This window comes from Rhizobium sp. 05L419, from assembly GCF_056397845.1.
Window position 1 is genome coordinate 1 of the sequence record NZ_JBFTOF010000022.1, and the last position, 96,585, is coordinate 96,585.

At 60.4% G+C, this 96,585-nt stretch carries 93 protein-coding genes and 4 pseudogenes; 41 read left to right on the plus strand and 56 right to left on the minus strand.

The features are described from left to right. Positions 1-182 (minus strand): OsmC family protein (locus AC1DMK_RS23030; RefSeq protein ID WP_477862291.1); only part of this gene is annotated, 182 nt, incomplete at its 3' end. A gap of 278 nt (positions 183-460) precedes the next feature. Between AC1DMK_RS23030 and AC1DMK_RS23035 the strand changes: the two genes are divergently transcribed. From AC1DMK_RS23035 to AC1DMK_RS23070, 8 genes are all read left to right on the plus strand, one after another. Further along, positions 461-1,393 (plus strand): LysR family transcriptional regulator, encoded by a 933-nt coding sequence (locus AC1DMK_RS23035; protein ID WP_477862293.1) that lies wholly within the window; start codon positions 461-463, stop codon positions 1,391-1,393. A 140-nt stretch (positions 1,394-1,533) separates the two neighbouring features. Beyond that, positions 1,534-2,247 (plus strand): SDR family oxidoreductase, encoded by a 714-nt coding sequence (locus tag AC1DMK_RS23040; protein ID WP_037058094.1) that lies wholly within the window; start codon positions 1,534-1,536, stop codon positions 2,245-2,247. A 70-nt stretch (positions 2,248-2,317) separates the two neighbouring features. Continuing rightward, positions 2,318-2,557, plus strand: a complete 240-nt coding sequence (locus tag AC1DMK_RS23045; RefSeq protein ID WP_477862295.1) for a tautomerase family protein — start codon at positions 2,318-2,320, stop codon at positions 2,555-2,557. Positions 2,558-2,781: 224 nt separating this feature from the next. Then, complete coding sequence (locus tag AC1DMK_RS23050) at positions 2,782-3,402, plus strand: VOC family protein (protein ID WP_477862297.1); 621 nt, start codon at positions 2,782-2,784, stop codon at positions 3,400-3,402. A gap of 102 nt (positions 3,403-3,504) precedes the next feature. Continuing rightward, entirely contained in the window at positions 3,505-4,182 is a 678-nt protein-coding gene (locus AC1DMK_RS23055; protein ID WP_037058090.1) for a type 1 glutamine amidotransferase domain-containing protein, read from the plus strand. Between the two features lie 236 nt (positions 4,183-4,418). Next, positions 4,419-7,340, plus strand: coding sequence for a PAS domain-containing protein (locus AC1DMK_RS23060; protein WP_477862300.1), 2,922 nt, complete (start codon positions 4,419-4,421; stop codon positions 7,338-7,340). Continuing rightward, positions 7,337-7,711 carry a response regulator gene (locus tag AC1DMK_RS23065; RefSeq protein WP_477862302.1) on the plus strand — a complete coding sequence of 125 codons (375 nt, stop codon included), beginning with the start codon at positions 7,337-7,339 and terminating at the stop codon, positions 7,709-7,711. Before AC1DMK_RS23060 ends, AC1DMK_RS23065 begins: the two co-directional genes overlap by 4 nt. Before the next feature lie 37 nt (positions 7,712-7,748). Beyond that, positions 7,749-8,417 carry a response regulator transcription factor gene (locus tag AC1DMK_RS23070; protein WP_477862303.1) on the plus strand — a complete coding sequence of 223 codons (669 nt, stop codon included), beginning with the start codon at positions 7,749-7,751 and terminating at the stop codon, positions 8,415-8,417. Positions 8,418-8,477: 60 nt separating this feature from the next. Here the strand turns inward: AC1DMK_RS23070 and AC1DMK_RS23075 are convergent, their stop codons facing one another. Next, complete coding sequence (locus tag AC1DMK_RS23075; RefSeq protein WP_477862305.1) at positions 8,478-9,578, minus strand: NAD(P)H-dependent flavin oxidoreductase; 1,101 nt, start codon at positions 9,576-9,578, stop codon at positions 8,478-8,480. A gap of 205 nt (positions 9,579-9,783) precedes the next feature. Between AC1DMK_RS23075 and AC1DMK_RS23080 the strand changes: the two genes are divergently transcribed. Continuing rightward, positions 9,784-10,509 carry an SDR family oxidoreductase gene (locus tag AC1DMK_RS23080; protein WP_037058086.1) on the plus strand — a complete coding sequence of 242 codons (726 nt, stop codon included), beginning with the start codon at positions 9,784-9,786 and terminating at the stop codon, positions 10,507-10,509. Between the two features lie 511 nt (positions 10,510-11,020). On the opposite strand, the gene AC1DMK_RS23085 is transcribed toward AC1DMK_RS23080, so the two are convergent. From AC1DMK_RS23085 to AC1DMK_RS23095, 3 genes are all read right to left on the minus strand, one after another. Further along, entirely contained in the window at positions 11,021-12,010 is a 990-nt protein-coding gene (locus AC1DMK_RS23085; RefSeq protein ID WP_037058084.1) for a potassium channel beta subunit family protein, read from the minus strand. Between the two features lie 119 nt (positions 12,011-12,129). Then, a complete protein-coding gene (locus tag AC1DMK_RS23090; RefSeq protein ID WP_477862308.1) occupies positions 12,130-15,288 on the minus strand; it encodes an efflux RND transporter permease subunit in 3,159 nt (1,052 codons plus the stop codon). Beyond that, positions 15,288-16,385: an efflux RND transporter periplasmic adaptor subunit gene (locus AC1DMK_RS23095; RefSeq protein WP_477862310.1), complete on the minus strand. Its 1,098-nt coding sequence runs from the start codon at positions 16,383-16,385 to the stop codon at positions 15,288-15,290. The genes AC1DMK_RS23090 and AC1DMK_RS23095 overlap by 1 nt, the downstream gene beginning before the upstream one ends. Before the next feature lie 451 nt (positions 16,386-16,836). Here AC1DMK_RS23095 and AC1DMK_RS23100 point away from each other — a divergent pair, with 451 nt between their 5' ends. After that, positions 16,837-17,463: an outer membrane protein gene (locus tag AC1DMK_RS23100; protein ID WP_477862312.1), complete on the plus strand. Its 627-nt coding sequence runs from the start codon at positions 16,837-16,839 to the stop codon at positions 17,461-17,463. Between the two features lie 348 nt (positions 17,464-17,811). On the opposite strand, the gene AC1DMK_RS23105 is transcribed toward AC1DMK_RS23100, so the two are convergent. The 9 genes and pseudogenes from AC1DMK_RS23105 to AC1DMK_RS23145 form a co-directional block, all read right to left on the minus strand. Further along, the gene (locus tag AC1DMK_RS23105; protein ID WP_477862314.1) at positions 17,812-17,988 is read right to left on the minus strand and encodes a hypothetical protein; all 177 of its coding nucleotides are present in this window, start codon (positions 17,986-17,988) and stop codon (positions 17,812-17,814) included. Between the two features lie 60 nt (positions 17,989-18,048). Beyond that, the gene (locus AC1DMK_RS23110) at positions 18,049-18,429 is read right to left on the minus strand and encodes a hypothetical protein (RefSeq protein ID WP_037058080.1); all 381 of its coding nucleotides are present in this window, start codon (positions 18,427-18,429) and stop codon (positions 18,049-18,051) included. Positions 18,430-18,589: 160 nt separating this feature from the next. Further along, positions 18,590-20,023, minus strand: a complete 1,434-nt coding sequence (locus tag AC1DMK_RS23115) for a sensor histidine kinase (RefSeq protein WP_477862317.1) — start codon at positions 20,021-20,023, stop codon at positions 18,590-18,592. Next, entirely contained in the window at positions 20,020-20,694 is a 675-nt protein-coding gene (locus AC1DMK_RS23120) for a response regulator transcription factor (protein WP_477862319.1), read from the minus strand. The genes AC1DMK_RS23115 and AC1DMK_RS23120 overlap by 4 nt, the downstream gene beginning before the upstream one ends. A gap of 300 nt (positions 20,695-20,994) precedes the next feature. After that, complete coding sequence (locus AC1DMK_RS23125) at positions 20,995-21,255, minus strand: type 2 periplasmic-binding domain-containing protein (RefSeq protein ID WP_477862431.1); 261 nt, start codon at positions 21,253-21,255, stop codon at positions 20,995-20,997. A 227-nt stretch (positions 21,256-21,482) separates the two neighbouring features. Beyond that, positions 21,483-21,983: pseudogene (locus AC1DMK_RS23130) on the minus strand (transporter substrate-binding domain-containing protein); the annotation flags it as partial. A gap of 95 nt (positions 21,984-22,078) precedes the next feature. Beyond that, positions 22,079-22,435: a CAP-Gly domain protein gene (locus tag AC1DMK_RS23135; protein WP_477862321.1), complete on the minus strand. Its 357-nt coding sequence runs from the start codon at positions 22,433-22,435 to the stop codon at positions 22,079-22,081. A 15-nt stretch (positions 22,436-22,450) separates the two neighbouring features. Beyond that, positions 22,451-22,783, minus strand: coding sequence for a helix-turn-helix domain-containing protein (locus AC1DMK_RS23140; protein WP_477862322.1), 333 nt, complete (start codon positions 22,781-22,783; stop codon positions 22,451-22,453). A gap of 132 nt (positions 22,784-22,915) precedes the next feature. Next, positions 22,916-23,707 (minus strand): adenylate/guanylate cyclase domain-containing protein, encoded by a 792-nt coding sequence (locus AC1DMK_RS23145; protein WP_477862324.1) that lies wholly within the window; start codon positions 23,705-23,707, stop codon positions 22,916-22,918. Positions 23,708-23,929: 222 nt separating this feature from the next. Here AC1DMK_RS23145 and AC1DMK_RS23150 point away from each other — a divergent pair, with 222 nt between their 5' ends. Both AC1DMK_RS23150 and AC1DMK_RS23155 read left to right on the plus strand, forming a co-directional pair. After that, positions 23,930-24,439: a PAS domain-containing protein gene (locus tag AC1DMK_RS23150; protein WP_477862326.1), complete on the plus strand. Its 510-nt coding sequence runs from the start codon at positions 23,930-23,932 to the stop codon at positions 24,437-24,439. 3 nt (positions 24,440-24,442) lie between these two features. Continuing rightward, positions 24,443-24,787 (plus strand): annotated as a pseudogene (locus AC1DMK_RS23155) (aminotransferase class III-fold pyridoxal phosphate-dependent enzyme); the annotation flags it as partial. Positions 24,788-24,857: 70 nt separating this feature from the next. Here AC1DMK_RS23155 and AC1DMK_RS23160 read toward each other — a convergent pair. Genes AC1DMK_RS23160 through AC1DMK_RS23170 form a run of 3 tightly spaced genes read right to left on the minus strand, consistent with a single transcriptional unit; the run spans position 24,858 to position 27,019 of the window. Further along, positions 24,858-25,502 (minus strand): ThuA domain-containing protein, encoded by a 645-nt coding sequence (locus AC1DMK_RS23160; protein ID WP_477862327.1) that lies wholly within the window; start codon positions 25,500-25,502, stop codon positions 24,858-24,860. A 9-nt stretch (positions 25,503-25,511) separates the two neighbouring features. Next, entirely contained in the window at positions 25,512-25,694 is a 183-nt protein-coding gene (locus AC1DMK_RS23165) for a hypothetical protein (protein WP_477862329.1), read from the minus strand. Between the two features lie 35 nt (positions 25,695-25,729). Then, positions 25,730-27,019: an ABC transporter substrate-binding protein gene (locus AC1DMK_RS23170; protein ID WP_037058074.1), complete on the minus strand. Its 1,290-nt coding sequence runs from the start codon at positions 27,017-27,019 to the stop codon at positions 25,730-25,732. Positions 27,020-27,160: 141 nt separating this feature from the next. On the opposite strand from AC1DMK_RS23170, the gene AC1DMK_RS23175 reads away from it, so the two are divergent. The 8 genes from AC1DMK_RS23175 (at position 27,161) to AC1DMK_RS23210 (ending at position 34,831) form a co-directional block, all read left to right on the plus strand. Continuing rightward, positions 27,161-28,201 (plus strand): LacI family DNA-binding transcriptional regulator, encoded by a 1,041-nt coding sequence (locus tag AC1DMK_RS23175; RefSeq protein WP_037058072.1) that lies wholly within the window; start codon positions 27,161-27,163, stop codon positions 28,199-28,201. Then, the gene (locus AC1DMK_RS23180; RefSeq protein WP_477862332.1) at positions 28,198-30,054 is read left to right on the plus strand and encodes a DUF2264 domain-containing protein; all 1,857 of its coding nucleotides are present in this window, start codon (positions 28,198-28,200) and stop codon (positions 30,052-30,054) included. Before AC1DMK_RS23175 ends, AC1DMK_RS23180 begins: the two co-directional genes overlap by 4 nt. Next, positions 30,051-31,061 carry a hydroxyacid dehydrogenase gene (locus AC1DMK_RS23185; RefSeq protein WP_037058070.1) on the plus strand — a complete coding sequence of 337 codons (1,011 nt, stop codon included), beginning with the start codon at positions 30,051-30,053 and terminating at the stop codon, positions 31,059-31,061. The genes AC1DMK_RS23180 and AC1DMK_RS23185 overlap by 4 nt, the downstream gene beginning before the upstream one ends. A gap of 154 nt (positions 31,062-31,215) precedes the next feature. Next, the gene (locus AC1DMK_RS23190) at positions 31,216-31,380 is read left to right on the plus strand and encodes a hypothetical protein (RefSeq protein ID WP_196246709.1); all 165 of its coding nucleotides are present in this window, start codon (positions 31,216-31,218) and stop codon (positions 31,378-31,380) included. 138 nt (positions 31,381-31,518) lie between these two features. After that, positions 31,519-32,319 carry a class I SAM-dependent methyltransferase gene (locus AC1DMK_RS23195; RefSeq protein WP_477862333.1) on the plus strand — a complete coding sequence of 267 codons (801 nt, stop codon included), beginning with the start codon at positions 31,519-31,521 and terminating at the stop codon, positions 32,317-32,319. Positions 32,320-32,511: 192 nt separating this feature from the next. Continuing rightward, positions 32,512-32,715, plus strand: coding sequence for a cold-shock protein (locus AC1DMK_RS23200; RefSeq protein WP_037058066.1), 204 nt, complete (start codon positions 32,512-32,514; stop codon positions 32,713-32,715). A gap of 235 nt (positions 32,716-32,950) precedes the next feature. Beyond that, the gene (locus tag AC1DMK_RS23205) at positions 32,951-33,142 is read left to right on the plus strand and encodes a hypothetical protein (protein ID WP_477862335.1); all 192 of its coding nucleotides are present in this window, start codon (positions 32,951-32,953) and stop codon (positions 33,140-33,142) included. Positions 33,143-33,487: 345 nt separating this feature from the next. Continuing rightward, positions 33,488-34,831, plus strand: coding sequence for a peptidoglycan L,D-endopeptidase MepK (locus AC1DMK_RS23210; RefSeq protein ID WP_477862337.1), 1,344 nt, complete (start codon positions 33,488-33,490; stop codon positions 34,829-34,831). Positions 34,832-34,909: 78 nt separating this feature from the next. On the opposite strand, the gene AC1DMK_RS23215 is transcribed toward AC1DMK_RS23210, so the two are convergent. From AC1DMK_RS23215 to mtnK, 5 genes are read right to left on the minus strand one after another with little or no spacing between them, the layout of a single operon-like run. After that, positions 34,910-36,064: a RuBisCO large subunit C-terminal-like domain-containing protein gene (locus AC1DMK_RS23215; protein ID WP_477862339.1), complete on the minus strand. Its 1,155-nt coding sequence runs from the start codon at positions 36,062-36,064 to the stop codon at positions 34,910-34,912. Further along, positions 36,064-37,065: a transketolase family protein gene (locus AC1DMK_RS23220; protein WP_477862341.1), complete on the minus strand. Its 1,002-nt coding sequence runs from the start codon at positions 37,063-37,065 to the stop codon at positions 36,064-36,066. Before AC1DMK_RS23220 ends, AC1DMK_RS23215 begins: the two co-directional genes overlap by 1 nt. 2 nt (positions 37,066-37,067) lie before the next feature. Further along, complete coding sequence (locus AC1DMK_RS23225; protein WP_037058061.1) at positions 37,068-38,003, minus strand: thiamine pyrophosphate-dependent enzyme; 936 nt, start codon at positions 38,001-38,003, stop codon at positions 37,068-37,070. Positions 38,004-38,006: 3 nt separating this feature from the next. Continuing rightward, complete coding sequence (mtnA, locus tag AC1DMK_RS23230; RefSeq protein WP_477862343.1) at positions 38,007-39,101, minus strand: S-methyl-5-thioribose-1-phosphate isomerase; 1,095 nt, start codon at positions 39,099-39,101, stop codon at positions 38,007-38,009. Further along, a complete protein-coding gene (mtnK, locus tag AC1DMK_RS23235) occupies positions 39,098-40,369 on the minus strand; it encodes an S-methyl-5-thioribose kinase (RefSeq protein WP_477862345.1) in 1,272 nt (423 codons plus the stop codon). Before mtnK ends, mtnA begins: the two co-directional genes overlap by 4 nt. Positions 40,370-40,558: 189 nt before the next feature. Here mtnK and AC1DMK_RS23240 point away from each other — a divergent pair, with 189 nt between their 5' ends. From AC1DMK_RS23240 to AC1DMK_RS23250, 3 genes are all read left to right on the plus strand, one after another. Beyond that, positions 40,559-42,070: a sugar ABC transporter ATP-binding protein gene (locus AC1DMK_RS23240; protein ID WP_477862347.1), complete on the plus strand. Its 1,512-nt coding sequence runs from the start codon at positions 40,559-40,561 to the stop codon at positions 42,068-42,070. Positions 42,071-42,193: 123 nt separating this feature from the next. Beyond that, positions 42,194-43,135: an ABC transporter permease gene (locus AC1DMK_RS23245; protein WP_051973878.1), complete on the plus strand. Its 942-nt coding sequence runs from the start codon at positions 42,194-42,196 to the stop codon at positions 43,133-43,135. Between the two features lie 63 nt (positions 43,136-43,198). Next, positions 43,199-44,251, plus strand: coding sequence for a substrate-binding domain-containing protein (locus AC1DMK_RS23250; protein WP_477862349.1), 1,053 nt, complete (start codon positions 43,199-43,201; stop codon positions 44,249-44,251). A 128-nt stretch (positions 44,252-44,379) separates the two neighbouring features. Here AC1DMK_RS23250 and AC1DMK_RS23255 read toward each other — a convergent pair whose 3' ends face one another. After that, the gene (locus AC1DMK_RS23255; RefSeq protein ID WP_477862351.1) at positions 44,380-46,434 is read right to left on the minus strand and encodes a bifunctional aldolase/short-chain dehydrogenase; all 2,055 of its coding nucleotides are present in this window, start codon (positions 46,432-46,434) and stop codon (positions 44,380-44,382) included. Between the two features lie 73 nt (positions 46,435-46,507). Beyond that, positions 46,508-47,473 carry a sugar-binding transcriptional regulator gene (locus AC1DMK_RS23260; protein ID WP_477862353.1) on the minus strand — a complete coding sequence of 322 codons (966 nt, stop codon included), beginning with the start codon at positions 47,471-47,473 and terminating at the stop codon, positions 46,508-46,510. Positions 47,474-47,791: 318 nt separating this feature from the next. Between AC1DMK_RS23260 and AC1DMK_RS23265 the strand changes: the two genes are divergently transcribed. Further along, complete coding sequence (locus AC1DMK_RS23265; protein WP_037058052.1) at positions 47,792-48,814, plus strand: LLM class flavin-dependent oxidoreductase; 1,023 nt, start codon at positions 47,792-47,794, stop codon at positions 48,812-48,814. 164 nt (positions 48,815-48,978) lie between these two features. Here AC1DMK_RS23265 and xth read toward each other — a convergent pair whose 3' ends face one another. Together xth and AC1DMK_RS23275 are read right to left on the minus strand one after the other, a co-directional pair. Next, positions 48,979-49,752, minus strand: a complete 774-nt coding sequence (gene xth / locus AC1DMK_RS23270; protein WP_477862355.1) for an exodeoxyribonuclease III — start codon at positions 49,750-49,752, stop codon at positions 48,979-48,981. 18 nt (positions 49,753-49,770) lie between these two features. Further along, on the minus strand, positions 49,771-50,031 hold the full coding sequence (locus AC1DMK_RS23275; RefSeq protein WP_477862357.1) for a hypothetical protein: 261 nt from the start codon (positions 50,029-50,031) through the stop codon (positions 49,771-49,773). Positions 50,032-50,325: 294 nt separating this feature from the next. Between AC1DMK_RS23275 and AC1DMK_RS23280 the strand changes: the two genes are divergently transcribed. The 4 genes from AC1DMK_RS23280 (at position 50,326) to AC1DMK_RS23295 (ending at position 53,068) form a co-directional block, all read left to right on the plus strand. Beyond that, positions 50,326-50,814: a hypothetical protein gene (locus tag AC1DMK_RS23280; RefSeq protein ID WP_037058048.1), complete on the plus strand. Its 489-nt coding sequence runs from the start codon at positions 50,326-50,328 to the stop codon at positions 50,812-50,814. A 178-nt stretch (positions 50,815-50,992) separates the two neighbouring features. Then, the gene (locus tag AC1DMK_RS23285; protein WP_477862359.1) at positions 50,993-51,229 is read left to right on the plus strand and encodes a hypothetical protein; all 237 of its coding nucleotides are present in this window, start codon (positions 50,993-50,995) and stop codon (positions 51,227-51,229) included. A 419-nt stretch (positions 51,230-51,648) separates the two neighbouring features. Next, the gene (ppk2, locus tag AC1DMK_RS23290; protein WP_037058043.1) at positions 51,649-52,566 is read left to right on the plus strand and encodes a polyphosphate kinase 2; all 918 of its coding nucleotides are present in this window, start codon (positions 51,649-51,651) and stop codon (positions 52,564-52,566) included. 298 nt (positions 52,567-52,864) lie between these two features. Beyond that, positions 52,865-53,068 carry a cold-shock protein gene (locus AC1DMK_RS23295; RefSeq protein ID WP_037058041.1) on the plus strand — a complete coding sequence of 68 codons (204 nt, stop codon included), beginning with the start codon at positions 52,865-52,867 and terminating at the stop codon, positions 53,066-53,068. Between the two features lie 253 nt (positions 53,069-53,321). Here AC1DMK_RS23295 and AC1DMK_RS23300 read toward each other — a convergent pair whose 3' ends face one another. Further along, positions 53,322-53,531: a hypothetical protein gene (locus AC1DMK_RS23300; RefSeq protein ID WP_477862362.1), complete on the minus strand. Its 210-nt coding sequence runs from the start codon at positions 53,529-53,531 to the stop codon at positions 53,322-53,324. A 184-nt stretch (positions 53,532-53,715) separates the two neighbouring features. Here AC1DMK_RS23300 and AC1DMK_RS23305 point away from each other — a divergent pair, with 184 nt between their 5' ends. From AC1DMK_RS23305 to AC1DMK_RS23315, 3 genes are read left to right on the plus strand one after another with little or no spacing between them, the layout of a single operon-like run. Further along, on the plus strand, positions 53,716-54,918 hold the full coding sequence (locus tag AC1DMK_RS23305; RefSeq protein WP_477862364.1) for a M20 aminoacylase family protein: 1,203 nt from the start codon (positions 53,716-53,718) through the stop codon (positions 54,916-54,918). Then, on the plus strand, positions 54,915-55,934 hold the full coding sequence (locus AC1DMK_RS23310) for an Ldh family oxidoreductase (protein ID WP_477862366.1): 1,020 nt from the start codon (positions 54,915-54,917) through the stop codon (positions 55,932-55,934). Before AC1DMK_RS23305 ends, AC1DMK_RS23310 begins: the two co-directional genes overlap by 4 nt. A 21-nt stretch (positions 55,935-55,955) precedes the next feature. Beyond that, the gene (locus AC1DMK_RS23315) at positions 55,956-56,996 is read left to right on the plus strand and encodes a trans-3-hydroxy-L-proline dehydratase (RefSeq protein ID WP_477862368.1); all 1,041 of its coding nucleotides are present in this window, start codon (positions 55,956-55,958) and stop codon (positions 56,994-56,996) included. 35 nt (positions 56,997-57,031) lie between these two features. On the opposite strand, the gene AC1DMK_RS23320 is transcribed toward AC1DMK_RS23315, so the two are convergent. Further along, positions 57,032-57,385 (minus strand): hypothetical protein, encoded by a 354-nt coding sequence (locus tag AC1DMK_RS23320; protein ID WP_080725417.1) that lies wholly within the window; start codon positions 57,383-57,385, stop codon positions 57,032-57,034. A gap of 260 nt (positions 57,386-57,645) precedes the next feature. Then, entirely contained in the window at positions 57,646-57,930 is a 285-nt protein-coding gene (locus AC1DMK_RS23325; protein WP_037058032.1) for a DUF982 domain-containing protein, read from the minus strand. Between AC1DMK_RS23325 and AC1DMK_RS23330 the strand changes: the two genes are divergently transcribed. Beyond that, positions 57,929-58,135 (plus strand): hypothetical protein, encoded by a 207-nt coding sequence (locus tag AC1DMK_RS23330; RefSeq protein WP_477862370.1) that lies wholly within the window; start codon positions 57,929-57,931, stop codon positions 58,133-58,135. The genes AC1DMK_RS23325 and AC1DMK_RS23330 overlap by 2 nt on opposite strands. A 1,023-nt stretch (positions 58,136-59,158) precedes the next feature. After that, the gene (locus AC1DMK_RS23335; RefSeq protein WP_477862372.1) at positions 59,159-59,503 is read left to right on the plus strand and encodes a hypothetical protein; all 345 of its coding nucleotides are present in this window, start codon (positions 59,159-59,161) and stop codon (positions 59,501-59,503) included. A gap of 175 nt (positions 59,504-59,678) precedes the next feature. Here AC1DMK_RS23335 and AC1DMK_RS23340 read toward each other — a convergent pair whose 3' ends face one another. Beyond that, a complete protein-coding gene (locus tag AC1DMK_RS23340) occupies positions 59,679-60,194 on the minus strand; it encodes a DUF992 domain-containing protein (RefSeq protein ID WP_037058030.1) in 516 nt (171 codons plus the stop codon). 83 nt (positions 60,195-60,277) lie between these two features. After that, positions 60,278-60,805, minus strand: coding sequence for an AGE family epimerase/isomerase (locus AC1DMK_RS23345; protein WP_037058028.1), 528 nt, complete (start codon positions 60,803-60,805; stop codon positions 60,278-60,280). Between the two features lie 438 nt (positions 60,806-61,243). Here AC1DMK_RS23345 and AC1DMK_RS23350 point away from each other — a divergent pair, with 438 nt between their 5' ends. Then, positions 61,244-62,314 carry an LLM class flavin-dependent oxidoreductase gene (locus AC1DMK_RS23350; protein WP_477862374.1) on the plus strand — a complete coding sequence of 357 codons (1,071 nt, stop codon included), beginning with the start codon at positions 61,244-61,246 and terminating at the stop codon, positions 62,312-62,314. Between the two features lie 42 nt (positions 62,315-62,356). Here AC1DMK_RS23350 and AC1DMK_RS23355 read toward each other — a convergent pair whose 3' ends face one another. The 10 genes from AC1DMK_RS23355 to AC1DMK_RS23400 form a co-directional block, all read right to left on the minus strand. Further along, positions 62,357-63,103 (minus strand): MBL fold metallo-hydrolase, encoded by a 747-nt coding sequence (locus AC1DMK_RS23355; protein WP_477862376.1) that lies wholly within the window; start codon positions 63,101-63,103, stop codon positions 62,357-62,359. Positions 63,104-63,173: 70 nt separating this feature from the next. Further along, on the minus strand, positions 63,174-63,686 hold the full coding sequence (locus tag AC1DMK_RS23360; RefSeq protein ID WP_477862378.1) for an L-2-amino-thiazoline-4-carboxylic acid hydrolase: 513 nt from the start codon (positions 63,684-63,686) through the stop codon (positions 63,174-63,176). A 191-nt stretch (positions 63,687-63,877) separates the two neighbouring features. Further along, positions 63,878-64,063, minus strand: a complete 186-nt coding sequence (locus AC1DMK_RS23365) for a hypothetical protein (RefSeq protein WP_477862380.1) — start codon at positions 64,061-64,063, stop codon at positions 63,878-63,880. A 64-nt stretch (positions 64,064-64,127) separates the two neighbouring features. After that, positions 64,128-67,157 carry an alpha-mannosidase gene (locus tag AC1DMK_RS23370; RefSeq protein WP_477862382.1) on the minus strand — a complete coding sequence of 1,010 codons (3,030 nt, stop codon included), beginning with the start codon at positions 67,155-67,157 and terminating at the stop codon, positions 64,128-64,130. 114 nt (positions 67,158-67,271) lie between these two features. Further along, positions 67,272-68,327, minus strand: a complete 1,056-nt coding sequence (locus tag AC1DMK_RS23375) for an ABC transporter ATP-binding protein (RefSeq protein ID WP_477862384.1) — start codon at positions 68,325-68,327, stop codon at positions 67,272-67,274. 24 nt (positions 68,328-68,351) lie between these two features. Then, positions 68,352-69,206, minus strand: a complete 855-nt coding sequence (locus AC1DMK_RS23380; RefSeq protein ID WP_477862386.1) for a sugar phosphate isomerase/epimerase family protein — start codon at positions 69,204-69,206, stop codon at positions 68,352-68,354. A gap of 33 nt (positions 69,207-69,239) precedes the next feature. Beyond that, positions 69,240-70,478: an ROK family transcriptional regulator gene (locus AC1DMK_RS23385; RefSeq protein ID WP_037058383.1), complete on the minus strand. Its 1,239-nt coding sequence runs from the start codon at positions 70,476-70,478 to the stop codon at positions 69,240-69,242. 53 nt (positions 70,479-70,531) lie between these two features. Further along, positions 70,532-71,374 (minus strand): carbohydrate ABC transporter permease, encoded by an 843-nt coding sequence (locus tag AC1DMK_RS23390; RefSeq protein ID WP_477862388.1) that lies wholly within the window; start codon positions 71,372-71,374, stop codon positions 70,532-70,534. After that, a complete protein-coding gene (locus AC1DMK_RS23395; protein ID WP_477862390.1) occupies positions 71,371-72,300 on the minus strand; it encodes a carbohydrate ABC transporter permease in 930 nt (309 codons plus the stop codon). Before AC1DMK_RS23395 ends, AC1DMK_RS23390 begins: the two co-directional genes overlap by 4 nt. 67 nt (positions 72,301-72,367) lie before the next feature. Next, on the minus strand, positions 72,368-73,666 hold the full coding sequence (locus AC1DMK_RS23400; protein WP_477862392.1) for an extracellular solute-binding protein: 1,299 nt from the start codon (positions 73,664-73,666) through the stop codon (positions 72,368-72,370). Positions 73,667-73,940: 274 nt separating this feature from the next. Between AC1DMK_RS23400 and AC1DMK_RS23405 the strand changes: the two genes are divergently transcribed. Continuing rightward, positions 73,941-74,987 (plus strand): Gfo/Idh/MocA family protein, encoded by a 1,047-nt coding sequence (locus AC1DMK_RS23405; RefSeq protein WP_477862394.1) that lies wholly within the window; start codon positions 73,941-73,943, stop codon positions 74,985-74,987. 34 nt (positions 74,988-75,021) lie between these two features. On the opposite strand, the gene AC1DMK_RS23410 is transcribed toward AC1DMK_RS23405, so the two are convergent. Beyond that, positions 75,022-76,167, minus strand: a complete 1,146-nt coding sequence (locus AC1DMK_RS23410) for an ROK family transcriptional regulator (RefSeq protein WP_477862396.1) — start codon at positions 76,165-76,167, stop codon at positions 75,022-75,024. Positions 76,168-76,397: 230 nt separating this feature from the next. Here AC1DMK_RS23410 and AC1DMK_RS23415 point away from each other — a divergent pair, with 230 nt between their 5' ends. Then, positions 76,398-77,249, plus strand: coding sequence for a glycerophosphodiester phosphodiesterase (locus tag AC1DMK_RS23415; protein ID WP_477862398.1), 852 nt, complete (start codon positions 76,398-76,400; stop codon positions 77,247-77,249). Here AC1DMK_RS23415 and AC1DMK_RS23420 read toward each other — a convergent pair whose 3' ends face one another. From AC1DMK_RS23420 to AC1DMK_RS23450, 7 genes are read right to left on the minus strand one after another with little or no spacing between them, the layout of a single operon-like run. Continuing rightward, the gene (locus tag AC1DMK_RS23420; protein ID WP_477862400.1) at positions 77,250-78,071 is read right to left on the minus strand and encodes an inositol monophosphatase family protein; all 822 of its coding nucleotides are present in this window, start codon (positions 78,069-78,071) and stop codon (positions 77,250-77,252) included. After that, positions 78,071-79,075 carry a LacI family DNA-binding transcriptional regulator gene (locus tag AC1DMK_RS23425; protein ID WP_477862402.1) on the minus strand — a complete coding sequence of 335 codons (1,005 nt, stop codon included), beginning with the start codon at positions 79,073-79,075 and terminating at the stop codon, positions 78,071-78,073. Before AC1DMK_RS23425 ends, AC1DMK_RS23420 begins: the two co-directional genes overlap by 1 nt. Then, positions 79,059-79,838 carry a glycerophosphodiester phosphodiesterase gene (locus AC1DMK_RS23430; RefSeq protein ID WP_477862404.1) on the minus strand — a complete coding sequence of 260 codons (780 nt, stop codon included), beginning with the start codon at positions 79,836-79,838 and terminating at the stop codon, positions 79,059-79,061. Before AC1DMK_RS23430 ends, AC1DMK_RS23425 begins: the two co-directional genes overlap by 17 nt. Next, positions 79,838-80,893: an ABC transporter ATP-binding protein gene (locus AC1DMK_RS23435; RefSeq protein WP_477862406.1), complete on the minus strand. Its 1,056-nt coding sequence runs from the start codon at positions 80,891-80,893 to the stop codon at positions 79,838-79,840. Before AC1DMK_RS23435 ends, AC1DMK_RS23430 begins: the two co-directional genes overlap by 1 nt. Further along, positions 80,893-81,735, minus strand: coding sequence for a carbohydrate ABC transporter permease (locus tag AC1DMK_RS23440; protein WP_037058000.1), 843 nt, complete (start codon positions 81,733-81,735; stop codon positions 80,893-80,895). Before AC1DMK_RS23440 ends, AC1DMK_RS23435 begins: the two co-directional genes overlap by 1 nt. A 2-nt stretch (positions 81,736-81,737) precedes the next feature. Then, complete coding sequence (locus AC1DMK_RS23445; protein WP_477862409.1) at positions 81,738-83,039, minus strand: carbohydrate ABC transporter permease; 1,302 nt, start codon at positions 83,037-83,039, stop codon at positions 81,738-81,740. A gap of 57 nt (positions 83,040-83,096) precedes the next feature. After that, on the minus strand, positions 83,097-84,443 hold the full coding sequence (locus AC1DMK_RS23450) for an extracellular solute-binding protein (protein WP_477862411.1): 1,347 nt from the start codon (positions 84,441-84,443) through the stop codon (positions 83,097-83,099). A 454-nt stretch (positions 84,444-84,897) separates the two neighbouring features. Between AC1DMK_RS23450 and minC the strand changes: the two genes are divergently transcribed. From minC to AC1DMK_RS23470, 4 genes and pseudogenes are all read left to right on the plus strand, one after another. Next, a complete protein-coding gene (minC, locus tag AC1DMK_RS23455; RefSeq protein ID WP_477862413.1) occupies positions 84,898-85,635 on the plus strand; it encodes a septum site-determining protein MinC in 738 nt (245 codons plus the stop codon). Positions 85,636-85,667: 32 nt separating this feature from the next. After that, a complete protein-coding gene (gene minD, locus AC1DMK_RS23460; RefSeq protein WP_037057993.1) occupies positions 85,668-86,483 on the plus strand; it encodes a septum site-determining protein MinD in 816 nt (271 codons plus the stop codon). Further along, entirely contained in the window at positions 86,480-86,740 is a 261-nt protein-coding gene (gene minE, locus AC1DMK_RS23465; RefSeq protein ID WP_037057992.1) for a cell division topological specificity factor MinE, read from the plus strand. Before minD ends, minE begins: the two co-directional genes overlap by 4 nt. A gap of 203 nt (positions 86,741-86,943) precedes the next feature. Further along, a pseudogene (locus AC1DMK_RS23470) lies at positions 86,944-87,247 on the plus strand (IS3 family transposase); the annotation flags it as partial. Positions 87,248-87,359: 112 nt separating this feature from the next. Here AC1DMK_RS23470 and AC1DMK_RS23475 read toward each other — a convergent pair. The 5 genes from AC1DMK_RS23475 to AC1DMK_RS23495 all read right to left on the minus strand — a co-directional run bounded on the left by AC1DMK_RS23475 (position 87,360) and on the right by AC1DMK_RS23495 (position 93,012). After that, positions 87,360-88,997, minus strand: coding sequence for an FGGY-family carbohydrate kinase (locus AC1DMK_RS23475; protein WP_477862416.1), 1,638 nt, complete (start codon positions 88,995-88,997; stop codon positions 87,360-87,362). A 59-nt stretch (positions 88,998-89,056) separates the two neighbouring features. Continuing rightward, the gene (locus AC1DMK_RS23480) at positions 89,057-89,785 is read right to left on the minus strand and encodes an SDR family oxidoreductase (RefSeq protein ID WP_477862418.1); all 729 of its coding nucleotides are present in this window, start codon (positions 89,783-89,785) and stop codon (positions 89,057-89,059) included. 25 nt (positions 89,786-89,810) lie between these two features. After that, the gene (locus AC1DMK_RS23485; RefSeq protein ID WP_477862420.1) at positions 89,811-91,079 is read right to left on the minus strand and encodes a sugar ABC transporter permease; all 1,269 of its coding nucleotides are present in this window, start codon (positions 91,077-91,079) and stop codon (positions 89,811-89,813) included. Beyond that, a complete protein-coding gene (locus AC1DMK_RS23490; RefSeq protein WP_477862422.1) occupies positions 91,076-91,897 on the minus strand; it encodes an ATP-binding cassette domain-containing protein in 822 nt (273 codons plus the stop codon). The genes AC1DMK_RS23485 and AC1DMK_RS23490 overlap by 4 nt, the downstream gene beginning before the upstream one ends. Before the next feature lie 68 nt (positions 91,898-91,965). Next, positions 91,966-93,012, minus strand: a complete 1,047-nt coding sequence (locus AC1DMK_RS23495) for an ABC transporter substrate-binding protein (protein ID WP_477862424.1) — start codon at positions 93,010-93,012, stop codon at positions 91,966-91,968. Between the two features lie 273 nt (positions 93,013-93,285). On the opposite strand from AC1DMK_RS23495, the gene AC1DMK_RS23500 reads away from it, so the two are divergent. Continuing rightward, on the plus strand, positions 93,286-94,305 hold the full coding sequence (locus AC1DMK_RS23500; RefSeq protein WP_477862426.1) for a LacI family DNA-binding transcriptional regulator: 1,020 nt from the start codon (positions 93,286-93,288) through the stop codon (positions 94,303-94,305). A 15-nt stretch (positions 94,306-94,320) separates the two neighbouring features. Here AC1DMK_RS23500 and AC1DMK_RS23505 read toward each other — a convergent pair whose 3' ends face one another. Beyond that, positions 94,321-96,126 (minus strand): adenylate cyclase, encoded by a 1,806-nt coding sequence (locus AC1DMK_RS23505; RefSeq protein ID WP_477862429.1) that lies wholly within the window; start codon positions 96,124-96,126, stop codon positions 94,321-94,323. Positions 96,127-96,291: 165 nt separating this feature from the next. Next, a pseudogene (locus tag AC1DMK_RS23510) lies at positions 96,292-96,540 on the minus strand (transposase); the annotation flags it as partial. Positions 96,541-96,585: the final 45 nt, after the last annotated feature.

Sequence of the window (96,585 nt, forward strand, 5' to 3'; positions counted from 1 at the left end):
TGGGTGGCGGCGACCTCGATCGCTCCGATGTAGCAGGCCGACCAGGCGGCGCCGAAGAGTTGCTCGGCTGCCGGGTGCGGTTGCGGCAGCTTGATGTCCAGCTTGCCGTCGCTGCTGCGCGCATAGCCGTCGCGGCCGCCCTTGTTGTGTGTCTTGCCGGTCATGAGAAGTTTCTCAGTCATCGCGAAATCCTTTTGCTCGCTTTAAATCGTATCCGATTTAATCGGATAAGCTTCAAATACTCGACGATGAATGCCATGTCAATACCATTGCGATTTAATCGGATGCGATTTATTGAGCTGCGGCGGAAGGTGGCTCCCTTTTTGTGAACTGACTTGCCCCGAATGAGCGCGCCTCTTGACGACCGAGACGATGAAAGGCGGAGGCACAGTGATTTACTCCGGTCCTGCTTCGGGTGAATAGTCGCCAACAGACCACCACTATCCCGCGGAGCGGCAGAATGGATCGTATCGACGCAATGAGAGTATTCATCACGGCAATCGACGAGGGCAGCCTTGCCGGTGCTGCCCGCAGGCTGAAACGTTCGCCGACAGCGGTAAGCCGGGCATTGAATTTTCTGGAGGCCCATGTTGGCGTCGAACTGCTGCATCGAACGACCCGCACCCTGAAGCTGAGCGAGGCCGGCCAGCGCTATGCAGCAGCCTGCCGGCGCATGCTTGTCGATCTTGAGGAGGCTGACATGCTCGCAGGCGGCGAGCGCGCAGCACCCCGTGGAATGCTGACCATTTCGGCACCGCCAATCCTTGGCGAAGAGGTGCTCCGCCCCATACTTGACGACTTCCTCGATCTTCACCCGGCCGTCTCGGTCAGGTTTCTCATGCTGGACCGGTTCGTCAACCTCGTGGACGAAGGCGTCGATCTAGCCCTGCGCATCGGCCACCTGTCGGATTCATCACACGTCTCCACCCGCCTCGGTGGCGACGTCAGGCGCGTCGTCGTCGCCTCGCCCCGCTATCTTGCCAAAAATCCGCGCATAGAAGAGCCGGCGGATCTGGCGAAGCATCAGATCGTGGCATTCAGCAATTTCGGCCTGGATTCCTGGAGCTTCACGCCGACGCAGGGCTCCTCGATCCCCCGCACGGTGCATTTCACGCCGAGGTGCATCGTCAACAGCGTGCGCGCTGCCGCCGCTTCGGCCGCGGCGGGCAGCGGCTTGACAAGGCTCTATTCCTACCACGTCGCCGAATACGTGAGAGACGGGCGGCTAAAGATCGTGCTGGCGGATGCCGAGCACCCGCCCCTGCCGGCGCATCTGCTTGCGCCCCACGGCCGCATGTCGGTACCGAAAGTGCGCGCTTTTGTCGATTTCGCCGCGCCCCGCCTGCGCTCGGAATTCGCACGTCTCGCGGCAGAAGCAGGCGTGCTCAGCTGATTATGCCGAAAATCGGATGATTGTTCCCCAAGTTGTGACAATTCTCTCAGGGATCGGATGGATCTAAATCAATTGCACCAACGCCGAGGGCGTGGGGCGGTCGTCAATATCAGGGCCGCTGCACTTGAAAGGGTCACATCATGAGCACTGAACAGAAGGTCGCCATCGTTACGGGTGCATCGCAAGGCATCGGCGCAGCATTGGTTCGCGCCTATCGCGATCGGAACTATCGCGTCGTCGCCACCTCCCGATCCATCGCAGCCGGCTCCGATTCAGGCATCCTTGCGGTACCCGGCGATATCAGCAAGCCGGAGACCGCCGAGCGGGTTGTCCGCGAAGCGCTGGAACGCTTCGGCCGCATCGACACGCTGGTGAACAACGCCGGCGTCTTCCTGGCGAAACCGTTCACGGAATTCACGCAGGAGGACTACGATCACAATATGGGCGTGAATGTCGCGGGCTTTTTTCACATCACCCAGCGGGCGGCCGCCGAGATGCTGAAGCAGGGCTCTGGCCATATCGTCAGCATCACCACGAGCCTGGTCAATCAACCGATCGCCGGCGTGCCTGCTGCCCTCGCCTCCCTGACCAAGGGTGGTCTGAATGCGGTTACCCAGGAGCTCGCCATTGAGTTCGCAAAGAGCGGTGTTCGCGTCAACGCCGTCTCGCCGGGGATCATCAAGACGCCGATGCACCAGCCGGAAACGCACGAAGCGCTTTCGACACTGCATCCGGTCGGCCGCATGGGTGAGATTCGCGATGTCGTCGATGCGGTCCTCTATCTCGAGACGGCGAGCTTCGTCACCGGCGAGATCCTCCACGTCGACGGTGGCCAGAACGCCGGTCGCTGGTAGGCACGACGATGCTGGTCCGGGTCCTCAGCCGGATCAACCTTCAAGTTCGAACTCTCGAAAGGAGACTGCAATGCCTATTGTTACCGTACAGGTTACCCGCGAAGGAACCACGCCCGATCGCAATTCGGTATCCGCCGAAGAGAAAGCCGCCATCATCAAGGGCGTCAGTCAGGTGCTGCTCGACGTCCTCAACAAGCCGCTTGAATCCACCTATGTCGTGATCGAGGAAGTCGATCTCGACAATTGGGGCTGGGGCGGCCTTCCGACCGTGCAATACCGAAAACAACGTGCAGCGGCAGCAAAGTCCTGAAACTGTCGAGCCAGATCGATGCCGCCGCCTGCGAAAAGGCGGCGGCATCACGTGCGTTTTACCTTGGCCATCTATGGCCGCGGCGCTCACGATCATGCCGCCGATACCATGGTGCCATAGATTTATCGCCGCCGATGACGAATCTTATGGTGTCGCATCCGAACGGATCGCAGAGACGCAGGAGAAAAACATGGCCGCTTCACCAGAAGATACGGGAGGGCAGCATGGTCGACATGAAACTTGAGGTCGTCGTCATTCCAGTATCGGACGTCGATCGTGCAAAGCAATTTTATAGCGCCTTGGGCTGGAGGCTCGACGCAGATGTCGCAGCAGGAGAGACGTTCCGGGTTCTGCAGTTTACCCCGCCGGGCTCGCCCTGCTCGATCATCTTCGGCAAGGAGGTCACGACGGCTGCGCCGGGTTCTGCGCAAGGGCTTCATCTGATCGTGTCCGACATTGAGGCGGCACGCGCCGCGCTCGTCAATCGCGGCGTCGACGTCAGCGACCTGTTCCACGACGCTGGCGGCGTATTCCACCGTGCTGGCGAGGAGGGACGCGTTCGTGGCCCTGACCCGGCACGAGGCAGCTACGCCTCATTCGCGTCCTTCAGCGATCCGGATGGCAACGGCTGGCTTTTTCAAGAAGTCACCCGGCGACTACCCGGTCGCGTCGACGCAACGCAGACGACATTCACATCATCGACAGACCTGGCGGCTGCACTCCGGCGGGCAGCGACTGCGCACGGCGAGCACGAAAAGCTGACGGGTGAGCATGACGAAGGCTGGCCGGATTGGTATGCAGAATACATTGTCTGCGAGCAGGCCGGCAAGCCGCTCCCGACTTGAGACAGCGCGGACGTTGTCCGGTGCGCATTTGTCACCGACAACCAAATCCGCACCAGAAACCTGTCGCTTGTGCTGCGGCAGGCCCAACTAGGAGGAAGAGCAATGAGTTCAAAAATCCTAATGGTTCTTACGTCACATGATACGCTCGGCAACACGGGAAGGAAAACCGGCTTCTGGCTGGAGGAGTTCGCAGCCCCTTATTATGTGTTCAAGGATGCCGGGGCGGACATTACGGTTGCCTCGCCCAAGGGAGGCCAGCCCCCCATCGATCCGAAGAGCGATGAGCCGGAAAACCAGACGCCGGCGATGACCAGATTCAAATCGGACAAGGCAGCTCAACGTGTTCTGGCTGGCACGGTGAAGCTCGCAGAGGTAAGTGCCGCGGATTTCGACACCGTTTTTTATTCGGGAGGCCATGGCCCGATGTGGGACCTGGCCGAAGACAAGAAGTCCATCTCTCTTATCGAAGATTTCTACAATTCGGGCAAGCCCGTGGCGGCCGTTTGCCATGCCCCGGGGGTGCTGCATCATGTCAAGTACCAAGGCGCGCCCCTGGTCAAGGGAAAGCGAGTGACCGGATTTGCAAATTCCGAGGAAGAGGCGGTTCACCTGACGTCCGTGGTTCCCTTTCTCGTGGAGGACGAATTGAAACGTCTTGGCGGCCAGTATGAGAAAGTCGCTGACTGGCAAAGCTTCGCCATAACCGATGGCCGCCTGATCACCGGACAGAATCCGGCGTCTTCGACTGCCGCCGCTCAGGCACTCTTGAGGCAGCTTTAGAACGAACGACGCGCGCTCGGACGATGGGGTGGCGATGGAGATCGACCACCCCATCGGGCTATCGGCGACTTCGCCCAGTTCGCCTGCATTCGCACCGAGCTGCGAAGATCGAACAGGAGGCGATACCGGGGTGCCCGACTACGCTACCGTGGCGCAATGGACCTTTGACTTCGGGAGGCGCATTCTGCAGAACGCGGACCGGACGGGCTCTTCAACGACATGATTTGAGACCTGAGATGACGACGCAGTTTGAACAGACTGCCAACGAAATTGACCGCCTTCGGCGCTGTATGACCGATCTTTTGGGCCTTCTTGCGCTTCCCGCCATGTGGGCCGGCGGCGACCTTCGCGTGATCGCGCGGATCTTGCTCGACGTCTTGCTCGCGATGCTGAATGTCGATTTCCTGTATCTCAGGCTTGTCGATGAGGACGGCACCACGGTGATCGAGATGGCAAGGACGACAAAGCTCACACCGCCGATGGGCAAGCCTTCCGATGTCGGCCCGGCGCTCCTTCGGTCACTCGGAACTGTCCCGGCAAATTGGCCGCAGACAGCCAGAGTAGTGGTTGGGAATGCCGTGTTCTCAACGATGCAGACGCAGCTTGGCCTGGGTGGAGAGGTTGGTGTCCTCGTCGCCGGCTCCAGTCGCTCGATATTCCCACGCGAAACGGAGCGGCTCCTTCTCAACGTCGCTGGCAATCAGGTGGCTATCGCTGTCAAGGAAGTGTGTTTGCTGAGCGTCCAGACGCGCCATGCGGCGGAACTGGACAGACGTGTGGCGCAACGAACGGCGGAGCTTGCGGCGACCAACCAAGCGCTAAAACAGGAGATCGCTGAGCGCCGACGGGCCGAAGAAGCGCTTCGCGACAGCGAAAACAGCTCCCGGATGATCGTAGACAGTATTGCTGGCCTTGTAGCAATATTGACGCCCGAGGGTGAAGTGGAGGTCGTCAATAGCCGCGTAGTCGAATATTGCGGCATAACGCTGGATGAGTTCAAGCAAGGCACCGGCGAGACGGTCCATCCCGAAGATAGGTCTCAAGCGGTGGCTGAATTCACCAACGCGATCAAATCCGGCGAGCCGTACGATTTCGAAGCGCGCATCAAACGGTTTGACGGCATCTATCGCTGGTTCCAGGTTCGCGGCCTGCCATTTCGGGATGCAAACGGGGGCATTGTCCGTTGGTATGCGTTATTGACGGACATCAACGAGAGAAAATGCGCCGAGGAGGCTCTCTCGGCAAGCGAACGTAACCTCAGTCAAATCATCAACACGATACCGGCGCTGGCTTGGTCAGCCCGCCCGGACGGCGCGGCCGATTTCTTTAATCGACACTATCTCGACTATCTGGGCCTCTCATCCGAGCGTGCACGCGATTGGGGTTGGACGGCAGCACTCCATCCCGATGAGGGAGCGGAACTGATGACCACTTGGCGGTCCATGATGGCTGCTGGAATGCCCGGCGAAGCCGAAGCCAGGCTTCGCCGGTTTGATGGAACTTACCGGTGGTTTCTCTTTCGGATGAACCCGCTCCGCGACGAGCAGGGAAGCATAGTGAAATGGTATGGAACGAACACCGATATTGACGACCGCAAACGGGCAGAGGAGGAACTCCGTCGCAGCGAGGCGTTTCTAGCGCAAGGCCAACGGCTGACGCTTACAGGCAGCATTTGGTGGAAGGTTTCAACGGGCGAGATCATTTGGTCGGACGAGACCTATCGGCTTGCGGAATATCCAAGAACGATTTCGCCCACGATGGAGTTGATGATCGATCGATGCCATCCGGAAGACGTTTCGCGTGTTCGGGAATTGGTCGCCCGGTCTGCCAATGAAGGCACAAACATGGCTTTTGAGCATCGGCTTGTCATGCAGGACGGCTCTGTCAAACACGTTCACGTGGTGCTTCAGAACATCGCAGGCAAAATGGACAAGCCTGAATTTGTGGGAGCGGTGACCGACGTCACGGAACGGAAGAAGGCGGAGGAAAGATTGCGGCGCAGCGAGATGCTCCTTGCCGCCGGTCAACGGATCAGCCTGTCCGGGACTTTTTCATGGCGGGTGGACACCGACGAAATTACCTTCTCGGACGAACTCAATCGTATCTTCGAGTTTGACGACGATGTCTCCGTAACCCCCGACCGGATCATCGACCGGGTGCATTCTGAGGATCAGCCGATACTTGCGGAGAAAATGGAGCAGGTACGCTGCGGGCGGGACAATCCGGAGTACGAAATGCGGTTGTGGAGCCGAGATGACAGCATCAAGTACGTACGGGTAGTAGGTCGCGTCATTCGCCACAAGGACGGCCGACTGGAGTGTCTGGGTGCCGTTCAGGACGTCACGCAGCGCCGTCGGGCGGAGGAAGCCCGCGACAAAATCCGATCAGAACTCGCCCACGTTACGCGGGTCATGAGCTTGGGGGCCATGACGGCTTCGATCGCCCACGAGGTTAACCAACCGCTCTCCGGAATCATAACAAATGCGGGCACGTGTCTGCGGATGCTTGCGGCCGATCCGCCCAACGTTGCGGGCGCGCTTGAAACGGCTCGCCGCACCATCCGCGATGGCAACCGTGCAGCCGACGTCGTCGCGCGCCTTCGCGCACTCTTCCGCAGAAGCGCCGCGGTGATCGAACCGGTTGACCTCAACGAGGCGGCTCGTGAGGTTATCGCGCTCCTGTCCACCGATCTCAGGAGAAGTCGTGTGGATCTGAGGGTCGAACTCGCTGATGGTCTTCCGTTCGTTGGCGGTGACCGTGTTCAGCTCCAGCAAGTCATTTTGAACCTCTTGCGCAATGCGGTCGACGCGATGAACGACATCGATGGGCGTCAAAGGCAATTGCTCATTCGAACGGAGCTTGGCGATGGCGAGAGTGTCCGCCTGAGCGTACGAGATACAGGGGAAGGATTCGGCTCGAGAGAGGCGGACCGCCTCTTTGACGCGTTCTTCACCACGAAGAACGAAGGAATGGGGATCGGTCTTTCCGTCAGCCGTTCCATCATCGAGAGCCATAAAGGACGCATCTGGACCGCGGCCCACGAGGGACCCGGAGCAACCATTGCGTTCTGTATTCCGCAATATTCGACGACCTCCGATCATCTCGCTGCGCAGTCGTCCGAGTCGAGCAATATCCTTCGCAAGGCGGAAGAGTCATGAACGCGTTCGGTTCACTCGTGTCGATTGTCGACGACGACGAGTCGGTTCGCGAGTCGCTGCCCGACCTGGTGAGAGAATTCGGATTTGCAGTGCAATCATTTACGTCCGCGGAAGAGTTTCTGACGTCGGGATGGGTCGCGCGAACGGAGTGTCTTATCCTCGATGTCGCCATGCCGGGAATGACAGGTCCGGAACTTCAGCATGAACTCGCACGTCGTGGACAGCCGATACCAGTTGTCTTTATCACCGCGCATCGTGATGAGGCCGATCGCGTGCCGCTGCTCGAACAAGGCGCAGTGGAGTGCCTGCTAAAGCCATTCAGCGATGCGGAACTTCGTGACGCACTCGGTCTGGTCTTTGGACCGTACTGATATTCACCACAGTCTGGCCATGCCAGGGAGGTATCGCATGTACAGGGTATTGACGACCACGCCTCGTGACTTGTTGAGGTCCATCGCGATGCAGAACGATAGGCCAGTCGTGTATGTCGTCGATGACGACGTTTCCGTGCGCGAGTCGCTTGAACTGCTCATTCAATCGGCGGGATGGAAGCCGGAACTGTTCGATTGCGCGAGTGAGTTTCTCTCTTGTCCACGCGTTGCGGTTCCCAATTGCCTTGTCCTTGACGTAAACCTCCCCGGCCTGAGTGGGCTTGACCTTCAGCAACTCATTTCCGTTGAACGAAGCGACTTGCCGATTATTTTCATAACCGGCTACGGCGATGTGCCAATGACGGTCAAAGCAATGAAGGCTGGTGCCGTCGAGTTCCTCACAAAGCCGTTCAGTGATGAAATTCTGATGGACGCGATCCGCAAGGCACTTGATAGCAGCAGCGCCGCTGCTGACTTGCTGGCGGAAGTTCGCGAACTTCGCCACAACTATGCCACTCTCAGCCCACGCGAGCAGGAAGTCATGGCATTTGTCGTAACGGGTCTCCTGAATAAACAGGTCGGTTTCGAGCTTGGCATCAGTGAGATCACGGTCAAAGCACACCGGGGCCAGGTGATGCGAAAGATGAAGGCGCACTCCCTGCCCGAGTTGGTGAATATGGCCGCAAAGCTCGGTCGTGCGAATTAAAGCTGAACCGACGGACCTCGGAGTCCTGACCTGGCGGACGCCCAACGAGCTTGTTGGAGATCACAGGGGACTTGTTCGCGTCAGTTGCGTTGCAGCAATGACCTGCAGCGCCGACTCGTACAGGTGTTGCGTCAGGTCGGCAGCAGGCATCGAGCGTGCTAGCTTAGCCGACTGACCGGACCAAAGGTTCGTGAAGTCGTCTTGGGCCATGGCTTCTGCCTTGGCCCTGAGGGGTGCCAGAGCACCGCCTGCGGTCGGAAACGCGGGCGCGAAGCTCGCCATCGGTCCAAGTTCCCGCATTATTCGATTGACCACGCCGCGAGCCGGACGGCCCGTAAATAGGTTGGTGATGGCGGTATTGTCATCGCGTGCGTTCTTGATCGCCTCGAGATGCAATTGAGGAATGCTGGCCTCCGGGCAGAGAAGGTAGGCTGTTCCCACTTGAACCGCCGAAGCCCCAAGCATTGCAGCAGCGGCCACCCCGCGGCCGTCGCCGATACCACCGGCCGCGACGACAGGAATCGCTACGGCATCGACGATTTGCGGAACAAGAGCCAAGGTGCCGACCTGTGTGGACATGTCATGTGTCAGGAAGTTCCCGCGATGGCCGCCCGCCTCAAATCCCATCGCGATCACCGCATCGGCTCCCAGTTCTTCCAGCCGGACGGCCTCTGCGACGGTCGTTGCCGACGACATCATCCTGGCTCCCGTCGCTTTGACGCGCGCCACCAACGCGGCGGAAGGAAGACCGAAATGAAAACTGACGACCTGCGGCCTGTGCCGCTCGATCACGGCGCAGAACTCTTCATCGAACGGCGCTCTGCCTGCCGCCGTTGTGGACACCGCGGGGTCGATTTCCAACTCTTTGTAATAGGGATCCAGCTTTGCCCTCCATGTCGACTGCGAGGCCGGATCTGCGGAGGGCGATGTATGGGCGAAAAAGTTCACGTTGATCGGTCGCCTTGTCGCGGCACCAATCCGGATCAACGCGTCATCCAATTGCCGCACGGTCAATTGCGCGCTGGGAATGGCCCCAAGGCCACCGGCATCGGAAACGGCAATTGCCATCTCGGCAGTGGTCGCACCGGCCATCGGAGCCTGGAGGATGGGCAAATCAATTCCAAACAGATCGAGAATGCGGCGATCGGGCCAAAACGTCATGTCATTTCCACCATCTGCCATGAACGACTTGGACGTATCACAACCCGACGGCAGACGTCCACTATGCGATGGTGTCGTGTTGATCCGATCGCACCTTGAGAGCAGGCGAACCAATCCGAAGGTATTGGGAACACCATCGTACTATAGATTCCTCCGGTGTTCGGTCGTTCTGTAGACCGAACCCGGTCATCGGAAGGAGACCACGATGGAAAACCGCAAGACAATTCTCATTACGGGAGCTTCCCAGGGCATTGGCGCAGGCCTCGTGAAAACGTTCCTTGAGCACGGATATAATGTCGTCGCCACATCGCGCCAAATGACGGCATCCCGCGCGTTTCGAAGCTCTGATCAACTCGCGCTGGTGGATGGTGATATCGGCGACGCTGCGACCGCCCGCAAGGTTGCCGAGATGGCGATCACGCGCTTCGGTTCGATCGATGCGCTCGTCAACAACGCCGGCATTTTCCTTACCAAGCGATTTGTAGACTACACCATCGATGATCTGCGAGGACTCACCTCGACGAATCTGGAGGGCTTTCTGCATCTATCGCAACTGGCGGTAAAGCAGATGCTTGCGCAGAAGTCCGGCGGCAGCATCGTCAGCATCACGACATCGCTTACGGATCATCCCATCGCCGGCGTCACGGCCTCAGTGGCAATGATGACGAAAGGCGGGATCAACTCCATCTCAAAGAGCCTGGCAATGGAGTTCGCTCGCGACAAAATCCGAGTGAATACAGTAGCACCCGGTATCGTCGATACCCCGATGCACCTCGGCGATCCCAAGGACTTCCTGAGATCACTTTCTCCTATGGGGACGATTTCGCATGTTCAGGAGATTGTCGATGCCGTCTATTTCTTGACTGAAGCACCGCATATCACGGGGGAGGTGCTGCACGTGGATGGTGGCGCGCATCTGGGCAAATGGTGAGCGACGAAGACACCTGATGACCGGCGCCGGTACAGTCCAAGTTTGCCTCACATGACGCCGAACGCTCAAAGGCGTCCACGGTGCTCATGCCGGCCTCGATGCAATACGAACCTTGTGTTCGGTTTCCGTTTTTTCCAATGCCAGCCTGATTGTGCTCTACCCGGCGAGCGACTGGCCGGCAGCCTCGTTGCTCTTCATGTCGTAACTCCCCTGGGGCAGAGAGGTCAGCCCGCTGCACGTGGCACCGTGGGGGCAGGACCCGCAGCGAGCAACCTTGCCGGCCACCTTCAAGAGTTGCGCGGAGAATGGCCGTGCGTTGCTTTTTGGCAGCGACGAACGGCGCCCCCTTCCCGCAGGTTGGGCGGCCACAAGCGAGAGTTTCGAAGGAGCGCAAGTGCCTCAGGGCGACCCTAGTCTGCGACACGAGTTGCCCGTCGCTGCGTTTGAAGCCGCTATGGCGCGGTCTCGAACGCTGGACGAAATGGGCGGGCCCTGGCTTTCCGATCAACAATCAGAACCGCTGCGGGGCGGCCGGCTTATTTCCAACGATGGCGTCGATGCGCGACAGCACATCGGGCGTCAGCTTGTCCTTGTGTGCCAGCGCCGCCAGGTTGTCCTCCAGTTGGCCGATGCGCGATGCGCCGAGGATGACCGTCGACACATTGCGGTTGGAAAGGCACCAGAGCAGAGCGAGATGGGTGATCGAAATGCCGATCTCCTCCGCGAAATCGGCCAATTCCGCCACCTGCGCGAGCTGAGCGCGCCCGGCTTCGCTCGACCATTTCTCCTTCAGCCACTCGTAACCGGGCAGGTTCATGCGGCTATCGTTGGGAGTTCCCTTGTTGTACTTGCCGGTCAGAACGCCGGACGCAAGCGGCGACCAAATCGTGGTCCCCAAACCCATCAGATCGTAAAGCGGCAGGTAATCGCCCTCGACCTTCTGGCGTTCGAAAAGGTTGTATTGCGGCTGCTCCATCGTCGGAGGCGTAATGCGCAGATCGCGGGCAACCGCATAGGCTTCGGTCAATTGCTGGGCCGACCATTCCGAGGTGCCCCAGTAGAGAATCTTGCCCTGCGCTACCAGATCGTGCATCGCACGAACCGTCTCCTCGATCGGAGTATCGATGTCGGGACGGTGGCAGAAATAGAGGTCAAGGTATTCCACCTGCAGGCGCTTGAGCGCGGCGTGAGCGGCGTCGGTGACGTGCTTGCGCGACAGGCCCCTCTGTGTCGGCTTCTGGCCGCCCCAGAACACCTTGCTGGAAACGATGAAGCTGTCTCGGCTCCAGCCGAGGGTCTTCAGGGCTTCGCCCATGACGACTTCGGACTTTCCGCTTTCATAGCCCTCGGCATTGTCAAAGAAATTGATGCCATTGTCGTAGGCATAGGCCATCAAACTCACGGCATCGTTGCCTTCGACCTGCCGGCCGAAAGTAACCCAGGATCCGAACGAGAACTCGCTGACCTTCAGGCCCGATTTTCCAAGACGACGATATTCCATGGTGCATTTCCTAAGTGACATCAGATAGGGCAGCATAGGCTGATCGCTGCCGCAAAGACAATCGCCTTCCTGCCTGCTGATCGAGCGCCCTTGTGTGGCTCCTGGTTATTCACGGTGGACTACGCTTCGTTTCGCGAACCGCTTTCACGGGGGAACTGATCCGCTTTTTGTCGGATTGGTGTCGTCCACTCCGCCAGCCGCTGCACGACGACGTAGAGACCTGGAATAAGGACGAGGCCTATCGTCGTTGCCGCAGTCATGCCGCCGAGGATCGTCACCCCGAGCGCCTGGCGCGCATTGGCACCTGCACCTGCTGCCAGCACGAGCGGGATCATGCCAAGGATGAACGATACAGCGGTCATCATCACCGCCCGGAAGCGTTGGCTGGCGGCAGCGACAGCGGCTTCGACGATCGAGAGACCATGCTCTTCCCGCTGCACGCGGGCGAATTCGACAATGAGGATTGCGTTCTTGGATGCCAGCCCGATCAGAAGGACGATACCGATCTGCGCGTAGAGCGAATTGTCCGTGCCCGATACATACAGGGCAAAGACCGCTCCGAAGGCCGCGAACACAAGCGACAGCATGATGGAGATCGGCAGCGTCCAGCTTTCGTACTGGGCAACGAGGAAGAGGAAGGCGAACAACAGAGCCAGGCCGAAGATCATCGGGGCCTGCGCCGACGATTGCCGCTCCTGGAAAGAAAGGCCCGACCATTCGTAGCCAAATCCTTCCGGCAGCGTCTGCGCTGCTGCAAGTTCCAATGCCGCCATCGCCGTTCCCGAGCTGACACCGGATTGGGCAAGGGCATTGATGGGAGCAGTCGGAAAGAGATTGTAGCGCGACAGAGCGAACGGCCCCAGATCAGGCTTCAGCGTGACGACTGTGCGCAGCGGCACCATGGCGCCGCTGCGATTTCTGACGTGGATATTGTAGAGGTCTTCCGGGATCGCCCGGAACGCGCTGTCGGCCTGAAGATTGACCTGGAAGGATCGGCCCAGATAGGTAAAATCGTTGACATATCGCCCGCCAAAATTAGCGCCCAATGCGGAATAGATCTGGCCGACGCTCAAGCCGAGCGTTTCCGCGCGGCTGCGATTTATGTCCACGAATATTCTGGGAACGTCCGCGGAAAAGGAACTTGAGGCAAACGCGATCTCGGGCGTTCTGTCCGCTGCTGCAACCAGCGCTCTTGCCACCTGGACCAGGTCGTCTGACGACTGCCCCGCTTGTGCCTGCAAACGGAAGTCGAGGCCGCCCACCTGCCCGACGCCAGGAATAGCCGGCGGCGCAAACACACCGATGTTGGCTTGGGGGATTGTCGAGAAGCGGGCGTTCAGCGACGCCAGCAACCTGGCAGTGGAGAGTGCCGGCGAGCGCCGCTTCTCCCAGGAATCAAGGGAGATGATCGCAAATCCGCCATTCGGCGCGTTCCCGCCTTGGAGAAGGCTGGAACCAGCTATCGAGATGACACCGGCGACGCCCTCGGTGTTCTTCAGGATGTCTTCTACCTGGTGCATCGTCTCTTCTGTCCGCGAGAGCGCCGAGGCGTTCGGCAACTGAACATCCAGAAAGAGAAAGCCCTGGTCTTCATCCGGCAGGAATGATCCCGGTACCAGGGCAAAGAGGAACACTGCCGCTGCCGCGACGGCACAGACAATCCCGACCACGACGTCAATGCGCCGAACAATCGCTTCGACGAGGCGGACATATCCTCGGCGCGTCCTGTCGAGACCGGCTTCCACTTTTGCCAAAATCCCGCGTGGCTCCGTGGGCTTGGCGAGAAACGTCGCGCACAGGGCCGGGCTCAGCGTCAATGCTGTGAAGGAGGACAGGACGAGTGCCGCGGAGACGGTCACGGCAAACTGTTGGTAGAGTTGACCGTTTATGCCTGGCAAGAACGCCGTAGGAATAAACACGCCGAGCAAAACCATCGTCGTCGATACAATCGGTCCGGTCACCTGGATCATCGCCTCCCGACTGGCGCTTACCGAATCCAGGCCTTCGTCCTTCATCAGGCGTTGCACGTTTTCGACGACGAGGATGGCGTCGTCCACCACCAGACCGGTTGCCAGGATGAGCGCAAGCAGCGTGATGAGGTTTATGGAAAAACCGGCGACGTAGAGCACTGCGAAGGTGGCAATGAGCGACACCGGCATCGCAAGCGACGGAATTAGCGTTGCGCGCCAGTCTCCGAGGAACAGAAAGGTGACCGCCACCACGATGCCGAAGGTCAGGGCAAGCGTAACAAGGATTTCGTCAATGGAAGCGCGCACGAACGTGGTGGAATCATAGACGGGTTCATAAGACAGCCCCGCCCGGAAATGTCGAGAGAGACTATCGAGCTCGCTCTTCACCCGATCGACGGTTCCAAGTGCATTCGCCCCAGGCGCCTGGTTGATGACAAGCATTGCACCCGGCGCACCATTGACCCGCACGTTGGCACTATAGCTCTGCGCCCCCAATTCGACGCGCCCAATGTCCCTCACCCGTACGAGTGCGCCGCTTTCGCCCGTCCTGATGACGATGTTGCCGAAGGCTTCCGCATCGGTTAGCCTCCCCTCAGCGATCAATGTGTATTGGACCTGCACTTTGCTTTGGGACGGCGGCGCACCGACCTGACCGATCGAGGCCTGTATGTTCTGGGCTTGGACTGCCGCTGCAACGTCATCCGGGGTGATCTCAAGTGCTGCCATACGCACCGGGTCCATCCAGATGCGCATGCTGTATTGCGACGAACCCATGACCGAGGCTTCGCCGATGCCATCCACCCGCGAAAGCGGATCGATCACATTGGTCGAGAGATAGTTGGCTATCTGCAGATCGCTCATCGTGCCGTCGGGATTGTGGAAGCCGAAGGCAATCAGGAAATCGGGCGAGCGGGCCCGGACGGTGACGCCGCGCTGGGTTACAGCGGAGGGGAGTTGTGCCATCGCCAGTTGCGCCCGGTTCTGGACGTTGATCTGGGCCAGATCGGGATCCGTTCCAACCTTGAAGGTCACGGTTAGCGTGTAGCTTCCCGCATCAGAACTGGAGGACGACATGTAAATCATGTCGTCGACCCCATTGATCGCCGCCTCCAGGGGGGCGCCGACCACATTGGCAATCACCTCCGCGTTGGCACCAGGATAAAATGCCGACACTGAAACGGTCGGCGGTGTTATGTTGGGATACTGCGCAATGGGGAGCCCGAACAGGCTCAACGCACCGGCCACGCACAGGATGATCGCAACGACGCTCGCAAAGCGCGGACGGGAGATGAAGAAACCCGATACCATCAGAGTGAACCGCCGCTCGAGGTTGCCGGCTGCACGGCGATACCGTCGGAAAGGCGCTGGGTGCCTTGGACAACCACGCGCTCTCCTGGCTTTATGCCCTGGGTGACGGCCCAGCGCTCGCCAATCTTTGCACCGGTCTCGATGCGACGCTGGTGAACCGTGTTGTCATCGTTGACGACGTAGACAAAGCGCCCATCGCGATCCTGTAGAACAGCCGATTGCGCGACGACCGGTCCCATCGCCTCGCTCGTGCTGGCGAAGGCGAGATTGACGAACTGGCCGGGCATCAGGATGCCGTCAGGGTTGGGAAAGATCGTCCGGACCGCTACGGTGCCTGTCTGGGGGTCGACTTCCGGCGACAAAAACTCGATCTTTCCCTCCTGAGCATATGTCGTACCGTTCGGAAGCTTCAGGCTAAGCCGAAAGAAATCGCGGCCAGATCCGGTTCCCGCCAGCGTTGCCTGACGAACGGTGATGATGTCGGCTTCGGCGACGGAAAACGCCACGCGGACCGGATCGGACTGTACCAGCCGAGCAAGGACCGTGGCATCCGATGCAACCAGATTTCCTTTGGTAAGTAACGGCTGACCGATGCGACCGGAAATCGGCGCGGTTATGCGGGTGTAGGACAGATCCAGCTCCGCCTTGGAAAGGCTTGCCTCTGCCGCGGCGAGGTCTGCATTTGCGATATCGTAGGCCGCCTGCGCATCGTCAAGCACGGCCTGTGCTGCGGTGTTGCGTCGGACGAGTTCAGCATTGCGGTCCCGACTGATGATCGCTTGCCGCTGCACCGCGCGGGCGCGCTCGACTTGAGCTCTGGCCGCGGCAACCGCGGCCTCGTAACGTGCAGGTTCAACGATGAAAAGGAGGTCGCCGGCCTTGACGAAGGACCCCGGCGTGAAGGCGATCTCCTCGATAAAGCCCGGCACACGGGCCCTGAGGTCCACGGCTTCCAGTGCTTCAACACGGCCGATGTACTCGGTCGGCGGTTCGACCGGCGCTTCCACCACGGTCTCGACGGCAACCGAAGGGGGAGGTCGACTGGCGGTGTGTTCCTGTGCGGAGAGCAACCCGGGCGGGCTACCCAGAATTACCATGCAGCTCAATAGTATCCAATACTTCTGATAGGTAACCTTCATGCAGTCTTGCGTCCCCGAGATAGACACGATGCGAACCAGCTATTCAGGATATCGGAAGGATCGAACGCGGCAAACACCCACGGACGCGTCCGGGCCCACATATGGACTGTGTGCACATTTCCGGGATTCCCGGGGACACTGCCTGTGAGACAGAAAACCGGCGCCTTCGCGCGCGCTATTCCCGGGCCGCGCTGAACATCACATTAACAATTTGCCAAAAGCGACTGAAAATAAATAGTTATTTATTGAGACACGGCGCACTGCGTAATTTGCCCGCAATCCTTGCAGGCAAAATGACCTGCATCCTTCGACGAAAGTCTCGAAGGGCTCGCGGGAGCCTCCTTCCTAGCTCTCATGATCAATTTCGCGCCGCGTTGAAGAGCGCCGCGCTTGTGTCTGGAGTAATTTGATGCCTTCGATGAGAACAAGACTAGCACTGTCGGCCATGCTTGCCGCGTTTCTATCCCACGCTGCCGCGGCAGCCGATTTCGACAATTCCTATGCGATCAGCCCTCCGACGCCAACCACGTTCGATTGGAGCGGCGCCTATGTCGGCGGCCATGCCGGCCTTGCCTCCAGCCGTCTCAATCCCTTTGCCGACGGCAAGGGCCTCGCTGTCGGCGCGCAGGCGGGCTACAATTTCCAGTTCGGTTCCGCCGTCTTGGGCGCCGAGATTGAGGGCACCTACATGGGCGGCACCGAGCAGACGGTGCGTGGCGGCAGCCTTGACGAGCAATGGCGCCTGGCCGCCAAGGCCAAGGCCGGGGTTGGTCTCGACCGGACGCTCGTTTATGGCACCGCCGGCTACGCGATGACCAAATTCGACAACGGCAGCAACATCCGGAAGGGCCCGGGCTGGGAGGGAGGCTATCTGGTCGGCGGCGGAATAGAGCAGGCCTTTGGAAACGGCCTTTCCGCAAGGGTCGAGTATAACTACGTCATGACCCCAGACGTCAAGACGACCACCGGTGCCGGAACCTCGAGTACCGACATCGACAGCCATGTGATCAAGGCAGGCGTCAACCTTCGCTTCTAGCAGTCGCAGACACGCTCCACCTCATCGGAGCGTGAAGAGGGCGCAGTCTCACGCGCCCTGCGGGAGAGCGGCGGCCGAACCGGGACGCACAACACCCCTGATGGCGCACCGGGCTTTCGGTCGCTGCCTCCCGCGAACACGTATGGTTGCGATCGCGATGTGAAGGCTTCGATGGCCGGCTCGCGGCAACCTGCTTGAAAGGCCGTGGCCTCCTTTCGCGAGACGCCAATACGCAGGTCGGGTGAGGTGTCTATCCGTTCAAGGACGCTGAATATCGGGCCGCCGGCTGCGGCGAGCCCATCTGTTCGCGCCAATTGCTTTCTCCGATGCGGCCCAAGTGATGCTATGCTACGACGTGGGCAGCCAAGCAACGGCCGCGTCGCCCGCTATCGCATGACGGGCAAAGAGCACCAGCATCAGACACATCAAAAAGATCAGTACCGCACCGAGCAGTCTCTCCGATCGGGCGGGATCAAGAAGCTTCAGGCGAAAGGCTTCCCGCAGTCTGGACAAATGGCTGAGCATGCGTCTCTCTCCATGAAATCCGAGCGTCCGCGACGATCGTCGCGGGCTGCGGCAAATCCGTCATTCGCATTCGAGCTGCGGCTTGCGAAAATTCGTGACGATCCATCTCGTCCCGGAAGCACGCGCGTAGAATGTGTAGAAGCACTCCGTCTCCTTGACGTAACCCGGCGACTCCGAGACCTCGTAGCGTTCGCCATGGCGTGTCTGGCGAACTTCGCCGCTGGTGGTGCCGGTCACCGCTTCGGTGTTGACGCGCCGCCATTGATAGGCCCTTTCGCCGGCGCCGATTTCGATGACGTTGTCGGGTGGCCCGTAGTCCATCATCACCACCTCCAACGGCCCTCCGACATAGTTCTTCATCACTTGCGACGCACAGCTTGCAAGCAGCGCAGCACCTGCCAGTGCAAGAGCGGCACCTGCTACCGCGAGACATGAATACATTCGATGTATTTTCCGGGGTGATTCGTCGTGCAACGCAGCCGCTCCAGTTGGTTTTCAGCTTGCTACGTGGCGGAGATTGCAGGCGCATTACCGACTTCCAAGGACCCACGATGAACGGGGCCGGAGGGCCAGGGTGTGATCATGATAGCACAAGGAGTTGCTAGAGGTTGCCTGCACGGCTGGCGCCGAATGCGCCTATCTCGAGCCGCACCCGGAATCCGCCGCTCGTGTCGGCAAACAACAACCGCCCGAAATGAAGATCCGCCGCCTTTCGTGCCAGATTGAGCCCGAGGCCCGCGCCCGATGAGTGGGTATTCAGCCTGTAGAAGGGCTCCAACACGCGCGTGCGTTCTGAAGGCGGAATGCCGGGGCCTTCATCGCAGACATCAATGAAGCCCCGCCCATCCACGCTGACCGCAATGGTGCCCTTGTAGCCGGCATGATCCACCGCGTTGCGAATCAGGTTTGTGACCGCAAGCTCTATCGTCGATGGGTAAATCATGAAGGGCGCCTCGACAGGGCCCGGTTCGAACAGGAAATCATACCCTGCATCGATGACCCCAGGCGCAAGATCGGCAGCGATCCGGCCGACAAGCGCGTTCAGGTCGACCATCTGGGCCGCCTGCGAACCCGCGCCGATCGCCTGCATGTCGAGGAGCTGATGCGCCACCTTGGAGAGGCGGTCTATATCATGCAGGAGTTGCCGACTGTCCGCGCTTTCCGGCAACAGATCGGCCCGCGTACGCACGATGGCGATTGGTGTGCGCAGTTCGTGCGCGGCGTCCGCCAGAAAACGGCTGTGCTGCTTGTAGCCCTGGTCAAGCTTTGAAAGCGTGTGATTAAAGGCATCGACAAGCGGCACGATTTCGCTGGGCACCTTGGAGACTTCAATGCGCGCCGATCGTGTTTCGAATTCGATCGCCTTTGCCTGGTTTGCCGTATCAACCAGACCGGTCAGCGACCGCCCGATCGAATAGGGCGTGACGAGCAGCGTTGCCGCACCGGTGACCAGCAAGATCGGAACCACCAATATGGCGAGGATGAGACCGGTCGCTGGAACAATGGTCAGCCAGAATGTCCTGGAGTCGCTGTCTTCGGGAAGGTCGATATCGAGATCAATCCAGATATTGACATCCTTGCTTTGCGCGCCGATGCGGTCGATCGACGCGATGAACTGAAGCCGGCCAACCTGCGTCTCGTGGTTGCCGACCGCAACATGGGCGGTCGTGCCGCCCTTCAGTGTCGCTCTGTCGATCGTCATCGGAAATGCCGCCGCGAGCAGCTCCTTCGGAAAGACGCCACGGTGGTAGAGATTATTCCTGTCGTCCCGGATGATGAACCACAAATCGGGATGCTCGCGCGTCAGTTCAGTGACTTCAGGCGTTTCGGTGACCCCCAGCGTACCATCGGCGTTGCGCTCCACGTGCTTTGCGAGCACACGGATGATCGCCTCATTCGTATCTTCGAGTTCAGGGTCGATGATCCACACCCAGCCTGCGAGCAGCACGAAGAAGAGCAGGAGGAGGCAGGCCTGCAGGCCGATCAGGCGGCGTGTCAGTACCCATTTGAGCGAGCGACCACTGCGCATTTTCATGTGCTGACCCGCAAGAGATAGCCTACGTTGCGGACGGCGCGAATTTCCACCGACGCACCGGCGAGGCCGAGCTTGCGGCGGACACGCGACACATGCGCATCCAGGGCATTCGACTCGATCTGGTCGTCGATCGTATAGACCGCGTCCACCAGCATCGATCGTGTGACGATGCGGTTTGCGCGCCGGATCAGGGCCTCGACGACCAGGTATTCCCGTCGTGCCAGGTCGACGAACCCGCCAGCAACGGCCACTTCGTTGCTGCGTGGATCGAGCGTCAGATTGCCGAACGAAAAACGCTCGGCGGAGACCGTCGGCGAGCGCCTCTGCAGCGCGCGCAATCGCGCGAGCAGCTCCTCAATGGCGAAGGGCTTGCTGAGATAATCGTCGGCTCCGCCATCGAGCCCTTCGACACGATGATCGACGCCGCCAAGCGCTGTCAGCATCAGGACAGGCGCGGTGATTTTGTGCGCGCGAAGCACGGGGATGAGGTCGAGGCCTTCACCATCAGGCAGGCGGCGATCGAGCACCAGCACGTCATAAGTCCCCACCCGTGCCATCAGCTCGGCATCCGCCAGCGTGCGCACGTGGTCGATGATGATATCCCGGCGTCGAAGCGCCGTGATCAGCGCCGCTGCCATTTCCGGCTCGTCCTCAAGCAACAATATGCGCAATGCATGTCTCCAAGTCCTGATCGGCGCTGCCACCCATCCAGTGATACAGCGAAGATTGCCGCTACGTTACGAAACCGGGCCGACCACGGGCTTGCTTGGGAAAAACCCGTCGCATTCAGCAGGGCAGCCTCTCCACCCCATGAAAATGACGGAGAACGGAACCTTAGGACCAAGAGGGGCTGCAATCAATGATTGCTGCGGGTCATCGGCCTACCCGCCAGCTCACCACATGTTGGGCACGGATGGCGCGGTTGGAGACCCCGGTAGAGCCGCCTGCGGGTCGGTTTCCAGTCCGCCTTCTCAGTGCTTCTCGCCGAGATAGCGAAACAGGATCTGCTTCMAGTTGTCGTCATGGACGGCTTCGAGGATGGCGACGTCGATGGCCTTGCGATAGGCGCTGCCAGCAGGCATTGCCATGCCGTAGTTCTGCGGATCGAAGACGGCATCGAGCACCTGTACGCTGGATGAAAACTGCTGTTCGGCCATCCAGGAGAGCAACGGTTTGTCGTACACAAAAGCGTCGATAGAACCGGCAACAAGTGCCTTGAAACCGTCCTGCAAAGTGGCGAAATTCCGGTGTCTGATGCGCCGCCGAAATCCTCGTTGTGGCGGTGTTCGAACAGCCAGATCAAAGCCCCGACCGCCAGCGAGATGCCGATCAGTGCCCCGGCCGCCTGCAGGAATCCGAACGAGACCATCGTCCTGATGATCTCGTGCCAGACCGAGACGCTCTTGACGGACACGGCGATGCCGAGACCCGTGTCGTAGAAAGGCTGCGAGAAGTCGACGCTGCGCTCGCGCTCGGCAGTGATTGTGATTGCCGCGATGGATAGGTCATACTCGCCTCGCGATGTCGCATCGATCAAGCTCTGTACCGAAGGCTCCTCGACAAACCGGAACTTCGTTCCGAGCTTGTCTGCAATCTGCCGCCAGAGATCGATCGAGATGCCAGTCCATGCCCCATCGGCGGCCTTCATGGAGAAAGGCGGCGCCTCCTTGGTGCCCACGACGAGTTCCCGATCCGGAAATCCGGCAAGCGGCGATGGCGAACGCTGGGCGAATGTCTGTGCGATATGGCCTTCGCCGCCTGGTGTCGCCGTGGCCACGCTCGCCAGCAACAAGACGAGGCCCACCAGCAGGCAAGCGAGAATGGCATCAGGAGCTTGAGAGCATATTCTCATCCGACTTCCCGTTCGCGGCCTGCAACGATCGCGTTCTTCCTGGGAAGAAGCGGACCCATTGTCGTGGGGATGGAAGTTGAAATATAGTTGGACCAAGGACCTAGGCATCACCGGGTGTCATGGCGAACGGTGATCGTTGCATCGCGGCCTTCATCCGCTCCGGCCGGCTTGCGTCCCAGTGGAAATCAGCAATCGAAGCCCGCTCAAACTTGCTCCTTCTTCTTGACCCTCTCCTTGGGCTTCGTCGGCTCGACTGGGGCATCCGGCGTCGGGGCGAGCAGCTTGCGCAGCGATGAAATCCTGTCTTTGACGAGCGGGCGGAAGCGTGTGGCGCGGAACGGCATGTCCGCCGCCCCGTAGCCTTCCGGACCGTCATCGTTGCCACGGTGCAGCTCCTCGAGCTTCACACCAAAGAACGTGCCGTCAATGTAGTGCGTGTACTCGCCGACCCACCGCAGAGTGTAGATCTCACCCTTGCGGATTCCCTGGTCGATGCTGACATGCTTGAACTTGTCGTCAATGCAAACGACCTTCTGGCCGATGTGAAATTCATAGCTCATGTGGGAACCTCCGCCTCAACCGCCCGCGCCCGGAGGTGCATCATGCTCCAGATACTCGGGGTACTGAACGACTTCCTTTTCGATCGTGTCGAACGATTTCGCCGCCCGCGCGAGTCTGACCCCCGGCCCCCCGTCGCTTTGGCCTTCATCGACCAGGACGACGCCGGCCGCCCGTAACGCATCGACGACCGCATCCAGAGTATCGGTTCTGACCCGTATCCGATCGGCGCCGACACCTTCCATGTTTCGAACGGTGTTGATGCCAATGCCAGCATTGTCGGCAAGCGCTTGCTGGTCCATTCCGACAAGTGAGCGGGCGGCCCTGATCTGATTGCCACTTATAGCCAAAGGCGTCTCCCAAGGTTCTATAATTGGATAAAATACACACCTAACTGTCGGCAGCAAATCAAAACGCCGAGATAGACGAAATGCGCGCTGGACCAACTGTGCGTTTGAGGCGCCTGCCCACCATAGCTGCGTCTATTTTCGCGTCGGCCATCGAATTCCCGCGACGACGGCAATGGCGAGAAGAGGCCATATCGCCCAGAATGTTCCATGCCAGGACAGAAGGTTGATACCGACAAGGCCCAGCGCGACGACGGCAAGCACTGCAATGCGCGGGTCGACCCGGCTCTGGTTCCGAGCCCACCACATCGCCGATGGCACCGCAAGCGCAAGGAGTGGCCAGGCTGCCCAGAACACCCCTCGCCAGGAGAGTATGTTTATGGTGATCAGGGCTGCACCCAAGACGGCAAACAAGCCCAATCGACGATCCGTCCGTGTCGCCCCTCGCGAGGCGGGCTTGCCCGACGCGGACGCCGACGGCTCGATCGTCTGCTGCGGCGCGGCGTTGGTATCCTCGCCGATCCGTACAGCATAGCTCGGTACGGCGTCCGCGACATTCTTCACAGTCAGGGGGCCGAGGAAATCGAAACCAACGGCCACTTTGTTGCGAACCTGGTCGTAGACGGTACTGGATATGACAATACCGCCGGCCGTCGCCGACGTCTGAAGCCGCGCCGCAATATTGACCCCGTCGCCGTAGAGATCATCGCCTTCAACGATCACGTCTCCGAGGTTGATACCGATCCGAAACAGCATGCGCCCCTCGGCCGGCCGTGTGGCGTTCAAGCCGGCCAACTCGTTCTGGATGTCCACGGCCGTTCGCACCGCCTCGACAACGCTCGGGAACTCGGCGATCAAGCCGTCGCCCCAGGTGTTGATCACCCGCCCGCCGTCGCCGATGTTCTTGTACTGCGGTCCACCGGCCATGCCCATATTTCCAGCGTGAACGACCGCGGCCCAGATCGCGAGACATGGTTAGCACTTCATCCCACAATCGACGCCGCGACCGCGTCGCCGGTGCTGTTTCACCGAGAACCTCCCGGGACAGACGGTTTCAAGAGGACGAATGGTGTTGCATAAAACGAGTCGACTTCTCAGCTCGAGGTAAACTAGACGTAACTGCTGGCTTCGAAACGGGATGGGGCGCACATGATCGAGAACAGGCTGCCGAGACTGGCCTCGTCGGAGCTGTCAGAGGCAGGCATCTTCACCTGGAATATCGAGACAGATACAGTCTTTGGTGACAGCGCGATTGCCCATTTGTTCGGAATGAGCGTCGACGATGCATTGAGCGGCCAGCCGATTGCCGCCTATCTGCAGAGGATCCATCCTGAGGATCTTGCCACCGTGGCCGGAGAAATCCGCGAAGCCATCACGACCGGGGCGCCTTACCAATGTCAGTACAGGGTCCTCGGTGCTGGGGAAGTCTACCGAAACGTCGAAGCTTTCGGACGCTGCTTCCGCAGCCGGGACGGCCTACCAATCCAGTATGCAGGCATCGTGTTTCCGTTCGAAGTATCGCAAACCGCTTCCGAACCTCTGCTCGACGCGTGCACGGCGGCACTCGGCATCGCCGTCCACACAGGCAGAGATGACATTGCCGCCAAGCTGGGCACTATCGTCCGCGATCTGCAAGGGACGCGCTCAGTTTTGAACTGAGCACTTCGCGACGAGAGACTGATGCACCATTGCCGGACAGTCGGCGATCGCCTGATGGACGGAGCCCGCATACTCGCTGGCAGGCACGCGATCATCGGGGACGTCAGAGGCTACGGCCTCTTCAACGGTATCGAATTGGTGCGCGACCGCCGGTCACTGGAGCCCGCATCCGAGGAGCTCGCCGTCCTCATCACCGAGATGAAGCGACGCCACAGGATTCTGCTCAGCAGCGAAGGACCACATCACAATGTGCTGAAGATCAAGCCGCCCGCGCCCTTAAGCAATGACGACTGCGACACGTTCCTCGATGCGTTCGACGACACATTGACGCGGCTAGCAATGCGCTGACGTCGAAGGCCAACCCAGCGCGCGGCGCGATGGGGCGGCTTGGATGGACATGGTCTTGTCCCTGGGCCGGTTACTGGCGCGCGGCCCAGCTGAGGCCGCGGCGCAGGATAAGGGGCATAGAGGGGTGGTCGAATTCTGCAGCGCAGTGGCCGAGCGCTGAATAGAAGATGCGACCGGCACCGAAATAACGTTTGAAGACGACGGGCATGGTGACGTTTCGCGCCGCCGCGTCGTATGTGCCGGTGAAGGTGGTGGTGGCGAGGATTTCGACCGACGGGTCGTAGTGGAGATAGTATTGCTCCGAGCGATAGTCGAAATCCGCAATGCCCTCCATCACGGGGTCGTCCTGACGGGTGATCGCGACGCGGAAGTCGATGATATTGCCGGGATGGGCCACCCAGGTGACGCCCGAGACGTAACGGAAGGGAGCGCTTTCTTTGAATGAGGTGGCAAGCGCGCCATGGTGGCCGCCGAGGCCGAGGCCGCCGCGTACGGCTTCGACGAGCGCGTCCGCCTGGGCCCTCTCCAGGGTGCCGCCCGTGATCACAGGCACAAGCAGATGGGATTTGGTCAGCACCGGGGAACCGAGAATGCCGAGATCGTTGGTGACCTCGGTCCGGAAGCCGTCTTCCGCCAGGAGTTCGCCGACGATGCCTGCGCACTGCTCCGGCTCGTGTCCCTGCCATCCGCCCCAAACGATGATCGCTTTGCGCATGGTGCTCCCCTATGCGTGGTGTCCCAGACTGTCGATGATGGGGCCTGACGGCGCTGCCGTGGCGAAAAGAACTGAAGCCCGCGTGAATGCGGCAACGCAGACAACACTCGCTTCGGCGGCTTTGGCGACCGAAACTTCCCGTTCGGCAATGAGCGCCTCGCCGAACCGGAGTGTCAGCGGAAGTCGCAACACGCGGGCTCCCTGTCGTCAGAAACATGCAGCGAACGTCAGCTCCGGATCGTGGCCTTCCCCTCCTGCACGAGCCGCGCGGCCGCGTCGGCAGGTGTCGTCTGTTCGAATGCCAGCTCGTCGGCAATTGGGCGGAACACACGCTGGTCGAACTCTGTCGACCCCAATGGCGCAGGGGCGGGATAGTCGCCAACCTGATCCTTCAGAAGGTTGACATATTTGACCGTCGCCTGCTCCGTCGGGTTGAGGTTCGGCAATATGGCTTCGCGCACCGCCGGCGACATCGGAACGCCGCGCTCGACGCCAAGGATCTTGCCGGCCTCCGGATCATTGACGAAGAAGTCGATGAACCTTGCGGCCGCTTCGCCGTTCTTCGTCGTCGCGCCAACGCTCCAGATGAGTGCCGGGCGATAGTAATGGCCTGAAGGGCCGCCCTTTTTCTCGCGGGGCAGCGTCGTGATGGCCAGCTTGCTCTTCGAGATCAGTTGGTAGCCGACGAGCTGATTGGAATAGGCCATGCCCATAGCCGACTTACCGAGCGCCAAAGCGTTGGTGTCGATGGTGTTCTGGTCCAGTGTTTGGACGTCGGCGGCCACCGTGCCGCCTTTCTTGCGCAGCTCCTCCCAGAAGCTGTACCACTCCTTGGCATCTTCGACATCGAAGCCAAGCGTGCCGTTGTTGTAGAGGCTCTTGCCGCGCTGGCGCAGCCAGGCATCGAACACATAGGTGTAGCGGGCGCCGTATGGGCCACCCCAATAATTGTCTTTGCCGCCAGCCTTCGTCAGCTCGACGGCCAGCTTGGCGTATTCGTCCCAGGTCAGATCAGGCGTAGGTAGCGGAATGCCGGCCTTCTCGAAGGCCGTCTGATCGAAGAAGAGCGCGAAGGAATTGAGGCCGAGGCCAATGCCATAGAGCTTTCCGTCAACCGTCGTCAGCTTCAGGACGTCCTTGCCGAAAGCATCGACCTTGAGCGTCGAAGGCACAAATTCGTCGAGCGGCAGGCAGGCGCCCCGCTTGGAGTAGTCAGAGATCGTCCCGGGCTCGAGCTGGAAGACGTCGGCGATCGCGCGGCCGGCCATCTGCGTCGCGAGCTTTGTCCAGTAGCCGTCACCGCTCAAGGATTCGCCGACGATCGTCACGCCTGGAGTCTTCTCTTGATAGAGCCTGGCGACATCCAGCGTGCGCTTTGCGCGGTCGTTCGAGCCCCACCACATGGCGCGGAGCTGAGCATCCTCGGCGAAGGCAGGCACGGCGCTTGCCCCACCGAATGCAAGGCCGGTTGCAACGCCTGCCGAACCCATCAGAAATGAACGTCGATTGATCTGCATGATGATCCTCCTTTTTCATGCCCTCCGCGTCCTCCAACGTCTTTCGGGCATTTTCGTGTGCCAGACTACGCAAAAGATTCTTTTTTGCAATAGAATATCCTTCCTATTGCAAATTTGCGTTATTTGCATAAAAGTTGCTCTATGAGCGAAATCAAACCGAAGCGGCCGCGCCAGGCCGATATTGCAGCCACCGCAGGCGTCTCCGTAGCGACCGTATCTCGTGTTCTGGCCAATGAGCCGGGCATCAGCGCGAGTGTGAGGGAGCACATTCTGCGTGTTGCTGCCGCGCATGGCTATCAAGCGAAAGTCGCGCCCGAACCGGTCCGCGGCGGCCTTGCGCTCATCGCCAGCGACGGCATGACAGGCGGGCTTAGCGTCTTTTACGAATCGATCGTCGAGGGCTTGCGTGCTGGTGCCCTGGAGGGAGCAATGCCCTTCGAGGTCAGGTTGGTTCGAGAGGATCGCGCGACGCAAGACGTCATTGGCGACTATATGTCCACGGCCAAGGCGGAAGGACTGTTTCTCGTCGGCATCGATCCGAGCCCTGCGCTTCGGCGATGGATCGAGGCAGAGAAAGTTCCCGTCGTCCTTGTCAACGGCACGGATCCGCAACTTTGCCTTGATGGCGTTTCGCCGGCGAATTTCTTCGGCGCCTTCCAGGCTGTCGGTCGGTTGCTCGCGGCCGGACATCGCAAGATCTTGCATTTCACCGGCTCGCATCGCCATACCATCCGCGAGCGCGTCAGGGGCTTTGATGCGGCAGTCGCAGCCGTCGAGGGCGCTGACAGTCGGATCGTGCCCATGAGTTTCCATGGGAGTGCCAGCCGGGAGGCCCATGAGCTGGCGGCCGCCATACTCGCCGAGGATGCGGGTTTTACCGCCGCCTTCTGCATGAACGACTTCATTGCGGTCGGTGTGCTCGAGGCCGTAACCGAGGCGGGGCTTCGTGTGCCAGAGGACTTTGCGATCGTCGGCTTTGATGATCTGCCCTGTGCCCTGATGACCGATCCACCGCTTTCCACCATGCGCGTCGATCGCGCCGCACTTGGCCGCGAGGCGATTGGCCTGATGCTCGCCCGTTTCCGAGACCGGGCGGCACCTGCACGCCACGTATGCCATGCGGTCGTCCCCGTCGCCGGGGGCACCGTGCCCATGCCGAAAACCGATGAGCAAAACCGATGACCTATGATCCGGCCAGCGCCAATCCGCTAGCAGGCAATCCGCTGGAAACGCGCGGGGACATGAGCCGCGCCCTCCTCGATCTCTTCGATCCGCTTCTGCCCTATTTCTCGAAAGGCAATGCCCGCGTTCGGCTGGATGGCGCGGGCGCCCATTTCGATCGCGCGGCCGCCGACCTGGAAGGTTTTGCCCGCCCCCTCTGGGGACTGGCGCCGTTTGGTACTGGAAGGGGTGACTTTGCCCACTGGCACCGCTTTGCCGAAGGCCTTGCCAACGGAACCGACCCCGATCACCCGGAATATTGGGGCACCGTTCACGGCCGTGACCAGCGCATGGTCGAGCTGGCGGCGCTCGGCTTTGCACTCGTGCTCGTTCCGGACAAGATCTGGGAGCCGCTTGGCGACAGGGCGCGTGCAAATGTCATCGCCTATCTCAAGCATGCGCGGCAGTTCGACTATGCCGACAACAACTGGAAATTTTTCCGCATCTTCGTCGATATCGCTCTTGATCGTGTCGGTGCCGAATTCGACCGCAGCCTGACGAAACAGTATCTCGAAGAGCTTGAGGGGTTCTATGTCGGCGATGGCTGGTATCGCGACGGCAATGTGCGCCGCGTCGACCACTACATTCCCTTCGCAATGCATTTCTATGGGTTGATCTATTCCAAGCTCGTCGATGACGACTATGCGAAGCGCTATCGCGAGCGCGCCGTCCTGTTTGCCAAGGACTTCCGCCACTGGTTTGCACCGGATGGCGCCACGATCCCGTTCGGCCGCAGCCTGACCTATCGGTTCGCCTGCGCCGGCTTCTGGTCGGCGCTCGCTTTTGCCGATCTGGAGGCGCTCGCCTGGGGAGAGGTCAAGCATCTTTGCCTCCAGCATCTGCGCTGGTGGAGGGATAAGCCGATGACCAACAGGGACGGCATCCTGTCGATCGGCTTCGGATATCCAAACCTGCTGATGTCGGAGAGCTACAACTCGGCAGGTTCGCCCTATTGGGCGTTCAAGGCCTTCCTGCCGCTGGCCATTCCGGATGATCACCCATTCTGGACCGCGAAAGAAAAGGCGCCGGCCCTGGCCGAAGGCGTCGCACCGCAGCGCCATCCCGGCATGGTTCTGATGCGCGCCGGCGGCGATGTCGTGTCGCTCTCGTCGGGACAGGAGAACCTTCAGATGCGGTTTGGCACGGAGAAATACGCCAAATTTGCATATTCGGCGCGATACGGCTTCAGCGTCGAAGCCGACGAGCGGAGTTTCGCCGGCGGGGCTTTTGATTCCGCGCTCGCCTTCAGCGATGACGGATTGCACTATCGCGTGCGCGAGACGAACACCGAAGCGAAACTCGCGGGCGACACCCTCTATTCAAAGTGGTCGCCTTTCAAAGATGTGTCGGTCGAGACGTGGCTGGTTCCCGCCGCGCCGTGGCACGTCCGCGTCCACCGGATCAAGTCGCCGCGTGCCCTGCAGACCGCCGAAGGCGGTTTCGCGATCGCCAAGCGCGACTTCGACCTCGATACGCTCGCCGCTGAGGCGGCCAGCGCTCATGTGATCGGAGAAGCCGATTTCTCCGGCATTGCCGATCTTGGCTCCGGCGTGAAGCGCGTGGGGCTGGCGCAGAAGGCGTTGCCCAACACCAACATGATCGTCGCAAAGACGCTGGTGCCGCAATTGCGCGGCGAGATCCCTGCGGGTGAAACAATTTTGGTGACGGCCGTGCTAGCGCTCGACGACCCGGCAGCCGTTTCCGGCGCATGGACGAAGCGCCCGGCGGCACCCGATATCGCGACGCTTGAAGCCTGGGTGGCCAAGGAAGGCGTCACCGTCAGCGCAATTGAGGCACCGGGGCAGATGCCATGAACCGTCCCGGCATAGTGCTTGCTATGCAGCCGGGCCGCACAGAGCACGTCCTGCCAGATCGTCTGCTCGACCGTCTGGACACGCTTGGCCGATTGCTGGACCGGGAGCCCTTGCTGACCTTTGACGACGAGCGCGCCTTGCGGCTCTTGCCCGAGACGGACGTCCTGATCACCGGCTGGGGGGCTCCCTATGTCGGTCGAGACGTGCTTTCGGCAGCTGGAGGTCTGAAGATCGTTGCCCATGCTGCGGGAACTGTGAAAGGCATCATCGGCGACGAGGTTTTCGAGGCGGGCATCGCCGTCAGCCACGCAGCAGAAGCCAATTCTGTCCCGGTTGCCGAGTTTGCGCTTGCAGCCATTCTCTTTGCCGGCAAACAGGTCTTCCGGTTCCGCGAGTTCTACACCGCGGATCGCAATCGGGACCGTACCTATATGATGCAGCGGCTTGCGATCGGCAACTACGGCCGGACTGTCGGCATCATCGGTGCGTCCCGCATCGGTCGCCGCGTCGTCGAGCTGCTGAAGCCGTTTGATGTCAAGGTCATGCTCTTCGACCCCACTTTGAGCGCATCGGACTGCGCGGCGATGGGCGCGCAGAAAGTCGACCTCGATACGCTCATGCGCAGCGCCGACATCGTATCGCTGCACGCGCCGTCCCTGCCATCGACCCACCATATGATCGATGCTCACATGCTGGCATTGATGAAAGACGGAGCAACGCTCATCAACACGGCGCGGGGCGCCATCATCGACGAGGCGGCGCTTCTCGCGACACTTTCGACGGGTCGGATCGATGCGATCATCGACGTGACCGATCCGGAGATACCGGACCCGCCGTCTGCCTTCTACGACCTCCCGAACGTCTTCCTCACGCCGCATATTGCGGGCGCCGTGGGGCTCGAACGCACGCGGCTGGGCGAAATGGCGGTTGATGAGATCGAGCGGTTCCTGAAGGGCGAGCCGCTCAGATACGGTGTCACGCTGGCCGATCTTGAAAGAATGGCTTGATCCTTATCAGGCGTTCTGTGCGCTCTGCTAGATGTAGCTATCCGGGTCAGCCTGCCTTCGCTGCCCGACAAAAGGACGAGGCGCTCCGGGACCGGAGTGGCTTTTTCGTTGAAGCCGGTGCTGCTATGGATGGCAACGCAGTAGAGGACAAAGCATGAAGCAAGACCCACAGGCGAATGGCAACGTTATCAAGTTCCGCAAGCCCAAGCCGCCGAAGACACCTCGGCCTGGACGGCGCAAATTTCTGACCGTCCTGGGCGTCGTTATCGCACTGGTTGCAGCGTGGGCCTATTTTACCTTGGCCGGAAAATCTCTCTAGAACCACTCCCTGCGGCAACCTGCGTGTCAATTTGAAAGTTTGAATCGAGGGCAATCCGGCGACCGATGATGGCGCTCGCTCCTTGGCAATACCGCTGCGACGGCCTAAACTAACTTGGGCTCGCGCATGGAGGCGTCGATGACATCAAGCTTCAATGTCCACGATGCGGGTGACTATGAGCAGCTCATGGGTCGCTGGAGCAAAAAACTCGCGCCTCTGTTCATCGACTTTACCGGACTTGCCGATGGCGAAAGGATTCTTGACGTCGGATGCGGCACTGGAAGCCTGACCTTCGCACTTGCCGCCGCTGCCGATTTGAGCGAGATCGCCGCGATCGACTACGCTCCCGTCTTTGTCGAAGAGACGGTCAAGCGTAGTGCTGATCAGCGCATAAAGGTCCGGCAGGCAGATGCCTGCGCCCTGCCCTTCGACGCCGGCATGTTCGACCGTGCCTTGGCGCTGCTCATGCTCCACTTCGTGCCGGAGGCCGACAAGGCAGTCGCCGAGATGTGCCGGGTCGTCAGGCCGGGTGGGGTCGTCGCCGCAGCCGTGTGGGATCATCTCGGGGGCATGCCCGCCATGCGCATGGTAGTCGATACCGTCGCGGCGCTCAGCGACAGCGGCCGCCAGCTGCGCGCCCGCTACTGCTTCCAACCGATGATGCAGCCAGGTGAAATGAGACGAAGTTTTCTTGTCCACAATCTGGCCGATGTCACAGAAACCCAGTTGATGGTGCGAATGGACTACCAGAACTTCGATGACTTCTGGGCACCGATTGCCGCGGGCGAAGGGCCGCTCGGAAAGTTCATGGAGACCCTCGACGCCACGGAGCGTGCACGGACAGATGCCGCAGTCCGTGACGCCTACGAAGCAGGCCGGCCCGATGGGGCACGGTCTTTTGTCAGCGTTGCCTGGGCCTGCCGCGGCATCGTCCCCTGACCCGGCGCACCGCCGGATCGCCGTCGACTGTTCTGGCCGCCGATCTCCTCTTGGAACTCCCAGGCGACCGAAGAAATGGCCAGCCGATATCGCTGACGCGCTGCCTTCAGGCACGTACATGTTGCAGACGAGGCTGTCGAGCTATAGGTATTGCGTCGCGGCACACAGCCGCGCAAGCAACGAGGATGAGTTATGGCCACTGGTACCGTTAAATTTTTCAACGACGACAAGGGATTTGGCTTCATTACGCCGGAAAATGGTGGCGCTGACGTGTTCGTGCACGTATCCGCGCTGCAGGGCGCAAGTTCGCTCCGGGATGGGCAAAGAGTGAGCTACGACCTAGGCCAGGATCGCAAGACCGGGAAGTCGAAGGCTGAAAACGTCAGCGTGCTTTGATCAAACTACTGCTTGATCCAGGGGCTCAGCCGCGATCCTGAACCGGTCGCGGGTGTCGGAAGGGCAATAATCCTTCCCCCCTGACAGCAAGACCCGCAATACCGATGAAATCCGCTATGTCTGATCGCCTCGCGCGGTCGGAGCTTGTCTGCGCCTTGTCCACCTCGCTCTATGCCTCGGATGCGTGGTCGCAGCGGTTGCAAGTGTGTGGTCGTCCGAGCCTAACTGCCATGAGATGGTCCTGGCATCCGGTCCAGATGCCGATCGCTGGATCGATGCCCGAGCGGGTGACGACCGGTTGTCCGGCGGCACCGGGAGCGACGCCTGCTACTATGGCGCCGGAGACGGCAGCGATGTCATCGATGAGAATGCCGACGAGGCATGGTCGGTCGATTTCCTCGGTTTCGCAGATGCCGGAAAAACCTGAAAAGCAAGATCTGGAAGCCGCTTGCTGTGCGGCTGCGATGCGTCATACCAACGGCGATCATCAGGGACGTGCACGACGGCCGATGGGCTGATCCGAGCTTGCTCCCCGCGGCGCAAGTCGGTGACGATATCGTCGTGTTCGTTGAATACTCAGTTTGTGACCCACGGCTTCCGCCTCCCGAAAGGGAGCATGCGCTGGATTCTCCCATGCCACTGCACGATTTTGATGCAGGCATTCCGGCTGCCATAAACTGTCCGTTAGGGATCTGTTGACCATAGTTGCAGGCAGCGACGTCGCCGATACGACGCCGCCTGACTTCCGCGCCCTTCACCAACGACGAGAACCGTGTTCGTGCATCAAGCAATCGTTTACATTCCGGCGACCACGTTGGCCATGCTCTTTTCATTCGTCGCCCACCGGGCGGCACTGGTTGCCATGTTGATGATGGCCGTCATGACGGGAGCTGCACAGGCAGCGACTGACGACCGGGCGCTGAAGCTCTTCTTCACCCACACCGGCGAAAGAGCGACCATCGTCTTCAAGCGCAATGGCAGGTTCGACGCGAAGGGCCTCGTGCAGATCAATCGCTTCCTGCGCGATTGGCGAAAGAACGAGCCGACCAAGATCGATCCGCGGCTGCTCGATCTGGTCTGGGAAGTCTATCATCGCAGTGGCGCAAATGAGCCTATTCACGTCGTCTCGGCCTATCGCTCCCCGTCCACCAACAATATGTTGCGAAACCGTTCGCGCAGCACCGGCGTCGCGAAGAAAAGCCAGCATATGCTTGGCAAGGCGATGGACTTCTACATCCCCGGCGTGAAGCTCGCGACACTCCGCGGGCTGGCCATGCAGATGCAGGTCGGCGGCGTTGGCTACTATCCGACGTCCGGATCGCCGTTTGTCCATCTGGATGTCGGCAACGTTCGCGCCTGGCCCCGAATGTCGCGGCAAGAGCTGGCGCGGCTCTTTCCAGGTGGTCGAACCCTTCATCTGCCGGCGGAGGGCCGGCCTCTGCCGGGATATGAGCTGGCAGTCGCGAATCAGAAGAAACGCGTTCGCCCGTCGGCCATCGAGAGCGCTCGCACGGAGGGTGACGACGACGATGCAGGGCCGGGCGCCATGGCGCCTGGCGATCTGACGGGTGGCGCAAGCCTCGTCGCTGCTCTCCTGCCCATACCTCGAACCCGCGCCGAGAACGGACTGGCGCGACAACTCGGCAGACAGGCCGACGACGACAACCGCGACCGCCCCGTCCCCGCAATCGCATCGCTGAGCGTGCCGCTTCCGACGTTGCGGCCGGACAGAAGCGGCGGATCCGTTTCGCCCACACCGATCGAAGCCGCTCCTGTCGTATTTGCCAGCGTTGTCGTGGGCCGGAGCCCGGGAGGCGAGCTGCTCGTGACAGATCAGGCCAAGAGTTCGACGATCAATCGCATTGCGACGATGCAGCCTGCGGCCTCCGTGCCTGCCACCGAGTTGCGGGAGGTCTCGGCCGGCGTCGGCGCTATCTCCGCGAGGGCACTTGTCACATGGGCGCTCCAGCCGCCTGGCATTGCGATCGACTTGACGGCCCCTCGCCTTATCGGCGTGCACCTCCCTGGAGAGCAAGCTGCAAGCAAAACCGACCGCAGCGTTACCGATCTTGCCGACGACGAGCTCAATGCTGAGAGGTTCGGCATCGAAGGCTGAGGCGCATGCCAGCTGGCGTCTTGGTGCGCCGGGAGGCATGTCGAGGCTCACCGACTGCCTCGAGTTGACCTGCAAATGTTACGAGGCTGGCGTGAAATTGCCCGACGCAGTCGTCGCGGCGGCAATGCCGGCCCTTAGTGCATGGCACGCGCCGACCAGCTCACTTTCGCGCAGAAGCGCGCCGCCGATCAGATAGATCACGTGGTCCCCATAGGCGCGCTGCATGTCCGGTATTCGCTCGAATGTCATGCCGCCTCCGGGAGCGGGAAAGATGGGCCTCGGCCCACCGAGATCTTCCGTGCAGCCTTCGAGGATCGCCAGGCACTCCTCGCGCGCGAAACCGAACCTGCCTCCGAAATTCGGAAACACCACGGCATCCACGCCCATCATCCGCTGCAGCGTACCRAAGAAGAAGCGGTGCGAAAAGCCGGTCGTGGGCGTGATGATGTTGGCCCCGGCAAAGGTTGGGTGGGACACGATAGGCAAGTCGAAATCGGCATCCGCGGCAAGGCTGCGCGACACGTCGAAGCCCACAAGAGAAGGTGCGAGCATGACGGCGCCCGCCCCGGCTTCCTTTGCTGTAAAGGCCCTCTCGAAGATCTGCGAGGCCGAGCCGGTAATGTTCGGCACATAGGCGCATTGATAGCCGGTCTTGGCGTTTGCCGCTTCGACGGCCGCGACACAGGCTGCAAGGCGCTCGGCGAAGGGCGAGGTCGGCTGATCGACCAGCCCGTGGTCATCCTTGATAAGATGCATGCCGCCGAGTGCAAATTTGTGGGCGAGATTGGCAAGTTCACCCGTCGAAAGACCAACCGGCTTGATCGCCGACATGATGAGCGGTCCGGAGAAGATTCCGGTTCGAGCCCGCAATCCCTCTGCCCCGAAGCGCGGGCCGGGGCAAAGCGCGCGCAAGCCGTCGGATAGCTGGATCGCCTCAACGCGCGTGCTCGTCTTGATCGAGGAATTGCCGAAGATGATGTTTAGAAGCTGGAGGAAGTCACCGCCGACATCGTCCTCGCTGTAGGAGATGTCTGCTAGGAAACCGGCGCGCTCGTCGCGTCCGGGCAAAAGCGCTTCGAGCCGGCCGACGACCTCGTCCTCGACATAGCCCGCAGGAACGATATCGCGCGGGATTTCCACCGTCTGTTCAATGCAGAGATCCAATGCTCGCGCCCGCGCCTCCTGTTCGTCGGCAACGCCCAGCCAATAGGTGACGGAAAATCGCTGTGCCATCAGAGTGCTTCTGCCTTCTGCGCCGAGTGCACCGTGTCGAGGCGCACGGCCTCGAGTTCGGCATCGGCGATCTCGAGATCACGATCGAGCAACTTGCCGATCACCCGCACCAGCGCCCCGGCGTCGAGCGCATACTTCTTCATGAGATACGCCTTTGATGCGCCGTGTGCGAAGGTGTCCTCCAGGCCCAGCCTGCGAAGGCGGATGGCGAGCCCTTCCTCCGCGAGGATTTCCGCGACCAGCGATCCGAGCCCACCGTTGATCGTATGGTTCTCGAGCGTGACCACGCCTTTCTTGCCCCGCGCCGCCTTTATCAGCCCGTCGCGGTCGAAAGGCTTTAGCGTCGAGGCATGCAGATGGTGGATGCCAATACCGCGATCCTTCAGCGGACCGGCAGCACGCAGCGCCTCTTCCGTGCACACGCCCGACGTGACAACGAGGATATCGCCGCCTTCGCTGAGCGTGCGCAGCCGATTGAATTCAAACGGCGTCGAAAACAGCCGCGGCACCTCGCCGCGCAGGACACGGACATAGACAGGGCCATCGATGCTGTCTGCGACATCCAGCACGCTCTCCACCTCGGTGGCATCGCCGGTTTCGAGTACCGTCATGTTGGGAATGGCGCGCATGACGGAGACATCTTCGATCGCCTGGTGGGTGATCCCTCCAGGCGTGGTGATGCCGGGCAGGAATCCCATCATCCGGACCTTGCGGTTGGAATAGGCGATGGAACTGATCAGCTGGTCGTAGGGGCGGCGATAGAGGAAGACGGAGAACGTGTGGATGAAAGGGCGAAAACCCTGCATTGCGAGCCCGCCGGCAAAGGAGAGCATATTCTGCTCGGCCATTCCCAGCGACAGGAACTGATCGGGATAGCGATCACGAAAGCCGTCGACCTCGCAAGACGAGGTCAGATCCGCCGACAGGCACAAGACCTCCGGTCGCGCAGAAGCAAAGGTCTCGAAAGCCCTGGCATAGGGGCGGTTGACGATTTCGACCATGATCAGGCCCTCGCAATTTCTGCCGGATCGACGCCGAGCTCGACGCTGATGGCCGCCTGCATTTCATGGCGCTCATCGGCTGTTTTGAAACGGACATAGTGAAGGCGCGGAAAGCGCCTCTTCAGGAAAGGCATGCCTTCGAAGGGCGACGTGTTGGCAAGGATGACCAGCGGCTTGGCCGGCTCCGCACTATCGGCGGCGGTTCGGAATGCCTGCAGGTCATGACCGTCGATCGAGCGGCAGGTGGCACCGAAGGCAGCAACGCGGGCTGGCAGATCACCGAGATCAAGAACGGACGACATGGCTCCATCGCATTGCTGCCTGTTGACGTCGACGACAACGCGAATGTTGTCAATACGATGGAAGCACATCGCCGCAAGGCACTCCCAGGTCTGCCCCTCCTGGAACTCGCCGTCCGACATGTAGACCCATACCTTGCCGGGCTCGCCGCGGCGCTTGCGCGCCCAGGCAATACCCGATGCCATGGACAGGCCCTGGGCGAGCGACCCAGTCGTCACTTCCATGCCCGGGCTGTGCTCGGCGCCGATCATCTCAACGGAACTGCCGTCACGGTTGAAATGATCGAGCGCGTCTTCATCCATGCGGCCGACCTCAATCAGCGCCGAATAGATGACCAGAGCATAATGGGCGGGAGAGACGATGAAACGGTCGTATTGTGGTTCAAACGGGCCGTGATAGCCGGCGCCGGTGAAAGCGTCCGGATTGTTGGAAGACGGAACGCCCGCAAAGGGTAGAGGCACCTTAGGCAGCGTCGGCTCCCCCAGATTGAGCGCCTCATTGTAGAGAAATGCCAGGCTTTCGGCAGCCGAGCAGGCCTGGCTCAAATAGCCGCCATTGTTACGCATGGTGTGAAGGAAAACACGCTTGCGGATGCCGGCCGCAACATCCTCGGTGCGCTGTTTGTTCAGTATGGTCATGGATTATCTCCGCTCGGGAAAGAGCGACTGCAGGCCCGCCGCCGAGGCTTCGGCAATGCCGCGCTCTGTGATGAGACCCGTTATCAGGCGTGCCGGCGTCACGTCGAACGCAGGATTGGCAGCCGGGCTGCCCTCCGGTGAAACGCGAACGCTTACGATCGCGCCGTCGGCACCGCGGCCCTGCACGAACGTAACCTCGTCGCCACTGCGTTCCTCGATCGGAATTTCGCGTATGCCGTCATGCACCGTCCAGTCGATGGTCGGCGACGGAAGAGCAACATAGAAGGGAACGTTGTTGTCCCTGGCCGCAAGCGCCTTCAAATATGTGCCGATCTTGTTGCAGACGTCGCCGTTCGCCGTCGTCCGGTCGGTGCCCACAATCACCATGTCGACGTCGCCATGCTGCATGAGGTGGCCGCCAGCATTGTCGACGATCAGCGTATGGGGAACGCCGTGGCCGTTCAGCTCCCACGCTGTCAGTTGCGCCCCCTGATTGCGCGGCCGTGTCTCGTCGACATAAACATGCACGGCAATGCCCTCTTCCGCCGCGAGATAGATCGGCGCGGTCGCCGTGCCGTAGTCAACGGTAGCAAGCCAGCCGGCGTTGCAATGGGTAAGAATATTGACTGGCTCTCCCGGCTTCTTGCGGGCTGCAATTTCGCGGATGACGGCAAGCCCGTTCATGCCGATGCTGCGGTTGAGCTCGACATCTTCTTCCGCAATCTCGGCCGCACGCCTGTAGGCAGCTTCGGCACGTTCGTTTTCCGGCAGCTCACGAAGGAGGCCGCGCATTGCGTCCAGTGCCCAGCGCAGGTTGATTGCCGTCGGCCGCGTCTCGTGAAGTTCCTCCCACACTGCGTCGAGTGCTGCATTGCTGCTGTCGGAGGCGATGGCCAGAGCGACGCCATAGGCGGCGGTCACGCCGATCAGCGGTGCGCCACGGACCCACATGTCGCGAATGGCGACAGCCACGTCGGCGACTGTCTTCAGGGTGGCGACACGAAATTCGTGCGGCAGCCACCGCTGGTCAATGATATCGACGGAGGCTCCGTCCTCATTCAGCCAGATGGTGTGGTAGTGACGCGCTCCGACTTTCAACTGACTGTCTCCTTTTCGAGCAGTTTGGCCAGGGAGTTGATCTCTGCGAGGCTGTGGATGTGACGGCGATTGACGACGAGGTGACGACCGAGCTTCAGCGCCTTCGTCTCGCAGCGGCCACGCAGGTCCAAATCCGCAATGGTTTCGAAATCGGCATTGTGAGCAAGGCCGAGGATGCGGCGGTGGATTTCGACGCCGGCAAAGCCCAGCATGTCGGTCCAGATGTCGCGCAGGAGATGGTCGAGCGCCTGTTCGGCACCCAGGCGATCGCCGCTATCTTCAAACAGCGAGCGCTGGTAGAGGATGCCGGTGCGTTCGCAACGCCACAGGGTCGAGAATTCCTCGCAGAAGGTTGTCCAGATCTCGTCGACGACCGCAAGCAGGTAGTCCCGCATGCCTTCTCGGCTTTTATCCGCCTCGTGACCGCTCTGGGAAAAAAAGCTCATCCAGAAATTGGCGATCATCATGCCGACGTCGAAGGCTATCGGGCCGTAGAATGCGAATTCGGGATCGATGACGCGCGTTTCACTCGCCGTCACCATCACGGAGCCGGTATGGAGATCGCCATGCAGCAGCGTCTCCGCCCGGCTGGCAAAAATGTGCTTGAGCTTCTGCGCCTCGACCTTCAGATCGCGGTCGGCCCTGAGTTGAGCAACCATTCCGTCAAGCTGGGGCGAGGTGTGCCGATTGAGCGTTGCCTCGAAATACGGATCGGAAAAGACGAGGTTCTCCGTGATGTCGCAGAGCTCGACATTGTCCGAAAACAGGGCCAGGTCCTCCTTGCGCTTGCGCGCCGTCATGGCGAGGTCCGAGCCGCGGAAAAGGGTGCGCGCAGCGAAGAGTCCAAGGTCACGACCGACCTTCGGCAACTTCTGGCCCTCGATCAGGGCACGCCTCAGGATGACGTGCGGCGACAGGAACTCCATGACAATGATGGCCTGCTCGGCGTCGAAATGGAAAATCTGCGGCACCACGCCCGGATCGCGCTCCGACTGGCGCATCAGTGCGTGATATTCGAAGAACGAGCGCTTGAGGGGAAGCGGCCAGCTCTCTCCGACAAGACGGACATAGGGCAGCGCCTGTTTGACGATAGCCTTGCCTTGCTCACCCTCGACGATGAAGACCAGGTTGAGATTGCCGTCGCCGACCTCCTTCACGCTCCAGAAATTGCTGTTTGCGCCAAGTCTTTCCCTGAGAACCGGCAGGGCGCCCAGCCGCTGCGGCAGCGTTTCGGGGCACAGGGCCTCGAACGGTCTCGTATCCGTCATTTCTTCCTCCCGGATCGATTCTGCGCGGGTTCTTGTCCACCCGACGCGGCTGACTTCCCTCCTCTTTGGTAGGTCAGCGATCTCCCAATCAACGATCATGATCGCATTTGATAGGGGTGACTTTGTCAAATGTCAACGCACTTGACATTTGATGATATCCCGTCCTAGCATCAGGTCGGGAGGATGGAGATGAACGAAGAACCTGTGTTCCGCGTCCAAGGACTGCGGAAGTCGTTTGGTCGTGTCCAGGTGCTTGGCGGCGTTGATCTTTCGCTTCGCGCCGGCTCTGTGACTGCCCTCATGGGCGCAAACGGCGCCGGCAAGTCGACGCTCGTGCGTATCGTCAGCGGCGTCTATACGCGCGACGCCGGCCATATCTCGCTCGCAGGCAAGGATTTCTTTCCCACTTCACCGGCCGAAGCCATCCGCGCCGGTGTTGTCACCGTTCACCAGAATATAAACGACGGGGTGGTTGCCGATCTTGATGTTGCAACCAACCTGACACTCGACCGGTTGAATGGTCGCGCCGCGCGCTGGTTCTTCAATCCAAGGCGCGTGCGGCGCGAGGCGAAGGCCGTCGCCGACCGCATGGGCCTTTCGATCGATCTCAATGCGAGCATCGCCAATCTCTCCCTTGCCGACAGGCAGATGGTAGCCATAGCCCGCGCCATGGCGCATGAACCGAAAGTGCTTATCCTCGACGAACCGACCTCCTCGCTGTCAAGCGTCGAGGCCGAGCGGCTCTTCCAGCTTGTCGATCGCCTGCGCGCCCGCGGTGTCGCGATCCTTTATATCTCACACCGGATGTCAGATATCCGGCGCCTAGCAGACAGCATCGTCAGTCTGCGCGACGGGCGTATCACCGGCACCTTTACGGGAGCCGAACTGGACTACGAGGGCGCCGTCAACGCCATGCTCGGTCATACGATCAGCTATGGCGACATCGCCGTCCGCAACGGAGGCGCGGCGATCCTCAGTGCCAAGGAACTGCAGCTTGCCGCCGGCACACGGCCGTTCTCCTTTGTGCTTCGCGAAGGAGAAGTCGTCGCAATCACCGGCCTCGTTGGCGTCGGCAAAACCGCTCTTGCGGAGACGCTTTTCGGCGCGAGACATCCGGTTGCCGGCCACATGTCCCTCGACGGCAGGCCGTATCGACCGCGCACGCCGCAACAGGCAATCGCCGAGGGCGTTTTCCTCGTTGCCAAGGATCGCACGGACAATGGCATTGTCCCCGATTTCAACATCTACGAGAATATTAGCTTGCCGTTCCTGAGACGGCTCGCCCGTGTCGGTGGCGTTTCAAGTCGCGGCTCGGAGCGCGGCGAAGCGAGACACCAGATTTCCTCGCTGGGCATCGTCTGCCGCTCCGAGCGCGACGAGATGCAGACATTATCCGGCGGCAATCAGCAAAAAGTGATGGTGGCTCGCTGGCTCAGCCAGCCCTGCCGGCTGCTGGTTCTCGACGAGCCGTTCCAGGGTGTCGACATCGCGGCGCGCCGCGACATTGCCGGCAAGCTGCGCACATCTGCGCAAGGCCGGGCAACCGTCGTCTTCCTGACCGAACTCGATGAAGCCTTTGAGATCGCCGACCGCATCCTGGTGATGTCGGAACAGACACTGGTTGGCGAGCATCGCAATGCGGATATCGACGTCAACAAGCTTCTGGCCGAGATCGCCGGCCAGCATGGAATGGTGAATTGAATGACTGATCACGACACGCCGATCACCGCAGCGCAGCCGGCTAAGATTGTTCCACCACTGGCAACAGGCGCCAGCATTCGAGAGCTCGCGATCCGCTACGGCTTTCTCTTGCTGCTTGCGGGCATGCTCGTCTATTTCTCGATCGTCACCAGCGGGTTTGCCTCGCCGCAGAGCGCCGTCTTCATCCTGCAATCCGTTTCGATCACCGGCATCCTGGCGCTCGGCGTCACGGCAACCATGGTCGTCGGCGGCTTCGATCTGTCGATCGGCTCGGTTGCGACGACAGCGATGATGGCCTCCTCCTACATCATGGTCATCATGAATGGTGACGCGCTGACAGCGATCGCCGTGTGCCTGCTGATCGGCGTGGTGATCGGGCTGATCAATGGCTTCCTGGTCGTCTATATGCGCGTGCCGGACCTATTGGCGACGCTCGGCATGATGTTCCTGCTTGTCGGGTTGCAGCGCATTCCGACCGAAGGCCGGTCGATCGCAACCGGCATGAGCATGCCAGACGGCAGCACCGCGAGCGGCACCTTCAGCCCGGGCTTCCTGGCACTGGGGCGTCACCGCTTCGATTTTGTGCTCCCGAACCTGTTGCCTGTCTCTGTCGTCGTGCTGATTGTTCTCGCCGTGCTCATCTGGTTCTTTCTGGAATACACCCGCTTCGGCCGGATGATGTATGCCGTCGGTTCGAACGAGCGGGCAGCTCAGCTCGCCGGTGCGCCGGTCAACGCCTACAAGATGTTTGCCTATGTGATCTCGGGCGTCTTCGCCTCCATCGGCGGCATTCTGCTGGCTGCGCGTCTCGGCCGCGGCGACATCGCGTCGGGCAATAATCTCCTGCTCGATGCAGTCGCTGCTGCGCTCATCGGTTTTGCGGTGCTTGGCGTTGCCAAGCCGAACGCCTTCGGCACTGCGATCGGTGCGCTTTTCGTCGGCGTTCTCCTGCAGGGCCTGACAATGATGAACGCCCCCTACTACACGCAGGACTTCGTCAAGGGCGCGGTGCTGGTCATCGCGCTGGTCTTTACCTTTGCTCTATCGGGGAGAGGCAAACGATAGGGCTGGGAGGCCCTTAGCGCCATACGCATGAACAACAAAGCGTCTACTGTGGAGGAGACAAGAATGAACATTACGCGCAGAACACTCGGTAAACTAACAATGGGTCTCATGGGAGCGACGGCCTTCTCAGGCTTGGCCCTTGCGGCCGACATGCCCAAGCCCTTCGACAATCCCGGTCAAGTCAAGATCGCGCTCGTGCGCTATCTGTCGACCGGCGATTTCTTCCAGTCCTATCTGTCCGGTGTCGAAGCCCAAGCCAAAGCCCTTGGCGTGGATCTGCGGGTGCTGGACAGCCGTCAGGATGCAGCCCTGCAGGCCGATATGGTGGATCAGGCGATCGCGCTCAAGGTGGATGGGATCATCATCCAGCATGGCCTGACGGAATCGATGAAGGAAGCGGCCAAGCGCGCAGTCGACGCCGGCATCAAGGTCGTCGCCTTCGACGTCAACGTCGAGAATCCCAAGATCCCGCAGATCGAGCAGTCGGACCGCGATCTGGCACGCCTCGCGCTCGAGCAATCCATCAAGGACAACGGTGACAGCTGGAAAGCCGGCTATGTCTACGTCGCAGGCATTGCGCCGCTTGATCGCCGCGACGAGACCTGGAAGGAATTCAAGAAGACGTATCCGGGTATCAAGGAAGCCGCGATGTTCGGAACGATGGACAACCCCATCGCAAACTCGGTTGCCAATCAGGCGCGTTCCGTCCTGTCGGCCAATCCCGACATCCAGGTGATGTTCGCACCTTATGATGAGTTCGCCAAGGGTGTGAAGATCGCGGTCGACGAAGCTGGTCTCTCGACCAGCGTGAAGATCTATTCCGCGGATATCTCAACGTCGGACATCGCTGCCATGCGGGAGCCCGATAGCGCCTGGGCAGCCACGGCAGCGACCAACCCGGCAGTTGTTGGACAGGTCTCCGTCCGCGCCCTTGCGATGCTCCTTGCCGGCGAAGATCCTGGTCACAACGTGATCGTGCCTCCGACCCTGATCACGCAACAACAGCTACAGGAAGCCGACATCAAGAACATGGAAGAACTCGGCTCCAAGCTGCCGCAGTTCGCCCATGCCGACGTCGCCGTTCCCGCCTGGATGCCAACGCCCAACAAGAAATAGTTTCCGGCACTCTGAAGGAACCTCGAGGCGGCTTTCGAGCCGCCTTTTTCATGGCGCTGACAAGCGCTACCCGCTGGACCCAACGCACCTCCGATCAGGCGACCGGRGGTGCAAATGTGGGGCTGACATCAACGCAATGCAGCCGCGATATTGCCGCCGTCGACTGTCGTTACATCGGCCGTCGTCCGTTCGGCAAGCGCATGATGGAGGAAGGCCTGTGCCACATCCTCGGCCGTTACCTCCTGTCCAAGCAGGTTGCCGCCCATGTAGTCCTTGATCGAAAGGCCGCGGGCCGCTGCCCGCTTGGCGATCATCTCGTCGTCCAGCAGGCCGGAGCGGATGCGATCGGCGTTGACGGCGTTGGATCGGATGCCGTCGGCGCCGTGCTCCAGAGCGTATTGCCGCGACAAAAACAGTGTCGCAGCTTTTGGAATACCATAAGCGCCGAATTTCGCACCCGGGTTGACCGCCTGCTTGCTGGCATTGAAGAGCAAGGCGCCGCCGGTGCCCTGTTGCGTCATGATCCGCACCGCATTCTGGGCAACCAGCTGATGTGAGAAGAAATTCAACTCGAAACTCTTGCGTAGCAGAGCGTCGTCTAGCGTCGCAATGGCACCTTCCCAGGCAGCGCCGGCGTTGGAGACGAGGATGTCGACGCCCCCAAAGGTCGCCACGGCTCTGTCAAAGGCAGCGCGAACCGACGCCGGATCCGTGACGTCGCATTCAACGCCGATGGACTGGTTCCCGATGGCCTTGGCGATCTCGCCGGCTTTGGCGGGATCCAGATCCGCCACGACGACATGCGCGCCCTCACGCGCCAAGAGCTTTGCGGTGGCAGCGCCTATGGCGCCGGCACCGCCCGTCACGAACGCCACCTGTCCCGTCAACGGCTTTGGCTTGGCACCAGCAAGCTTCGCCTGCTCCAGGGACCAATATTCGAGATCGAACAGATCCGGTCGACTTACCGGCTCGAAGCGTCCGACTGATTCAGCGTCGCGCGCAGCCTCGATCCACATCTCACCAACATCGGCTGCAATTCTTGCATCCTTGAGCGTGCGGCCATGACCGAACATGCCCAGGCCGGGAACCAGCGTCAGGCGAGGCATGGGATCGAGCATCGTCCGTTTGACGTCATCGCGGGCATCGTTTGCGCGAAAATATTCAGTATAGTCGGCCATAAAGGCCGCCACGCGCGCGTCGATGATGCCACGAAAATCCTCGATCTTTTCGGCATCCGGCGGCGGCAGCACCAGCGGGCCGGTCTTGATCCGGATGGACAGATCCGGCGTCGAAACACCTCGCGAGGCCATGTCTTCGACCTCGGCGGCGTTGACGAATTCGAGGATCGCAGGGGACGTTCGAAATTCGGCCACCATTCGGTCGTACCGCCCCTCCCCCCGGGCCACGGCGACGGCACCGCGCAGCATGGCCGCAATGTCGCCTGAAGCCGCTATCGTCTGGGGCAGCGCTGCCGGCCTGAACGGCTTTTTGCCATGCTCTCTGACATAATCCTCGGCCAACGTCACATAGTGGATCATCCTGTCATAAGCTTCCTTCGCCGTGTCGCCAAAGGTGAAGATGCCGTGCTTGTCGAGGATAAGACCGTTCACACTCGGGTCGCTGTCAAACACCTCGGCCGCAGCCTTGGCCAAGGCAAAGCCGGGCATGATATAAGGCACGAAGCCCATCTTCGTGCCGAACACCGTAGCACTCATCTGCTTGCTGCTTGCCTGATCTGCAATGGCAAGGATCGCCGTCGAATGGGTGTGATCGACAAACTTGTGCGGCAGGAATGCGTGCAAAAGCGCCTCGACGGAGGGATTGGGCGATGCCGGATCGATAAGATTGGCGCGTTGAAGGGTGACCATATCTTCGTCCGAGAGCGTCTCCAGCTTGCGCGCTTTAAGAAGCGCTGCGATCTTAACAGCGGGCAGTCCCTGAGGCTCGATCGAGCCCATGTCCCAACCACTGCCCTTGACGCAGAGTACCTCCCATTCGTCGCCGACGAGATCGCTGACGACCGTTTTTACCGAAGTGTTGCCGCCGCCATGCAACACCAGCCGAGGCTCTCCGCCGAGCAGTCTGGTTGTATAGGTCCTCAAAGCCAGATCGCGACTGATGCCCTTGCGGGCATAGGCTTCGACCATCTCCTCCGCATCGCTGTCGCGCCAGAGATTTTCCATACTGTCCTCCTCCAATCATGGCAAAGCCGGCAACGCGGCAGCCGCTGCGTCCCGACATACGCCGAAATTCACTTCACTGTGGCTGGGCCGCGTCGTCACTCCAGCGGGCGAGCAGGCGGCGTGCCATCGAGGCGGTTATGATGAGATGCGAAGCAAATCCACCCTTGATGGCCGCAACCAGCGGCTCCAGCTTCTCGTCTTCCTGCACGACCATCATGCGCTTTGGAATGGAGCGGATGGAATCGAGATCGGCAGAGATGCATCGGCGGTTGTGCGCGCAATCCATCAACTGCCCTTGGCGATCGATCACCTGGCCGGCGATGACGCCCGCCGCACCCGCTTGGCCCAGCGCTTTCATTTCCTCGGCAGTCAATGCACCGCATTTCACGAGATGGCTGTCGGCTTCGATACCGCCGACCGAATAGAGCGCAAGCGTGCAGTCGGGAATTGTTGCAAGCTGCTCCTGGATGACCGGCTCCTGGCGCAGTTCCTGCGCCAGCCTTTCCGAACTCAGAACGAGCGGCGCATAGAAGTTGATGCCCTCGGCGTTCAGCCGCCGGGCAATTTCCGTGGTGCACTGGTCTGGCCGATAGGAATACGGTGCGCCGAGATTGCCGCAGAGCTGCACCACTGTCACACCTTGCAGATCGGCGAACGGCATAACGTCGGCGATGTGATAGACCGTACGGCCCCAGGCAACACCGACCCTGTCACCCTTGCCTATCAGCTCCAGGAAAACAGCTGCGGCGACAACCGGCATTTCCGCCGTCGGGTCGAGCGCCTGCCGGTCTTCGGGAACGATCCAGACGGCCTTGAGCCCGGCCGCATCTTCCAGCTGCCGGGCCAGAACGTCGTCTGCGAAGAGTTGCGTCGATGTCGCAATGTTGACGATGCCCGTTTCCCTGGCGCGCCGCAGGTACATGGCAACCGAGGCGCGGGAGATATCAAGATGCTTCGCCACCTCATCCTGCCGCAATCCATGGGTGTAATAGAGCCAGGCGGCTTTGTGGAGAACCTGGTCGGTAGAGCGGATGGGCATAGGGTTTATTCCAGAAATGAGCTATCTCGACATTATTCACGCCCTCTGACAAAAGTCAAACCATGGCGAATGCATGGGTTCGCCGACGTTGCTGTGACACCCCGAGCCGTCTCCGGGACCGGTCCTGCCATCGGATTTAAAATGACTGCCCACTGCGTAAGCGAAGATGCAAAGCGGTGCTCAAACCGCTCTGCATCTGGCACGTGAGACGCAATCCGGTGAACAGTGCGTTCAACCGTCTTTTCATGGCTAGGATCCCTTCCCATGTTATGCCAACCGCAGGTCAACGTCAGACCGCGACATTCAACGGGCAAAATCATGAAGAAAATCGGTTTCCTTTCCTTCGGTCATTGGGCACCTTCGCCGCAATCGCAAACCCGCTCCGCGGGCGACGCGCTCCTGCAATCGATTGATCTCGCTGTCGCCGCGGAAGAACTCGGCGCTGATGGCGCCTATTTCCGCGTCCATCATTTCGCCCGGCAGCTCGCCTCCCCTTTCCCACTCCTGGCGGCTGTGGGCGCGAAAACCAAGACCATAGAGATCGGCACCGCAGTCATCGACATGCGCTACGAGAACCCTCTCTACATGGCTGAAGACGCCGGTGCCGCCGATCTCATCGCCGGTGGTCGCCTGCAGCTGGGCCTCAGCCGCGGTTCCCCTGAGCAGGTCATCGACGGCTGGCGCTATTTCGGCTACCAGCCGGAGGAGGGTGCGAGCGACGCCGATCTCGGCCGTGGCCATGCCGAGGTATTCCTGCAGGCGCTGAATGGCGATGGGTTTGCGCAGCCCAATCCGCGCCCGATGTTCCCCAATCCCCCCGGGCTGCTGCGCCTCGAACCGCATTCCGACGGCCTGCGCGAGCGCATCTGGTGGGGTGCAGGATCAAACGCGACCGCCGCTTGGGCGGCCAAACTTGGCATGAACCTCCAGAGCTCGACACTGAAGGATGACGAAACCGGGGAGCCATTCCACGTCCAGCAAGCAGCCCAAATACGCGCTTATCGGGGAGCATGGAAGGAGGCCGGCCACAGCCGCACGCCGCGCGTGTCGGTCAGCCGCAGCATCTTCGCACTGGTGGACGATCGCGACCGGGCCTACTTCGGCCGTGGCGGCAAGGAACAGGACTCGATCGGCTACATTGACGAGAATACCCGGGCAATCTTTGGTCGTTCCTATGCCGCCGAGCCGGAAGCGCTGATTGCGCAGCTCACCGAAGACGAGGCCGTCGCCGAAGCCGATACCCTCCTTCTCACCGTCCCCAATCAGCTTGGCGTCGAGTACAACGCGCATGTGATCGAGGCAATCCTGAAGCACGTCGCGCCTGCGCTCGGCTGGCGTTGATGGACGGTGCCCGTCGCACCGACGGCGCACCAGTCCACCATGATTTGGGGCCTCTGCCGTAGTGGTTCCTCATCACAAACTTGATGTCGATGCGGTGAGATCGGCAACATTGACTCGGAGGCGAGAAGCGGCGGCCTGTCGGCCGCTCCTCGCCGTTGCGGATCTTATGGAGCGAGTTCGATCCAGGCGGGGGCATGATCGCTTGCGTGCTCCCACCCCCGGACATGCCTGTCAACCGCCGCCGCCCGAAGCTGGCCAGCTATTGCCGGGCTCAGGAGGAAGTGATCGAGCCGCAGGCCCGCGTTTCGTCCCCAGGCATTCCGAAGATAGTCCCAGAAGGTGTAGATCACCTCATCTGGATGCAGATGACGGATGGCATCGGTCCAGCCCTCTGCGGTCAGTTTTCGAAACGCCGCGCGGATTTCCGGCCGGAACAGCGCGTCGTCTTTCCAACGCTCCGGCTTGTACACGTCGAGATCGGTCGGCATCACGTTGTAGTCGCCGGCAAGGACGACGGGAATATCCAACTCGATCAGCTCGGCCGCATAGGACGACAGTCGCGCGAACCAACGACGCTTGTATTCGAACTTGGGACCTGGCGCGGGATTGCCGTTCGGCAGATAGAGGCATCCAAACAGGATGCCATCGATGGCTGCTTCAATGTAGCGGCTTTGGCTATCGCCCGGATCGCCTGGGAGGCCCTTCCTTGTCTCCACCGGCTGTTGACCTCGCGCAAGGATCGCTACCCCGTTCCAGGATTTCTGCCCATGCCAAACCGCACCGTAGCCGGCCTTTTCGATCTGTCCGCGCGGAAATCCGTCATCGGGTGCCTTCAATTCCTGCAGGCACACGACATCGGGCTTGGCTTCCTTCAGCCATTGAAGCAGAACGGGCAGACGGCCGTTTATACCGTTGACGTTGTATGTCGCTACCTTCAAATTAGCACGCCGTGCAGCTCATCCCAGCCTCTCCACCATTATCACCTGAATGATCCCGCCTTTGGAGCCTGGCATGAGGTCTTGGACGCTGGTGACGGCGGCAATTCTCGCGCCAACTGACAGAACGCCTTCCAGAACGCCATCGATCCAGGCTGCGTTCTCGTCCTCGTTCACAAAGTCACTCTGGTGCCGCTGGACTTCGCCGCCTCGTCTCCCGGCGCGGATACCTTGATCCTTGCCGATGTCGTACCAGTCCTTTGGACGCGTAGCGTGTGTCATAACACTTCCGATACCTGTCTGTTAGCAGCCGTCCCGCATCGTGGCACGCCTTTCAGATTGCGCCAAGCTTGCAATACGCTGAACGACCGCCTCGGCAAGCATTTGGCGCCGAGGCGTTCCTTGGATCGCCCATCCTGCAGGCGATGTTTGAATGATCGAAGCCGGAACATTCGAGATAGTGAGACGTTKAGGTGCGCTACCGATCCCAAAGGAGCAGGACACGTGGTCACTGAGAAAACCACCATTCTCGTCGCGTAGCGCCCGGAGAACCCCTCGATCACAGGAGAACACGTGATGCCGGACACCAGGAAGCCAACATCGCCAGCCGTCCTATCCATGAAGCGCGAGCAGGCGACCCAACGCAAGCAAGGTGCGAAAGACGAATTAGACGAAGGTCTTGAAGACACCTTCCCGGCGTCTGATCCAATCTCCATCACCCGTAGCAGCGTACCCGCGGGTCGGGCGGACATCGACGAGGCTGAGCGTGTGAGGGCGGAGCCAGCCGCATCAAGCAGCGCGAGCACATCGGAGGTTGCGCGGTCACCCCGCCATCGGCCGACGCTGCGCTCCTCCGCCAAGAACGTCGGCGGCGAGATTGTGGCGGTTAAGCCGATGAGCGGAAAGACGAAGTCACCGGCAGCGATCACGCCGAGTTCGGCAGGTGTGGCGACGGTGCAAGCCCGCGGGCTCCTTGCTGATATTCAGGACCGCGTGAGAGAGAGCCCACTTTTGGCAGTCGGTCTCGTCGCAGCAATCGCATTTGTGTTGGGCGCAACCCGCTGACCGGCGTCAGGCTTCCGCCTCGTCGCATCAGCCAATTGCAAAGCTCAGTTGCTCAGAGAGCTCGGGCCATCCGAGCCGGCAAGATCGTCTGGGGCCGACGAGGAATTACCTAGTTTTGCGGTCTTGAATTCTCTCCCAGTTCGCCCAAGATTTATGGTCGAAACGGAGGGCTGAAATCTTGCGCTACAAAGAGACCAAGCGGTTTCGTTGCCAAGGCGATGCCGGCAAAAACTGCGTCATCATCGAACAGATAAGGGTATCGGATTCTTTCCAAGGGAATGCGACACCGAAGGCTGACTACATCACCGAGGATGGCGAGGTCGTCAGTCGCCTCGACAACGAAAACTTCCTGATCCTCATCAAGGGTGAAGTTGTTCATTGGTCCGATCGTGATTGCCGCCAGCGCGGCAACTAGTGGTGCGAGCCGCTCTCGAAGGAAGGCGCCGCCCATCGCAAGCAATCAGTCCAATGGTAGCCCACAGACCCCAGCAGACTTTCGGCCTGAAGCATCAGGCCGCAATCCGAGCGCCTTGTTGATCGCGACGATCAGCAGACCCAGCAAGCAGCTTTCGCAAGCAAGCGACGCAGCCTGCCTTGCATGGGGAATCTGCGTTCGATTGGCGGTTCAACAGCGACGCCAGCTCACAGGCTGCCCGCCGAAGCCACCGCAGATGCACAAATTTCGATCTAAACTTTCGGGACCACTTCGGCTGCTTTGGCTGTACGTACAAGCTGACATAAGCGAGACATATACCGCTGGCATGGTAGCGTGATCTCGCATGGCGGGCTGATCTGGTGGATCGTCGTCCATACAATTCAGAACATGGAGTTAAGATGACCCCCACCAACGGCACGCCTTCGTCAGATTGGCTCGAAGCCGAATTGGCCGACACGCTCGACGAGGATTACGAACTCGAGCTGTCGGAGCCCGCTCTATCCGAAGAAATCAGGAAAATATACCGAAAATCGCATCCGCCTTCGATGCAGCGTATCGAGTATTTCCGCGCACTGATCGCCCTTCAGGCTGAACTGATCCGACTGCAGGACTGGGTCACCTATCACAAAGAGAAAGTCGTTGTGATCTTCGAAGGGCGCGATTCCGCAGGCAAGGGTGGCGTTATCAAGCGCATAACCCAAAGGCTCAATCCGCGCGTGGCCCGCGTGGTCGCGTTGCCTGCACCATCTGATCGCGAGAAGTCGCAGTGGTATTTCCAACGCTATGTGCCGCATCTGCCGGCGGGCGGCGAGATCGTGCTGTTTGATCGGTCGTGGTACAACAGATCCGGTGTGGAACGGGTGATGGGATTTGCCAGTGAAGATCAGGTTTCGCAGTTCTTCAACGACGTTCCGGAGTTCGAGCGAATGCTCGTGCGCTCGGGTATACGGCTCATCAAATACTGGTTCTCGATCACCGATGAAGAACAGCAGCTTCGCTTTCTCGTTCGCATTCACGACCCGCTGAAGCAATGGAAGCTTTCGCCGATGGATCTGGAGTCGCGGGTTCGCTGGGAGGCCTACACGAAGGCGAAGGAGGAGACTTTTGCCCGCACCAACATTCCTGAAGCTCCTTGGCATATCGTCGAAGGGAACGACAAGAAGCGTGCGCGCCTGAACTGCATGGACCATCTGTTGAAGCAAATCCCATATGAAGACGTTCCGCATGAAGACATTGCCCTCCCGGAGCGCGTATTCAATCCGGACTACGAGCGAAAGGTCCTGCCGCCCGAACTCTACGTACCATCCAAGTACTGAAAGTTCGGCATACCAACTCCTGTTGAACGCGACATTCGTCTCAGGCTGGGTGACCGAGGCGGCTATTCGTTTGACGTCCGAGGTCCACGGCTATGCCGCATTTTGCCTGTTGAAACGCTTTCAATCGAAAGCCTTCTCACGTTGATGCTGGAGCCCTGATGGAGCTCCAGGTGCGACTTCCCCTTCGCCTCATGTCACCAATTCGCTGGCACACAGGCACGGAGATGTTGCGGACGGCGCGATCGAGCGATAGGTTCTGCGTCGCGGCACACAGCCGCTCAAGCGACGAGGATGAGTTATGGCGACCGGCACTGTTAAGTTCTTCAATGAAGACAAGGGATTTGGCTTCATTACACCCGAAAATGGTGGCGCCGACGTGTTCGTGCACGTCTCCGCGTTGCAGGGAGCCAGTTCGCTCAGGGAAGGGCAACGAGTGAGCTACGACCTGGGCCAAGATCGCAAGACCGGAAAGTCGAAGGCTGAAAACGTCAGCGTGCTTTGATCAGGCTGGCTGCTTGATCCAGAGCACAGCCTCTTCGGAGTGCAAAAGGTCAACAAAACCTGAAGATGCTGGCCACATGGCGTCATCGCGAACCTGGTCCCCTGTTTGTGACGGGGTCAGGCTGATTCGTGTCGAGCCTGAAGAGCTCGTAAACTTAGCACCGCTCAGGCTTTTAAATGTCGACGTCGGATGACGGTGAGATAGCCGGCGATTTGTGTTGGGCTGACGACATCCCAAAGATCGGCAGTTGCCGTCAATCAGACTTGAAGCTCAGATCGGTCCGCATCCGGTCAATAGCGATCTTCTCTTTGAGTTCCGTGGTTCCAACAGTGATTGGATAGGAAATCGCGACGCCGAATATCTCCAGCGTTTCGGGATCGCGCGTGGCAATGCCCTGCGACGACACCCCTTCGACAATTTCGTTGGAGGAATAGGAACCGGCCGGACGCGCGTATCCTGCCAATCCGGTCCATGCGTTCGGCGTGACGGTGATCTATCGCGGCAAGCTGGTTGAAAGCGGCCCAGTTGCGGATATCTTCGACCGACCGCAGAAGACTATACGCGAATGCTGCTCGTTGCCATGCCGGACCCGGATCCGGATCGCTCGCCCTCCGCCGGGCAGCAATCGCCTGACAATTGGAGACAGCATGACTTTCGATACCCCTCTCGTCCCCTTATCTCTCAATGAACTGGCCGACGAAGCGAAAAACTGGCGCCGGACCATCCACCAGTATCCCGAACTTCTGTTCGACCTGCCGAAGACTGCAGCCCTGGTGATGGAAAAGCTCACCGCGTTCGGTTGCGACGAGGTCGCCGGCGGGATCGCCAAGTCGGGCGTCGTTGCCGTCATCAACGGAACAATGGGGACGGGTCGGACGATAGCATTGCGCTGCGACATGGATGCCTTGCCGATGGCCGAGCAGACCAACCTGCCGCATGCCTCGAAGGTGGAGAACATGATGCATGCCTGCGGGCATGACGGCCACACTGCCATGCTGTTGGCGACAGCAAAGCAGCTTTGCGCCAACCGCGATTTCCCCGGCAAAGTCGTGCTCATCTTCCAGCCTGCTGAAGAAGGCGGCGGCGGCGGGCGAGTGATGATCGAGGAAGGCGTGCTCGAACGGTTCGACATCGAGGAAGTCTACGGGATGCACAACCAGCCGGGCCTCGATGTCGGATCCTTCGCGATCCGCAGCGGCCCGATGATGGCAGGCGGCGACCGTTTTGTCGTCACGATCAACGGCAAGGGCGGCCATGCCGCCTACCCGCATCTTTCCCATGACCCGGTGCTCGCCGGAGCGCAGATGATCGTGGCACTGCAGGCGATCGCCTCGCGCTTCACCAATCCCTTTGATCCGGTCGTCGTGTCAATCACCTATCTCGAAGGCGGCAATCCGGGCGCGCTCAACGTCATTCCGGCCGCAATCCGTATCGGCGGCACGATCCGCACCATGCAGTCCGACACCCGCCGGATGGTTGAGGAGCGTTTTCGCGAGGTGGTCACCAGCACCGCAAAATCCTTTGGCTCGCAAGCCGAGATCGACTGGCGGCCAGGTTATCCGGTCACCGTCAATGACCCCGTCAAGACCAGGGCCGCGGCAAAAGCCGCCACTTTTGTCGCCGGCGCCGACAATGTCGACACGGACTGGCCGCCGACGATGGGTTCGGAGGACTTTTCCTACATGCTGAACAAACGTCCAGGCGCAATGATCTGGCTCGGCAACGGCGACAGTGCCGACCTGCACAGCCCGACCTATGATTTCAACGACGATGCGATCATACACGGCGTGCGCTATTGGCTGACGCTGGTCGATCAGCGCCTCAACGGCGCGGCGGAGAGAATGACATGATCGACGGTGCCAGTATCCACCTCGCCTACAACGATCTCGCAGCACTTCTGCTGCGCGTCTCCGTTAAGAATGGCGTATCGGAACACAGTGCCAGCATTCTTTCGGAAAACTGCGCGTCCTGCGAACGCGATGGTTCGCTGAGCCACGGCATCTTCCGCATACCCGGCTACCTCTCATCGCTGAACAGCGGCTGGGTCGATGGCGAGGCGGTGCCGGAGGTCGAGGATTGCGGTCCCGCCTTCGTGCGCGTCAATGCCAATGGCGGCTTTACCCAGCCAGCCTTCTTTGCCGGCCGGCCGCTGCTGATCGAAAAGGTCAAAGCCAATGGCGTTGCGGTTCTGGCCATCCGTCGCTCGCATCATTTCAGCGCGTTGTGGCCAGACGTCGAGCCGTTTGCCGATGAGGGCCTGGTGGCGCTGAGCGTGGTCAACAGCATGGCCTGCGTCGTGCCGCATGGCGGCAGGAAGGCGGTGTTCGGCACCAATCCGATCGCCTTCGCGGCGCCGCGCGAAGGCGCGGCCCCCTTCGTCTTCGATCAGGCCTCCAGTGCGATTGCCCATGGCGACGTGCAGATCGCTGCCCGCGCCGGCCATGATCTGAAGCTGGGCATGGGTGTCGACCGTGAGGGCCAGCCGACCACCGATCCCAGGGCCATCCTCGACGGCGGGGCGCTTCTGCCCTTCGGCGGCCACAAGGGAAATTCGATCGCGCTGATGGTCGAGATCCTCGGCGCCGCGCTGACGGGCGGCTATTTCTCGGGCGAGTTCGACTGGAGCGGCCACAAGGGCGCGCAGACGCCGTTCACTGGCCAATTCTTCGTCGTCATCGATCCGGAACGCGGCGGMAACAATGCCTTTGCCCACCGCGTCGCCGAAATCTGCGATCTCGTCCTGGAGGCGGGCCAGGAGCGCTTGCCGGGCGACCGTCGGCATGTGACCCGCGCCAAGGCGGCGACCGACGGCATTCCACTATCGGCTCAAAACTACGAGATGCTGACGGCGCTGGCCAAGGTCTAAGGTCGTCAAGGGAGAGATCGAATGCACACGTCGAAGATTATTCACGTCGTCAGCTGTCATGCGGAGGGCGAAGTCGGCGATGTCATCGTGGGCGGCGTGCTGCCGCCACCGGGCGAAACGATCTGGGAGCAGTCCCGGTTTATCGCGAAGGACGAGACGCTGCGCAATTTCGTCTTGAACGAGCCGCGCGGCGGCGTCTTCCGCCACGTCAACCTTCTTGTGCCACCAAAGGATCCGCGGGCGCAAATGGGCTGGATCATCATGGAGCCGGCTGACACGCCGCCAATGTCCGGCTCGAACTCGATCTGCGTCTCAACGGTCCTGCTGGACAGCGGCATCGTTCCGATGACCGAACCGGTTACCAAAATCACGCTCGAGGCACCCGGCGGACTGGTCGAGGTGACGGCCGACTGCAAGAACGGCAAGGCGGAGCGCATCACCGTACGCAACGTACCCTCGTTCGCCGACAAGCTCGGCGTATCGCTGGAGGTGACCGGGCTCGGCACATTGACGGTCGATACCGCCTATGGCGGCGATAGTTTTGTCATCGTCGATGCCAAGGCGCTGGGTTTCGACGTGAAACCTGACGAAGCGCGCGAGATCGCCGAGGCCGGCGTACGGATCACCGCCGCCGCCAACGAGCAGCTCGGCTTTTCACATCCCGAAAATCCCGGCTGGGACCATATTTCGTTCTGCCAGGTCGCCGGCCCGCTGACGCGCCGAAACAATGTGCTGACCGGCGCCAACGCCGTGGTCATCCAGCCGGGCAAGGTCGACCGCTCGCCGACCGGCACCGGCTGCTCGGCCCGCATGGCGGTGCTGCACGCGCGCGGTCAAATGGCAGTCGGCGAGACCTATGTCGCGACATCGATCATCGGCTCCGAATTCCGCTGCGGCATCAATTCAACAACGAAGATCGGCAGGCTCGATGCGATCTATCCATTGATATCGGGCCGCGCTTGGATCACCGGCACGCATCAGTTGATGCTCGAACCTTCAGATCCATGGCCAGGAGGCTACCGGCTGTCGGATACCTGGCCAAGGATAGGCACCAAGAGCTGAGCCCGGGCCATCAGGAAACGCGCCGTCATCAAGACTCAACGACAAACTCTCATGCTCTCCATGTGCCATCCGCCATCGTAGGCGTTGGGTACCTGTCGGTCTTCAAACCAGCAACGCGGCGGAGGCGGCGGCGGGGGATCTATATAACGCGGACCGTTATTGTTGACGATTGCACCACCGATGAGGCCGCCTATGACGCCAGCCGCCAAGCCGCCAACAATGGCATCGCGATTGCCGTGATCATGATGGCGACGTGGGGGTGGTGGTGGCGGGTAGTCGTCGTAGTGTGGTCGACGGCGCCACTCCTGGGCGGCAACGGTGTCTGCTGTGGCGACCATGCCACTGGCTAGTATGACTGCCGCAAGCGCGGACAGAACGATCTTCTTCATTGCGTCTCCAGTTGAGAACGAGCTCACAAGGTTTCCCAACCCCTGAGAGACATATGGAGCCCCTATGCTTAACGCCACATGAACATACCTCACCGGCTTGTGGCCGCGCCACCACCCTCGCCTACTTGCATGATCTGGGCAAGCACCCGGCAAGCGCAAAACTAGGCAGGTGCGGACATGCCGGCAAGTCCGAGGCTCGAAGAATTGTTGTGTTTTTTGTGCGTATGTCCGACGTGTGAAATGCCAGCTGGGGTTAGACGCTAGCCTGCCTTCTTCACTTCGTCCATATCATCGGGGAGCACATGCATCCCCGCCGCATGGGCGGCTGTGACAAACGCCGCGCGAGCCGTTTTTGCGTCCGTGTAAAACTCAAGTGCCTCCAATGAAGTCACGAGAGCGCGGTTAAACGGCGGGCCTTTTGCGCCTGTCCAGGTAGAACTTAGAAGCATTGCCGCAAGGTCCTCGACCGTTTCGGCTTGCCGATACCTGGCGATCCCTTCGATTTCAACGTGAAGGGGAGCAATGGGAATACGAGTTCCATCCATGACGCTTTACCTTCTTGACATGCCGCAAATTACTAAATGGCAGGTGATTCGTTTTGTCCAGATTGACTTTGCGAAATGGGAGGAACAGAAAAGGAACATGAGCGAGGACCACCGGCCTGAGTACAAATGGCGATTGATATGGCCCGATCGCGAAGCGGATGGGCCGAAGTGGATGGGATGGTCGAGCCGAACGGCTACCGAATGATAGGCGCCAAGGAGTGGCCTTGGCCCCAGGTTCGACGCAGGCATTTGGGACATCAAGGATACGAGCCAACGGCGCGGTAAGCCTCGAACCCGCCGATGAGACGAGACGGAACGAAAGGCACTCAGAATGTCGATTGAGGGTCACACAAAAGCGCCTGGCGCCAATGTCCATGTCGAGCATCTATGCTGCGTGGAGGGGTGCAGCAAATGGGGAGGCTTCGGCTTCGCCTCGGCGGTCAACGCGGAGACGCTCTGGTGGTGTTGGGAGCATTATCCGCACAAACCGGAGAAAAGCAGACCCGGCTGAAACGAAAAATCGCCCCTCGCCAACCAGGGAGATCGGCGCCGCACAATCGGGGACACCGTCGGGACGCGCTGGGGGCGATGGGAGCACTATCCTCACAAAGCGACCCCGCGCCGATGAAACGGAACGCGACCGCCTATGTCGATATCCATCGAAGCACCCTGGCGCGATGTTCAGCACGTGCAATTGTCCCGCCACTCGGCGGGGTTTCTTACTGGACTCAAGGTCATCGTGGGCGCACTATCCGCTCAGCTTGAAGCCTGAAGAGCCCAGCCGGCGGCCGAGCCGAGCTTTGTGTTTGGAGGCAAGCACGATGGCCAACCCTGATCGCTATTCCGGGAGACCGCCGAAACACGGGCGCGGCGTATGGATATTGATTGGGATGGCACTGGGAGGCGTCCTTCTCGCGGGCTGGTTTTCCGGCTTTTTGGGCTAAGGTCGGTGTTTGAGTGGAAGCGTCCTCGTCCACCTGGCCGGGCGATGATCCGGCAAGCGCGGTTCCAGTGTCAAATCCCTCGACAGCAGTTTTCGTCGCGGATCGCGTCGTGCGTTCCCAAACCCTTCGTTTCAAGTTCACTTCGTTGACCGACGCATCTACCCTCCTCAAGAGCACCTTCAGCGGCGGCGGTGAACAACGAGCCAATCGAGTCGTGTCGGTATGCTCCAAGGCAATGGGAACCAACCTTGTCGGCGCGGGTTTTTCCGTCAAAGGAGAACGAAATGTTCGTCACGGTCTTACAGTACGAGGCGGGATCTTTTGCCAAAGTCGGCGGCTCGCCTGCGAAAGGTGCGCGGTTCTCCGCAAGGAGGAGATTTATGATGGCCGAACGCAAAAACCACCTGAACACCGACGAGGTACCGGGCGACGACCTCCTGCCGCCGTGGTCAATCGAAGCCGACACGCAGGACGACGAACTTTCCGGACCCGGCATTGATGAGCAGCGCAAGCGTCCGGTGGGCATCGGCAAGGCAAGGGAAGGCGTCGACGGCGTCCCAGCCTCGGAACCCTTAGGCGAGCGCGCACCAGACGACAGGCTGCCTCCGGTCGTCCCAAATCCGGACTGAGGGTGTGTAATGTCACGAAAAGGTGGAACAACTAGCCCACCGCTGTGGGAGCGCATGTTTTCGTACACTGGCGTCCGTCCATAGGCAAACGAAGAAGCCCTCGTCCCAGAAGGAATGGCCACTCACCGGGAAAAGCGGCGACCAAAGAGCCGCCGCTTGACCAAATGGGACTAAATTAACGCACCCGTTGAAGCTGCAGACGCGAGACGCCTGCCGCGACATTCAGCCCGGTGCCAGCTTCGGTGCTAAGGGGCTGCAAGGCAAAGTTCTTGCTGTTGCCACCGACCAAGGCGTTTGCTCCAAGTCCCACGCCGACTGATGCAGCGGCCGAGGCACCAACGTATGTGCCTGCAAGCGCGCCCTCGCCTACTCGGGTTGGTGCGTTGTTCAGGACCACCCAACTCAGATAGGTCTTGCCCGTAACGCCGACATCAACTCCGAGTTTACCGATCTTGCCGGCATATCGCTCAGTTTTTCCGGACCTCTGCTTGAAAGTGCAATCGACTGATTTGCTCGACCCGATGATAAGCCCGACGCCCCCCGCGACCTCGCACGACAGTGTGCCAAGACGCTGCCTTGGTTCGGCTACGACGTGGGTGGAGCGGGTGCTCTGCTTATGCATGGTGGCAGCGTTGGCGACCGGAACAGCGGCGATGGAGACCGCCGCAGCAAAGAGAAAAATCTTGTTCATGGTGCTTCCTCGTTTTGTTTGGGCTGATCCTAAACGCACCCAAGCTCCGTTCGTTCATTCCGCGGAGGCATACTCACACGCACCTAACCATGCGCCCCATCTCGCTTCGCTTGCGCCACTGCCGAAGCCTTTCTCAGCCGTCCCCGCTCTCCGGGCCTTATGAGTGAGTTGACTTTCTTGCCTGCAATATCCCGCATGCCTTGGTTGGCGTGTCGAGTATTGAAAGGGATCTTGCTCTTTTGGGCCTGCAACTTAAATTCGAGTGCGCGCTGGGCATTCTCGACAAGGGAGTGGTTCTTAGACATTTCAACGCGCCGCTGAATTTCCGCGTTCAGCCTCTTCAAGCTCACCGAAAGGACCGAAACTTTTAGTCGCGAACCGACATCAGAGGCTCTGGGAACGGCACCTTTCGGCGCCGACTTTCCCCGCATCTCACGGCGTTGCTGGTTGGCATGCGACTTGGCTTTGTCACGCATATCGCGCAGTCGCCGTAAGATCACGTTCAAGGCCTCGTCAGCCAGGCTTTGAATCTCGGGATGGCGAGTTTGATTGACGACTTCGCGTTCCTCGGTGTTGAGCGCGCGTTCTTCTTCCTTGCGAGTGATGGCCATTTGCGAGTCTCCTCTTCGACGCAGCATTCTGCGAAACCTTGTAGGCGCCGCCCATTTTTGCAAACATAGGTTTGTCGTTGCGAGTGACCATACTCGCATTCCTTTTTCGCACTGGCATTACTGCGCGCTGAGGCATGGCAAGGGCGGCTTTCCCGTGGAGATTTTTGGATCGTCGCACGGGTTCCAATTGCAGAAGATACCCCTGATAATCGCCGACCTCCGCTGATATCGAACAACGTAGAAAAGACATTCTATTGTAAAGTGATTCTATAGAATAGAAGCTCTTAATTTTGCGGCGCGCATCTTCCACGCATGTGGACAGTCGTTCGATGGCCTCCGCGTCACCGGATATCGCCTATCCGATCCGCCAAGTCATCCAACTCATAGAGAGTAACCAAGCCGGCCCCGGCGATCCCGACACGCAACAGCAGGTCCAACATGACGAGCAATTCCGAATTTCTCTGGTACATCCCAAACGACGTCACTCCCGGCCACCGCGGCGATTCCGTCGTCGAGAACCACAACAGCCTGGAAACGCTGACCAGTCAGGCCAGGACGCTTGAGGAGCACGGCTGGACAGGCGCGCTGATCGGCACCGGATGGGGCCGACCCGATACCTTCACAGTTGCAGCCTCGCTCGCTGCGCGCACCACCACCTTCGAACCGCTCATTGCGGTCCGCCCGGGCTATTGGCGGCCTGCGAACTTCGCTTCAGCCGCGGCCACGCTGGACCACCTGACCGGGGGGCGCGTGCGTATCAACATCGTGTCAGGCAAGGACACCCTTGCCGCGTACGGCGACTGCGAAGGCGATCAGGCACACCGTTATGCCCGCACCAAGGAGTTCATGCGGCTGGTTCGCCGGCTGTGGACAGAAGAGAATGTCACCTATGCGGGCGAACATTTCCGGGTGACCGGATCCACCGTGGTGCCGCGCATTAAGGTTCAAGACAACCGTCGCCACCCCAAGCTCTATTTCGGCGGCGCCTCGGAGGCGGCCGAGCGCGTGTCGGCTACCGAGGCCGATGTGCAGCTCTTTTGGGGCGAACCATTGGACGACGTCCGCGAGCGAATTGAGAGGCTCAAGGCACTCAGCGGGCAGCTTGGCCGCGACATCCCTCCACTGGAGTTCGGGTTGCGCATCACAACACTGGTCCGCGACACCCCCGAGGAGGCCTGGGCCGATGCCGAAGCCAAGGTGGCAGCGATGGCCAGGAGCAAAGGCGACGGCTGGAACGATCACCGGCGAGAAATTGCGGTGGGCCAGAAGCGCCTGTTCGATCTACACGAGCGTGGCGAGGTGCTCGACGACAACCTCTACACGGCGCCGGGCAAGTTCGGTGGCGGAGGGGCCGGCACCACATGGCTGGTCGGTTCGGCGGTAGAGGTCGCCCGGTCGCTGCGCAAGTATCAGGATCTCGGTATCACCCACTTTGTGCTGTCCGATACGCCGTACCTGTCCGAGATAAGACGGCAGGGCGATCAACTGCTTCCGTTGCTCCGCAGTTGACATGACCGCGCTTGTGGGTCGTGCCCGATGTGATCTGAGCCGTCAACATGTCAGAATGTCGCCATCGTTGGGGATCACGAGCCTGCTATCGGCAATACCGTTGAGGCGCGCTGCCTCGCGCAGCTGGCGGCGATCGATCGTTGCGTGGTCGAGCGCCTCCATATGGGTTGCGATGACGGTGGCTGCCGGGGCGCATTCCAATACAGCAAGGGTCTGCTCTGCATCCATGACAATCAGGTCACCGTCCCAACGCGCGCCGCAGGAGTGGGTAACGACGATGTCGGGGCGGGTGGTCTTAAGCGTTGTGGCAATCGCCGGATAAAACACCGTGTCGCCCGCCCAGTAGATCTTCGGCTCACCGACAGCTTCCAGAGCGAAGCCCATGACGAAGCCCATTTTCTCGACGACGGGGCCAAGACCATGGCTTGCCTCGTGGCGGGTGAACTCCAATCCCTGCCAAGTGAAATCCTTGTCGAGCGATATGACGTTTGAAAAACCCATCGCCTTGATCGTCTCTTCATCAACCGGTTGGCAAAGCAACGGAAGATGCTTCGGCACTGCCGCTTGAGCGACCGGATCAAAATGATCCTCATGCAAATGAGAAACGACCACGAACTCGACACCTGACAGGATCGTGTCGATGCTCACCGGCAGTTCAACCAGCGGATTGAGCGAGCGACCCGCAAACGACGGACGGCTGTGCTTTGGTGCGAAGAACGGGTCTATGAGCACAGTTCGGCCGCTATACTCGAGCTTGAGCGTCGCGTTGCGAATAAGCTGTAGTTTCATGATTGGTACTCACGCTGCAGATCGGGTTGGAAGATATGTGGAGGTGGCGAAATTCAACCGCATGCCAGCTTCACTCCGAAGCCTCTGCCGGATCACTGAAGGTGTAGCGAAAGTCGCAATGCGTCGCCCCTTGCATGAGGGTCTGCGTTCGCTTCATCTTGATGCGCGGGTCATATCCCTGACAAAAGACTGCGTCTCGATTGCAGGAGAGGAGGTGTCCTACCTTTCCGAGCCCCATGTCGCGATAGGTTTCGGCATAGCGACAGCGGTGGACATTGTAGTCGAATTCCTTGTCCGTTGCTTTCAGCACCTCGATCTGCAAGGCATCATCCTGCGTCCACAGCGTCTGCAAGTCTTGGAATGTCGCGAGGCTGGTGCCGCCCGGCGTCTGTGCTGCGAACGTCTCGGCCGCCGCGATGGCCGCCTTGCTGATCGCTCTGTCGAGGACGGATTGCGCGCGTGCCTCGCCGATCTCCGCGACGAGTTCTTCGTAGATCGGCGCGATGACCGCCGCCTCGATCGTGCGGCGGCGCAGGATACCTATTTCGGCCACCGGTTGATCGTTGTTCGTTTTTCGGTCCATCCGGCGTCTCCTTCAATTGCGGCCTACGCCTACAAATAGCCCAAAGCAACGCTCCCGTCCTGCGGTAGCGTGGACATAGATGTCGCGGCGAGACGGCGCTAACCGCGAGGTCCAGTTCCAGGCGCCAACGAGATCGCTCAGAGTGACCGCTTTGCACAAAGTCGTCGCGACACCCATTGCATGAAGACGTCTTAAACTCCAGCGATCGGGGCCACGTTGGTTTCGCTGCGCCAATAGGAGACCACCAAGTGATCCTCTCTCTTCAGATTGAGGTGCTTGCGCATATACTCACGAATAGCCTTGGAGGCCTCGAACTCACTGCAGGGCCAGCGCCGGGCGCCGAAATTCGCCACCGCCTTCAAGGGGCGATAGCGCATGAGTGCAAGTCCTGCTCAGGCAAGGCCATGGGACACCAACGTCTTCAATCCAGGTTTCTTTGGATCAGAGTTTCTGCAGCTTCCAGGTGCGAATCTCAAACGGCATGATCTCTGCCGGACCTTGCCTCTGCATGGGCTCTTCGAGAATGTTCAAAGCACCCGAGGGCTTCCAGCCATGTGGCACCTTGAGAACAAGATCGCCCCGGCGTCCGGCAGGTTCGTAAAGACGCAGAACCAGGCCGTCACCCTCTTCCGCGCTTTTCAGACTAGAGAGCGCGATGGGCACACCTTCAACCACAAGCGGCTGAACGGAGCCGGCCGCCAACCCCTCTGCCTCAACGCAGACGAGCGGCTGGTTGAGATCGATTGCCTCGCCGAGAACGCCGCCGTCGTGCCACGTGCCTTCATGCGGCATCAGTGCATAGGTGAAAACCTGCTCCCCTTCGTCGGCCAAGGGATCCGGATAGACAGGCGCACGCACCAGGCTCATGCCAATCACGTTGCCGCACGTGCTGTGGCCGTATTTCGCGTTGTTCAGGAGCGCAACGCCAAAGCCGGGCTCGCTGATATCGACGAAGCGATGCGCTACCGCCTCGAACATCGCCTGATCCCAGGATGTGTTCCTGTGGGTCGCGCGCTCGATCACCCCAAAGGCGCATTCGAACGTGGCCGTCCGCGACTGAACCGCGACCGGATTGAGGGTGCGCAGCAACGTGCGGCGATCATGCCAGTCGATTGTCGTCTCGATGTCGAGACGCCTGGCATTGGCGGTCAGTACATAGGTCTGGGTCACGCTCGAATCCCGATAGCGATAGACCACGCGGATTGCCGCGCGATGCTGCCCGCTTTCCGCGAGCGTAATGCTCTCGGGCCTGTCCAGGCGAATGCCCTTCTCGGCATAGTCGGCGTCAACATCCCAGGCGTCCCAGTTGCGCGGCTTGTCGGCTGGATACACCCAGAGCTGGTTTGCGGAGCCGTCCAGCGCTTCGCGGCCGGTGGCTTTGTGTACCAGACTGGACACTGCGCCATCCTTGCCGATCGTTACGGACAGATAGGCGTTCTCAAGGGTATGCGCGCGCGCCTTCAACTCGTTTGAGGGCCGGAGCGCGGCGCGGTCGAAAACAGCAACCGAAAGCGGCGCGACCATATCGCCCGTCGAGAGCACCGTGCCGTCCCCCAGCCTGACATTCAGCGGCCGGACGCAAAGCGACGGATTTGCGGCTACCACGGCATTGGCGATGCCCCCCTTCGAAAGCTTCGACGTCAGCGCTGCCATGGCCTTCTCCTGTTCGGCCCTGGCGCTCTCGAGCACGCCTCCAAGCTCTCGCTCCGCATCGACATAGACCTCGCGGATACTGGAACCTGGAAGGATGTCATGGAATTCGTTCTTCAGGACGATGCGCCAATCCATCTCAAAGCTCCGCGGCGCCTCGCCGCCGATCAGATGGACCAACGAACCCAGCGTCTCGGCCGTGATCAGGGCGCGCTCGGCCTGGCGATGCATGCGCTTGACGCCGCTCTGCGTGGTCAATGTCGCACGGTGCAGCTCGAGATAGATCTCACCGTCCCATACGGGCAGGTCCTTGTCGGCCGCCGTCTTGTGCGCTCCTTCATAGTACGCCTTGACGGTGCCCCAGCGCGCCTRCGGGATGGCTGGAAAGTCGCGGAGCTGCACTTCGCGCTCTACCATCTCCGGCGTCACGCCGCCGCCGCCGTCTCCGTATCCGACCGCAAGCAGCGATGTCTCGTGCTGCGTCTTTCCGCGGAAATTCTTCCAGGTCGGCACGAAGCAATCCGGCCGCACGAAGCCGTTGTAGCCCTGCATCGGATTGTCGAATGTGTGGGTCAGGACCTTGCTGCCGTCGAGACCCTTCCACCAGAAGAGATCCGACGGAAAACGGTTCGTCTCGCTCCAGTTCACCTTGATGGTGAAGAAGCTGTCGATCCCACCGAGACGAAGGATCTGCGGAAGTGCACCGGAGAAGCCGAAGCAATCCGGCAGCCAGCAAACCGTATGCCGCGTGCCGAACATCTTCTCGAAGTAACGCTGGCCATAGAGCAACTGGCGGGCGAGGCTCTCGCCGGTCGGCATGTTGGTGTCGGGCTCGACCCACATGCCGCCGACCGTTTCCCACTTGCCTTCCTCAACCTGCCTCTTGATACGCTCCAGCAGTTCGGGATCGTCCTCCTCCATTTGCGCGTAATAGTGCGCCGTCGACTGGTTGAAGCGGAAATCGTCGGAACGCTCCATCAGGGACAACGCCGTATTGAAGGTGCGGCGCATCTTCCGGCGCGTCTCGTCGTAAGGCCAAAGCCAGGCGAGATCGATATGCGCGTGCCCCGACAGCATCAACTCACCATTCGGCGGGAACCGCTTCTGCAATCCTTTCAGCTGTGCGGTCAGCGCCTCGAAGGCCTCGCCGGCCAAGGCGCTCTGCTCGCCTGTCAGGCCGGCCGGATATTCGTCAAGCTCCGGCAGCTGCCAGATTTTCTGCTGGAATTCTGCCCCGGAGGTTCGGGAGATGTAGGCCGCGGTCGCCGACGGCCAGTCGAGGCTGCGGAGCGCCTCTTCGGCCGCGTCCATGAGATGCGGGATCACTTCGTGTTCGCCCAAGGCCTCGATTGCCTCGGCGATCTGACGCAAGAGAAGGTGCAGGCGGTGGACGGGCAGGTCCAGGCAGGCAAGCCTTGCGCGATTGAGCTTCGGATGACGATTGGGTTCGCCGAAGGGAAACCGCGCGACACTGTCGGTCGCGATCGAGAAATCGCGGTTCCTTACCTCGAATTCCTGGTGATAGGGATCAAGACCGAAGGTTTCGGACCGGCCGTCCGGATAGGAAAGTGTGATCAGGCTTTCGCCGCCGAGATCAAGCTGCAGACGGATATCCTCGAACGGCCACTCTCTTGGCGCCTGCGCCTTCGCTGCAAAATGAACGACTCCCTCGCGGTGCGGCCAATCCTGCTGATGCGCTATAGGCATGCCCTCAAAGGTCCAGCCATCGATCACGACAGTGTCCCTGTTTCGCCAATGGGCGAGTTCGGCGGTACGGACTTTGAGGCGATCGAGACGCTGAGAAATGGTCAGATGCTGCATGACGCTTGTCCTGTCTTTGCATACTTCAGCCACTGACCGTCTCTGCGGTCATGGCTTTCGAGGGTGAGGCGTTGAACGGCAGGTCGGGTCCGGCGCTCGCCGCGTTTTGCAATCTCAGTGGTTGTTTCCCGGCACGATCCGATTGCCGTTTTCGTCGAAGAGATGAATAGCCGCGGTAATTGGCGACACGCGCAGTGTCTCTCCGGGTTTTAGACTGATCCTTTCGCGGAACACGCAGGAAAGCGTCTGCTCGCCAAGCCGGGCAATCACGAGAGTTTCCGAACCAGTCGGCTCCAACACGACGATCTCGATATCGATACCCTGGGGATCCAGATGGATGTGTTCGGGCCTTATTCCATACATGACGGCGCTTGCCGGTTTGAAATCAACCGGAAGGACCGTTCCCTGCTCTGTCCGGAAGCCCTCTGGTGTCATGCTGCCCTTGATGAAATTCATTGCGGGTGAGCCGATGAAACCGGCAACGAAAAGGTTGTTCGGCCGATCGTAGAGATCAAGCGGTGATCCCGATTGTTCGATACGGCCGTCGCGCATGACAACGATCTTGTCTGCCATCGTCATCGCTTCGATCTGGTCATGCGTGACGTAGATCGTCGTCGTTTTCAGCCGCTGGTGCAGCTCCTTGATTTCGGAGCGCATCTGCACCCGCAGCTTCGCATCGAGATTGGAAAGCGGCTCGTCAAACAGGAAGACCGCCGGATCGCGCACAATCGCCCTGCCCATCGCGACACGCTGGCGCTGGCCGCCGGAGAGCTGTTTGGGATAACGCTCAAGAAGGCTTTCGAGACCCAGAATCCGAGCCGCCCTATCGACCCGGGTAGCAATATCGGTCTTCGGCATGCGCTTCAGGCGCAGCGAAAAGCCCATATTCTGGGCGACTGTCATATGCGGATAGAGGGCATAATTCTGGAATACCATGGCAATGTCGCGGTCCTTGGGGGCAAGTTCGTTGACGACGTGCTTGCCGATCCGGATCTCGCCGTCGGTGATGCCCTCCAGGCCGGCGATCATCCTCAAAAGGGTGGATTTACCGCAACCCGACGGGCCGACCAAAATGACGAACTCGCCGTCACCGATATCGACTGAGACGCCCTTGATCGCCTTGAAGGCGCCGTAGGCCTTGCGCGCATTGCTAACCGACACATTCGCCATTGCTGTTCTCCCTGATTGTTCCTGTCAGATCGACGTCAGCACGTTGCGCAGATAGGCAAGACCAAGCCGTTCGCCTTGCTTGCGTGCATCGATATCCTTGCCCGGCCATCCAAAGGCCGCGTCCTCGTGTTCGATCGAAAGCGTGCCGTCGAAGCCGTACGAGCTTGCCTGACGCAGGAATCTCTGCCAGTCGAGCAGGCCTTTGCCGGGCAATTTGTATTGCCACCAGCCCTTTCCATGATAGCCGACCGCCTGCTGCATCTCAGCGTCAATCGCCGTATCCTTTGCATGCAGGATGGCGATCCGGTCTTTCACATCCTCCAGCGCACTGTAGGGATCGATACCGAGGCGGATCAGATGCGAGGGGTCGAATTCCAGGCCGAAGCGTGGGCTCTCGATCCGCTTGAAGAGTTCCCGCCACCCCTGCGGCGTCGTCCCGATGAAATTGTCTTTCGGGCCGGGCCAGTTCTCTATGGCGAAAATCAATCCGCTCGCCTCAGTTTTGGCAATCAGGCGGTTGGCGTAGTCGGCAAATTCGTCGTAGTTGGCCTCGTCGCTTGCCGTGTCGTCGCGTCCCGGAAAAATGACGAAGACCGGCACCTTGGCCTCGCCGATCGCCTGCGCGAAATCGGCCGTCCTGCGCCGCAATTCCTGCCGCCGTGCGGAATCAGGATCCAGCTGGTTGCCGAAAAAGGTAATCGACGAGACGAACAGATTGCGTTCGCGCGCCATTGCAACGGCGCCAGCCACGCGCTCGGGCGACTTGATATGGCCGCCCACATCGATCTCGATTGCGTCAAAGCCCTCAACGGCAGCGAAATCGGCCACCTCCTCGAAGGGCCGGTCGTTGAAGGTCGACGTGTAAAATCCAACTTTCATATCAATTCCTCCTCAATCCGGTCAGCCGCTGGTTCAGGCATTCAGCCTGTCCATGAATTTGAGCGGTGACCGGGTGCGTTGTTCGGGATTGGCCGATGCAAGCATCAGGGCGGCGGCCATCGGCATGACGGCGCCTCCGAGGGCGGACGCGTCCTCCATGAGGGATGCGCGGTGGATCGACGGCAGGTCGGGATCCGTGCCTTGAAGATGCTCGTGCGTGTAACGCAGCAGTTCGTCGATCATGCGCACAGGAAGCCGGCCGCCGACGAGCACTGCGTCGGGATCGACGATCATACCGATATGCGTGACGGCTTCGGCGACATAGACGCTCATTTGCTTCAGCCACCGTGAAACGAGGGCCCTGCCGGTTGCATCCAGCGCAAGCAGATCCTGCGGGCAGGACGCGCGAACGCCGTTCTTGCCCAGGTAATCGTAGAGGAAAAACAGCGAGAATATCTCCCCGAAGAGTTCCACTCTCGTGGCTCCCGGGTTCGCGGGATCCACGGTCGGCAGCCAGCCGATCTCGCCACTGAGACCCATGGCACCTCGATGGCCGTTGCCGTCCAGAACGAGGCCGCCACCCATGCAGGCGTTGATCGCAATGTAGAAGAAACTGCTGCTCTCGGTGCCGAGGCCGTATTCCAACTCCGCCAATGCCGCGGCATTGGTCTCATTTTCGATGTAGACCGGATGGTCGGTCAGGCTCTCAAGGGCCGCGCGCACGTCGAACGTCGTCCATGCCTGATATTCGCGGGGCTTTCCCAGGAAGGCGATCTCGCCCAGCCAGTCAGGAACAGCAAGGCCAATGCCCGCAAGCCGGGCATCGTCGATCAGCCGGCTGCGCTGGAAGTGCGAAATGGCGTCCGAGGTGAGTTCGATGAACTCGTCCGGCAGTATGAACGGTTTTTCGTGGTGAACCCGCCCGCGGACATTGCCGACGGCATCGACCGCCACGATCGTCAGATGATCGCGGTCGATGTTCACGCCAATCGAGAAGCAGGCATCCGGATTAATTTCCAGCTCGATTGCCGGCTGGCCCCTGAGGCCATGGCGGCGGCGCGCCTCGATGATCAGGCCTGCGTCTAGGAGCCTGTCGACGATGCGGGCAATCGCCGGTTTGCTGAAGCCTGTCTGCCGGGCAACCTCCGCCCTCGAGATCGGCGCCTGACGATGGATGCAGCGCAAGACGATGGCACGGTTGTGCTCGCCCGCATCCTCGACGTTTGCTCCTGAAAGATCTGCGAATTCATAATTGTCGCGTGTTTGCCGCATCATTGAAGCCTCGTGCCGTTTTTTCATCCTGTCCTCGATATCAGCGACCTCATCTAGCCTTTGACGGCACCGCTCGTCATGGCGCTTAGAATGAGCCGCTGCAGGGACAGGAAGGCGACAATCGCAGGCACGACGGAGATCAGGCAAGCAGCCGCCAGCAATTGCACCGATGAATCCGTCTGCATCCCCCTGAAATTGAAGATGCCGACGCCGATCGGCATCAGGTTGTTCTGCGTCAGGAGGAGAAAGGGAACCAGGAACTGCGACCAGCCGGCGATCACTGTGATGATGAACACCGAGGCGATCCCAGGCGCTGACAATGGCAACACGATCCGCCAGAAAACCGAGAAACGGTTGCATCCGTCGATCATCGCAGCCTCGTCGAGACTGCGCGGGATACCATCCACAGTGCTCTTCAAAAGCCAGGTCGCCAACGGCACACCCAGCGCAACATAGACCATGACCACCGAAAAATGAGTGTCGAGCAGGCCAAGGCGATTCATGTAGCGGTACAGCGGAACCATGATGACAAGCGGCGAAATCATCTGGAAGAGCAGCAACCCCATCATCGATAGTCCCTTGCCGCGGAAGTGAAAACGGGAGAAGGCATAGGCGGCCGGCAAGGCCACGATGAGCACACCGAAGCCGCTGAGTGCCGCGAGCTTCAGACCGTTCCAGAGATAGAGCGGGAAGTAGCTGTTGGTCAGCACCGTGATGAAGTTGTCGAAGGTCGGGTTGTTGGGGATGTAGCGCGACACACCGCGATAGATTTCCCGCCGGTCGCGCATCGCCAGCGACAGAAGATAGGACAGCGGACCTGCGAAGAAAACGAACATCACGATCATGAAGAGATAGCTGAGGAGATCTCCGAGCCGGCTTCCGGTTCTAGCGCTCATTGTTCTTCCTCCCTGGGCAGAAACGAGGCGTAGACGAAGGCGAGACTGAGGCTGATCAGCAGCATCAGTACCGACAGGACACTACCGCCGGAGAGATCGTAGTTCCTGAAGACAATGTTGAAGACGTAGAGCGAGATCACCTCTGTCGCCCGTCCAGGCCCGCCGCCGGTCAGCGTGATGATGGCGTCGAAGGTGTTGAGCGTCATGATGGTGATCAAGATCATGTTGACGAGGATCGCGGCGCGCAGCTGCGGCAAGGTGACGAAGGCGAACTGCTGCGAGGACGTGGCGCCATCCACTTCGGCGGCTTCATAGAGCGACGGATCGATGGCCTTCAGCGCCGCATACATCACGACCATGGAAAAAGCCGTTCCGCGCCAGATGTTGGATATCAGCGCCGACCAGGGCGCGATCGAAGGGTCGGAAAGCCAGGCGACGGTGGGCATATGCATGAGGCGCAGGATGCTGTTGAGCGCGCCGTAAGGGGCTTCGGAAAACAGCATCTGCCAGATGATACCGCCAGCAATCCCCGGCACGACCCAGGCGACGAGCGCGGTCGTGCGCAGGATGGTCGTGCCGAACAGACCACGCTTTTCGCCACGGACCACGACGACGGCCACGGCAAGCCCGAGTATCTGTTGGCCGATGACGCTGCCACCGACGAAGATGAGAGTGGCCCAGAGAATATCGGGCAGTTGCGGAGAGGTCAGCGCGTTGTATATCGATCCGAACGTATATTGCTGATTGTCGCCGATCAGCGTGGCATTTGTGAAGGACAGGCGGAATACGTCGAGCACGGGATAGAGGTAGAAGATCCCAATAACGACTATGGCGGGCAGCATCCACGGCAGCGGGGCGCCTGCGAAACTGCGCATGAACGATCTGCGATGAGGCGAACTCGTGGCCTCCATTGCGATTGGGCTCATAAGGCTTCTCTATCCGGATTTTGATGGTCATTGGCGGCGCCTTCAGGCGCCGCCGCGAGCGCAAAGGCTAGAGACGCTTGTAGGCCTCCATTGTCGCATTGAAGGCAGCATTCAGTGCCTCCTCGGGCTGCTTGGTGCCCGACAGGACGTCGCCCATCATGATCTGGATCTGATTGGAGATTTCCGGATAGATGGGCGCACCGGGACGCGCCTGACCGTCGGCGAGTGCCTGGGCGAAGACCTTGTTGGCGTCCGTGGCAAAGACCGGATACTTGTCGAAGAGCGACTTTCGTGTCGGCAATTGCTGTTGCAGGGCGTTTGCCGGACCCATGTAGACTTCGCGGGCAAGGTTGGCGCACATCTCGACCTTCTCCTTGTCCTTGCTGAACGAGGCGATTGTCCAGCCCCCGGTGCCGGTCGAGCGCTGGTCTGCGGTCGGCCCAGGAATTGGCGAGAAGGTCCAGTTGTTGAAATCGTCCTCGTCGAGTGTGGCTTTCAGCTGCGCATACTGCCAGTTGCCGCCGATGAAAAGGGCAGATGTACCCGCCGCTGCCGCGGCATTGAGGTCGTCGTAGTTGGCGATGGTGGTCACGCGTTTCGGCGCGGCGCCGGAATCGACCAGATCCTTGTAGTAGCCGAGAGCCTTGAGGAATTTCTCCTTGTTGTCGCCTTCGCCAAAGACCGGCTTGCCGGACTCGTCGACCAGCTTTCCACCCAGCGCCCAGTAATTGGCAAGCCAATCGAACGTTGCGCCCTCATACCGGCCGCCATTGAAGAGTACGCCCTCCATGCCCTGTTGAACGGACGCCAATGCCGCCTTCTTCAGGTCGTCCCAGGTCTGTGGCGCATCGGGAACGATCGATTTATTGCGATAGAGGACGCGCAGGTCGGTATCCCACCACCAGGCGCGGACCGTGCCATCCTTGTCGGTGACGCCTTCGCGGATGAAGGGAAAGAGATCGGCGACTTCGTCCTTGGTGAAGTAGGACGTGAAGTCGGCGAGCACATGATTGACCATGAACTGAGACAGAACGAAGGAATCCACGGCTGCGCAATCGGGCGCATTGCCGGCCTTGGCCTGTTCGAGCATCTTCGCTTGCTCGGTACCGATATCGGCCGACATGAACTGCAGCTGCAGTTTCCAATCCGGATATTTCTTGATGAAGTCGACGAAGATCTTCTGATAGCCCTCGGCGATCGCCGGATCGGCATTGTTCGGGCTGTCATTCGTCAGTCTTACGACAAGCGACTTCGGCGCATTCGCAAGGCCGATCCTGTCTTTTGCCGCCAGTTCCTGGGCTGACGCGGTGTGCAATGAGAATAACGCAGTGCTCAGCGCGAGGGCGCTGACAGTAGCTCTGATCATGATGGGTCTCCTCCCCATTTTGAACGAATGCAGCCTGGCGGTCTGTTGACCTATCCTCATTTCCATGCTGCAGTGATTAGATTAAGTAACTTTGATTTCCTGTCAAGCATGAACGTCGAGGAGCGGATCATGGCGGTTTCCAACACCAGCTAGCCGGGCGACTGATCCGGACTTCAAGTGTGAAAAAAAGGGCGTCGCGGTCCTGCTGCGGCTGCTGCGCATAGTTGTGCCGTCGCATCACGGCGGCCATTTTCCAATGTCCATGGAGGATTTCATGCGTTTACTTATTCTCGGCACCGGCGGCATGGCCAACCAGCATGCCGCGAATTTCAAAGCCATCGAGGGCGTGAGTGTCGTTGGCGGCGTCGATGTGGAGCCTGCGCGTCTTGCAGCTTTCTGCACCGAGCACGGCATTGTCAATCAATTCCACTCTCTCGAGGATGCGCTCGCCTGGGGCGAATTCGACGCCCTCGCCAACGTCACGCCGGATCGCATCCACCATCCGACGACCTTGCAGGCGATTGCCGCCGGCAAGCACGTCTTCTGCGAAAAACCGCTAGCGACCGATGCGCCGAAAGCGCTGGAGATGACCGAAGCAATCGAGCGCTCGGGCAAGGTCGGAATGGTGAATTTCACCTACCGGAATTCGCCTGCACTGCAGAAGGGCCGTCAAATGGTGCTTGCAGGGGAGATCGGGGCGGTGCGCCACGTCGAAGCCTCTCACCTGCAAAGCTGGCTCGTCGGCAATCACTGGGGCGACTGGAAGACGGAAAGCAAATGGCTGTGGCGCCTCAGCAAGAAGCACGGCTCGAACGGCGCACTGGGCGACATCGGGATCCACATCGTCGATTTCGCCTCGTATGGTTCAGGGCTCGACGTCGCCCATGTCTTCGCGCGGCTCAAGACCTTCGACAAGGCGCCTGGGCACAAGATCGGGGAATACGATCTCGATGCGAACGACAGCTTTACGATGAATGTCGATTTCACCACCGGCGCGATCGGAACGATCCAGGCAACACGCACGGCCGCCGGCCAGTTCGACCAGCTGCGGCTGCGCTGCTACGGCGAAACCGGCTCCATCGAGATGATTTACGATACCGGCAAGTCAACGCTGCGCGCCTGCCTTGGCGAGGATGTGCATACCCGCACCTGGCGCGACATCCCCTTCGACCCGGTGGAGACGAACTATCAGCGTTTCGTGCAGGCGGTCAGGGCCGGGAAAACCCAGGAGCCGTCGTTCCGCCGGGCCGCCAACATCCAGAAAGTCCTCGACAAGGCACTCGCATCGGATGAGAGCCACAGGGACGAAGAATTGGTATGAGAAGCCTTTTTCCCGCGCGAACGGCAGGGACGCCCTAACCTGCCGCCGGCTGCGGCAGAAGCGTATCGAGGAACGGCAGCAATGCCGCTCCGAGCGCGATGCCGCCGCCGCTAAAGCTTGCCGGCTTGATCGGTGAAATCCAGGGCGTGAGAAACGGCCGGGTGGTTGTGTCGCTGCGCTCGATCGACAGCTGGTGGATCAAGGCTTCGACGATCCCTCGCGGCAGGCGTCCTCCGATCATGATCGTGCTCGGTGCGATGAAGCCTGCAATCGCGAGAATGGGATCGAGCAGGTGGCCCGCGGCATCCTTGACCCACTTTCCCAGGGCCGGAGAAGCCGGGATCTCGTCGTCAACAAGAATGCGCTTGAAGTCCTCCTCGCCCAGGACCGCCCTCAATGCCTGCAGGCCGACGACGCTGTCCAGGCGCACGTGGTCGGGGCCGGTCCGCATCGCACCGATGCTGCCGGCCTTTCCATGAACGCCGGCAAAAGGCACGCCGCGCACGAGGAAGCCCGCCTGTACATCGTCATCGATGATGATCATCGCCAGGCCGCCCGCGGGAACGCCGGCGCCGATCGTCCGCTCCGCGAGAACGGCCGCAACGCATTCGTTTTCGACCAGCACGCGCGATATTCCCAGGACATCAGCAACCGCGAGGTCCAGTTCACTGTCCCAATCATTGGCCGCGATGCCGACGCCGATGATCGGCTTGTCGGGCCACCCGGCCTCCCGTATGCGGCCGACGGCCTCGGCAACCGTATCGACGGCCGAGGTCAAAGCCTCCAAGTCCAAGCGCTTGCGAACCTGTCCGCTGAGATCGACGAGTACTGCCTCGACGCGGCCGGGCCGCAGCCATAGCCCAACGGACAAAGCACCGTCCGGTATCAGGGCGAATTCGGTCGAGGACGCACCGCCGCCTGCCACACCGTTGCGTCGACCGGAGCTGACCAACCCCTCTTTCGTCAGCCTTCCGAGGACATTGGTGATACCGGGACCCGTCAAGCCGCAATGTGCGCCAAGTTCCAGACGTGTCAGCGGCCCGTGGCGGCGGATGGCCTCCAGGATGACACGAAAATTCCGATCGGCAATCTCAAGCGAGCGCAGGCCGACCTTCTTGCCGAAGACGCCTTCGGAAGTCATGGCAACGGTGCGCCCCGGTCTCGATCGCAGGTGCCGCATGGTCTACTCTCTTCGATAGCGATCATGCGCTTTTGAACGATGCGGCCATCGATCACAATACCATTCTTCGATTCGGCGCTTTCGCGGCGCGGAAATGCTGCCAAAGAACAGACAATGTCGACGATACCGTGCGGCTACGTCTTCGTCGACCTAATGGAAAGCGCATTGTGTTGACCAAACGGGAAATGATAGATGCCTCGGCCAGACAGTCGGGAGAGAAAGCGAGTGATATGGACGCCTCAGGCTTGGAGATACGTCACGATGGCCATTCTACGCGACTGAAATGGCATCGGCTGCGCCGCGAAATGCGCGACCCCCTGTTTTCGCGGGAAGTCATGACGGCAGGTTTCGAGGACGGTGCATCGATGGAACTCGATCTGCGCGTACGCGCAGACGGGGGGTTCGTCGTGCTGCACGATGCCGAGCTTGAGGGTGAGACGACCGGGAGCGGACCAATCGTATCGACGACTTTAGAGGATTTGCTCGCAATCCGCATGCGGCAGGACGGGCGCCCTCTCATCCTCAGTGAAAACCTTTCGGCCATGATGCAGACGACACATCCGAAAGCTCTGCTGCAGTTCGACATGAAGGACGATTATGCAACGATCGGCGAGAGAGGTCTTGCGCATCTCACGGCGCATTTCAGCAGCACGGCCGCGTCGATCATCGTCAGTGGCGCATGCCTCGACCTGATCGTCGCGGTCAAGGAGCGCCTGCCCCATCTGAAACGGGGCATCGATCCGACCGACAAATTGATCGATGTCTACCGGCAAGACGGGCTGGCTGCCGTCGAACGCGAACTACTGACCGACCTGCGCGGCCCTGCGGAGCCGGACACGGTCTACCTTCACTGGCCGCTCATCCTTCGCGCCAAGCGGGATGGTCTCGACCTGATCGACATCTGCCGGGCCGAAGGCCGGCTTGTCGACGCCTGGACCTTCACGTTGAAGCAACCTGACGCCGGTTTCGACGACGAGGAATGGGCGAGTTTCTCGGCGTTGATGGCGCTGAAACCTGATCAGGTGACCACGGACGAGGCCCCGGCGACCGCGCGTGCCTGGGCACGGCGTGTGGCGGGCTGATCAGCCCGCCGTCGGCTTCAGACCTTCGATCTCCAGGATGAATTCGAACTCCCGGGCAAGCCCCGGCGAATAGGCAACGACCGGACCACCGTCGGACAGAAGCGATGGGAGAGAGGGCGTCGCGACGATTGCGCCCGCTTCGCGGGCGATCAACGCGCCGGCCAGCATATCCCACGCATTCAGGTGCCGCTCGTAATAGAGATCGGCCGCGCCCTCGGCGACGCGCAGGAGGTCGATCGCGGCCGCACCCATGCGGCGGTAGTCCATGCCGCGCTCATGCAGGCGGCGAGAGACGGAAAGATGCTCATCGAAGCTTGTCTTGCGCGAATGGCCAAGGATGCACAGAGCATTGGCCGGATCGCTCGTGACGGCAGCATGAACGGCGATACCCTCGCGAAACGCTCCCTTGCCACGCACTGCGGACACAACGGAATCCTTGGCGGCGTCGTAGACCACACCGATTTCGAGGCGGCCTTCCGCGCAGAAGGCGATTGATACGCCCCAGTGGGGGAAACCACGGATGTAGTTCGTCGTGCCGTCGATCGGATCGACGACCCAGGTTCCGGCATCGCCGGAACTGCCGCCCGTTTCCTCGCCCATGAAGGTGTCTTGCGGAAACAGGGAAAGTATTCCGTCGCGAATAGCCTGCTCGGCATTGCGGTCGGCGACAGTGACAAAATCCTGCAAGCCTTTGTTCTCGACCTTCAGCCCCGGCCCTATGTCCGCGCGGAAGCGAGCCGCCTCGCGGCCAACCCGGCGGGCGATCTCAATCGCGGCCGCGGCGCGGACATCAATGGCAGCGGCATCGAATGCGGAACTCATCAGGCGGTCCTTCTCTTGATCAGTGAAACAGGCGTGAATTCCACACGCGCCGTCATGTCGGGGTCTGCCATCCGGCTGATCAAGAGGTCGATTGTCTGTTCGGCCTGGAGGTCGCAAGGTTGGCGGATGGTGGTGAGCTCGTAGGCGGCCCAGCTTGCCTGGGGAATGTCGTCATGGCCGATGACGCGGATAACAGGCGCGTCATCGCGGCTGCGACCGGACATCAGTCGGTCGACGACACCGCAGGCCATGTAGTCGTTGGCGCAGAAGACACCGTCGATCGCCATCGGCGGAAGTTTGGACGCGATCTCATAGCCACATGGATAGTTATTCACGGCAACTGTGAGCAGCTGTACTTCGACCCCGCGCTGGCGGCAGCGACCGAGGAAGGCATCGCTGCGGCGACGCGCCGTATAGGAGACAGAAGGCGCTGCAATCACAGCGAGGCGCCCGGCGCCTGCATCGATCAGATGGTCGGCGGCCAGATGCCCGGCAGTTCGGTCGTCGGAAATGATGCGGTCGACAAAAGGAATGTCGTCTCCCTTGTTGATCAATACGATCGGCACGCCTTCGGAGGCACACTGCTCGCAGAGTTCCGTCGGCGGAGCGTCCGATGTCACGATAACCCCCGACACGGCATAATGCAGCAGTTGGCCAATGACGGTTGAGGTATCCGCCTCCTTTGAGGTCGGCAACAGAATCGGGCGGAAATTGCGAGAAATGAGGGTGCGGGCGAGATGCTCGATCTGAAGGGTGCGGAACGGGTTGTCCAGCCCTGCCGCGACAACACCGACAAGGTCAGAGCGCTTGTTGGTCAGGCTGCGAGCAAGATAGTTGACGCGGTAGCCGAGTTCCTTGGCGGCTTGATGGATTTTTTCGCGGGTCTTCGGCGAGACGCTCGCATCGGGCGTAAAAGCGCGTGAAACCGCCGCGCGCGAGACGCCTGCCACGCGCGCCACATCGAAAGACGTTACTCTGCGCGGTCCCTTATCCTTGTCTGCCAAGATTTACTTCCCCACCCGTGGCGGTGCGCATCATGTCCGGCAGGTCCGTGCAGATGCCGAGCACCGGCAGCTTCATTATGTCATCGAGGATCGGCTGTCGCTCCTCGTGCCACAGGACGATCTCGCGGCCCTCTGCGAAGGCGCGACCCATCAGTACCAGGGTGACCAGATCCTGCGGCCTGTCGCCGCCGCGTTCCCAGCAAAGGTGTAGGATGTCTGCATGCGCCTCGTCGCCCATGGCATGCGGATCGTGACCGACGCGGACAAGCACCGAGAGCGGATAGTCGCATCCTGCTTCGCGCAGCTCGCGGACCTGTGCGGTATCGAAAGAGCCGAGGCAGGCGAAGCGCTGGCCTTGCCCCTCCAGGTACTGCCAGCATCGAAGTCCGCTTCCCGGCGCCTTTAGCTCGACATAGAGCCCGGTTCCAGTTTCGCGACCGAGGGTCGCGACAGCCTCGAACGTCGGCACCTCCACGCCGTCCAATCCCGCAAGTTCCGCCGCGGTCATCTCCGAGATTCGGCGGTCCACGCCGAAGACGCGCTCGAGATGATCGTCATGGGAGACGACAACCACGCCGTCCTTCGTCAACTGGGTGTCGAGCTCCCACATTTCGGCGCCGAGCTCTGCAGCCAGGCGAAAGGCGGCGAGCGTGTTTTCACGGGTATGGCCGCTGGCGCCGCGATGGCCGATGCAGAAGGGAAGTTGGCCCTTGCCTGCCGGCCAACGATAGCGCTCGAGGAAGGCCGAGAAGTCGCGTTTCATCAGAGCCTCCGTCCGTTTTCATCAAATACCAGCACATTGCGGCTGTCGATGGCCCATGTGACCTCGTCACCGATCCCGATGTCTTGGCGGGCCGGCTGGATGGACCGCAGCAACGCGCCATCGGCAAGACGTACGTCGTACAGATTCTCGCGACCCTGGGTCTCTGCGAAATTTATGGTGCCGGTCAGGTGCACGTCGCCCGTCGGACTGTAATGTTCAGGTCGTACGCCGAGAATCAGTTTTGCGCCTTCGCCGGCAGCAACCGAGACGGGTAGCGGAACTTCGATCTGGCTACCGGGAATGGAGAAGGCGCCTTTCGACGCCACGCCGTGCAGGAAGGTGATCGGCGGATTGCCGAGAAAGCCCGCGACGAAGGCGGTGCGCGGGTCGTTGTACATGTCCGCCGGCGTTGCGATCTGCACGATCTCGCCTTCTTTCATGATGGCAATACGGTCACACATGCTCATGGCCTCAACCTGATCGTGGGTCACGAGAATAGCGGTGATGCCTGTCTCGCGCTGGATGCGGCGAATTTCGGACCGCATTTCCAGCCTGAGCTTCGCGTCGAGGTTGGCAAGCGGTTCGTCGAGCAGGAGGACGTCGGGCTTGCGGATGAGCGCGCGGGCGAGCGCCACGCGCTGCTGTTGCCCCCCGGAAAGCTCGGAGGGGCGGCGGCCCTTCAGGTTGCTGATCTGCACAAGCCCAGCGATGTGGTCGACTTCCCTGCCAATTTCCGCCAGGGCCATTCCCTTGACCTTCAGTGGAAACCCGATGTTTTCGGCGACCGTCATGTGCGGATAGAGCGCATATGACTGGAAGACGACGCCGACATTGCGCGCCTGGCTCGGTAGATCCGTCACGTCGCGGTCGCCAAAGAGAATGCGACCTCCGGTCGGACGATGGATGCCGCAGACGGCGAAAAGCGTCGTCGATTTGCCGCAACCCGAAGGACCTAGGAGGGCCAGCATCTCGCCATGCGCCACTTCGAGATTCATGTTCTCGATCACCTTGGTGGCGCCGAAGCTCTTCGAGAAATTGTCGAGGAGGATACGCATCAGCCTTTGCTCCCGCCGCCGTAGATATTCATCAGATATTTGTGGAAGAAAATGTAGAGCAGCAGGACCGGGATCACGTAGAACACGCCCACCGCCTTGAAAGTACCGAAGTCGAAATTGTTGTCGTCGGCGATCAGCCCCGAGAGATAGACCGAGAGCACCTGAACCTGGCCGCCTGGTGCCAGCACCTGCGGCAGGATGAATTCGCCCCAGCTTGACAGGAAGGAGAAGAGCGCCAGTGCCATGATCGCCGGACGAACCTGCGGCAGCACGAGGCTGCGCCACACGCGAAATCGCGAGGCACCATCGACGACGCCGGCCATTTCGATCTCCCAGGGAACGGCGTCATAGAATCCCTTCATCAGCCAGATGCCAAGCGGCAGGTCGATCGCGGCCTTCACAAGGATGACGCCGATGAGGGAATTATAGAGGCCGACCATCTGAAGCACGATGAAGATTGCAATGATGAGCGTCACCGACGGGAAGGCATGCAGCACCATGACGCCGGCGAGGAAGAAGCCGCGCGCGGGCACGTTCAACCGTGAGAGTACGTATCCGGCCATCGATGAGACGAGCAGCACGACAGCCGTGGTGCTTGCCGTGAAGATCAGCGTGTTCAGCGTCACCAGCCAGATGTTCGGCCTTCCGGGCGGCGTCTGCCAAAGGAAGGACCAGTGGCGAAATGTGATTGCATCCGGGATCAGTGACGCAGGCTGCGTGTCGATGATCGTGTCGATGAAGAGATAAGCATACATCAGCACCAGCGGCAGACTGACGATCGTCAGAGCCAGAATGACCGGCCAAGTGCGATAGTTTGCAGACGGTTGCGATTTTTCCGCCATGTTCAGTCCTCGATGAGCGGCCGCGCAACCAGCGTGGCGTAGTTGAAGACGCGCAGATAGGCGAGCGACAGGATGATGCCGATTACCACGAGGACCAACGCCATCGCCGCGCCCAGGCCGTATTCCAGATTGCCGGCGTAATTATTGAGCGCCGTGTGATAGGCAGCGAGCGACCAAACTTCGGTCGCCTTGCCCGGTCCACCGCGGGTCGACAGCAGGATTTCATTGAAGGAGGCAAGCAGCGACAACGTCTGGTAGCAGGTGACGAAGAGGATCGGCCAGCGCATCTGGGGCAGGATGATGTAGCGGATCTGCTGCCAGCGACTGGCACCATCCACCTCGCTTGCAAAGAACTGGCTCTTGGGAATTGCCCTCAGTGCCGAAGAAAAAACCAGCATGCCCATGGAGGCACCGATGAAGCCGTTGATCAGCACCACGAAGAACCAGGCGTGGTAGGCGCTGTCGAGAAGGTAGTTTTTCGGCGGGTAGCCGAATTTGCCCATCAACACGGAGATAAAGCCGGTATCCCAGGCAAGCCACTTCCACATCAGCACGTAGATGACAACAGGCGTAATGCGCGGCAGGAGCCAGATGGACCGGAAGATCGTCGCCGGCAGGTCCGGCATGTAGTGCGTCCAGATCGCCAGAGCCATCGCGTAGGTGGTATTGAACAAGACGAGTACAAGGGCGACATAGAGAAGGGTGTTGAAGAGTATCTGCGCCATATCCGGCGAGGAGGAGATGCGCGAGAAGTTCTCCGTCGTCCAGCTCCAGCCGGTATATGTCGCTTTGGCCAGGCCCTCCTTCTGCTCCGGGGTGAGCTTGAAGCCGAACTTGTCGAGAGAGGCAAACAGCGCGTCTTTGCTCGCAAAACGCAGGTTGGCCACGGAGCGGTTGAACTGTTCGGAAATCTGCTTGACGTCTGGGGTCGAAGGCCGGTCCTTCAGATCCTTGATCATGCGTTCGGCCTCGCGCCGCGAGGGGAAGACGTCGCCGAGGTGCTTCTCTCGCAGCTCCCCGGCAATGCCGGGATCGAGCCCGAGACCCTCAACGCTCTTGATGCCTTCCTCGTCGATTGCATAGCGCGGCTCGGTCAGCTGTTGCACGACCTCCGGCATTTCGATCCTGAGCGCGGCAAGCGAATTCGGCGCGATCTGGTAGGCGCCGCCTGAAATGCCGGTGGCGGTCGTCATGTTCGTGAAGGAAAAGACGGCGGTCAGGACGACCGGCATCAGGAAGAACAGCAGGATCATAACCGCGGCAGGCGCGATCATCACGAGTCCCAGCGTTCTGGACGTTCTCATCGAAAGTCTCCGCAAAGGATCCGGGCGGACGGGCCGCCCGGAAGGTTGCCTGGGTGCTTAGCGGATGACGATCTTGTCGCCGAGCGTGCTCTTCAGTTCGCTCTCGACGTCATTGACGGCGGCATCCGGGGTCTTGGCGCCCGTCCAGGATGCTTCAAGCCCCTTCCACATGATGTTCCAGTAGGTGCCGAAGTCGGCATTGTTGGGCATCGCGCTGGCGTAGGGCAGCAGGCGCTCGGTGGCTTCACGCGCCCAGCGATCAGACGAGTAAAGCTCGATCTCGGTTTCGGCTTTCGAAATGCCGAGGTGGGCGGACTTGACCGCATGCAGCACGTTGATGCGCGGCTCGGAAGCGATTTTGATCAGCTGGGCGGCGACCTCGGTGGATTCCTTGTCGTGACCAGAGGTCAGGAGATAGACGAGCGGATGCGTCAGCGTGTTGGCCTTGCCGCCTTCGCCGGCCGGGATCAGCGTGAAGACAACGTTGCCGAAGAAGTCCTTCAGGCCCTCCTGGTTGACGTAGCGGGCGTAGTGCCAGGTACCGCCGTGCCAGATGCCGGCCTTGCCTGAGGCCACTTCCTTCCACCATTGGTCGCCGGGCATGCCGATGTGGTTCTTCTTGGTAACACCCTCCTTCACGGCATCTGCAAAGAACTGGTAGGTGCGCTGCATCGCCGCCTTGTCGAAGACGAGCTTGCCGTTTTCTTCCATCGTGCCGCCGAAGCTGGTGTAGAATTGCCAGTAGTCCGGGCCGTTGGTATTGCGCGGATAGAAGCCGTAGCCCGCCTGGACCAAGCCCTTGTCCTGCATCTTCTTGGCGTCTTCCAGCACGTTCTTCATCGTGTAGCTGCCGTCCTGGACCTTCTTCGGCAACGCATCGAGATCGGCGTCGCTATAGCCGATCGCCTTCATGTAGGGCTTCCAGAAGAACATCGGGCGGGACTCGGCGTCCTGCGGAATGCCGTAGACCGTACCGTTGAAGGAGGCGATCTTCATCAGGTTTTCGTAGATATTGTTGAGAGGCCAGGAGTCGAGGTCAACATAGTCCTCGATCGGCACGATCAGCCCGGACTGCGCCCAAGGGCCGATGTCCTCGTGGCCCGTGACGACGATGTTCGGAGCAGTCTTGGCTTCGGCGGCAAGCGTCATTGCCTGTTTGAAGTCCTCCCAACCGCTATAAGCTTTCTTCTCGACCGTGATCTTCAGGTCTTCACCCTTAATCGCAGCTTCACGCTGAAACTGCTCGGCGGCGATGTCGATGGCGTCGAGGCGGTAGACATCGTTGGGTCCCGTACCGCCCGCCCATACCGTGATGGTCACATCCTTGGCAAAGGACAATGCCGTTGTAGAGGCCAGGATGGCAGCTGCGGCGGTCATGCACTGCAATGTCTTCAGAATAGTCATCTCTACGTTTCCTCCGGAAGGTCGGGTGTATGCCTCTTAACGGGCCATCACCTGTGTTGAAGGCCATCGCGAGGTCCCATGAAAAGCGCGAACAAGTCTTGCTCTACGTGGGGCGTGTGACGGCCGAATGACAAAATTGAGCACGTGTGCAACATAACTATGACGCGGCAAAAAAACATTGCAAGCGGCATTTTCAGCTCGCGAGATCCGGCGGACTTGGGCTGAATTGAGCAGCAGAAATTGCACCGGCTATGCGCGACCGCAGGCGGATACAGCGCAGATGGACGAATGCCAAATCGTCTGCAATACCGGACAAACGCCTCATTGGAACCGAAATCAACGTGACCGCGTATTCGAACCGGTGTCGACGGCAGGGGCCTGCTCTCTGGCTCGCCGTGTTAACTTTTTGTTAACCATCCTGGAGGTAAACAGGCAGAACGATTTATTAACATAGATGACCAAAGTGCTAACAGACGCTCGCTCGATCCGTATCAAGGGCCGCTCTTTCCTGGCGGTCATGCTATCTCCCGACCTGCCTTTCGATGACTGGTTGGTCCGGCTCGACGATCTTGCTGCGCGTTCGGCGGGCTTCTTCCTGGGACGTCCGGTCGTGCTCGATGTGACCGATCTGGCGATTGACCGTTCTCAGCTGAAGGATCTCATCGCAGAACTTGCTGCGCGCAACGTCAGCATTATGGGAATCGAAGGCGGACGCCCCTCCCTCCTGGGCCCCGGCATGCCTCCAGCGCTGAAGGGTGGCAGACCGGTTTCCGACTTTGCCATCGCCGAGAAAGAGGAGGTCGTCGATTCGCAAAACCGGCCGTCGACGCCCGAAGCGCGCCCTCCCATGCAACCATCATCCACACAATCGATTGTCCTCAGAGAACCGGTGCGTTCCGGCCAATCGGTGATCTTCCCCGAAGGGGACGTGACGGTCGTCGGATCCGTTGCTTCCGGTGCAGAGATCATCGCTGGGGGGTCGATCCATATATACGGAACGCTGCGCGGAAGAGCGATGGCCGGGTCGATCGGCAACGCGTCGGCGCGCATCTTTTGCCGCAAGCTTGAGGCCGAGCTGGTGGCGATCGATGGCATCTACAAAATGGCAGATGACATGACCCCCAACCTTCGTGGGCAAGCCGTCCAGCTTTGGCTCGAAGATGACGCGATCATGGCAGAGAAACTGATCTAGGCCGCGAGCCGGCCAGGGCATAGGAGAGCAAGATGGGGAAAGTCATCGTAGTCACGTCAGGCAAGGGCGGGGTCGGAAAGACGACCTCGACCGCGGCACTGGGGGCAGCCCTGGCGCAGCGAAACGAGAAAGTCGTGGTCGTGGATTTCGATGTCGGACTTCGCAATCTCGACTTGGTGATGGGTGCGGAGCGGAGGGTGGTCTACGACCTGATCAACGTCATACAGGGCGACGCCAAGCTCTCTCAGGCGCTTATCCGCGATAAACGGCTGGAAACGCTTTTTTTGCTGCCAGCCTCGCAAACACGGGACAAGGACAACTTGACGGCAGAAGGTGTCGAGCGGGTCATAAGCGATTTGAAGCGACATTTCGACTGGATCATATGCGATAGCCCGGCCGGTATCGAGCGCGGAGCCACCTTGGCAATGCGCCACGCCGATATTGCGGTCGTCGTGACCAACCCCGAGGTTTCGTCGGTTCGCGATTCCGACCGTATCATCGGCCTTCTGGATGCAAAGACGGCCAAGGCGGAGCGTGGCGAGCGTATGGAGAAGCACCTGTTGCTTACCCGCTATGACGCGAACCGCGCCGAGCGGGGCGATATGCTCAAGGTCGACGATGTCCTCGATATTCTATCCATTCCGCTTCTTGGCATAATTCCAGAAAGCATGGATGTCCTGCGAGCGTCCAATATCGGTGCTCCCGTCACTTTGGCCGACAGCCGCAGCGCTCCTGCGATGGCTTACTTCGATGCTGCTCGCCGGCTCGCTGGCGAAACTCTGCCGATCACGATTCCTGGGGAAAAGCGGGGCTTTTTCGGCAAGATATTTGGACGGAGGGCCGCATGAACATTTTCCAATTTTTTGTCAAACAGAGAACCGCACCCGCTGCACGCGAACGTCTGCAGGTGTTGCTAGCCCACGAACGCTCGTCGGCAGGCTCGGACCTCATCTCGGTTCTGCGCGAGGAAATCCTTGCGGTGATCGCCAGGCACGTCCAGGTCGACAGTGACAGAGTACGCGTAAAGATGGATCGCGATGAGCATATGTCGATCCTGGAGATCGATGTCGAGATCCCGCTTGATGCGGACGTTCGAGCAGCCTAACTCGGTCATCGCGCCGCGGTTCTGAATTTGATGGTCCGTCTCCAGTCGGAGAAGGATCCAGGCCGGCGGGCCCATCGAGCGATCCCTCGCGAGAGGGGCGCGGAGGTTCCCGCGATATGCAATATCGGAGAACCTCCGCGTTACAGGAGTGACCACCGGGATGACGGCCGCGGAGTCTTGAACTTCAACAGAGCTGGCTCGGAAAAATTGGACCGCGGCTGCACGTCGCGACGCTGATGAGGGAGCTGGGCATTGAGGCGATCTGCCATCGTCCCTTGTACGTCGAAACCCGCACCTGGGCACAAGGTTTTCCCTACTTGCTCAGGAAGCTGGCGGTGACTAGACCCAATCACGTCTGGACGATGGACATCACCTACAGTCCGATGGCATGCCACTCCGCCGTGGTGGTTCATTCGTCGGGTCCTGTCGTGGCGGCTGACGACCAGGCTGGAAATAGCTTGCATCGAGGCGGCCGAGGAAGCGCTTGCCCGCTATCGCACGCCCGACGGCGCGTTCGACGCGCTCGCAGTCGTCAATACCCCCGGAAAGTTGTTTGGATCATTCCTATCGCCGTTCTCCTGGCACGCGCCGATGATCAATGCTTCGGCGGCTCGTAATCTCAGAAGTCCCGCATCAGCCGGCAAGCATTTTGAAGATCATTGAAAGCCTTGTAGCGCTTGTTGTGAAGCTGAGACAATTCCCCCCCCGCCGGGTTATGGGTGCCGGCAACGCCGGACAGGCTTGTCATTGCTTGGCCGACATCGGAAAAGGCGCCCGCGGCTACTGCACCGAGTATGGCGGAACCGAGTAAGACTGGTTCGTCCGACTGGGGTGCCACGACTGGCTTGCCGCAGGCATCCGCAAGGATCTGGCGAACGAAATCATGCTGCCCCGCCCCGCCACTAATCACGATCTGATCGATATGTGCGCCGGCATTTGCCTGGGTTTCGACTATCTGCTTGAGGCCATAACCGATCCCACAGACACCAGCCACGTAGAGCGCTACCAAACTATTGAAGTCCCGCTCCATTCCAAGACCTGCAATGATCGCACGCGAATGCGGGTCGGCAAACGGTGCACGATTGCCGAGAAACTCCGGGACGACATGCAGACCTGTGGCAAGCCGCACGGCGTCCGATAGATCGTTGACCTTTTCCGCTGCAGCATCCGCGAGCAGAACCGGCAGGGGCACACGCCGCTCGGCGGCTTTTCCAGCCGCCTCCGCCGCCGCAGGATGAAACGAGAGAAGTTGGTCTATTGCGGCGCCTGCCGCACTTTGCCCCCCTTCGTTCAACCACATGCCGGGTACCATAGCAGAATAATAAGGGCCCCAGACCCCCGGCACGAATACCGGGTCGGATGTTGAGGTCATAGTGCAGGACGAAGTCCCGAAGACGTAGGCGAGATTGCGCTCAGGTTGACCACCGATGCCAACAGTTCCTATGCCGCCGGCGTGCGCGTCGATCATACCGGCCGCGACAGCCGTCCCCGGCTTCAGGCCCATGGCCGCTGCCGCCACCTCTGTCAGTCCGTTCCCCAAGGTCGCACCCGGCTCAACGATCTCGGTCCCGATCCGCGCAAACCCCTCGTCCGCCAGGGCGCCGAGCCCAATCTTGCGGAAATAAGATGGATCCCAACGCTGCTCGTGCGCAAGATAGGTCCACTTGCAGGTCACCGTGCAGGTAGAACGGGCGAGAGCGCCGGTCGACCGCCAAGTCAGAAAGTCCGCGAGATCGAAGAACTGCCAGGCTGCATCGAACACCTGTGGACGGTTCTCCTTCAGCCACAGGAGTTTAGGCGTTTCCATTTCCGGGGAAATCCGACCCCCGACATACCGCAAGACGTCATGGCCGAGCGCATTGATACGTTCGGCCTGAGCAACGGCGCGGTGATCCATCCAGACGATGATATCGCGCCTCGGGTCTTCGGAGGGACCAACGGCGAGCGGCTTGCCGCCCTCGCCGAGAACGACGAGCGAGCAAGTCGCATCGAAGCCGAGACCGATGACTGAAGCCGGATCGACACCGGCGACCGACACGACCTCGCGAACGATCGAGCAGACCGCCTGCCAGATCTCGGCGCTCGATTGCTCCACCATAGCGCCCGGTTCGCGAAACAGCGAAATGTCCCGCTTGGCGGTGGCAAGCATGCGACCATCGAGGTCGAACAGGCCCGCGCGGGCGCTCCCGGTGCCGACATCGACGCCGACGACGTGGCTCGCGCCTCTCGGCGCTGCCGGGTTCGGTGTGGTGCTCATGGTCTCTGGCTCTTTTATTTCTTTGAATCAGGTATCTGACGGCGGCCGATTGGTCGGTCTTATAGATCGACGCTGTTCGGCAATATGACGAGATCGCGGATCGTGACATTTCGCGGCCGCGACAGCATGAACAGGACCGCTTCTGCCACTTCCTTCGGCTGCATCAGGCTGCCGTTGGCGAGTGCCTCTTCCATCTTTGCCTTCGGCCAGTCGTCGAGCAGAGCCGTCACCACGGGTCCCGGCAGAACCGCGCCAACACGCACGCCATGCTGCGCCACCTGGCGGCGCGTCGAGTGAACAAAAGCCTGCACCGCAAATTTCGATGCGGTGTAGATTGGCTCCCAGACGACCGGCACGACACCGGCGATGGAACTTGTGAAAAGGATATCACCCGATTTCTCTGCGATCATGTGCGGCAGGACGGCATGGACCGAACGGAAAGCCGCATTGATGTTGAGATTGAGCACGCGGTCCCAGGCGTTCGGATCGCCGTCAGCGACAGCACCGCCGATGTAGGCACCAGCGTTGGCATGGAAGATATCCAGCCGGCCGGCCAGCTCCAAAATGCGGGGCAGCATCCCCGAGACCTCCTCGGGAGCAAGCAGATCGACGACAAGAGGCTTGGCGCGATCGCCGAGTTCCTGGCAAAGAGCGTCGAGCCTGTCCTTGGCGCGATCGATGAGAACAACGGTCGCACCTTCTGCAAGCAGCGTGCGGGCGCATTCAAGCCCGATACCGGAAGCAGCACCGGTGATGGCGGCAACCTTGCCTTTCATGAGTTCAGCCATAGCGTAATTCTCCTGGAATATGGTTTTAGGCGCGACCGTGGCTGACACGGGACCGGCGAGCAAGCGAGTCGACGATAACGGCGATCGCCAGAACCGCACCCGTGATCATGTAGCGCAAGGACGAACTGAGATTGAGAAGTGTCAGGCCGTTCGAAATAGCCTGAATGACGATGATGCCCAGCAACGCGGAGTAAGCGCTGCCCCGTCCGCCGAAAAGGCTGGTGCCGCCGATAACAGCCGCCGCGATGGCGTTGAGGTTGACGTCGCCGGCGCCTGCCTGCTGGCTAGAAGAAGCCAGGCGGGCCGCCGACAGGATGCCGCCAAGCGTCGCAAGAGTCGAGCAGAGCATGAAGGCGCTGAGGTAGATCCGTCGCACGTTGATACCGGATCGGCGGGCGGCCTCGCGATTGCCGCCGACGGCGAACAGCGACCGGCCCCACTTCGTCTTGGTCAGCGCATAATTGAGGATGACGACCAAGGCTACAAGTAGGCCGAACATCCACGGCACGCCGCGACCGAGGTTGAGATAGTAGGTTGCGAATTCCAGAGCGACAGTCAGCACGAGCGCCTTGATCACAAGGGCTCCAAGCGGTTGAGAAGACAGATTGACGGCCTGACGGCGGCGACGCGTGATGACACCGACYACGATCATAACGAGACCAGGCAGCAGAGCCAGCAGATGCGAGGCCCAATGGGGCATGACCATGATCTGACCGAATCGAACCAAAGGCGAGGCGTAAGGTAGGTTGATGCTGCCGGTCGGGCCGAGAATGTAGAGCTGCAAGCCAAGAAGGGCGAGCAGGCCGGCGAGCGTCGCAACGAAGCTCGGCATGCCAAGACGATTATACATTACGGCATAGAGCGCGCCGACGGCCGCACCACTTGCCAGAGCAGCAATGATGGCGGCGATGATCGGCCAGCCGGAATTGACCCAAAGCACGCCAATGATAGCCGATGCAAGACCGCTCATCGAGCCGACGGAGAGATCGATCTCACCGAGCAAGAGCACGCAGACGATTCCGAGCGAAATGATGCCGACAGTGGCGCAATCGAACAACAGGTTGACCAGATTGTTCGGCGCTAGGAAGATCGGGTTCAGAACGCTGAAGACCGTCGAGATGACGATCAGGCCGACGGCAACGGGCAACATTCCCAGATCGCCGGAGCGGACACGATCGATAAATGCGTGCAGCATGTCGGCGATGCCGTCGTTGTGTTTCACACGTACGTCGCTGCGATCGAGGGCCTGGCCCTGCGATTGACTTGCCGTATCCTTGGAGATTTTCTGGGTCATGCAGTGCCCCCGCTCAGATCGGTGTGCTGACTTGCCTTGCGATCAAGGCGGCGCGATACGGAATTCTCGGTCGCACCGGTTATTGACGCGACGAGTTCCTGGTTGGAGGCATCGGGGCTGAAGACCCCATTATTGCGGCCAAGTCGCAGAACCACGACCCGGTCGGCGACAGCACGCACGTCTTCCATATTGTGACTGATGATGATGACCCCGAGACCGCGCTCCCGAACGCGTTCGATCAGGTTCAGGACTTCTGCAGTTTGGGCAACCCCCAGAGCTGCCGTCGGCTCATCGAGCATGATGATCTTTGGGTTGAGCAACAGGGAGCGTGCGATGGCTACAGTCTGGCGCTGGCCGCCTGAGAGAGACGCGATAGGCTGCCGAACCGAGGGGATGCGCGCGGCAAGCTCCTTGAGGAGCGTCCATGCGCGCACTTCCATCGCCACCTCGTCGAGACTCCAGGGGGACAGCTCGTGACCGAGGAAGAGATTGGCAACAACGTCAAGATTTTCGCATAGCGCCAGGTCCTGGAACACCGTGGCGATACCGAGTTCGAGTGCCCGGCTCGGACTGTCCAGAGAAACCTGCTGACCACAGAATTCGATCGAGCCCGAAGACGGCTGGTGCACACCCGCAAGGACCTTGATCAAGGTGGATTTGCCCGCACCATTGTCGCCGACCAGCGCAACCACTTCCCCGGCATGCACGTCGAGATCGATATCGGTCAGCGCCGACACGGCTCCGAAGTTTTTGGAAATGCGGCTTAGCCGCAGAATGGGACTGCCCTTTTCCGGCATAGCACTGACTTCTCGCACCATGGCTGAACGCCCTTTTGAAAATGGAGATGTGCCCGGTCGGGCAAAGCCCGACCGGGCACCTTGAGGTATTACTGGGTGATGCCGAGCTTTTTGCAACCGTCGGCGTACTCTCCGGTGCAAACTTCCTCAGGGGTCTGGATCTTCTTGTTGAAGATTTCAGCCTTGATGTTCTCAGCAGTAACGACGGCCGGGATGAAGAGCTCGGACGGCGTGTTGTAAAGCGTCGTTTTCGGCGCTGGGGTTTCACCCTTGGTCAACTGGACGGCGACCTTGGCAGCCGCTGCCGCAACGATCTCGGAAGGCTTTGAGATCGTGTTGTACTGGTCACCAGAGATGATCAGCTGCAGCGCTGCTATGGTCGCGTCGTTGCCCGTCACCGGAGGAACTGGCTTTACGCCAGCCGCCTTCAGCGCCGCGATGGCACCGCCACCGGTACCGTCATTGGCTGCGACGATGCCCTTGATCTGATCACCGAAACGCGTGATCTGACCAGCTGCCCATTCCTGAGCCTTCGGAGGCGCCCATTCCGGCGTGTCGAATTCCGCCAGCGTCTTATAACCGGAATCCTGGAGGCCGCGATGGATGCCATCACGGATCAGACCGGCGGCAGCGTCCGTAGGAGAGCCGTTGATCTGCAATACACCAGAGCCGTCGGCGACGCCGCCTGCCTTCAGGTGATCGACCAGCGACTTCGCGATCGCGTAGCCGATGCCTTCGTTGTCGAACGATACGTAGTAGTCGGCTGCCTTGTCAGGGATCGGGCGGTCATAGGCAATGACCTTGACGTCCTGAGAATGCGCGATTTCGACGAGACCCGCCGCGGCCGCGGAATCGACAGGATCAAGCACGATGACCTTGGCGCCCTGGGCGATCACCGAATTGAACTGCTGCTGCTGCAAGGCAGCGTCGGCGTTGGCATTCTGGTAGATAACGGTGCAGCTCGCGCAGAGCTTTTCCATCTCGGCCTTGAAACCTGGAAAGTCGTGCTTTTCATAGCGGGTAGATGCCTGGTCCGGCATCAGGAATGCCACGGTTGCCGCCTGCTGAGCATAGGCCGCGTGGGCAAGCATGGCAACAACTGCAGCCGTTGCCAAAAACATGGGACGATACTTCATTCTCTCCTCCTTTTGAGTGATAGCCCTCTTCGAGAGACGTCCTCCGTTCGTTCCAAGCGCCCTGCCCCGTTCGTTTCGAACCAGCGCAGATCATGGCGCGATATCGATTTGCATCGACTCGCCAATGACGTTGGGTCCACCCGGACGCCGCCCGGTTGACTCTCCCAAGTCAACCACCTTCATCGATTGCGCAACGTTGCTCAATCGATGAAGCAAGAATTGCCACCTTCGTCCAATGATGTCAAGCTACGTTCGACATGGAGGCATGCATTCGTGAATCAACCCAAACAAACAAAAAAGACGACGATCTATGATCTGGCTGAACTTGCTGGCACATCGGCAAGCGCGGTCAGCGCGGTTTTGAACGGCAATTGGAAGAAGCGCCGGATCAGCAGCCAACTCGCAGACAAAATCACCCGGCTGGCGGAAGAGCAGGGTTACGCGCTCAATATGCAGGCGAGCCTTCTGCGGCGTGAGAAATCCAAGATCATCGGTATGATCGTGCCTAAGTACGACAATCGCTATTTCGGCTCGATCGTCGAAACCTTCGAAACCATGGCACGTGAGCGCGGATTATTTCCGATCATCACCTGTACACGCCGCGATCCAGAACTTGAAATCGAGGCTGCGCGAACCATGTTGTCCTACCAGGTCGAATGCCTGGTCTCGACTGGAGCCACCGACCCCGACCGCATCACCGATATCTGCGCGGCATCAGGCGTCCGCAGTCTCAATCTCGATCTTCCGGGATCGCGCGCGCCATCCGTGATATCCGACAATTTTGGCGGCGCCCGGGAACTGACCCGGCGCATACTCGCGAATTACCGACGCAAGCTCAGTCGCGTCGAGCCGCTCCTCTTCGTCGGTGGACGCGGCATCGACCACAATACCTCAGAGCGTGTCCGCGGCTTTCGCGCTGCCCACGCCGACATCGGGCTGGAGGTCGACGACAACCATATTCTGACTTGCGGCTACGCACCGGAAAAGGCCGAGAGCGCGCTTCAGGCCCTTGCGCAGCAGGAAGGCAACCTGACCCGAGGGATGTTTGTCAACTCGACGATTTCTTTCGAAGGCGTGATGCGCTGGATCAAGCGATCCCACCACTACGATGCCCGGCCGCCAATCATGGGTTGCTTCGACTGGGATCCATTCGTCGCCATGCTCGGCGATGACATCGAGATGGTGCGGCAGGATGTTCCGCGCATGCTACAGACAATATTCGATATCATCGATCACGGATCGAGCAGGGTTGAGCGCATCGAAATCCCGCCTTTGTTTTTGGGCCAGAACTGAGGTGAACAGCAGGGGCTATTGTGGCTGAAGTGCACCAGACCCATGCGCTGGCGGCAGCGTCGAGGACGCCTCCACCTCATCCACTGCTGGCAGCCCGGCCTTCCTGATGTCGGAAATCAGTCTCGCGCGGTCCGAAGGCTGGAAGTTGCGCGCCGTAAGCTCGGTGACGATATTCGGAATGAAGTCCGGCCTCATCTCGTTGAACCGGAGAGCTTCCCGGCGGGCGTCGTCCATCATGCCGGCATCAACATAGATTACTGCGGCGACGGCATGGTAGAGAGGGAACTTCTGCAGATCCGCCTGCTTGATCTCGATCACTGCGTTCTTGGAGTCGTGGAGCATGTACGCCGCGAGCGCGCGGGTCCCATGATAGTAGCCTCCGCCACCAGGGTTCAGCGCCAACGCCCGATCCAGCAACTCCGCACCCCGCTCCCAGTCTCCGCTCATCGCAACACGGGTTCCGAACTCCCCAATTAGCTCGGTGTCGTTCGGATTGGTCGCTAGTGCCTGCTCGCCGACCTTGAGCGCTTCTGGAACCCGCTGGCTGAAGAACAAAGCGGTCATCAGCGCCTGGTGGGCACGGGTGTTGCCCGGATCGAGTTGGACGGCGCGGCGCGCTGCCTGCAGGCTGCGTTCAATCGGTGGCGACGTGTCCATAATCGGATTGAACCGGAAACGATCCTCGTCGAGATGGATGATGGACAGCATCGCCCATGCGGTCGCAAATGATGGATAGCGGGCGACCGCGCTCTCCAGGCAATCGCGCACCTCAGTGTGCCGCGCAACGCTCAACTCGGCCCGATACCCGTAGAAACCCAGTGTGCAACCGTAGACACCCATGTCGTCTGGCGGTGGATTGGTGGCGTCGGCCTGGGCCATGATACCGTAGGGTTGGGCCACGGTCGTGGCGACCTTGTTTGCGACATCCGACTGAATACTGAACAGATCGCCGTTATTAATGTCGTCGTCGTAGGTCTGGGACCAAAGAATCTCGTTGGTGTCGGTGTCCAGGAGACGCGCGGTCACCCGAACACGGTCGCCCGCAACGCGGACACCGCCCGCGAGAAGGAAGCGAGCCCCCAGTTCTCCGCGAACCAAGGAGGCCTTCACCTCGGACGGCAGGGACTTGGAAGTCTCGCGCCCGAAGACCCTGATTTCCTTGAACCGCGGAAGGGCGGTCAGCAATTCTTCGGTCAGGCCAGCCGAGTAGAGCTCCGCTTGCGGTCCGTCGCCAAGATCGGCGAACGGGGCCACGACCAGCGTCGGACCTCCCTCAGAGAGGAGTGTGTTCGACCGGCCGGGCAACTGGTGAGTGGACAAGGCGAAAGCAGCAATACCAATGCCGATCATTGCGCCAGCTCCGATCGCTACTGCCATCACACGGTGCAACCGGACGCGAAAGCCGCGCGCAACAGGTGTCTTGGCTTCCTCGGCAGGACTACCTTCAAACGCGCCGCTCCACTCGAAAGACGGCGCGTATCCACCTTTGGGGATGTCGATCCTAATCGGATCATGCTGGCCCGCGACGAAGTAGTAGCGCTCCAGCAGGCGACGGAGGCGTCCAGCCTCGATCCGGACGACGGGATCGTCCTGCGTGAAGCCTTCGCTCCGCTTGAAAACTTCGACCGCGATCGAGTAGCCCTTGATCCGATCCGCACGACCCGCGAGAGCTTCTTCCGTCACGTAAGTCAGGAATGCGCCACCACGACCAACATGCGGGAATTCGGGGCTGGTGATGATGCGGTCGAGCTGAGCACGGATGTCATCCGGGCTCGGAGCAGGGCGATATGGGGGCGACGCAGCCTCTTCCCCAACTGACAATTCGTTCTGCACGGCTTGCTCCTCAGCCGTTCTTGAGGGACACCTTTACTAAAGGTTACATTATTCACTTTCGAATGCAACCTACCGCGGAAACTGGTGTTCGTCCATGAAGATACTGAAAGGCTGCGTCCAGTTCTCCTGACCCCGAAGCAACGTGCTCCTGTCGACATCGAAGACCTGCTCCCAGATACCGGCATGGCACCAGCGGCTGAAGCGCTTATGCACCGTCTTCCACTTGCCATAACGCTCCGGCAGATCGCGCCAATGTGCGCCGGAGCGTAAAACCCAGAGGCAGCCACTTATAAATAAGCGGTTGTCTGACCCAGTGCGCCCCGGATCACCGGCCTTGCCCGGCAACAAGGACGCAATCTTCGCCCACTGCCCATCGCTCAGTTCATACCGCTTCGCCACCATCAAAGGCCTCCGTGATCCAACACGGTGTCCTATGAATCAGCGATT

Excerpts from the sequence above, each read along its gene's own strand:
- AC1DMK_RS23035 (WP_477862293.1), top strand. The coding sequence starts at position 461 with ATGGATCGTATCGACGCAATGAGAGTATTCATCACGGCAATCGACGAG.
- AC1DMK_RS23040 (WP_037058094.1), top strand. The coding sequence starts at position 1,534 with ATGAGCACTGAACAGAAGGTCGCCATCGTTACGGGTGCATCGCAAGGC.
- AC1DMK_RS23045 (WP_477862295.1), top strand. The coding sequence starts at position 2,318 with ATGCCTATTGTTACCGTACAGGTTACCCGCGAAGGAACCACGCCCGAT.
- AC1DMK_RS23050 (WP_477862297.1), top strand. The coding sequence starts at position 2,782 with ATGGTCGACATGAAACTTGAGGTCGTCGTCATTCCAGTATCGGACGTC.
- AC1DMK_RS23055 (WP_037058090.1), top strand. The coding sequence starts at position 3,505 with ATGAGTTCAAAAATCCTAATGGTTCTTACGTCACATGATACGCTCGGC.
- AC1DMK_RS23060 (WP_477862300.1), top strand. The coding sequence starts at position 4,419 with ATGACGACGCAGTTTGAACAGACTGCCAACGAAATTGACCGCCTTCGG.
- AC1DMK_RS23065 (WP_477862302.1), top strand. The coding sequence starts at position 7,337 with ATGAACGCGTTCGGTTCACTCGTGTCGATTGTCGACGACGACGAGTCG.
- AC1DMK_RS23070 (WP_477862303.1), top strand. The coding sequence starts at position 7,749 with ATGTACAGGGTATTGACGACCACGCCTCGTGACTTGTTGAGGTCCATC.
- AC1DMK_RS23075 (WP_477862305.1), bottom strand. The coding sequence starts at position 9,578 with ATGACGTTTTGGCCCGATCGCCGCATTCTCGATCTGTTTGGAATTGAT.
- AC1DMK_RS23080 (WP_037058086.1), top strand. The coding sequence starts at position 9,784 with ATGGAAAACCGCAAGACAATTCTCATTACGGGAGCTTCCCAGGGCATT.
- AC1DMK_RS23085 (WP_037058084.1), bottom strand. The coding sequence starts at position 12,010 with ATGGAATATCGTCGTCTTGGAAAATCGGGCCTGAAGGTCAGCGAGTTC.
- AC1DMK_RS23090 (WP_477862308.1), bottom strand. The coding sequence starts at position 15,288 with ATGGTATCGGGTTTCTTCATCTCCCGTCCGCGCTTTGCGAGCGTCGTT.
- AC1DMK_RS23095 (WP_477862310.1), bottom strand. The coding sequence starts at position 16,385 with ATGGTAATTCTGGGTAGCCCGCCCGGGTTGCTCTCCGCACAGGAACAC.
- AC1DMK_RS23100 (WP_477862312.1), top strand. The coding sequence starts at position 16,837 with ATGCCTTCGATGAGAACAAGACTAGCACTGTCGGCCATGCTTGCCGCG.
- AC1DMK_RS23105 (WP_477862314.1), bottom strand. The coding sequence starts at position 17,988 with ATGCTCAGCCATTTGTCCAGACTGCGGGAAGCCTTTCGCCTGAAGCTT.
- AC1DMK_RS23110 (WP_037058080.1), bottom strand. The coding sequence starts at position 18,429 with ATGTATTCATGTCTCGCGGTAGCAGGTGCCGCTCTTGCACTGGCAGGT.
- AC1DMK_RS23115 (WP_477862317.1), bottom strand. The coding sequence starts at position 20,023 with ATGAAAATGCGCAGTGGTCGCTCGCTCAAATGGGTACTGACACGCCGC.
- AC1DMK_RS23135 (WP_477862321.1), bottom strand. The coding sequence starts at position 22,435 with ATGAGCTATGAATTTCACATCGGCCAGAAGGTCGTTTGCATTGACGAC.
- AC1DMK_RS23145 (WP_477862324.1), bottom strand. The coding sequence starts at position 23,707 with ATGGCCGGTGGACCGCAGTACAAGAACATCGGCGACGGCGGGCGGGTG.
- AC1DMK_RS23150 (WP_477862326.1), top strand. The coding sequence starts at position 23,930 with ATGATCGAGAACAGGCTGCCGAGACTGGCCTCGTCGGAGCTGTCAGAG.
- AC1DMK_RS23160 (WP_477862327.1), bottom strand. The coding sequence starts at position 25,502 with ATGCGCAAAGCGATCATCGTTTGGGGCGGATGGCAGGGACACGAGCCG.
- AC1DMK_RS23170 (WP_037058074.1), bottom strand. The coding sequence starts at position 27,019 with ATGCAGATCAATCGACGTTCATTTCTGATGGGTTCGGCAGGCGTTGCA.
- AC1DMK_RS23175 (WP_037058072.1), top strand. The coding sequence starts at position 27,161 with ATGAGCGAAATCAAACCGAAGCGGCCGCGCCAGGCCGATATTGCAGCC.
- AC1DMK_RS23180 (WP_477862332.1), top strand. The coding sequence starts at position 28,198 with ATGACCTATGATCCGGCCAGCGCCAATCCGCTAGCAGGCAATCCGCTG.
- AC1DMK_RS23185 (WP_037058070.1), top strand. The coding sequence starts at position 30,051 with ATGAACCGTCCCGGCATAGTGCTTGCTATGCAGCCGGGCCGCACAGAG.
- AC1DMK_RS23190 (WP_196246709.1), top strand. The coding sequence starts at position 31,216 with ATGAAGCAAGACCCACAGGCGAATGGCAACGTTATCAAGTTCCGCAAG.
- AC1DMK_RS23195 (WP_477862333.1), top strand. The coding sequence starts at position 31,519 with ATGACATCAAGCTTCAATGTCCACGATGCGGGTGACTATGAGCAGCTC.
- AC1DMK_RS23200 (WP_037058066.1), top strand. The coding sequence starts at position 32,512 with ATGGCCACTGGTACCGTTAAATTTTTCAACGACGACAAGGGATTTGGC.
- AC1DMK_RS23205 (WP_477862335.1), top strand. The coding sequence starts at position 32,951 with ATGGTCCTGGCATCCGGTCCAGATGCCGATCGCTGGATCGATGCCCGA.
- AC1DMK_RS23220 (WP_477862341.1), bottom strand. The coding sequence starts at position 37,065 with ATGGTCGAAATCGTCAACCGCCCCTATGCCAGGGCTTTCGAGACCTTT.
- AC1DMK_RS23225 (WP_037058061.1), bottom strand. The coding sequence starts at position 38,003 with ATGACCATACTGAACAAACAGCGCACCGAGGATGTTGCGGCCGGCATC.
- mtnK (WP_477862345.1), bottom strand. The coding sequence starts at position 40,369 with ATGACGGATACGAGACCGTTCGAGGCCCTGTGCCCCGAAACGCTGCCG.
- AC1DMK_RS23240 (WP_477862347.1), top strand. The coding sequence starts at position 40,559 with ATGAACGAAGAACCTGTGTTCCGCGTCCAAGGACTGCGGAAGTCGTTT.
- AC1DMK_RS23245 (WP_051973878.1), top strand. The coding sequence starts at position 42,194 with ATGCTCGTCTATTTCTCGATCGTCACCAGCGGGTTTGCCTCGCCGCAG.
- AC1DMK_RS23250 (WP_477862349.1), top strand. The coding sequence starts at position 43,199 with ATGAACATTACGCGCAGAACACTCGGTAAACTAACAATGGGTCTCATG.
- AC1DMK_RS23255 (WP_477862351.1), bottom strand. The coding sequence starts at position 46,434 with ATGGAAAATCTCTGGCGCGACAGCGATGCGGAGGAGATGGTCGAAGCC.
- AC1DMK_RS23260 (WP_477862353.1), bottom strand. The coding sequence starts at position 47,473 with ATGCCCATCCGCTCTACCGACCAGGTTCTCCACAAAGCCGCCTGGCTC.
- AC1DMK_RS23265 (WP_037058052.1), top strand. The coding sequence starts at position 47,792 with ATGAAGAAAATCGGTTTCCTTTCCTTCGGTCATTGGGCACCTTCGCCG.
- AC1DMK_RS23275 (WP_477862357.1), bottom strand. The coding sequence starts at position 50,031 with ATGACACACGCTACGCGTCCAAAGGACTGGTACGACATCGGCAAGGAT.
- AC1DMK_RS23280 (WP_037058048.1), top strand. The coding sequence starts at position 50,326 with ATGCCGGACACCAGGAAGCCAACATCGCCAGCCGTCCTATCCATGAAG.
- ppk2 (WP_037058043.1), top strand. The coding sequence starts at position 51,649 with ATGACCCCCACCAACGGCACGCCTTCGTCAGATTGGCTCGAAGCCGAA.
- AC1DMK_RS23295 (WP_037058041.1), top strand. The coding sequence starts at position 52,865 with ATGGCGACCGGCACTGTTAAGTTCTTCAATGAAGACAAGGGATTTGGC.
- AC1DMK_RS23305 (WP_477862364.1), top strand. The coding sequence starts at position 53,716 with ATGACTTTCGATACCCCTCTCGTCCCCTTATCTCTCAATGAACTGGCC.
- AC1DMK_RS23315 (WP_477862368.1), top strand. The coding sequence starts at position 55,956 with ATGCACACGTCGAAGATTATTCACGTCGTCAGCTGTCATGCGGAGGGC.
- AC1DMK_RS23320 (WP_080725417.1), bottom strand. The coding sequence starts at position 57,385 with ATGAAGAAGATCGTTCTGTCCGCGCTTGCGGCAGTCATACTAGCCAGT.
- AC1DMK_RS23330 (WP_477862370.1), top strand. The coding sequence starts at position 57,929 with ATGACGCTTTACCTTCTTGACATGCCGCAAATTACTAAATGGCAGGTG.
- AC1DMK_RS23325 (WP_037058032.1), bottom strand. The coding sequence starts at position 57,930 with ATGGATGGAACTCGTATTCCCATTGCTCCCCTTCACGTTGAAATCGAA.
- AC1DMK_RS23335 (WP_477862372.1), top strand. The coding sequence starts at position 59,159 with ATGTTCGTCACGGTCTTACAGTACGAGGCGGGATCTTTTGCCAAAGTC.
- AC1DMK_RS23340 (WP_037058030.1), bottom strand. The coding sequence starts at position 60,194 with ATGAACAAGATTTTTCTCTTTGCTGCGGCGGTCTCCATCGCCGCTGTT.
- AC1DMK_RS23345 (WP_037058028.1), bottom strand. The coding sequence starts at position 60,805 with ATGGCCATCACTCGCAAGGAAGAAGAACGCGCGCTCAACACCGAGGAA.
- AC1DMK_RS23350 (WP_477862374.1), top strand. The coding sequence starts at position 61,244 with ATGACGAGCAATTCCGAATTTCTCTGGTACATCCCAAACGACGTCACT.
- AC1DMK_RS23355 (WP_477862376.1), bottom strand. The coding sequence starts at position 63,103 with ATGAAACTACAGCTTATTCGCAACGCGACGCTCAAGCTCGAGTATAGC.
- AC1DMK_RS23360 (WP_477862378.1), bottom strand. The coding sequence starts at position 63,686 with ATGGACCGAAAAACGAACAACGATCAACCGGTGGCCGAAATAGGTATC.
- AC1DMK_RS23365 (WP_477862380.1), bottom strand. The coding sequence starts at position 64,063 with ATGCGCTATCGCCCCTTGAAGGCGGTGGCGAATTTCGGCGCCCGGCGC.
- AC1DMK_RS23375 (WP_477862384.1), bottom strand. The coding sequence starts at position 68,327 with ATGGCGAATGTGTCGGTTAGCAATGCGCGCAAGGCCTACGGCGCCTTC.
- AC1DMK_RS23380 (WP_477862386.1), bottom strand. The coding sequence starts at position 69,206 with ATGAAAGTTGGATTTTACACGTCGACCTTCAACGACCGGCCCTTCGAG.
- AC1DMK_RS23385 (WP_037058383.1), bottom strand. The coding sequence starts at position 70,478 with ATGCGGCAAACACGCGACAATTATGAATTCGCAGATCTTTCAGGAGCA.
- AC1DMK_RS23390 (WP_477862388.1), bottom strand. The coding sequence starts at position 71,374 with ATGAGCGCTAGAACCGGAAGCCGGCTCGGAGATCTCCTCAGCTATCTC.
- AC1DMK_RS23395 (WP_477862390.1), bottom strand. The coding sequence starts at position 72,300 with ATGAGCCCAATCGCAATGGAGGCCACGAGTTCGCCTCATCGCAGATCG.
- AC1DMK_RS23400 (WP_477862392.1), bottom strand. The coding sequence starts at position 73,666 with ATGATCAGAGCTACTGTCAGCGCCCTCGCGCTGAGCACTGCGTTATTC.
- AC1DMK_RS23405 (WP_477862394.1), top strand. The coding sequence starts at position 73,941 with ATGCGTTTACTTATTCTCGGCACCGGCGGCATGGCCAACCAGCATGCC.
- AC1DMK_RS23410 (WP_477862396.1), bottom strand. The coding sequence starts at position 76,167 with ATGCGGCACCTGCGATCGAGACCGGGGCGCACCGTTGCCATGACTTCC.
- AC1DMK_RS23415 (WP_477862398.1), top strand. The coding sequence starts at position 76,398 with ATGGACGCCTCAGGCTTGGAGATACGTCACGATGGCCATTCTACGCGA.
- AC1DMK_RS23420 (WP_477862400.1), bottom strand. The coding sequence starts at position 78,071 with ATGAGTTCCGCATTCGATGCCGCTGCCATTGATGTCCGCGCCGCGGCC.
- AC1DMK_RS23430 (WP_477862404.1), bottom strand. The coding sequence starts at position 79,838 with ATGAAACGCGACTTCTCGGCCTTCCTCGAGCGCTATCGTTGGCCGGCA.
- AC1DMK_RS23435 (WP_477862406.1), bottom strand. The coding sequence starts at position 80,893 with ATGCGTATCCTCCTCGACAATTTCTCGAAGAGCTTCGGCGCCACCAAG.
- AC1DMK_RS23440 (WP_037058000.1), bottom strand. The coding sequence starts at position 81,735 with ATGGCGGAAAAATCGCAACCGTCTGCAAACTATCGCACTTGGCCGGTC.
- AC1DMK_RS23445 (WP_477862409.1), bottom strand. The coding sequence starts at position 83,039 with ATGAGAACGTCCAGAACGCTGGGACTCGTGATGATCGCGCCTGCCGCG.
- AC1DMK_RS23450 (WP_477862411.1), bottom strand. The coding sequence starts at position 84,443 with ATGACTATTCTGAAGACATTGCAGTGCATGACCGCCGCAGCTGCCATC.
- minC (WP_477862413.1), top strand. The coding sequence starts at position 84,898 with ATGACCAAAGTGCTAACAGACGCTCGCTCGATCCGTATCAAGGGCCGC.
- minD (WP_037057993.1), top strand. The coding sequence starts at position 85,668 with ATGGGGAAAGTCATCGTAGTCACGTCAGGCAAGGGCGGGGTCGGAAAG.
- minE (WP_037057992.1), top strand. The coding sequence starts at position 86,480 with ATGAACATTTTCCAATTTTTTGTCAAACAGAGAACCGCACCCGCTGCA.
- AC1DMK_RS23475 (WP_477862416.1), bottom strand. The coding sequence starts at position 88,997 with ATGAGCACCACACCGAACCCGGCAGCGCCGAGAGGCGCGAGCCACGTC.
- AC1DMK_RS23480 (WP_477862418.1), bottom strand. The coding sequence starts at position 89,785 with ATGGCTGAACTCATGAAAGGCAAGGTTGCCGCCATCACCGGTGCTGCT.
- AC1DMK_RS23490 (WP_477862422.1), bottom strand. The coding sequence starts at position 91,897 with ATGGTGCGAGAAGTCAGTGCTATGCCGGAAAAGGGCAGTCCCATTCTG.
- AC1DMK_RS23495 (WP_477862424.1), bottom strand. The coding sequence starts at position 93,012 with ATGAAGTATCGTCCCATGTTTTTGGCAACGGCTGCAGTTGTTGCCATG.